Genomic DNA, 113,303 nt, shown 5'->3' on the forward strand with positions numbered 1-113,303 from the left:
ATCCCACGGCTTCGGCCGAGCCACCCCACACCCCCGGATCATCAGTCCCGGAGTGATCCAACCACCTCGAAGATCATTTCGTTAGGAGTTCTAAGGGCTGTCCCGCAAACCCTGGCGGGCGCACGACGACGGCTACGGCACCTCGCTGCGTTGTCGGAACGCCCGAATACGTCCAGCATGAGCACGCCCCTCCGCCTTGCGATGCACCGCATCCGACGCCGCGCGCTGATCCACCAGGGATTACGGGACAGCCCTTAGTTGAAGCCGAAGCCCTGCGGAAGCGGCTCCTGCCGGAACAGCCAGGACGGAACGGCATCGGCCAGGGCCTTGTAGCCGGTCGGGTTCAGGTGCAGATGGTCGCCGTCGTCGTACGCCGGCAGGAGTTGTCGCGGCTGCTGCGGGTCGCGCGCCACGCGATCGAAGTCGATCACGCTGTCGAACCGGCCGCTGGTGCGAATCCACTTGTTGACCGTCTGCCGGGCCTGCTCCCGGTATCCGTCCGGGTCGTCGTACGGCGTGTTGCCGCCGAAGGGCGTCAGCGTCGCCCCGTACACCCGGATACCGTGCGTGTGCGCCCGGACGATGATCTGGTCGTAGGCCGCGATCAGATCGTCCGCCACCTGCTTCTGGGCGGCTTCCGAGGCATCAGCCGTTCCGATGTCGTTGACGCCTTCGAAGACGAGCAGCCACTCGACTCCACTCTGTGACAATACGTCACGGTCCACCCGGGACAGGGCGTTGGGACCCAGGCCGTCGTTCAGCACCCGGTTGCCGCCGGCCGCCTGGTTGAGGATCGCGGTGTCGGCGGTGTCCCGGTGCGACCGCAACCTGTCCTGCAGCTGGTCCGGCCAGCGGTTGTTCATGTTGGTGATGGAGCCCCGGCCGTCGGTCAGCGAGTCGCCCAGCATGACAGCCGCCGCAGTGGTGCTCCTGGACCACACCTCGACGCCGCTCAGGAAGTACCAGTGAGCGGTCGATGCCGCTCCGGCCAGGTCCGCGTCCTCGACATGGTTGCCGGCCTGCATGAATGACGTGGTCCGGGAACCGGGGTGCGAGGTGATGGAGTCGGACGCCTGGCCCTCGGCCAGGTACATGGTCACGGAAAGGTTGGACCCGGGCTCCAGCTTGAAGTCCAGCGGGTCCGAAACGATCTCCGACCCGACCGGAACGACCGCCGACGACCGGCCGTGGAAGGTCACCTTCCGGGAGGTCCCCGACTGGATCGCGCTGTCGCCGGCCCGCCCGCCGGCCGGAAGTGCGACCGAGACCGCGGTGATGGGAAGCGCCGCACCTCCGAACGCGTTGGAGAAGCGCAGTCGCATCTGCCGTCCGCCGACCGCCATGTGGACGGTCTGCCGCAGGGTGCTGTCGGCGAGGGCCAGATTGTCCTGCGTGAACGGCGCAGGCGGCATATTGGAGGGCTCGGTCAACTGCGGCATCGACGTCCAGGTATTCACCCAGTGGTTGTTCAATTGCTGCGATTTTGCGTCAACGGACAGACCCGGTGCCTTGTGGGCGCCCTCCGTGCCCACGGCTCCCACAGCAGAGGCCGTCGCCACCGTGGCCGCGAGAGCCACCGTTACGGTCAGGCCGGCGATCGAAAACTTTCGGGCCATGGACTGCGTCCCCTCCATCACAATGATCCACGCACGCTGTGGCGGTGACGGTAAACGGGCTGATTACTGGGTGTCAAGGAGTCGTGCAGGATCCGACTTGAGTCGGTGAAGTGTCGAAACTTTCGAAGAGTGGGAAAGGGAGTGACGTGCGACAAGGAGCCTGCGTCGCGAACTGACTGCTCATCAAATGACTCTGGCGCATGCGTGTCCGGAGCGCGCAGTGCGCAGAACCGGAATTGTCCGCATGTCGAGCGGCGCGACGGCTTCGCGGATTTCCCACAGGCTGCCCGGGCGTCGCAGGAAATGCCGGCACGCCGAGGAATTGATGCCGTGACGCGTGGCCTGCCCGACTCGTGCCGCTGCCGTCCGACGGTTATGAATTCCGCGGTTTGCGCACCAGAAGGCAGGCTTGTGGAGTGGGCGTGCTTTCCGACTCACGGATCAGCGTGGCGTCCACCACGAGCCCGGCGCGGGTCGCGGACCCGGCAATGCGGTCGGGTGGCAACAGGTGGACGTCGAGGGCCATCGGGTGGCCGCCGTACCCCTTCTCCTTGCGCCTTCGTTCGTCGCCGACGTGGAAGCCGAGCAGCAGGTGGCCACCTGGGGCCAGTACCCGGTGGAACTCCGTGAACACCGTCGGCAGTACTTCCGGTGGCGTGTGGATGATCGAGTACCAGGCGACGATGCCGCCGAGCGCGCCGTCCGCCGAAGCCAGGGCCGTCATCGTCCCGACGTCGAACCGCAGACCCGGGTGGTCCCGGCGGGCCACTTCGATCATCCCCGGCGACAGATCCACACCGAATGCCGCCAGGCCGAGGGAGCGGAGATGCGCTGTCACGTGGCCGGGCCCGCACCCCACGTCGACGACCGGGCCGCCGCCGGCTCCCCGCACGAGCTCGGCGAATGCGTCCAGCATCGAGCGCCCCAGCAGATCGGCCTCGAATGCGGGGGGTACGAGCTCGGCGTAGTCGACGGCAACGGTGTCGTACGACGCCCGGGTTTCGCGAAGGTAGGACGGCTCGGCCACGCCGCAGACCCTAGTACTCCCGTCACCGGAAAGCGCTGGAACCGCTTCGGAGGGAAATGCCGAGCGCCCGCCTTCCCCCCCGGCCGGGGAGTGGAAGGCGGGCGCGCTCGAGTCGAAGTGCTTCCGAGGGTCAGGCCTGCGCGGCGGCGGCCTTGATCGCGGAGATGTCGAAGTTCAGCTTGACCTTGTCGCTGACCATCACGCCGCCGGTCTCCAGCGCCGCGTTCCAGGTCAGGCCCCAGTCGGAGCGGAGGATTTCCGCGCCGCCCTCGAAGCCGACGCGCTCGTTGCCGTAGGGGTCGGTGGCGGAGCCGTTGAACTCCAGGTCGATGGCGAGCGGACGCGTGACGTCCTTGATGGTGAGGTCACCGGTGATGCGGTACCGGTCGCCGCCGAGCTGCTCGGCGTGGGTGGAGCGGAACGTCATGAGCGGGAACTTCTCGGAGTCGAAGAAGTCGCCGCTGACCAGGTGGCCGTCGCGGTCGGCGATGCCGGTGTCGACGCTGGCGATCTTGACGTCGATGGAAGCGGTGGAGTGGTGCGGGTTGTCGCCGTTCAGCGTCAGCGTGCCCTCGTGGTCGCCGAAGGAGCCGCGGACGTTGGTGACCATGGCGTGACGCACGGTGAAGCCGATGCTGCTGTGCGACGGGTCGATCGTGTAGGTGCCGGTCAGCGCGGCCAGGGCCGGGTCCACGGCGGTGGCGGTGGTGGACGGGGCGGCGGTGGACTTGCGGTTGAACAGAGCCATGGCTCCTCCTCGGGGGACGTGATCGAGCGGGGGTCGAGGTCATTGTTTAACCTTCAACGACATCGACTGTAGCCGGACCTTGTTCAAAGTTCAACATCTGGGGTCGACTGATTTCGGTGGTGCGTCCCACAGGGGTGGTGGCGTTCACCGCGCCGACGCCCGATGCCCTCTGGCGGACGCGCGTAGAACTCGGGCACTATCTCCCTGCCCTTGTTGTCATGAGCAGGAGGAGTCCCCCATGGTGTCCCGTATGACACTGCGCCCCGTCCTGACCGCCCTCGCCCTGGTCCTCGGCGCGCTGTTCGCCCCCGGTATCGGCGTTCTCGGCAGTGGCGCCACCGAGGCCCACGCCGTCACGAAGCTCACGCACGCACAGGCCACGTCCCGGTTCAGCTCGTCCGGTATCACCTGGTCGTCCTCCGGCGGCTGCTCGAACCGGAACAACGCCACCTGCACGTCCTTCGAGCAGCTCAACCTCGCAACCGCCCAGGGGGCGCAGACGCTGAAGAGCGCCACCGGCTGCGCGCTGAACATCACCGGCGGCACCGAGACCGGGCACGCCAGCGGTACGTACTCGCACTGGAACGGCTACAAGCTCGACTACGGCAAGTCCACCTGCCTGACCAACTACATCCACAACGCCTTCAGCTACATAGGGCTTCGTGGTGACGGCGCTCCCCAGTACCAGTCCGGCTCCGGCAACATCTACGCGGACGAGGGCAACCACTGGGACGTCCTCTACTACAACTGCGGCGGCTGCTGACCGCATGCGCTCGCACGCGTGCCCCCGTTCCCACCGGAACGGGGGCACGCGCCGTCAGCCGGCCCGGCTGCCCGGACCGCACCGGCTATCGCCGCAGTGCCTCGACGGGCTGGATGCGGCTGGCGCGCCAGGCCGGGTAGAGGCCGGCGGCCAACCCGGTGGCCAGCCCGATGGCAGGGGCCATGAGGACGGTCATGGGGTGGATGACCGGAGTCCATTGACGGGCGACCGCGACACCCACGACGGTCAGCGTCCCGAGGGAGGTGCCGATCAGTCCTCCGAGCGCCCCCAACGCCCCCGATTCCGAAAGGAACTGGACGGTGATGTGCCCTCCCCTCGCACCGAGCGCACGGCGCAGCCCGATCTCGCCCGTGCGCTCCAGAACGGCCACGAGCGTCGTGTTGGCGATGCCGATGGTGCCGATGAACAGGCAGATCGCCGCGAGCAGCAGGAAGAGCTGGTCGAGATCGCCGCTGACGTCGGAGCGCAGAGTCCTCGGGTCGGGGGGCGGGACGGCCTTGAAGTAGTCGGCATGGGCCGGGTCGAGTGCCACGGACGCCTCGGAGGCGACCTGGGAAGCGGCTCCCGCACGGACGGAGATGAGCATCTCGGCGTTGCCCTTGGGGACGCCCCAGACTTCCTGTGCGGTGGACCGGGGTACGACCACCGAGAGCAGGAGGTCCGGTTTGCGCCGGACGTCACCGACGATGCCGATGACGACGAAGGACTCGTCGCCGATGAACACCGCCGGCTGGGTCTCCAGGGTGGTGATGCCCAGCCGGGAGGCCATCGCGGCGCCGATGACGGCCACTTGCTGCTTCGTCCGGTCGTGCCAGCTGTCGAAGACCCTCCCCTCGACGAGGGAGGGTTCCGCGGCTTCGAGGACGCCGGAGGACGCCGCCACGACCTGGATCTGGCTGCGGTCGGCACCGCCGCCGACCGGGGCCGAGCGCACGCTCTGATCCTCGCCGAGATCCACGGGCCAGTACACACCGGCGTGTTCCACGCCATTCAGCCGTTCCACCCGCCGGTCCGCGTCGGCGGGGAAGCCCATCTGTACGAACGGGTTCTGTTCGCGGGAGATGTCCTCAACGGTCACCTCGGTCGCCGAAAGGGCGTTGAAGCGCTCGTCGATCTGTGACGAAGCCGTCGCGGTCAGCCCGAGGATGGCCACGAACGTCCCCACGCCCAGCACGGTGCCGACCGAGGTGAGAGCGGATCGGGCGGGCCGCTGAAGGATTCCGGCCAGGGCCTCCGACAACAGATCGCGCCACGACAGGCGTGACAGCCGGACCACCCGGGGGCGATGCGGCCGAGCCCTGGACAAGCGGAGTCTCATACCCGCACCGACTCACTCATGAGCCCGTCCCTGACGGTCACGGTCCGCTCACCGTGCTCAGCCACCGCGGGGTCGTGTGTGATCACCACGATCGTCATGCCGGTGCGATGCAGTTCGTCGAGGAGGCCGAGGATCGAATCAGCCGTCGATGTGTCCAGGTTCCCCGTGGGCTCGTCGCAGAGCAGGAGTGACGGGCGTCCGACCAGCGCGCGGGCGATCGCCACCCGCTGACGTTCCCCGCCGGAGAGCCTCGTCGGCATCGCCTGCAGACGATGAGCCAGCCCGACCCCGTCCAGCGCCTGGCGGGCGCGCGACATGCGTTCCCGCCGAGGGGTTCCGCGATATGCCAGGGCGAGAGCCACGTTCTCCCAGGCCGAACGGTGAGGCATCAGGTGGAAGGACTGGAAGACGAATCCGATGCGCTGACCGCGCAGCGCCGTACGCTCGGCGTCCCTCAGCCCGCCCACGTCGATGCCGTCCAGCAGATACGCACCCTCTGTGGGCGCGTCCAGCAGCCCCAGCACGTTGAGGAGCGTGGACTTCCCGGCGCCGGACGGTCCGACGACCGTCACGAACTCACCGCGGTGAATGGTCAGATCACAAGGCAGCAGCGCTCGCACAGGGGGCGGCCCCGGATACGTCAGGGCGGCCTGCCTCAGCTCGATCACCGGTGGCTGTGCGTCACGCCCGGTCATGGCCGCTCCTGCGAGAGCGGCGACACACCGGCCCGAACGCCGGTCACGGCACGGTCCCCGGCCGACAGGCGGGCACCTGAGACCGGTCTGACTTCCACGTAGCCGTCGCCCGTCGTACCCGTGGTGACCGGCACGCGATGGCGCGTGCGGTCCTTCTCCAGCACCGTCACGTAGGTCTCGCCGTCCGCACCGGCCGAGACGGCGGAAACGGGAACGACCAGTGCCTTTCCCTTGGTCGATGCCGCACGCACGGTGAGCCGCACGTCCTGGCCCGCCAGCTGCGTCGGCAGGGATTTGCCGGGCTTCACCAGCATCAGGTAGCCGTTGGCCTCCGGCGTCCCGTTGTCGCCGTCCTGCGGGTCACCGTCGGCGGGAGCCTCCTGGGCGACGGTGTCGGAGACGGATGCGACCGTGCCGGTGGCGGTCGTCCCGGTCAGTTCGGAGAGGATCTCGACGTGCTGTCCGGGCCGGACGAGCCCCTTCTCGTGCTGCTGGAGATAGCTGTTCACCACCAGTTCGCCGGCCGAGACCGTCAGCACGGTACCTGTGACCCTGGTGCCCACCCGCGAGGCAACGCTCTCCACCCGCGCCGGGAACCGGTCGACGAAGACGACCTCGGCGGCGGGCAGCATCGGACCCGACTCGGCCTCGGCCTCGGCCAGCCGTTCACGGGCCTTGCGCAGATCCTCCTGAGCGCGCGTCGCTTGCTTGCGAGGGTCTTCCGCCCCCGCCGCCCCGGCCTTGGCCGACGAGGGGTCCGTCTTCCCGCCGTCCGCTTCGGGCGAGCTGCCAGGAGCAGGGGTCGCAGACGCGGACGACGGAGTCTTCAGCGCATCCTGGGCATCTTCGGCAATCCGCTCGGCGGCGGTCACCGCTTCCTCGGCGCTGTTGACAGCCGAGTCGCCGTCCGTCTGGGCGGACAGCGGATCGTAACCAACACTCTCGTAGAAAGCGGACAGCGCGGTTTTGGTACGGGGGCCGAAATAGCCGTTCCCGTCACCGGATGTGCTGTATCCCAAGTCGGCCAGGGACGACTGGAGTTGTGCGACGTCATCGCCCTCGGCACCCGGCTTGAGATCCCGGTAGACCGGAAGCTTCCCCTTGAGCACGAACACCGGGCGACCCGATACCTCCAGCAGCAGCTGACCGGGTCTCAGTTCCTGTCCGGCCTTCACCGGCAGCTTCGTCACCACGGGTGACCCGATGCCCGCACCACCGACCGCCGGGGCCACGTCGACGGACTGCGCGGCCTTCACCGTGCCGCGCACGATCACCGAGTCCCTCAGTGTGCGGTACTCGACCTGGGCGGTCAGCGTGCTCGGGGGCGGGGCCGCCGAGTCGGCGATGGCCTGTGCCGGTGACCTGATCAGCTGACCTGCGGTCACACCGGCTGCCGACAGGACCACAGCTCCTGTCACACCCCAGATGACCCACAGGCGCCTACGCGCGAAGCCGTCGGGCAGCGTGCTTGTCATCCCTCTCGCCCAACAACTCGGTAGGCATTCTTCACCTGCATGGAAATATCGTCCTCGATCTTTTTGAGAGCGAGTTGATTATCTTCCACGAGTCGACGCTGATAAGCCACTTCAACGGTCGACCACACCCCGATCACATTATTCTTGCTTTTGCACTCCACGTCCGCCACGGCGGTGCCGATCTCTTCTTGCGCCGGTTGGGGCGACTGGGCGAAACGGGCATCCCTGAGCACCGCGGTCGGGGAATCGTAGCGATACCCCGATTCCTTCATGCACTCGCTCCAGCGCTTGAAAGCCTTTCTGACCCGGCTGTCCTTCTGTGCCCGCAGGCTCGCCTCGGCAATGAGCCTGTCCGGGAGTTGGGAGTCCGCACTCGTCATGCCGGGGCTGCCGGCGTGGACCTTGCGTACGGCGTCTCCGGCACAACCCCCTTTGGGGACATCAGTGCCCTTGTACGCCTCTACTTCCCCGACCAGCACCGCTTCGGCCGATGCCGTCAGATTCGACTGAGCCTTTGATTGCGCGACCCCGCCCCTCGGGTTGTGATAGCCGTAAAGCCTCGCAGTGCGCTGATCGGCGACCCCGTAGAGCCGTTCGTGGTTGAACTCGACCGGTGCGGCCGGCTCCGCATCGTGGAACTCGAACCCGAACCGTCCCATGCAGTCCGTTCGAAGGATCTTGAGGGCGGAGCCAACAGTTCTCCGGTTCTCGTTATCAGTCAGCAGACGGTACTTGTCCAAGGGGAAAGAAAGCGTCTTCGGGTTCTCGACGCGCGGAAATGATGATATGGCGGGCTCCCGTACGGATTCATTTCCGCTTCTATCGGAACCGGATGAGCATCCGGCGATTGCCAGCACCGGAATCACCATTCCGGCTCCGACGGCTTTCTTCAGTCGATCCACGCGAACCATCCAGTAGTCAGGGGACGGTGGCCGCCCTGGACGCGAGCAGGGCGGCCACCTCAGGTGATTCAGGAGCCGTACGGGAAGAATTCACCCGAACTGAATGCGTTCTTGTACGGATCGAACAGGGTGAACTGGTTGTTCGGGTCTCCGTACGCCAGCACTACGAAGGCCCAGCCCGTCCAGTTGTAGTACTGCCACTGGCGAGAATTGTTCTTGGGGTCCTTGTTCCTGATGCTGGCGCTGTTGTTGTTGACCTGCCCACCGGTGCCGTGGAAGGTGTCGGCACTCGTGTATTCGGCATCCGACCAGTAGGAGTCCCAGACCCCGCCCTGATAGTTGGAGTTGTAGTAGAGGCACACCTCGCCGCTCTCGCAACTGCCGTCATCGCTGGCAGCGCTTGCGGAGCCGACCGCTCCCATGATCGCGAGAGCCGTGATGGCGCCCACGACTCCCATCCTGTGTGCAGACATGAGTTCCCTCTCTGATCTACGGACTGCTGACTGATTACTCATCTCCCCCAGGGCCCGACGGCGTCGGTGCGGTTGCCGGAAGGCCGAGGACGAGAATTCCGAGAGACTCGCCGACCCCCGGGGGCGCCGTCACCGGCAGGGTGGAACCCCGCCGGTGACGGGCGCCTCGGGCGTCAGGCCATTCAGCGGTAGCGGGCGGCCCGGCGGCGCCGAGAGGGCTCCGTCACGTCCGGTACCACCCCGGCACCCGCGCCCGGGGTCTCGTCCCAGGTCCGGAGCTTGGCCGCGACCCGCGCCAGACGTGCGTCGCCCGGACGCACGGTGAGGTAGAACAGGCCCTCGTAGGGGCGGCGGTCCTCGCCACCCCAGCGGACGACGCCTTCGGTGTCGGCAACGATGTCACGGATGATCAACTGCTGCCCCGCGGTGAAACCGCCCCGCATGCCGGGCGGGTAGGAGTCCGGCCGGATCACGACGGCGGTGCCGGACGCCTGGTTCGACTCCGGGAGCCGGCTGTCGCGGACCGCTGACGGTGCCACCCATCCTTCGACCGGGTTCGGTTCACCGTGCAGGCCGAGAGCGTCGACCTCGTAGTGGTAGCGGCGGATCACATGGATCAGGACCGCTTCGGTGTCTCCCATGCGCAGGGAGACCTTCAGGCCGGTGCCCGCCACATGACGGGTCACGATGTCGCCGCCGTCGTCGGCGGCCTTCTGCATCTCCCACCGGTTGGTGGACGGCCGGTCGGTGAGAAGGCGGCGGTTGCGGGCCTGGGCACGGCGGAGCGCCGCCTTCAGTTCGTCGTTGCGCAGGGGCTTCGACGCGGCGACGGCAGGGGTGGCGAGAAGACCGGTGGAGGCGAGGCTCACGGCGGCGGTGACACCGGCGGCGGCGGTCAGGGCGTGTCTGCGGGTGATGTCGGTGGGGATCAACAGGTCAGCCTTTCTTCCGTGTTGTCGTGCGCTGCTTGTGGTGGAGAAGGACGGATACGAGGGCGCAGGCAAGCGCGAGCAGCAGCAGGACGGCGATGGAGGGGTTGATGTAGTCGGGGATGACGACGGAGTAGTCACGGCCGTTCGACGCTTCGCACACGAGCCGCAGCGGAATGAAGTCACCTCTGCGGCCGACCAGGGCCGGTATTCCCTCCGGGCGCTCCCGCTCGCACGCCGCGGCCTGTTCCTGGTCTTCGAGGAAGAGGACGTGGAGACACCCCCAGACATAGAGGGCGAGCGCCACGGCGGCCGTAGCCAGGGACGCGTCCCGCCACGCGGCGCACGGGGTGCGCCGCAGGCGGGCCCGGCGTGTGAACCGTGAGCACAGGTAGACGGCGATGCCCAGCACGGTCGGCACTCCGGCCAGCAGGACGGCGACCAGCACTGCGAAGTTGTGCCCCTGCCAGGGGTTCGATGCCGATATCACGACCGGTCAGGATCCGCGGACGATGCTGTTGTACTTCTCGAAGATCGCGTAGAGCGGCATCCGCAGCTGCGCGTCGGCGACGGCCTGGTCGCCGAAGCCCTGGTAGCGGCGCAGGATCTCGAACGTCTCCGAGTCGGTGTAGTCCAGTGCCGGCCGGCGCTGCGGGGTCTCCTCGTGGTCGCCCTGCTTTCCGTCAGCCGCCCAGATGTGCAGGTGCGGGACCGTGGTCACGTTGAACGTGTTGTCCTGGTTGGACTTCTGCCACATCGTCCATCTGTCGTCGTCGGAGGTCGAGTCGAGGATGTCTCCCTCCAGGAGCCCCGAACGGATCGAGTTGTTCCGCGACAGGATGGCTGTACGCCCCGAGATCTTGGCGATGCCGGTGCTGCTGTCGACCAGCCGGGTGACGCCCGACAGGTCCTTGGCCCAGTCCGGGATGACGCCGGTGTGGTAGAGGACCACACCCGCGTCCTCTGCGTAGTCCTTGATGCTGTAGTGGCAGAACTCCCAGAAGGCGGAGGTCTGGATGAGGGCCTTTCGCATGCGGTACCTGCGGGACGCCGACGTGATGGCCGCGTCGTGATTCATGATCGTTTCGAGGCATTCCTGCCGGGTGTAGAGGTACCCCGTGCCGCCGGGCCTGCCGATCGACTCCATGTAGTCGTCGGCCTCCTGGAGCAGACCGTCCCAGTAGTCCAGGTCGAAGCCGATGTCGAGCTTCTGGGCCGGGGCAGGATAGAAGCTGCCCTGGCCGGTGTCGCGCCCGGAGGCGATGTTGTTGTCGATCTCGATCCGGCCGTCACCGGAGCCGATCACCTTGGTGACGATCTGGTCGAAGGCCCAGTTCTCCGGCATCGCGTAGCCGAGGTTGCCGGAGAAGCCGGACGACATGTCGGACACGAAGCTGGTGCCCGCGTAGCCCTCCGCGGAGATCCGGGCACACGCGTTGCGCGGGCCGTAGACCCCGATCTTGTACGGGCTGCCCAGGTTGTCCATCTCCTCCTTGATGCTCCGGAAGTACGGCAGGATGTACGAGGTGACCTCCTCGTCCACCGCGTCGTAGTCGACCGCGAAGTAGATGCGAGAGCCCGGCTTGAATCCGTGCTCCTCCGCCTTGAACGCGGCGTTCATGCAGTCCGTGACACCCTGCGCGGGGCTGTAGTAGTCGACCGAGCGCGCCCACGTCTGGTAGATCGGGTAGCAGCGCAGCCCGTACTGCTCGATGGTCGCGAGCTCGCCCGGCTGGATCTCCTTCTCCGGCAGGTCGGTGGTGGAGGGGTTGTACAGATAGCGGCCGATGTAGAGGTAACCGGCGTCCTTCAGTGCCTGCGCGCGAGCAGGGGTGATCTTGGTGACGCCGTCACACGCCTCGCCCTGGCGGGTCTGGTCGCCGTAGGACACCAGCAGACAGGACCATGTCCTGAAATCGGCCTGTCCGTTGACGGCGAGCTTCATGAACGCCTGGAACACGCTGACGCTGTCGGCCAGCGAGGAGGTGAACGAGCTGCTGAAGGACACCGGTCGCTTGTTGAGCACCATGCCGGCGGTGAAGAGCTGCACCCACACCCCGGAGTCGCCGGTCGACAGCGTGTGGCTCTTCAGCCCGGACTGCGTTCCGGGGCCGAAGACTCCGTTCGCGGTGCCGTCGGCCATGCCCAGCTCGTACTGGATGGCGAACAGCATCGACTTGGCGACGTCACGGGAGTGATGGCCGTCGCACGGGATGATGTAGAAGTCCTTGCGCAGGACGTACCGGCCGTTCAGCCACTGCTGGATGGAACGGATGGTGTCCGAACCGTTGTTGACGGTGACGTAGGCGTCCATGTTGAACAGGCCCTTGACGACCTTCGGCCACAGGGCGCTGCCCGGATAGGTGCCGTCCACGCCCATGTTCTGGTTCAGCTTCACCACCGCGTCCTTGACGCGGGAGTTGTACGTGCCGTCGATGTCACCGCCGTCATAGCCCTTGCAGTACAGGGCGGACTGGATGATGCGGCAGAAGTTCGCCGACGGGATGGTGGTCTCGTCCAGCTTGCCGTACTTCTCCTGGAGCGCCGACAGGGTGGCCGGACCGAAGCTGTTGGACAGCGCGGTGATGCCCATTTCGTACTGCAGAGCACGGGTGAGGGCGTACATGACGGTCCAGCCGGTCTGGCCGTTCTCGTCCAGCTTGGGTATGCCGAGAGTGGTGCCATTCCCGTACGTGGTGTTGATGAATCTTTGGGCGCGAATCACCATTTCGTCAGCCATCGAGTTCCTTTCACGCGAACACAAGAACGGGACGGGGCACAAGTGCCCGGAAAAACAGGGTGATCTCGGTATCGAGGCATGACCGGGAAATGGCCCGGACATGCGTCGGGCCGGGTGTCCGCCGACCGGTACGGCCTGCCGGGAATCCCGCAGGGTGGTGCCGGGCTGAACGGTGCGGGACGCGAGGAGTGCAGGTCAGAGGCCGCCTGGCCGGCGAGGACCGCGACCGGGACGGCCGTGGTGCCGATCCGGGCGCCGCACGGTCCGGGCGGAACATCCCGGGCAGTGGAATCGGCGCCCCGGGATGTTCCCCGGAGAGGAGTTGAATACGGCGCCGGTTTCAGGGCATCCGCGAGGAGGGTGAGGGACCCTGGGCCGCGCCTGGCACGGCGATGTATGGCACGTGAGTGAATGGCTCGTCACTGATGGCACGCATGAATGAACCCCCCGTTGGATCCCGGCAATTGCCCGCCCTCGCAAGCAGCCAATCCCCGGGCTCCTCGCGACAACCAGAACCTAAATCAGCCGGGGCGGTGGCGAGAAGGCCTTTTCGGCGCGCATTGCCGCACGGGGCAACCGGTGGATGTCACCAAGAGTGACAGGTCACCGGGATGAGTGGCTTATGTACGGGAATTGCGCCTCTCCTGTGCTTCTCGACCGCTTCCCCGTCGCTTCTCCATGGATGTCAGCGACAATACTGGCCTACTCGATCGCATGTTCGATTACTGGTCTGCACCTTCGAGCGGCCGACCCGGCCCCCGCGCCCCAAGGCGTTCGACGCTCTTCGACGATCTCGGCGAGCGGCCGGCCGAGGCGACTTTCGGCCAAACCGCGCAACGGTGGTGTCGCGGAGGTGGTTCGTACACTGGCGAGCACAGAGTGACCAGTGGTGTGCATGTGGCGTTGATCACAGCCCGAGGTGCGGGTGCCTGCTCAGGCCGGGGAAGAAGCCCGGACCGGTCCCTGCGACGTGCTGGAGATCGGCAAGCAGCTGCCGCGGATCCAGTGGGACCGTCAGGGGCGTGAATACTGGGCGCATGTGGAAGTGGTCAGTGACAGCAGTGGCCGTGAACCTGCTGCTGGGGATTCCCGGTGTCGTTCCGGCCTTCCTGCTGTGGTACTTCGCCTCGAACTGGCCCCTCGCGGCCATGGGCTGGACCCAGCGGGATCCGACGGAGAACGACGGCATGCTGCCCTGGGTGGTGCTCGCGACGCCGGTGCTGGCGCTGTTCGCGTTGGTGTGGTGGCTCGCGAACCGCCCCGTGAGGCGCAGGGTCGCACTCGACTCCCTGCTGTACTGGCCCGTGAGCGCGCTGCTGACCCTCGCGCCGTTCACGGTCATGGCCGCTCTGTGAAGGCGACCGCTCCCGGCTCCGCCACCGCGGGCCGGAGGACGTGAAAGTGCGCCCGCCGCGTCGTCGCGGCGGGCGCACTTCTCGTTACCGGTCCGGGTTGCGCCTCAGGCCCCCACGCTCACCGTGAAGCGCCGCGGGTTGCCGTCGTTGGCGGCGCCCGAGACATCCGGCTGGCCGTCGGGGCGTACGTCGTCGTACGGGAAGGCGTAGCCGATCGGGGTGCTCGCGTGCACCACGCGTGACCAGTGGTTGGTCGCCGTGCCCTGGTAGTAGTCGGCCGAAGAGGTGCCGTTCGGCTGGTCGGGGTGGGTGAGCATCAGGGAGCGGTTGAAGCCGGATGCGAGCCGGGCCAGGAGGGCCTTCTTGTCGTCGGAGTCGCCCGGGTTGTTCGTGAACGGCCCGTGGTTGCAGGTGAAGATGTCCTTGGAGACCGGCTTGGTGAAGGTGTGTCCGCCGTCGAAGGTCAGGAGGTCCCCGCTGACCCGGCCGGTGCGTACACCGCGGCCGCCCTGGAGATCGATCCGCAGATCGGTCGAGCGGTACTTCTCCCAGACCTGGTCGATGTAGGACGTGAACACATCGCGCAGCGGCATCTGGTCGGGTCGGTCGAAGAACGGCGCCATCAGATTCTGCGGCGAGATCACCCGCAGTACGTTGCCGTCCCCGCCACGGATCACCAGCTTGTCCCACGGCTGCCCGTCGGCGGCCGCCTGGGCGGTGAGACCGTCGGCGATCCGCTGCACCGCGCCGTCCGGGAGCGGTGCCACGGTGTGCGTGGTGTCGCCCTCCAGGGTCAGGCCGATCGGCAGCGCGGTGACCAGGTCGACGTAGCTGATGTTCGCGTACAGCTGCTGAGGATTGAAGGTGAACTCGCAGAACGACCAGGTGCGCCCGTAGTTGGCGTCCGTGGACGTCGCGAACGCCGGCTCGACCAGGGCGGGGCCGGGGTTGAGATAGAAGGTGAGGGTGTCGTCGCGTACGAAGTAGACACGCGCGCCGTACATCTGAGGAAGCGTCAGCACGATGGGCGCACCGCCTTCCCCGTTCAGCGGAATGGCGCAGTCGACCGGCAGCGGTGTCTGCGGTGCGGCGGGGGAGTCGGGGCGGTAGACGCTGCCGTCGGCCCGCAGCAGTACCCACCGGTCGGTGCCCTGCTCATGGCCGGTGACATAGGCGTTGACGCGTCCGGGCAACGAACGGTTCACCAGGGCGAGTTCACAGGTTGCGGGGGCAGCGGAGGCGCGCGGGCTCAGAGCACTGCCCCAGAGGGGGTAGGTGAGCGCGGTGGCGGAGGCGGCGGCGCCGCCCGTCAGGAACAGTCTGCGCGAAATCACGAGGGGACTCCCGGAGTGTGTGGGGGGCCGCGGACGGGACAACCGTGCGGGAAGGAGGACCGGGGGCGTCCGCGGTGCGCACCACTCTCGTGACGGTCGCGGCGGGCGTCAAGACTTGCGGCTGAGAGCGCTCTCAAGAATGAGAATTCTTCACAACTCATCGCGCGTGAACGGCAATTGACGGACAGTTGCGAAGCTGAACCTGACTGCGCGGTCAGGAAGTGAACACCGCACCCACCTCGGCCCGCGCATCGGCTACTTGGACTTACGCACCGCGGTTGTTGGACTGGCACGCACGTCGGAGTCCCACGTCGTTGACGGTGTCCCGACATGGGGACTACTCAGGGCACATGTCGCGAAGATTCACTTCGGCGGGCGCTGTCGCCGCCGCCTCAGCCGCCGTCCTGGCGCTCGTGGGGACCGCACTCCCCGCCACAGCCGCCGCCCCGCCCCCCGCCGCAGCCGGCACGGCCGTCCCCGCGGACGCCGCCGTCATCGGATCACCGCAGCTCTCGGTGGCTGTCGCCGACGACTTCCCGCGCGTCCTGTCGTACACCGACCGGGCCGGCGGCGGCCAACTGCTCGGCAGTACACAGCCGGTCACCGCCGTCACCCTCAACGGTGCCGCGCACGCGGTGCAGCCGAAGGGTGCGCCCGAGGTCACCGCCACGACCGCGCGCTACACGCTCACCTTCCCGGACCTGCCAGGCGTCGAGATCGACGCCTCGCTCTCGGTAGCCGGACGCACCACCACCTTCAAGGTGACGGCTGTCCGCGACACCGAGACGTTCCGGGTCGGCACCATCGACATCCCCGGCCACGACCTGGTCTCCGTCGGCTCCACGGAGACCGGCGCCGCCACCGCGTTCACCCGTCTCGACCCGGACTCGACGAAGACCGCCGACGTCTTCGCCCGGGTCTCCGCGGACACCGCCGCCGACAAGGCGCCGGTCGGTGCCTCGTACGCGATCGTCAACACCGGCTCGCTCGCCGCGGCCGTCGAGTCCAACTCCTCGTACGACAAGCCGTCCGGAGCCACCGCAGGCGATGACGCCCGGTTCTGGCACCAGGCCCGCAAGGCCGAAGACGGCACCGTCCGGGTCGGCGTCTGGTCCGGGCAGTGGACCTACCGGGGGGACGGCGCACCGAAGCCGGAGAGCGGCGCGAACCTGCCCTGGGCCAAGGTCGTCGTCACCCCCGACGCCAACGGCGACAGGACCGTCGACTGGCAGGACGGCGCCGTCGCGTTCCGCACGATCGGCGTCACCGCGCCCGGCAGCGACGACACCGCGAACCGGGTGATCACCCATATCCCGTTCAACTTCGCCAGCCAGGCCACCCACCCCTTCCTGCGCACCCTCGACGACGTCAAGCGGGTCTCGCTCGCCACCGACGGCCTCGGTCAGCTGGCGCTGCTCAAGGGGTACGCCTCCGAGGGCCATGACTCCGCCCACCCCGACTACGGCGGCGACTACAACAAGCGCGCCGGCGGTCTGAAGGACCTCAACACCCTGCTGAAGGACGGCAAGAAGTGGGGCGCCACCTTCGGCGTCCACGTCAACGCCACCGAGGCGTACCCCGAGGCCCACGCCTTCGACGAGAAGCTCGTCGACAAGACGAAGCCCGGGTGGAACTGGCTCGGCCAGAGCTACTACATCGACCAGCGCAGCGACATCAACAGCGGCGACCTGGCCCGCCGCTTCCAGCAGCTGCGTGACGAGACCGACCCCAACCTCAGCCTGCTCTACATCGACGTCTACTACACGCACGGCTGGATCGCCGACAAGACCCTGCAGTCCGTGCAGAAGCAGGGCTGGAACGTCGCCACCGAGTGGGCCGACAAGTTCGAGCGCGGCTCGCTCTGGTCGCACTGGGCCAATGACCTCGACTACGGCGGCGCCACCAACAAGGGCCTCAACTCGCGGATCATCCGGTTCATCCGCAACAGCGAGAAGGACGTCTGGAACAACGACCCGGTCCTCGGCCAGACCGCCATCGACGAGTTCGAGGGCTGGACCGGCGAGACCGACTGGAACGCCTTCTACGACAACATCTGGCAGCGCAACCTGCCCGCCAAGTACCTCCAGCAGCAGAAGATCACCCGCTGGGACGGCAACGACATCACCTTCACCGGCGGTGTCCGGGGCACGGTCGAGGACGGCAGACGGACCTTCTACGACCACGGCCGCAAGGTGCTCAGCGGCACCGACTACCTGCTGCCGTGGGACGGCGGCAAGAAGCTGTACCACTACAGCAGGTCCGGTGGCACGAGCAGCTGGTCGGTGCCGTCCAAGGGCGCGTACACCGTCTACGAACTCACCGACAACGGCCGGGTCAGGACCGGCACGGTCCGGCCCGTCGACGGGAAGATCACGCTGACGGCCACCGCCGGACAGCCGTACGTCCTCTACCCGGAACACGCACCCGCCGCCGCCGACCCGGAGTGGGGCGAGGGCAGCGCGGTCGACGACCCCGGCTTCAACGACAACGGGCTCGACGACTGGTCGAAGACCGGCACCGTCGCCCGTGACACCGACGGCCAGGGCCGCAACAGCGCGAAGCTCTCCGGCGACGGCACGGCCGCCGTCGCGCAGCGCATCTCCGGCCTGAAGCCCGGCGCTCGTTACACCGCCTCCGCGCTGATCGAGGTCCAGCCCGGAAAGACCCGGCACACGACGCTCTCGGCCGGCGGCAGGTCCGTCGCCGTGGACCGCTCCACGGCCGAGGACTTCGTCGCCGCCTCGGACTGGCACGGCACGTACTTCCAGCGGGCCAAGGTGAACTTCACCGCCCCCGCGGACGGCCGCACCACGCTCCGTATCGAAGCGGCCAAGGGCAGCGCCGCCACGGTGCGGGCGGATGACGTACGGATCGTCTCCAACGCCCCGGCGACCAGGAAGAACACCGTCGTGCACGAGGACTTCGAGGACGTCGACCAGGGCTGGGGCCCCTTCCTCAAGGGCGACGCGGGCGGCTCCACCGACCCGCGGACCGTCATCTCCCAGCTGCACGCCCCGTACACCCAGGCCGGCTGGAACGGGAAGCTCGTCGACGACGTGATCGGCGGAAAGGAATCCCTCAAGGCCCACGAGGAGAACAGCGGACTCGTCTACCGGACCGCGCCCTGGACGGTGCCGATGGCCGACGGCCACCGGTACAAGATCGAGTACGACTACCAGTCCAGCCACGCCGGCGCCTACGAGTGGGTCGACGGCTACGACCGGATCACGGCCGAGGGCAACCCCGACTCGGTCGAGACCTGGACCACCGCGATCGGGCAGCAGCGCACCACCGGGCACTTCGCCGAGACCGTCACAGCGGGCTGCGGCGACACCTGGACCGGGCTCCGCAAGCGCGACGACGCACCCGAGGGCGCCGACTTCGTCCTCGACGGGTTCACCGTGACCGATCTCGGTCAGGCCCCCGCCGGTGAGCTGGCCGCCTGTGGCACGCTCAGCGTCGACCCGGCCGCCGAGACCCTGGAGCCGGGCACGGCCAACGTCGTCGAGGCGAGTTTCACCAACTACGAGGCGACGGCCGCGACCGACGTGTCGGTCGGCCTCACCGTCCCCGACGGCTGGAAGGCGGAGCCTGTGGGCGCCATCACCTTCGACTCCGTGGCGGCGGGCGCCAAGGCCACCGGCAGCTGGCAGGTCACCCCGCCGGTGGACGCCGAGTACCGGACGTACAGCCTGGGCGCCGAGGCGTCGTACACGGTCGGCGGGGCGAGGCGGACCCTCGGTGCGCAGACGTCCGTACGGACCCTGCCGCCGCCGCCCACCACGGACAGCTGGGCCAGCGACCTGGACTGGACGGCGTCGAGCAACGGCTGGGGACCGGTCGAGCGCGATCTCTCCAACGGTGAGACGGGCGCCGGAGACGGCACTCCGCTGACGATCGGCGGCACCGGCTACGCCAAGGGCCTCGGCAGCCACGCCCCGGCGAACATCCGCTACTACCTGGGCGGCAGGTGCACGTCGTTCACCGCCGAGGTGGGCGTGGACGATGTGCAGAAGACCGCGGGAAGTGTGCAGTTCAGCGTCAAGGCAGACGGGACGGAGAAGGTGAAGTCGCCGGTCCTCAAGGCGGCCGACACCGCCTGGTCGCTCACGGCGGACGTCACCGGCGCGAAGTACGTCGAACTGGTCGTCGCGGACGGCGGTGACGGCAACGGCAACGACCACGCGGACTGGGGCGACGCACGGTTCCACTGCGGAAGCTGAACGAGCCGGCAGTGAGTGGTGAACGGTAAGGGGGTGGGGCCTGGTCCCGGCCCCACCCCCTTCCGTCAAGGCCGGGGTATTCTCACCGGGCTCCGCCGTGTCCGCCAGGGCGGTGCGGGGAGTGGCGGATGAGCGGCCGGCTCCGCCTCTGTCGGGTCCCGCTCCCTCCGTACGACCCGGAGGTCGGGCCGGAGCGCAGCCGTGCGTAGCCCCTTCCGCGAGGCCGAGCGGCCGGCCATCACCCACTTGGGCGAACCGGCCGTGGGCCGTCCGGAGGAAATCCGGCAGGCGCAGGAGGCGCGGGCGGCGGATGCCCCGGGACCCACCGGTGTGCACCCCGGGAACTACCGGTATGTGCGGTACGACACAGGTGAGCCTTTGTGGAGCCCGCACAAACGGAGACGGTCGTGGGCTGGTGGTTCGCCTGCATGGCGCAAGGGTTCTGTCCGGCTCCACCAGGAAACGGGTCGGGAGACTGTGCAGAGTCGACGGCACGTTTCTCTTGGTCGGCTTCGTAGGGTCGATACATGACCGTTGTGGACGAAACCCCGGGCGAGCCGACCGACACCCGTGGCCGGGTGGCCGAACTGCTGGCACTGCGTGAGCAGGCACGGCGCGGACCGAGTGACCGGGCGACCGAGGCGCAGCACGCCAAGGGCAAGCTGACGGCCCGTGAGCGCATCGAGCTGCTCCTGGACCCGGATTCGTTCAAGGAGGTCGAGCAGCTGCGCCGGCACCGGGCGACCGGGTTCGGCCTGGAGGAGAAGAAGCCGTACACCGACGGTGTCATCACCGGCTGGGGCACGGTCGAGGGCCGCACGGTCTTCGTCTACGCGCACGACTTCCGGATCTTCGGCGGTGCCCTGGGCGAGGCCCACGCCACGAAGATCCACAAGATCATGGACATGGCGATCTCGGCGGGTGCCCCGCTGGTCTCGCTGAACGACGGCGCAGGGGCCCGGATCCAGGAGGGCGTCAGCGCGCTCGCCGGATACGGCGGCATCTTCCAGCGCAACACCCGGGCCTCCGGTGTCATCCCGCAGATCAGCGTGATGCTCGGCCCGTGCGCGGGCGGCGCGGCCTACAGCCCCGCCCTCACCGACTTCGTGTTCATGGTCCGCGAGACCTCCCAGATGTTCATCACCGGACCGGACGTCGTGAAGGCGGTCACCGGCGAGGAGATCTCGCAGAACGGCCTGGGCGGCGCCGATGTGCACGCCGAGACCTCGGGCGTGGCGCACTTCGCGTACGACGACGAGGAGACCTGCATCGCCGAGGTCCGCTACCTGATCGGGATGCTCCCGTCGAACAACCGGGAGAACCCGCCCACCGTGGCGAGCGACGACCCGGCCGACCGGCGCGGCGACGTCCTGCTCGACCTGGTGCCCGCCGACGGCAACCGCCCGTACGACATGCACAAGGTCATCGAGGAGCTCGTCGACGACGGCGACTACCTCGAGGTCCACGAGCGCTGGGCCCGCAACATCATCTGCGCCCTGGCCCGGCTCGACGGTCAGGTCGTCGGCATCGTCGCCAACCAGCCGCAGTCCCTGGCGGGTGTCCTGGACATCGAGGCGTCCGAGAAGGCGGCCCGCTTCGTCCAGATGTGTGATGCATTCAACATTCCCATCATCACTCTGTTGGACGTACCCGGCTTCCTGCCCGGCGTCGATCAGGAGCACGGTGGAATCATCCGGCACGGGGCGAAGCTGCTCTACGCGTACTGCAACGCCACGGTGCCGAGGATCTCGCTGATCCTGCGCAAGGCGTACGGCGGTGCGTACATCGTGATGGACAGCCAGTCCATCGGTGCCGACCTGACGTACGCCTGGCCCACCAACGAGATCGCCGTCATGGGCGCCGAAGGTGCCGCCAACGTCATCTTCCGTCGGCAGATCGCCGACGCCGAGGACCCGGAGGCCATGCGGATCCGCATGGTCAAGGAGTACAAGGCCGAACTGATGCATCCGTACTACGCCGCGGAGCGCGGACTGGTCGACGACGTCATCGACCCTGCCGAGACGCGCGAGGTGCTGATCGCCTCGCTCGCGATGCTCCGGTCCAAGCATGCCGATCTGCCGTCCCGCAAGCACGGCAACCCCCCGCAGTAGTCGCGGCCGGTGCACCACCCCGCACAGCCCGCCACGTACTGCCCAGAAGACGGAGAGACATCCATGAGCACCACTCCTGCCGAGTCCGTGCTGCGCGTCGAGAAGGGTCTTGCCGACCCCGAGGAGCTGGCCGCGATAACCGCGGTCCTGCTCGCCCGCGCAGCCGCCACCCCCGACGCCGCCCCGGCCCACCGCGGCCGTACCCACGCCGGCTGGCGCCGCCTCGAGCGCACCCCGGGCTTCCGCGCCCCGCACTCCTGGCAGGGCTGACAGCGGCCCGGCAGACGGCCCGCAGCACGCGAGAGGCCCCGCACTCCCTCGGGAGTGCGGGGCCTCTTCGTACGGCTGCGGGAGCCTACCGCAGGCGCGCCATCAGCGCGTGCTCCACGAGCGTGATGAGCGCGCTCTTGGCGTCCGCGCGGTGGCGGGCGTCCGTGGTCAGGATCGGGGTGTCGGGGCCGATCTGCAGGGCCTCGCGCACCTCGTCGGGGGTGTACGGCTGGTGTCCGTCGAAGCCGTTGAGGGCGATGACGAACGGCAGTCCGCTGTTCTCGAAATAGTCGACGGCCGGGAAGCAGTCGGCGAGACGCCGGGTGTCGACGAGGACGACGGCCCCGATCGCGCCGCGGACGAGGTCGTCCCACATGAACCAGAACCGGTCCTGACCGGGCGTACCGAAGAGGTACAGGATCAGGTCCTGGTCCAGGGTGATACGGCCGAAGTCCATGGCCACCGTCGTGGTGGTCTTGTCCCCTGTGTGCGTCAGATCGTCGATGCCCGCGGACGCGGACGTCATCACGGCTTCGGTGCGCAGCGGGTTGATCTCCGAAACGGCACCGACGAACGTGGTCTTACCCACGCCGAAGCCCCCTGCCACCACGATCTTCGCGGAGGTAGTGGAGCGGGCTGCTCCGCCGCTAGAGCTTGCGAAGTCCACTGAGCACCCTTTCGAGCAGTGTCACATCTGGCTGGCCGCCGGCGGACTCGTCGCCGCCGGGCTGATGGATAGCGACGAGTCCGGCCTCGGCCAGGTCGGCTACGAGGATCCGGGCAACGCCGAGGGGGATCGTGAGAAGCGCCGAGATCTCGGCAACCGACTTGATCTCGAAGCACAGCCGGCAGATCCGCTGGTGCTCGGGCAACTGCCCTTGCAGCCGCGACGGATCGGCCGTGGTACTGACCAACGCCTCAATGGCGAGCTGGTATCGCGGTCGGGTCCGGCCGCCGGTCATGGCGTACGGACGGACCAGCGGGTTGTGGGCGGCGGGACCGGCGGGCTCGGCGGGCCGCCGCGGCTGCACCGTCTGAATGCGGGGCTGCTGGGGCGATTCGATCCGATGCGGGCGCTGAGGGCGCTGCGGCGGTTGCGGCGGCTGCTGCTGCCAGCCACCGTCCTGCTGCCACCCGCCGTCCTGCGCCTGCTGCCACCCGCCGTCCTGCGGCTGCCGGGGCGGGTACGGCTGCTGGGGCTCGTAAGGCTGCTGCGAGCCCTGTCTGCGGGGGGTGGAGGGGAAGTTGTAACGGTTGTCCCCGTGCTCGCCCGGTACTTGCTGACCACCGTCGTACTGGTGTCCGCCTGGGGGTGTTGCCACAATTCCTCCTCCGACTGCCGGTCCCGATCCCAGTGGGGCCGCGCCACCGCACCTTATGGTGCGGTGACGCATAACGCACTGTCTGTCTACTAGTTAAGAAGACTTCCCTGCAGTTCGGCACGGAGGTCCGGGGTGAGGACCGTGCCTGCACGATCGACCAGAAGGGCCATTTCGTACCCAACCAGACCGATATCGGCGTCGGGGTGGGCGAGAACAGCCAGCGAAGATCCGTCGGAGATGGACATGATGAAGAGGAATCCGCGCTCCATCTCCACAACTGTCTGATTCACCGCACCGCCCTCGAAGATCCGCGAGGCGCCCGCGGTCAGCGAGGTCAGGCCGGAAGCGACGGCCGCCAGCTGGTCGGCACGGTCCCGCGGGAATCCTTCGGACATGGCCAGCAGGAGTCCGTCGGCGGAGACCACCACCGTGTGCGACACCCCGGGGGTGTTGTCCACGAAGTTGGTGATCAACCAGTTGAGATTCTGCGCCGCCTGGCTCATCGGGCTCACACTAACGCTCCTGGTTGTAGGTATTACTTGTGTCCGAACCAGCGTTGCGACCCCGCTGAATGCCCCGTCGCAGGTTGCTCAACCTGCCCCGGACGTCCTCAGGGGCGCGGGAGACCTGAGGGCCGCCCTGCTGGGTCTGCTCCGCCGTGCCCTCGACCAGATTGGCCTTGGGCACTCGCCGGGGAAGTCCGGACGGGGTGACCCCACCCGCCTTCGGCTCCCGGAGCTTCTCGGCCCGCTCCCAGCGCTCGTCGTTCGTCGAGCGCCAGTCGTCGGAACCGTTCCCGTCCTGCTGCGCGGGCGACGGCCGCTGCGGCAATTCCTGCTGCTGCGGCTGCTGCTGTGCTGCGACGGACTGGTCATTGCCGCGGCCCGTGGGCTGCCAGTGCTGCTGACCGCCCCGGCGCGGCAGACCGGCATCGGTCATCTCGCTGCCGACGTTCGGGGTGGGACCCGAACGGTCGAAGCCTACGCGCTCCTGCGGCTCGGCGGGAGCGCTCGGGACAGATTCCGGTTCGGCCTGCGACATGGGCTCGTACGGACCCTGGTACGCGCCCTGATCAGCCCACTCTCCCTGGTGGGGCTGGGCGGCGAACTGGTCCTCGTAGCCCCGCTGAGCGCTCTCGGAGGCGGCATATGCCGCCTCCGTATAGCCGCCCTGCGACGGGTAGTCGGGCTGCTCGGTGTAGCCGTTGTCGCCGCTGTACGCGTCGTAGGAACCGTCGTACGCGGCCTGCGCGTACTGCTCCTGCTGCGGGTCCTGTGCGTATGCGTTCTCGGCGTAGGAGGCGTCCTGGTACGCACCGCCCTGGAACGCGTCTTCCTGGAACTGCGGGCGTTCGCCGCCCGTCTGGGCCTCCAGTGCGGCCCGGCGCTCCTCACGCATCAGCGAGCGGCCCACCGGGTCGAGCTGCGCGGGGTCGACCGCCGGGTCCTCGTAGCGCGAGTCGTCGAAGCCGAGCTCCGCCGCCGTACGCATCTGGGGCTGCTGCGGAAGCGGTTCGAAGGCCTGCTGCCGCGGGATGATCGAGGAGACCGTGAAGTCGTCCTGGGCGGCGAGCGGTTCGAGCTGGCCGCCGCCGCCGTGCGTGATCGCGTCCGGCAGCATGACCAGGGAGGTGGTTCCGGCCTGCTCGCCCGAGGGGCGCAGCTGGACCCGGATGCCGTGGCGGTCGGCGAGCCGGCCGACCACGAAGAGACCCATCCGCTGGGACACCGCGGCGTCCACCGTCGGCGGGTTGGCCAGCTTGTGGTTGATGTCCGCGAAGTCCTCGGCCGTGAGGCCGATGCCCTTGTCGTGGATCTCGACCATCACACGGCTGTCCGGCAGCCGGGTCGCGGTGACGCGGACCTTGGTCTGCGGCGAGGAGAACGTGGTGGCGTTCTCCAGCAGCTCGGCCAGCAGGTGCACGAGGTCGGTGACGGCCTGGCCGTGGATCTCGGTCTCCGGGACACCGGAGAGCTCGATGCGCTCGTACGACTCCACCTCGGAGGAGGCGGCCCGCAGGACGTCGACCAGCGGAACCGGCTGGTTCCAGCGGCGGCCCGGCTCCTCGCCGGCGAGGACGAGGAGGTTCTCGCCGTTGCGGCGCATACGGGTGGCCAGGTGGTCCAGCCGGAAGAGGCTCTCCAGCTGGTCCGGGTCGGCCTCGTTGTTCTCCAGGTCGGTGATGAGGGTCAGCTGGCCCTCGATCAGCGACTGGTTGCGGCGCGACAGGTTGGTGAAGATCGCGTTGACGTTGCCTCGGAGCATGGCCTGCTCGGCAGCGAGCCGAACCGCCTCGCGGTGCACCTGGTCGAAGGCGCGGGCGACCTCGCCGATCTCGTCCCGGGTGGTGATCGGGATCGGCTGGACGCGGGTGTCGACCCGGCCCGGCTCGGTCCGCGACAGCTGGTCGACGAGCATCGGGAGCCGCTGCTCGGCGATCGAGAAGGCGGCGGTACGCAGCTGGCGCATCGAGCGGCTCATCTGGCGGGCCACGAGACCGGCCAGGATGAAGGCGGCCAGCAGGGCCACGAGCACGATCGCGGCGTTGACGATGGCGTCGGTCTTGGCGCTGGACGAGATGTCCGCCGCCTCGGTCACGGCCTTGTCGACGAGCTCGTCCTCGACCGTGGTGTAGCCGTCGAACTTGGCGGTGGAGGCGGCCATCCAGGTCTCGGGCGTGATGCCCTTCTGGGCCAGCTTGCCGGGCTGCTGGCCCTGACCGATCTGCTGGGCCATCCCGTCGAAGACGGAGCCGTCGATGCTGGGCGGCGCGACGAACGGCACACCCGCCGCGTCCGCCTGTGCCTTTGCGGCCTTCAGCTTCTTGGCACCGTCGGCCGCCTTGGCGGCCATCACCTGCTTCAGCCGGGCGGCATCGGCCTCCGTACCACCGGAGACGAACTCGCCGAGGGCGATCTGCTCCAGGTAGTTGTACGAGCCGAAGGCCTTGACCTGGGCGTTGAACTTGACGCCCTCCTGGCTCGGACGCACCAGCAGGTGCATACCGATGGAGCGCTGAAGCGATTCTGCGGCCTTGGCCAGCTCGATCGCGTAGACCGTACGGCCGTAGCTCGTGATGTTGCCGGTGCCGAGGCCGAGCTCGTTGCAGAACTCCATCAGGGAGTGCTGGACCTTGACGTAGCCCTCTTCCGTCTTCACGGGGTCCATGGCCTCGGCGTAGGCGGCCTTGCGCAGGTCGGGGAGCTTGGGCTCCTCCTGCTTGAAGAGCTGGAGACGACGCTCCAGGCCCTGCTTCTTCGGCATGCCCTGCACGGCCTCGTCGAACTTGGCGGCGGCCGCGTCCGTGGCGGCGTACACCTGGGCGACGACGGCTGCGTCGCGCTTGTTCGACAGCAGGGGCTGGGCGGAGAGGTCACGCTCGTTGAGCAGTGCCTGTCCGTACACCGAGGCCGCGCGCACGATCAGCGCGGTCTTCTCGGCGTCCTGGGCCTCTCTCCAGGTGTCGATCGACCCCTTCACCTGGAAGCCGCCCATGACGAGGCCGACCAGGACAGGGATCAGAAGGATCGCGTTCAGCCGGGTGGGCACCCGCCAGTTGCGCGGGGACAGCCGACTTGTGCTGCCGCCGGCCGGTGCCTCTTCGGACACCTCGGCGGGTGGCGCCGCGGTGCGCGGCGGCGGGGTGAAGTTGCCCCGCTCCTGCTGCGCCGCGGAGCCCTCGTTGCTACGCCTCACTCGACCAACAACCTCTCGGCGTCGGCACCTACGCTGTGCCGTTTTTCGTTCAGGGCCGTACTACTCGGGAGTTTCGTCGAATTGCAGCACGGGGACCGGCCGCGTTCCAAACAGTCGGAATGAGCCATTCCGAGTGGTCCAAGCCTCAGATAAAACGGGCATAAAGAGCGAGCCCCGTCAAAAGGCGGGGCTCATGTGAGCACAGCGACACCAGGCGAATGCATCGGGTGTTGAAGCCGGAGCAATTCTCTGTCGAAACGTTATGAACACGGGGGCGGATCGTGTCGAAGGACACAGTCCACCCCCGTGCGACTACAGCAACTTCCGTATCCCCATACCGACTTGCGGCGAGCGTTCGGCTACTTGAGCCGAGCCATCAGGGCGTGCTCGACGAGCGTGATCAGACCGCTCTTCGCATCGCCGCGGTGGCGGGCGTCCGTCGTGATGATCGGGGTGTCGGGGCCGATCTGCAGGGCCTCGCGCACCTCGTCGGGGGTGTACGGCTGGTGTCCGTCGAAGCCGTTGAGGGCGATGACGAACGGCAGTCCGCTGTTCTCGAAATAGTCGACGGCCGGGAAGCAGTCGGCGAGACGCCGGGTGTCGACGAGGACGACGGCACCGATCGCGCCGCGGACGAGGTCGTCCCACATGAACCAGAACCGGTCCTGACCGGGCGTACCGAAGAGGTACAGGATCAGGTCCTGGTCCAGGGTGATACGGCCGAAGTCCATGGCCACCGTCGTGGTGGTCTTGCCGCCTGTGTGCGTCAGATCGTCGATGCCCGCGGACGCGGACGTCATCACGGCTTCCGTACGCAGCGGGTTGATCTCCGAAACGGCACCGACGAACGTGGTCTTACCCACGCCGAAACCGCCCGCCACCACGATCTTCGCGGAAGTGGTGGCCCGGGCCGCACCGCCGCTAGAGCTTGCGAAGTCCACTGAGCACCCTTTCGAGCAGTGTCACATCCGGCGCGCCGCCGGCCTCTCCGTTGCCCGGCTGGTGGATGGCCACCATGCCGGCTTCCGCCAGATCCGCGACAAGGATCCGGGCCACACCGAGCGGCATCGACAGCAGTGCCGACACCTCGGCCACCGACTTGACCTCACGGCAGAGGTGGCAGATCCGCTGGTGCTCCGGGAGCAGCGTCCCCAGGTGCGCCGGGTCGGCCGTGGTCGACACCAGCGCCTCTATGGCGAGCTGGTAGCGCGGCCGGGTCCGGCCGCCGGTCATGGCATACGGACGGACCAGCGGCTGGTCGCCTTCACCTTCGTACGGCGCGTGGTGCAGTGCGCCGTACGGATCGGGTGAGGCGGGTGGCGGGGTCATGAATCCTCCGGGCGTGACAGCTTGGTGTCGGCTTGCCGTCTGAAGGGGCCGGTGGGGGGCTGAAGCGGCCGGACGGTCGATGGTGGGTGTGCGGTACCTGGGGGGGATCGCGTCGGTCACCGGTTCATGGCCGCCTCAGTGGAGCAGGCTGCCCTGGAGCTCGGCGCGGAGGTCGGGGGTGAGAACTGTCCCCGCGCGGTCGACCAGCAGGGCCATCTCGTACCCGACCAGACCGATGTCGGCGTCCGGGTGGGCGAGCACGGCCAGCGAGGAGCCGTCCGAGACGGACATCAGGAAGAGGAACCCGCGCTCCATCTCCACCACGGTCTGGCTGACGGCGCCGCCCTCGAAGATCCGGGAGGCGCCCGCGGTCAGCGAGGTCAGCCCGGAAGCGACGGCCGCCAGCTGGTCGGCACGGTCCCGCGGGAATCCTTCGGACATGGCCAGCAGGAGTCCGTCGGCGGACACCACCACCGTGTGCGACACCCCGGGGGTGTTGTCCACGAAGTTGGTGATCAACCAGTTCAGATTCTGTGCGGCCTGACTCATCGGGCTCAACTAACGCTCCTGCTGGTGAGTGGGGCCGAGTGGGAAACTGCCGGTCGACGAGCCGTTGTTGGCCTGCCGACCCTGCTGGATACCCCGGCGGAGATTGGTCAGTCGCCCGCGCACGTCATCGGGCGCACGCGAAACCTGAGGACCCGACTGGTGGCTCTGCTGCTGGGCGGTGCCCGGCACCAGATTGGCACGCGGCACCCGGCGAGGCAGACCGGAAGTGGTAATTCCGCCTGCCGCGGGCTTCTTGGCCCGCTCCGCCTGCCGGACGAGTTCGTCGTTCGGCGAGGTACGCCAGGTACTGGTGGTGGCGCCCGTGTCACCCGCACCGCGACGCGGCATCGGGGCAGCGGGACGATCCTGGGGGGCCTGCTGGGGGGCGGACGGTGCCTGCGGCCCGGCGGGCGGCTGCTGACCGCCCTGCTGCGGGCCGTGGAACCAGTTCGTCTCCAGGGTGTCGTACAGCGGCGTACGACCGTCCCCGGGGCCCGCCGGAGGCAGCGCCTCGGGCTGCGGCTGCGGCGGCAGGACCGGACGGTACTGCCCGTCAGCCGCGGGAGCGGCGGCCGGACGAGGAGCACGGAAGTCCTCGTTGTCCCGGCCGCGCGGACGCGGAGCCGGCAGCCCCTGGTCCTGCGAGGGCTGCGGACGGCCGAAGTCCGGACGGGTGAACTGCGCGGTGCCCGCCGGGTCCTGGTGTTGCGGAGCCGGGGCCGAGAAGTCCGGCCGGGCGAACTCGGCGGTGGAGCCGGGGCCCTGACGGTCGTCCAGCGGGGGACGCTGGCCCATGGCCGGGTTCATCGGCCGCTGGAACTGGCCGGTGGACTCGGGCTCCTCGTGACCGCGCGGGGCGTCGAGCGGGTTGCGCCGCGGCACCGACGGACTCTCGGTGCCCCAGCTGGGGGTCTGCGGGCGCTGCGGCTGCGGGTTGCCGCCGGGCAGCTCGGCACGGGGCCCGCCGACGGGCGGCAGCTGACGGCCGGGGACGCCCGGCCCGCCGGACTGCTGGAAGCCGCCCTGGTTGTCGGGGTTGTTGTGCCGGGCCTGCCGCGGCTGGGGCGTCTGCCGTCCGGCCGGACCGTTCTGGTGGCCGGGCTGACCCGGCTGGTCGTACTGCCCCGGCCGGCTCTGGCCGAACAGGTTGGACTGGCCCTGGTCCGTACGGCCGGGATCGCCCTGACCTCCGGGTGCACCGAGCCGGGCGCCGCCGCCGAAGGCGCCGGAGAGCCCGCCGCCCTGACGCGGCGGCTCCTGCCGCGCGAAGTCCTGCGGGCCGGTGCCGGAGAGCCCGGCACTCTGGAACCCGGCGTTCTGCTGACGCTGCTGGTTCGGCTGAGGCTGCTGCCCCTGCTGACCCTGCTGATTCGGCTGGCCCTGCTGGTTCTGCGGCTGACGGGGACCGCCGCCGTCACGCGCCGGCAGTGCGGCCCGCGGACCGGAGCCCGCACCGACCTGTCCGCGCTGCGCACCGGCGGCCGCGCCGAGGCCCGGCCGGTTGCCGCCGCCGGCGACGGCGCCGTTGCCGGCAGCGCGCTGCTGACCCGCGGCCGGCTTCGGCGCCGGCTGCTTGCCGCCGTGCGCGACATCGACAGGGAGCATGACCAGCGCGGTCGTGCCACCGGAGTCGGACGGTCGCAGCTGGATCCGGATGCCGTGACGCAGGGACAGCCGGCCGACCACGAACAGACCCATCCTGCGCGAGACCGAGACGTCCACGGTGGGGGGCGAAGCGAGCCGCTCGTTGATCGCCGCGAGGTCCTCGGGGGAGAGGCCGATACCCGTGTCGTGGATCTCCACGAGCACTCGCCCGTCGGGCAGTGCGTGACCGGTGACCCGGACCTTCGTCTGCGGGGACGAGAACGACGTGGCGTTCTCCAGCAGCTCGGCGAGCAGGTGCACGAGGTCGTTGACCACACGGCCGGCGACCTCGGTGGCGGGCACCGCGGCCAGTTCGATGCGCTCGTACTGCTCCACCTCGGAGGCGGCGGCACGGAGAACGTCGACCAGCGGGACCGGGCGGGTCCACCGGCGGCCCGGCTCCTCGCCCGCGAGGACGAGGAGGTTTTCGCCGTTACGGCGCATACGGGTCGCGAGGTGGTCGAGCTTGAAGAGGGACGACAGCTGGTCCGGGTCGGCCTCTCGGGACTCCAGTTCGGAGATGAGCGAGAGCTGACGCTGGATGAGACCCTGCGAACGCCGCGAGAGGTTGGTGAACATCGCGTTGACGTTGCCTCGCAGCAGCGCCTGCTCGGCGGCGAGGCGGACGGCCTCGCGGTGCACGTCGTCGAAGGCCGCGGCCACCTTGCCGATCTCGTCACGGGAGTGCACACCGACCGACTCGACCGAGGTGTCGACGTCCTGCGGGTCCGCCTCGGAGAGCTGCTTGACGAGCTCCGGCAGACGGTCCTGGGCGACCCGGGTGGCGGTGTCCTGCAGTCGCCGCAGCGAGCGGATCATGGACCGGGCGACGACGAAGGCGCCGACCAGCGAGACACCGAGCACCAGCAGGATGAGCACACCGCTGATGATGGCCTCGCGCTGCGACTGGTCGCGGAGTTCGCGGGCCTTGCCCTCCATGTCGCTGAGGAGAGTCTCCTCGATGGTCTTCATCGCCTGGATCTTGGTGGAGCTCTGGTCGTACCAGTCCAGGTACGAACGCTGCGCCGTGCCCGCCATGCCGGTGGGGCTGTCGAGCACCTTCTGTGCGTAGGTGTCGGCCGCCTTGATCTCCGGGTTGTTGCCGTTCTCCAGTGTCGCCGTCAGTTCCTCGGCGTTCTGTCCCGAGGCCGTGTAGGTCACGTTGAACGACTTCAGCGCCAGCGTCTCCTTGTGGAGGGCGGCGCGGCCGAACTGCCGGTCGTTCTGGTCGAGATGCGATCCGCTTTGGCCACCGCCGCCCGGCAGCGCCGCGGCGATGATCGCCCGCTGGACCGACGCGTACTCCTTGGCGGAGGAGAACGCCGCCAGGGCACGGGTCCGCTTGATCATCTCGGGGTTGCTGGTCGCCTGCGCCATGTCCTGCGAGAGGCTCAGCAGCGAGGTGATCAGCTGGCTGTACGCATCGACGGTCTGGAGACTCGGGCTGCCCTTCGCATACGCGTCCTTGCGTATGTCACGGATCTGTCCGAGCTGGCCGGCGATCTGCGCGACGCTCGAGTGGATGCCCTCAAGAGCCTCGTCGCCGTCGGTGTTGCCGATCTCGGTCGTCGCCGCGAAGAACGCGGCCTTCGCCCGGTCGGTCCTCTTGCGCGGCTCGGCGACCTTGGTGTCGTCGACCTTGACCCCGTTGGCCAGCGGACCGGCCGACCGGTCGCGCTCCTCCTGGAGCGCCTGGGCGAGCGTGGTCGCCTGCTTGGTCATCTGGGTGAGCAGCTGCATATGGTCCAGCTGCTGTATGTCGTTCATGGAGTCGTTGATGCGCAGACCACCCAGGGTGGTCGCGGCGACTACCGGAAGGGCGAGCAGCGAGATCAGACGCGTACTGATGCGCCAGTTCCGAAGAGCTATCCGCGAGCCCGTGTTGACGGCGCCCCGGGGCACGAGCGGGGTGATCGGATCGGCGCTGCTACTCGCCGTGCCGGCCGAGCGCGGGGCGCGCTCGCTGCTGTCGCCGGCCGCGGCCGGTCCGGGGTTCTGGGCGTGCTGGGGCGAGGAACCGCGGTCGGTCCCGCCGTGCGGCTCCTGTTCCGCCGCAGCGCTGCCATCCCTCTTGAAACGTCCCTGCACTAGCGTCGCAACCTCTGGACCAGGCGTCCCCCCGCGTAGACGGGCGGGACGGTGTCGGCGTCGTGGGGCGTTTTCCCGCCCCATGGTGGTCGTGAGTGACCGGCGCTCTTCCCCTTCCCGCCGCCACTCGGCGCTGCGTTGCGCCCCTGCGCGCCGGCCTGAAACCCGCGGCGGTGCGTGGAATTCCAGCACAGTGCCGGATCTCCAACAAGGCCCCCGAGTCACGCCGTGACCGGAGTGACACGTTGTGATGGCTGGGTGACAAGTAGTGGAGAGTGTTTAGGGGCAAAATGGTTCATCGAGGGCACAAGTGGTGGAGGTCGGGGGTGTCCCAGTCGACATGATCAGCAGCGGAATGGTTCATTCAGTGATGCAATGTCCGTTTCTTCGATCAAGGTCGGACGCCCGGAATGAGGTAATTGTCGACTGCTTCGTGAGAAAACTCACATGATGATCGTCGTCTCTTCCGGGGATCCGGAGGGAATTGGATGTTTAGCCTGACGCTTTACAGGGATGGCAAATCCGACAACCCGCGCCCCTCCGGGCGGCGCCTGTACCGACAGGGTCTTGACGGCAGATGAAGACGACGATGATGTTCCGCAACATTGCCAACCCCCGGCGCACCACGCTGGCGCACCTCAAGGACGCCGAAGTGCTGCAGACGCCGGAACAGCAGGAGCACGCCGTCGACCTGCCGACGCAGACGGCCAACCCGCGTCGCACCATCCTGATGGAAGCCCCGGCCATGGCCGCCACCGCCGAGTAATGCGCGCGATTGTCCCCCTCACCCGCGTTAGCCTGGGGCGTCAGTCTTCAGTCAGCCAGCAAGTGAGGGGCGACAGCATCCCGTGCGCATCGCCAGGTTCTCCATCGACGGCAATGTCGCCTTCGGCGCGGTCGAGGGCGACGGCACCGTCGACTCCGGTGACCTCGTCCTCGACATCATCAAGGGCATCCCGTACGCCGACTTCGAGCTCTCCGGCACCAAGGTCCCGCTGAGCAAGGTCCGGCTGCTGCCGCCCGTGCTCCCCAACAAGGTCGTGGCCATCGGCCGCAACTACGCGGAGCACGCCGCAGAACTCGGCAATGAGGTCCCGGAGGTACCGGTCGCCTTCTTCAAGCCCACCACGTCGGTGATCGGCTCCGGGGACGCCATCGAGTACCCCGCCTTCTCCAACGAAGTGCACTACGAGGCCGAGCTGGCCGTGGTCATCGGCCGGTTGTGCCGTGAAGTGCCGCGTGAGCGCGTCAAGGACGTCATCTTCGGCTACACCTGCGCCAACGACGTCACCGCCCGCGATGCCCAGAAGCGCGAGAAGCAGTGGGCCCGGGCCAAGGGATTCGACACGTCCTGTCCGCTCGGCCCCTGGGTGGAGACCGACCTCGACCCCACCGACCTCACCATTCAGGCGACGGTCAACGGCGAGCAACGTCAACTGGGCCGTACGAGCGAAATGATCCGCTCCATCGAGGACCTGGTGGTCCACATCACGGAGGCGATGACGCTGCTCCCGGGCGATGTGATCCTCACCGGCACTCCGGCAGGGGTCGGACCCCTGCATGTCGGCGACGAGGTCGCCGTCTCCATCGAAGGCATCGGCACTCTCACCAACAAGGTGATCAAGCGTGGCTAACACGAACTCCCCCAAGCTCTCGACTTCGCTCGAGCAGGGGGTACCCCCCCGCGTACGTTTCTGTCCCTCCCCGACCGGCAACCCGCACGTGGGCCTGGTCCGCACCGCCCTCTTCAACTGGGCCTTCGCCCGGCACCACGGCGGCACCCTGGTCTTCCGGATCGAGGACACCGACGCGGCCCGCGACTCCGAGGAGTCGTACGACCAGCTGCTCGACTCGATGCGCTGGCTCGGTTTCGACTGGGACGAGGGCCCCGAGGTCGGCGGCCCGCACGCCCCGTACCGGCAGTCGCAGCGCATGGACATCTACAAGGACGTCGCCGAGAAGCTTCTCGCCGGCGGCTATGCGTACCACTGCTACTGCACCACCGAGGAGCTCGACACCCGCCGCGAAGCCGCCCGCGCGGCCGGCAAGCCGTCCGGCTACGACGGCCACTGCCGCGACCTGACAGCCGAGCAGACCGCCGCGTACGAGGCCGAGGGCCGGACGTCCATCGTCCGTTTCCGGATGCCCGACGAGGCGCTCACCTTCACGGACCTGGTCCGCGGCGAGTTGACCTTCCAGCCGGACAACGTGCCGGACTACGGCATCGTCCGGGCCAACGGCGCCCCGCTCTACACGCTGGTCAACCCGGTCGACGACGCGCTGATGGAGATCACCCACGTCCTGCGCGGCGAGGACCTGCTCTCCTCCACCCCGCGTCAGATCGCCCTCTACAAGGCACTCATCGAGCTGGGCATCGCCAAGGCGACCCCTGTCTTCGGGCACCTGCCGTACGTCATGGGCGAGGGCAACAAGAAGCTCTCCAAGCGTGACCCGCAGGCCTCGCTCAACCTCTACCGCGAGCGCGGCTTCCTCCCCCAGGGACTGCTCAACTACCTCTCCCTGCTGGGCTGGTCGATCGCCGAGGACCGCGACATCTTCTCCATCGAGGAGATGGTGGCGGCGTTCGACATCAAGGACGTCAACGCCAACCCGGCGCGCTTCGACCTGAAGAAGTGCGAGCACATCAATGCCGAGCACATCCGCATGCTCGACGTGAAGACCTTCACCGAGTCGTGCGGTCCCTGGCTGAAGGCTCCGTTCGCCCCGTGGGCCCCGGAGGCCTTCGACGCCGCCCGGTTCGAGGCCATCGCCCCCTACGCCCAGACACGTGTCACCGTCCTCTCGGACATCACGGCCAACGTCGACTTCCTCTTCCTCGACGAGCCGGTCGAGGACGAGGCGTCCTGGGCCAAGGCGATGAAGGAGGGTTCCGACGCCCTGCTCGTCACCGCCCGCGCGAAGTTGGCCGACGCCGAGTGGAACGCCGAGGCGCTGAAGAACGCCATCCTCGCCGCCGGTGAGGAGCACGGTCTGAAGCTCGGCAAGGCCCAGGCCCCTGTCCGCGTCGCCGTCACAGGCCGCACGATCGGTCTGCCGCTCTTCGAGTCCCTTGAGATCCTGGGGCGCGAGAAGACGCTCGCCCGGATCGACGCGGCACTGGCCAAACTGGCCGCGTAAGCGCTCCCGTACGCCCGAAGGGGGCGGTCGCCGGTTTCAGCCGGTGGCCGCCCCCTTCCGCGTGGCCCCACCCCGGCTGAGCGGTAGCGTGGCCTCATGCCGATCCGAGCCGTGCTCTGGGACATCGACGACACGATCTTCGACTACACGGGCGCCGACCGTGTCGGCATGCGCAAGCATCTGGCGAGCGAGGGCCTGCCCGCCGGATACGCGTCCGTCGAGCAGGCCCTCACTGCGTGGCGGGCCATCACCGATGTCCAGTGGGAGCGTCTCGCCGCCGGGGAGACCGACTTCCAGGGGCAGCGCCGGGAGCGGGTCCGGGCGTTCCTCGGGCGCTGGCTGACGGACGCGGAGGCCGACGAATGGTTCGGCCGGCACGTCGTCCACTACGAGGCGGCCTGGGCGCTCTTCCCGGACGCGGTGCCCGCTCTGGACCTGCTGGCCGACCGCTACCGGCACGCCGTCCTGTCGAATTCCAGCATCGTCAACCAGGACCGCAAACTGCGCACCCTCGGCGTGCGGGACCGCTTCGAGGTGGTGGTGTGCGCGGTGGAGCTCGGCATCTCCAAGCCCGAGCCCGGAGCGTTCCACGCCGCCTGCGACGCGCTCGGGCTGGCGCCGCAGGACGTCGTGTACGTCGGCGACCACCCGGACATCGACGCCGGTGGGGCCGTGGCGGCCGGGCTGAAGGGGGTCTGGCTGGACAGGGACGGGCGTGGCGGACGGCCCGAGCTGGTCCGGATCACCGGCCTTGATCAGCTACCCGGGCTGTTGGCGGGCAATACCCGTTTTGGAGCGCCGGACACCTTCAGGTAATGTTCTTCCTGCGCCGCCCGAGCGGGCCGAAAGATCCGGTCGGGAGGCGCAAGCCGAACAAAATCCCCTCTGGGGGTTGAGTTTTGGTGGGCTATGGTGTAATTGGCAACACTACGGTTTCTGGTACCGTCATTCTAGGTTCGAGTCCTGGTAGCCCAGCGCAGAGCTTCATCTGTAAAACACGCCCCCGTTGTGTAGCGGCCTAGCACGCTGCCCTCTCACGGCAGTAGCGCCGGTTCGAATCCGGTCGGGGGTACAGATCCTTCCCGCGAGATCATTTGGGTCGCACCCATCGATTTCGATGCAGGATCGCTAGGGCCCCCGTTGTGTAGCGGCCTAGCACGCTGCCCTCTCACGGCAGTAGCGCCGGTTCGAATCCGGTCGGGGGTACTTGTAACACCATGGGCTATGGTGTAATTGGCAACACTACGGTTTCTGGTACCGTCATTCCAGGTTCGAGTCCTGGTAGCCCAGCGCAGTGTCGCGCCCCCGTTGTGTAGCGGCCTAGCACGCTGCCCTCTCACGGCAGTAGCGCCGGTTCGAATCCGGTCGGGGGTACAACAGAGCAGAAGACCAAGGGCCCTTCACTTCGGTGAAGGGCCCTTGGTCGTATGTCCGGGGCCCGTTGCGGGCCGGGGCCCGCCGTGTTCAGAGGCCGTACCGTCGGGCCGACTCCTCCTCCTGGGCCAGCCTGCGCAGCGCCAGCAGCAGCGGCTCGTAGAGCACCGCCGAGGCGACCGCCATCTCCACCTGCTCCGCGCCCGCCGGATAGGACTCCATCATGTCCAGGTCGTGGACGGCCACTTGCTCCATGAGGCGGGCCTGCTCCGCCAAGTACTCGATGTCACAGGGGTAGCCGAGCCGGATGAGGGTGGCCATGGACGCGACCAGTGCGCGGTGCACGGGGTCCAGTGAGCCGAGTTCCTGGACGAACGCCCAGCCGAGCCGGTCGAGAAGCCGGTCGACCTCGTGGCGCGCCACGGCCGTCTCCGGGGCTTCCTCGTCCGGCTCGGGGCCGTGCGGCAGGGACCACAGTGCCGCGCCGAGACGGATCGTCCGGCCGAGGGACTCGTCGTCGACATGTGCCAGTACCTCGCGGGCTGTTGCCACCGGCAGGCTGCCGACCTGGATCAGCGCCCGTACCAGACGGAGCCGGCGCAGATGGCTCTCGTCGTACTCGGCCTGGGTCGCGCTGACGCGTTCACCGGGCGGCAGCAGCCCCTCACGCAGGTAGTACTTGATCGTCGTGGTCGTGACGCCGCTCTGCTTGCTCAGTTCCGACAGTCGCATGTCCGGGCCTTCCCTTGCGCCACCCCTTGGGCAGTGCCACTATCCAATCATTGGATAGTGGCACTCTCCAATAGTCGCCACGAGACAGGGGGCACTGCATGTTCGCGAAGCCGATACCGGGGCGGACGACCGCGGCCGCTGAGGGAGAGGTGGTCGTGCTGCTCATCGGGATGCGCATCAACCACTTCTGGGGCGTGCACCACTGGCTGCCGGTTCTCCTCGCAATGCCGCGCATGCTGCGGGAGTTGAGCCGGGACAGGAGCCGCGGGCTGCTCGGTCACACGCTGCTGACCGGGTCGCCGAGGACGTACTACGTCGTCCAGTACTGGGAGTCGAAGGAGAAGCTGTACGCGTATGCGAGCGCTCCCGACATGTTCCACCGCAAGGCCTGGGCGATGATGAACCGTAAGGAGAAGAAGTCCAGGCAGCACGTGGGGCTGTGGCACGAGACGTACATCGCAGCCGAGGGGTCGTACGAATCGATCTACGCCGACATGCCGCCGTACGGACTGGCTGCGGTGACCGGCGTGCTGCCCGTCGAGGGGCGGGGCCGTCGCGCGGCGGATCGTCTCGCGCATCGCTCGGCCACGGAGCGGAAGGGCTGAGCGGGGCCGCCACGACGCTGGGGCGGCCTTTCGGACCAGAGGGAGAACGAGTACGTCAGCCGTTGCGGCGCAGGGCCTCGCTCAGCCGCGCGGCCGAGTCGATGACCGCCTGTGCGTGCATCCGGCCCGGGTGACGGGTCAGCCGCTCGATCGGTCCGGAGACCGAGACGGCGGCGACCACCCGGTTCGACGGGCCGCGCACCGGCGCCGAGACCGAGGCGACACCCGGTTCCCGCTCGCCGATCGACTGGGCCCAGCCGCGCCGCCGGACACCGGAGAGCGCCGTCGCCGTGAAGCGGGCGCCCTGGAGGCCGCGGTGCAGGCGCTCCGGCTCCTCCCAGGCCATCAGGATCTGGGCCGACGAGCCGGCCTTCATGGTGAGCGTGGAGCCCACCGGCACCGTGTCCCGCAGTCCGGACAGCCGCTCCGCGGCCGCCACGCAGATCCGCATGTCGCCCTGCCTACGGTAGAGCTGCGCGCTCTCGCCGGTGATGTCGCGCAGGTGTGTGAGAACCGGGCCGGCCGTCGCCAGCAGACGGTCCTCGCCGGCCGCGGCCGCGAGCTCCGCCAGCCGTGGGCCGAGGATGAAACGGCCCTGCATGTCCCTCGCCACCATCCGGTGGTGTTCCAGTGCCACGGCCAGTCGATGTGCCGTGGGTCGTGCGAGCCCGGTCGCCGCGACCAGCCCGGCGAGGGTGGCCGGACCGGACTCCAGGGCGCTCAATACCAGAGCTGCCTTGTCGAGAACGCCGACGCCGCTAGAGTTGTCCATACGACGATACTCGCGTCTCACTCTGTGAAACGCAAGTTCAATTTTCGGCAGAAGTTGCGAACCTGTAGGTGCGGCCATACAAGGGCCCGAAGCCACCGCCCCGCACGGGGGTCCGGACGGCGGCGCACCGAATCTCTAGTTGGGCCGGCGAAGACGCCGGCCGGAGGGAAAGCGATGGGTAGGACACTCGCGGAGAAGGTCTGGGACGACCATGTCGTCCGGCGCGCCGAAGGTGAGCCCGACCTCCTCTTCATCGATCTGCACCTGCTGCACGAGGTGACCAGCCCGCAGGCCTTCGACGGCCTCCGTCAGGCCGGACGCCGGGTGCGGCGCCTCGACCTCACCATCGCCACCGAGGATCACAACACCCCGACCCTCGACATCGACAAGCCCATCGCCGACCCGGTCTCCCGCGCCCAGTTGGAGACGCTGCGCAAGAACTGCGCGGAGTTCGGCGTACGGCTGCACCCGCTGGGCGACGTCGAGCAGGGTGTCGTGCACGTGGTCGGCCCGCAGCTGGGCCTGACCCAGCCCGGCACCACGGTCGTCTGCGGCGACTCCCACACCTCCACGCACGGCGCGTTCGGCGCGCTGGCGTTCGGAATCGGCACCAGCCAGGTCGAGCACGTGCTCGCCACCCAGACGCTGCCGCTGGCCCGTCCGAAGACCATGGCGATCACCATCGACGGCGAACTGCCCGACGACGTGACCGCCAAGGACCTGATCCTCGCGATCATCGCCCGGATCGGCACCGGCGGAGGCCAGGGCTACATCCTCGAATACCGCGGCTCCGCCATCGAGAAGCTCTCGATGGAAGCCCGGATGACCATCTGCAACATGTCGATCGAGGCGGGCGCCCGGGCCGGCATGATCGCCCCGGACGAGACCACGTTCGACTACCTGAAGGGCCGCGACCACGCCCCGCAGGGCGAGGACTGGGACGCCGCTGTCGCGTACTGGAGGACGCTGCGCACGGACGAGGACGCGGTCTTCGACGCCGAGGTCGTCATCGACGCCGCGGAACTGGCCCCGTTCGTCACCTGGGGCACCAACCCCGGTCAGGGCGCGCCCCTGTCGGCGAACGTCCCCGACCCCGCTTCGTACGAGGACGTCTCGGAGCGGAACGCCGCCGAAAAGGCCCTGGAATACATGGGGTTGACCGCCGGGCAGCCGCTGCGCGAGATCGGCGTCGACACCGTCTTCGTAGGCTCCTGCACCAACGGCCGCATCGAGGACCTGCGTAACGCGGCCTCGATCCTGGACGGCCGCAAAGTCGCCGACGGCGTACGGATGCTGGTCGTCCCCGGTTCGGTCCGGGTCGCCCTGCAGGCTGTCGAGGAGGGCCTGGACAAGGTCTTCACCGCGGCCGGCGCCGAATGGCGGCACGCGGGTTGCTCGATGTGTCTCGGTATGAACCCCGACCAGCTGGCCCCCGGCGAGCGCTCAGCCTCGACCTCGAACCGTAACTTCGAGGGCCGGCAGGGCAAGGGCGGCCGTACTCACCTGGTCTCCCCGCAGGTCGCCGCCGCCACCGCCGTGCTGGGCCACCTGGCCTCGCCGGCCGACCTGTCCGACGCCCGTACGTCCGCCGGAGTCTGAGAATCATGGAAGCTTTCACCGCACACACCGGCCGGGCCGTCCCGCTGCGCCGCAGCAACGTCGACACCGACCAGATCATCCCCGCGCACTGGCTGAAGAAGGTCACCCGCGACGGCTTCGAGGACGGACTCTTCGAGGCCTGGCGCAAGGACGGGGACTTCGTCCTCAACCGCCCCGAGCGGGACGGCGCCACGGTCCTGGTGGCAGGTCCCGACTTCGGTACCGGCTCGTCCCGCGAACACGCTGTCTGGGCCCTGCAGAACTACGGTTTCAAGGCCGTCATCTCCTCCCGGTTCGCCGACATCTTCCGCGGCAACTCGCTGAAGAACGGCCTGCTGACCGTCGTGCTCGACCAGAAGGTGGTCGACGCGCTCTGGGAGCTGACCGAGGCCGACCCGAAGGCCGAGATCACCGTCGACCTGCAGGAGCGCCAGGTCCGCGCCGAGGGCATCACCGCCGACTTCGAGCTCGACGAGAACGCCCGCTGGCGACTGCTGAACGGGCTGGACGACATCAGCCTCACCCTTCAGAACGAAGCGGACATCGCGACTTATGAGGCGGCAAGGCCGACCTTCAAGCCGCGTACAATTAACGTCTGAGCAGCGCGTTTCCAGTACTGCGCCCTCTGCCTTCTGGTAGAGGGCGCAGTCGCTTGTTGAGACCCCGTCGGGCGACAACTCGCCCCAGATGGCACAATCGGTGCATGGAACGCGACAGCCAACTCAAGCTTTACGGCCAAGTCGCCGACCAATTGAAGGAAGCGCACGCAAGAGTGCGCGCACTGCAAGTCCCGGAGGGCGTAAGGATGGCGCTGTCCCGGAAGCTGTTGGTCGTCACGGCCGCGGCGAAGCACGATCTACCGGATGCGGCAAGGCGTCTGGACCGGTTGATGAAGGACCTCGACGAGGGCCGATTCCCCGAAGGTGACTGACTCTGCGGAACTGCGCAGCGGTCGACTTCGTTGCGGCACTAGGGTGATTAGCCCGTTTCGTGTTTGATTTGCGGTATATATCTGCCTAACGTGCGAAAACGCTTGAACACTTTCGTTCTGGCAATGTCTCCGAAGGGGAAGACGTGAACAAGGCGCAGCTCGTAGAAGCGATTGCCGACAAGGTCGGCGGCCGCCAGCAGGCCGCAGACGCTGTCGACGCGGTACTCGACGCGATCGTCCGTGCCGTTGTCGCCGGGGACCGTGTCTCGGTCACCGGCTTCGGCTCGTTCGAGAAGGTCGACCGCCCGGCTCGCTACGCCCGCAACCCGCAGACGGGTGAGCGCGTACGGGTCAAGAAGACCTCGGTGCCCCGCTTCCGCGCGGGACAGGGCTTCAAGGACCTGGTGAGCGGCTCGAAGAAGCTCCCCAAGCACGATGTGGCCGTGAAGAAGGCGCCCAAGGGCAGCCTCTCGGGCGGTGCTTCCACCCGTACGACCACGAAGGCCGCCGCCAAGAAGGCCACCGCCAAGAAGGCCACGGCGAAGAAGGCCACCGCCAAGAAGGCCGTGACGGCGGCGAAGACCACCGCCGCGAAGAAGACCACGGCGAAGAAGACCACCGCGGCGGCCAAGAAGGCCACGCCGGCGAAGAAGACCACGGCCGCGGCGGCGAAGAAGACCACGGCCGTCAAGAAGACCGTCGCCAGCAAGACCGCGCCCGCCAAGAAGGCCACGGCGAAGAAGGCGCCCGCGAAGAAGACCACGGCGCGCAAGACCACGGCCAAGAAGGCCGTCGCGCGAAAGAAGTGAGACCGAGCAGCGCAGGGCTACTCACACGCGCCGGGCCGGGCTCCCCACGGGGAGCCCGGCCCGCGGGCTGTTCGGCGCCCGGCCCGCTGCCGGGAGAGGGCCCAGGGGCCCTTCAGAACGTCTGCAGTGTCACCAGGGTGATCCGCCGGTCCGCACCCTCGCCCGCGACCTCGATTCGCACCCGCTGCCCGGGGCGCAGCAGCCGCAGGCCGCCCGCGTCGAAGGCCGGGGCGTCGAATTCCACCGGGGTGCCGTCGTCGAGCAGCACACTGCCGGTGCGGGTCTCGGGGTCGTACGTGTACGAGGTCGCCTGCATGAACGGCAGCCTATCGGTCCCGCGCGGGCACGCCCGCGGCCCAGCGGTCCGCCGTGTACGGGCCCACCCCGAGGCGCACGGCCGCCCGCAGATCGTCGCCGGTGTCCACGTCCTGGCGGACCGAATCGATACCGGCCGACGTGATTTCCACCGCGCCGGAGGAAAGGTGCCGGGCCCTGGATCGGCCGCCGAAAGCCGGACGCAATTCCACCCCGGATGAAGCCGAAAGAAATGTCGTGCCGATTCCCGTCGCATCCGTGACAAATGCGCGAGGAAATTCGGCTGCGAAATCGAGGACCCGGGCCAATTCCCCGGGGCGCAGTGCGGGCAGATCCGCGTTCAGCGCCGCGACCGCCGCGGCGGGCCGCCGGCCGCGCACCGCCCGCTCGCCGTGGACGAGTGCGGCGTTGAGCCCGGCGGCCGGTTCGTCGGGCACGGTGCGTGCCCCGAGCGCCGCCAGCGCCGCCGCGGCCACAGGGTCGTCCGTGACGACCACCACATCCCGTACGGCCCGGCACGAGAGCGCGGCAGCCACGGTGTCCTGGGCGAAGGCCAGGGCGAGCCGGGGGCGCAGCAGGACGCCGGCCGCCCGTGTCAGCCTGCTCTTGCCTTGCGCCAGCGGCTTCAACGGGACGACCAGGGACCACAGGCCGGTCGGGTCGGTGTTCGTGGCGATCTCCCCCTCGATGCATATCGCCGCTCATTCTCGCCTGCCGGTGCGACAACCCGGAGGGTCGGTCCCGGAGGCGGGGCGTACCGTGTTCTCGACAGAGCAGGGGCCTGGGGTCACAATTGGCCGCCCACAGTCAGGCAGCACGTCAGGTCCGTAGAGGAAGGTGTCCGAGTGTCCCGCCGCAGAATCGGCTTCTGGTACCGCCTGGCGGCGGTCATCGCAAAACCGCCGCTGGTGGTTCTGTTCAAGCGTGACTGGCGGGGCATGGAACACATCCCGGCCGACGGTGGATTCATCACTGCGGTCAACCACAACTCGTATCTGGACCCGCTTTCCTACGGTCACTTCCAGTACAACACCGGCCGGGTGCCGCGGCTTCTCGCCAAGGCGGGCCTCTTCAAGACCCCCTTTGTCGGAATGATGCTGCGTGGCACCGGACAGATCCCCGTGTACCGCGAGACGACCAATGCGTTGGACGCTTTCCGGGCCGCCGTCGACGCCATCGAGCGCGGCGAGTGCGTCGCCTTCTACCCGGAGGGCACCCTCACCCGCGACCCCGACATGTGGCCGATGGCAGGCAAGACCGGTGCCGCCCGCGTCGCGTTGATGACGAAGGCCCCGGTCATCCCCGTCGCGCAGTGGGGCGCCAACCTCGCGATGCCGCCGTACGCCAAGGAGCAGAAGCTCCGGCTCTTCCCCCGCAAGACACTCCAGGTGCAGGCCGGTCCGCCCGTCGACCTCTCCCGGTTCTACGACAAGGAGCCGACGCCCGAGGTCCTGCGTGAGGCGACCGAGGTCATCATGGCCGCGGTCACCGCCCAGCTCGAAGTCGTACGCGGCGAGAAGGCCCCCGCCGAGCTCTACGACCACCGCAAGGCGCGTGCCGAACAGCGGCGCAAGGCCGAAGGGAAGGGACCCAAGTGACGCACCCCGTAAAAGCAGCCGTCTTCGGAACCGGCTCATGGGGTACGGCCTTCGGCATGGTCCTCGCCGACGCCGGTGGCGAGGTCACTCTCTGGGGACGCCGTGCCGAGGCCGTCGAGGCGATCAACACGACCCGTACCAACCCCGACTATCTGCCGGGAATTGAACTCCCCGAGTCCATCAGGGCCACCACCGACGCCACGGAGGCGCTGCGCGGTGCCGACTTCGCCGTGCTCGCTGTGCCGTCGCAGACGCTGCGCGCCAACCTCGCCGAATGGGCCCCGCACCTCGGACCGGACACCGTCCTCGTCTCGCTGATGAAGGGGGTCGAACTCGGCACCGCCGAGCGGATGAGCGAGGTCATCGAGGACGTCACCAAGGTCGGCGCGGACCGCATCGCCGTCGTCACCGGCCCCAACCTCGCCAAGGAGATCGCCGAACGCCGTCCTGCCGCGGCCGTCGTCGCCTGCCGGGACGAGTCGGTGGCCCGTCGCCTCCAGGCCGCCTGTCACACCCCGTACTTCCGCCCGTACACCATCACCGATGTGGTCGGGGCCGAACTCGGCGGCGCGGTCAAGAACGTCATCGGGCTCGCCGTAGGCATCGCCGACGGGATGGGCCTCGGCGACAACGCCAAGGGCTCGCTCATCACCCGTGGCCTCGCCGAGACCACCCGGCTCGGCCTCGCCATGGGCGCCGACCCGCTGACGTTCTCCGGACTCGCGGGCCTGGGCGACCTGGTGGCGACCTGCTCCTCGCCGCTGTCGCGCAACCACACCTTCGGCACCAACCTCGGCCGCGGCATGACCCTGGAAGAGACCATCGCCGTCACCAAGCAGACCGCCGAGGGCGTCAAGTCCTGTGAATCGGTGCGCGATCTGGCCCGCCGGCACGGGATCGACATGCCCATCACGGAGACGGTCGTCTCCATCGTCCACGAGGGCAAGCCGCCGATGGTCGCTCTGGGCGAGCTGATGTCGCGCAGCGCGAAGGCCGAGCGCCACTGAGTGGCGGCTCCACGCGGGTCGGCCCCGGGGACGCTGACGTGACTCGTACCAGCAGGTACGCTCAACGCGATATGAGCAGCGAGAACCTCCCCCAGAGCCCGGAGCAGCAGCTCCGCAAGCCGCGTGTGGCCGTCGTGTTCGGCGGCCGCAGCTCCGAACACGGCATTTCGGTCGTCACCGCAGGTGCCGTCCTGAACGCCATCGACCGGACGAAGTACGACGTCCTGCCGATCGGCATCACGACGGACGGCCGCTGGGCGCTCACCGCCGACGAGCCCGAGCGGATGGCCATCACCGACCGGAAGATGCCGGACGTGGCACAACTGGCCGAGTCCAGCGAGGGCGGCGTGGTCCTCTCCGTCGACCCCGGCAGCCGCGAGGTGGTCTACAGCGAGCCCGGCTCGGTCCCGAAGGCGCTCGGTGAGGTCGACGTCGTCTTCCCCGTCCTGCACGGCCCGTACGGTGAGGACGGCACCCTCCAGGGGCTCCTGGAGCTGTCCGGGGTGCCGTACGTGGGCGCCGGTGTGCTCGCCTCGGCGGTCGGCCAGGACAAGGAGTACATGAAGCGGGTGTTCACCTCGTTCGGGCTGCCCGTCGGTCCGTACGTCGTGATCCGCCCCCGCGAGTGGGACAACGACCGCTCCGGTGCCCGCAAGCGCATCGTGGACTTCGCCGGTGAGCACGGCTGGCCGCTCTTCATCAAGCCCGCCCGGGCAGGTTCGTCCATCGGCATCACCAAGGTCGACGACCTCTCCGGCCTCGACGAGGCGATCGAGGAAGCCCGCCGCCACGACCCCAAGTTCCTGGTCGAGTCGCTGCTGCGGGGCCGCGAGATCGAGTGCGGGGTGCTGGAGTTCGAGGACGGACCGCGTGCCAGCGTGCCCGCCGAGATCCCGCCGGTCACCGCGCACGACTTCTACGATTTCGAGGCCAAGTACATCGACTCGGCGTCCGGGATCGTGCCCGCCCCGCTGACCGAGGAGCAGACGGCCGAGGTCCAGCGGCTCGCGGTCGAAGCCTTCGAGGCGGCGTCCTGCGAGGGCCTGGTGCGCGCCGACTTCTTCCTCACCGAGGACGGCAGCTTCGTGATCAACGAGATCAATACGCTGCCGGGCTTCACCCCGATCTCCATGTACCCGCGGATGTGGCAGGAGAGCGGCGTGAGCTACCAGGAGCTGGTGGACCGGCTGATCCAGGCGGCGTTGACCCGCCCGACCGGCCTGCGCTGAGAAGCACCGGGCCGGATGTGCGCACAGGCGCCGGGCCGGACTGCGCGGACACTCTCTAGATGCTGCTGGGGACCGTCTTCTTGACGGCTGCGGCGAACGCCGCCAGCGGGCTGATGTCATGGGAGTACGCCGTCGAGAGCGACACCTCGACATACGCCTTGCGATAAGTGGTGGTGAAGCGCGGACCGGCGTCCTCCGGCTGCTCCAGCAGCCAGTTGACGCCGTCCGCCTCGGCCCCCTTCGCCATCGGATCGTCCATCTTTGCGGGCCGCTCGACGCCGCAGCGCAGTACGATCGCCCCGTCCCCCCAGCCGGCGGTCAGTTCCGACTTCGGCCCGGGGTCGTTGCGCTCCTGTCCGGCGACGGACTTCGGCAGCTCCTTGTGCAGTGCACGGCAGTAGGCTGCGGCTTCCGGCGTCGGGGTGGGAACCGTGATCGACGCATGGGTGTCCGTGGTTGAGCAGCCCGCCGCGGCCAGCAGCAGAACGGCAGCGGACGGGCCGAGGAACAAGGGGCGGCGAAGCCGGGGGCGGATGGACGTCACCGGCCCAGCGTATAAGGGGACTACAGATGGACGACCGGGCAGGTCAAGGTTCTCGTGATGCCTTCCACCTGCTGGACCTTGGCGACCACCATGCGTCCGAGTTCATCGACTGTGTCGGCCTGCGCGCGCACAATCACGTCGTAGGGGCCGGTGACGTCCTCTGCCTGGATCACTCCCGGGATTTTCGTGATGGTCTCGGCGACGGTCGACGCCTTGCCCACCTCGGTCTGAATAAGGATGTACGCCTGTACCACGGAACCTCCAGGGCGGCCACGAGGATCATGTGGGGGAAAGAGACGCCACGGTATCGCGTTGCCACGGGCCGCGGGGAGACCCGCGGGCCGGATGACGTCCCACCGCGTGGCGTACGGATGGCAGCGGTTGACGTATCTCTTGACAGTACCGACAGCAGTGACGGCTCGCGACCGCAAGTGCAGCGGTCCGGATGGGGGACAGGCATGCCGGCGACGACCGGAGCAGACTGCATCCGACGGCCGGGCCACGGTCCCGGCCCCCGGCCGCCGATCCAGGCCGGACGCCCGTCCGGCGCGATAGATGAGAGGTGAGACTCGGTGAAGGGAACCGTGGGCGAGTTGGGGGAGTTCGGGCTCATCAGGGAGCTCACTTCCCGCCTCACCACCACCCCGGCGGTGCGGCTCGGACCCGGCGACGACGCCGCGGTCGTGGCCGCTCCCGACCGCAGGGTCGTGGCCAGTACCGACATCCTGTTGGAGGGACGGCACTTCCGCCGCGACTGGTCGACGGCGTACGACGTCGGACGCAAGGCCGCCGCGCAGAATCTCGCCGACATCGCAGCCATGGGCGCCGTGCCCACCGCGCTGCTGCTCGGCCTGGTCGTCCCCGCCGAACTCCCGGTCACCTGGGCGGGCGAGCTGATGGACGGCATCCGTGACGAGTGCCAGGTCGCGGGGGCGGCCGTGGTCGGCGGTGACGTGGTCGGCGGGGAGACCATCACCGTCGCGATCACCGCACTCGGCGATCTGCGCAACCACGAACCGGTCACCCGGGCCGGTGCCCGCCCCGGCGACGTCGTCGCCGTCACCGGCTGGCTCGGCTGGTCCGCCGCCGGGTACGCCGTGCTCTCCCGTGGTTTCCGGTCGCCGCGCGCGTTCGTCGAGGCCCACCGGCGCCCCGAACCGCCGTACCACGCGGGCCCCGCGGCCGCCGGGCTCGGCGCCACCGCCATGACGGACGTCAGCGACGGGCTCGTGGCCGATCTCGGGCACATCGCCGAGGCCAGCAAGGTCCGGATCGATCTGCGCTCCGGTCTCATCGACATCCCCTCGCAGATGTCCGACATCGGCCAGGCGGTCGGTGTCGATCCGCTGCAGTGGGTGCTCACCGGTGGAGAGGACCACGCGATCGTCGCCACGTTCCCGGCGGACGTGAAGCTGCCCGCCCGCTGGAAGGTGATCGGCGAGGTACTCAACCCGTCGGCGCTGCCCCAGGTGACGGTCGACGGGGCGCCCTGGACCAGCAAGGGCGGCTGGGACCACTTCGGTGGCATCGAGGACGCCCCCTAGGAGGCGCCCGGCAGTTCCGGCGCCCGGAGTAGATTTCGGGGTATGCCCATATCCGCATCCCCCGCCGCACCACTCGTACCACCTCGTGTACTCACCGTCGCCGGATCCGATTCCGGCGGCGGTGCGGGCATTCAGGCCGATCTGAAGACGATGCTGGCGCACGGCGTGCACGGCATGAGCGTGATCACCGCGGTGACGGCGCAGAATTCGCTGGGTGTCCAGGGCGCTTGGGAGCTGCCTGTGGAGGCTGTCCGGGCCCAGTACCGCAGCGTCGTCGACGACATCGGGGTCCAGGCGGTGAAGACCGGCATGCTGGCATCGGCCGCACTCGTGGAGACCGTCGCCGCACTTCTCGCGGCGACCGACGCCCCGGTCGTCGTCGACCCGGTCGGGGTCTCCAAACACGGCGATCCGCTGCTGGCCGCCGAGGCCCTCGATTCCGTACGGCAGAAGCTCCTGCCGGTCGCGACGGTGGCGACCCCCAACCTGGACGAGGTGGCACAGCTCACCGGAGTGACCGTCACGGACGAGTCCGGAATGCGGCGGGCCGCCGGGGAGATCCTCGGATACGGACCGCGCTGGGTCGTCATCAAGGGCGGGCATCTGCCCGGCGATCCGGTCGACCTGCTCACGGACGGCACCGAGGAGCACTGGCTGCGTGCCCCCCGGCACGACAACCGGCACACCCATGGCACGGGCTGCACCCTGGCCTCCGCGATCGCCTGCGGGCTGGCCCGGGGGCAGGACGTACCGACGGCGGTACGGGCAGCGAAGGAGTACGTCACCGGGGCGATCGCGGCAGGCTTCCCGCTGGGCGCCGGCATCGGCCCCGTCGACCACGGGTGGCGGCTGTAGGAGCCCAGCGCACAGCAAAAAGCCGGTCCACCGAGGTGGACCGGCTTTTTGGGCAACCGGAAGGCTGCGCTACGACGGGAACGTCAGCGCGCGACCTTGCCGGCCTTGATGCACGAGGTGCAGACGTTGAGCCGCTTCGGCGTCCGACCGACCACGGCACGCACGCGCTGGATGTTGGGATTCCAGCGACGGGACGTACGGCGGTGCGAGTGCGAAATGTTGTTGCCGAAGCCCGGCCCCTTGCCGCAGACGTCGCAGTTGGCAGCCACGGGTCACTCCAAAGACTTCAGATGCACTTACAGTGAATTCCGGCGCGCCGGAATCATTTGACTGAAGTGGCGGTGCCGGAGGAATGGCCCGACTCTCATCGGGCAACCGAAGCAGCATACAACGGCTGCGTCGGTAGAACGAAACTACCATGGGTTTCGCCGCCGTCCGCCCCGCCCCTGGCCCTGCCGGGCCCACCGGGCCGGACTACTCTGCGGTTCAGCCAGCCGCCCACGGCCGCTCTCCAGGAGGAACACCACGTGCCGCAGACCGCCGACGACATGGACGCCGTCGCGGTGCGTACGTGGTGCTCACTCGCCCTGGAGGCACTGGGGCGGGAGCGTGCGGCGATCGACGCGATCAATGTGTATCCCGTCGCGGACGGGGACACCGGGACCAACCTCTACCTGACGGTGGAGTCCGCGGCAGGAGCCGTCGAAGCGGTCTTCGCCGCGCACGAGACCGGCGCGTCCGTGCCCGGCCTCGCCGATGCCGTACGGGCCATGGCGCACGGGGCGCTGATCGGCGCCCGCGGGAACTCGGGCACGATCCTGGCGCAGCTGCTGCGCGGCATGGCGGGGGTGCTGGCCGACGGGCACGACGCGGACCATCTGCGGCTCGCGCTGAACCGGGCCGCGACCGCAGCCAGGCAGGCCGTCGCCCACCCCGTCGAGGGGACCGTGCTGACGGTGGCCACCGCCGCCGCCGAGGCCGCCGGGCGCACGGCGGGCGACCCGAGTGCGCAGGCGGTCGTGCAGGCGGCGTACGAGGGGGCGCGCACGGCGCTGGACGAGACCCCCGGACAGCTGGCCGTCCTCGGTCGGGCGGGTGTCGTGGACGCCGGAGGACGGGGCCTGGTGACCGTCCTCGAGGCGCTCGTCGAAGCGGTCTCCGGGGAGACACCCGAACACGGCGTCTGGGTGGCCCCCGACATCGCCCCCGTGACCACTGCCGCGGCCGAGGACTGCGTGGCGGGCGGAGCGCAGGACGGCCCAGCCTTCGAGGTGATCTATCTGCTGGAGGCCGGGGACGACGCGGTAGACCGGCTGCGGACCCGGCTCGACGGGCTCGGTGACTCGCTCGTGGTGGTCGGCGGGGACGGGCTGTGGAACGTCCACGTCCATGTCGACGACGCGGGTGCGGCGGTGGAGGCCGGGGTCGAGGCCGGCCGGCCGTACCGGATCCGGATCACCCACTTCGGCGCAGACCGGGTCCACCCGCACCACGTGGAACCCGCGCAGCGCGGTGTCGTCGTCGTGGTGCCCGGCCCCGGGCTCTCCGGCCTCTGCTCGGAAGCCGGTGCGACCACCGTGCTCGCCCGGCCCGGGGAGCCGCCGGCCAGCGGCGAACTGGTCGACGCGATCCGCCGCGCGCACGCCCGCGAGGTGGTTCTCCTGCCGAACGACGCCGATCTGCGCCACACGGCGGCGGCCGCCGCCGAGCAGGCCCGTACCGAGGGCATCCGGGTCGCCCTCATCCCGACCCGGGCCGCCGTCCAGGGCATCGCCGCGCTCGCCGTCCACGAACCGGACCGCAGCTTCGACGAGGACGTGGTGGCGATGACCGCGGCGGCCGGTGCCACCCGCTACGGCGAACTGGCCGTCGCCGAACGGCAGTCCTGGACCATGGCGGGCATCTGCCAGGCCGGCGACATCCTGGGCCTGATCGAAGGTGATGTGGCGGTCATCGGCGAGGACGTGCCCGGCACGGCCCGGGCGGTGATCGACCGGATGCTGGCGGCGGGCGGCGAACTCGTCACCCTGGTACTGGGCGAGGACGTACCCGATGCCTTGGCCGACGCCCTGGAGGAGCATGTGCGGGAGGGCTATCTGGCGGTGGACACGGTGGTGTACCGGGGCGGTGGACAGGGAACGCCGCTGCTGGTCGGGGTGGAGTAGGGCGGATAGGGGCGGCGCCGCCCGTGAGGCCTCGTCCCGATCGGTGGCGCCGGTCCGGCGGAGGGTGTCGGCGAGTTCCGCCCACAGCCCGGGCGCCTGATCGAGGGTCCGGGCCGGGCAGACCAGCACACCGCCGGTCCGGCGGACAGTGGGCCGGCCGGCCGGGTGCAGGGCGACGGCGCGGTCCGGGCGATCGCGTGGCGGTGATCGCGGGTGAGGAGCGGGGGACCGGTCCCAGGGGCGCGAAGACGTTTGTGACCAGGCGATTGCGGTGATGCGGGCGACTTCTGTCAGTGGGGTGGTGTGCAATGGATCGCGTGTCTGCGTTCGACGAACCCCTCAAGAAGCTGCTCGGCGGTGCCACCGCGAAGGTGATGGCCGAACACCTCGACCTGCACACGGTCGGTGATCTGCTGCACCACTACCCGCGGCGCTACGAGGAGCGCGGCAAGCTGACCGCGCTGGCCGACCTCCCGCTGGACGAACATGTGACCGTCGTCGCCCAGGTCGCCGACGCCCGGATCATGATGTTCAACAACGGCAGGGGCAAGCGCCTGGAGGTGACCCTCACCGACGGCAGCGGCCGGCTCCAGCTGGTCTTCTTCGGCCACGGCGTGCACAAGCCGCACAAGGAGCTGCTGCCCGGACGCCGGGCGATGTTCGCGGGCAAGGTCTCCGTCTTCAACCGGAAGATGCAGCTCGCCCACCCCACCTACCAGCTGCTCGACGCCACGGACGCCGACGAGGCCACGGAGGCGGTGGACGCCTTCGCCGGGAAGCTGCTGCCCATCTATCCGGCCTGCAAGCAGCTCGACTCCTGGCGGATCGCCAAGGCCGTCGACACCGTGCTGCCCAGCGCCCGGGACGCCGTCGACCCGCTGCCGTCGTCGCTGCGCGAGGGGCGTGGCTTCACCCCGCTGCCCGAGGCGCTGCTGAAGATCCACCGTCCGCAGACCAAGGCGGACATCGCCGACGCCAGGGACCGGCTGAAGTGGGACGAGGCGTTCGTCCTCCAGGTCGCGCTCGCCCGCCGCCGGTACGCCGACACCCAGCTTCCCGCGGTGGCGCGGATCCCTGCCCACGGCGGACTGCTCGACGCCTTCGACGCCAAGCTGCCGTTCACCCTCACCGAGGGCCAGGAGAAGGTCTCCAAAGAGGTCTTCGACGACCTGGCGACCGAGCATCCGATGCACCGGCTGCTGCAGGGCGAGGTCGGTTCCGGGAAGACGCTGGTCGCGCTGCGCGCCATGCTCGCCGTCGTCGACGCCGGTGGACAGGCCGCGATGCTCGCCCCCACCGAGGTGCTGGCCCAGCAGCACCACCGGTCCATCACGGAGATGATGGGCGAGCTGGCCGAAGGAGGGATGCTGGGCGGCTCCGACCTCGGTACGAAGGTGGTACTGCTCACCGGTTCCATGGGCACGGCGGCCCGCCGTCAGGCGCTGCTGGACCTGGTCACCGGCGAAGCCGGGATCGTGATCGGCACACATGCGCTGATCGAGGACAAGGTGCAGTTCCATGACCTGGGACTGGTCGTCGTCGACGAGCAGCACCGCTTCGGTGTCGAGCAGCGCGACGCCCTGCGGTCCAAGGGCAAGCAACCACCGCACCTGCTGGTCATGACCGCCACACCCATTCCCCGTACGGTCGCCATGACCGTCTTCGGTGACCTGGAGACGTCCGTGCTGGACCAGCTGCCGGCCGGCCGCTCGCCGATCGCCAGCCATGTCGTCCCCGCCAAGGACAAGCCGCACTTCCTCACCCGCGCCTGGGAGCGGGTCCGCGAGGAGGTCGAGAACGGCCATCAGGCGTATGTCGTATGCCCCCGGATCGGTGACGACGCCGACGACGAGACCGAGAAGAAGAAGGGCAAGAAGCAGCCGCCCGAGGACGACGGTGACAAGCGCCCGCCGCTCGCCGTGCTGGAGATCGCCGAGCAGCTCACCAAGGGCGCTCTCGCCGGACTGCGCGTCGCGGTACTGCACGGCAGGATGAACCCCGACGACAAGGACGACGTGATGCGCCGCTTCGCCGCGGGCCGGGTCGACGTACTCGTCGCGACGACCGTCATCGAGGTCGGGGTGAACGTTCCCAACGCCACCGCGATGGTGATCATGGACGCCGACCGGTTCGGCGTCTCCCAGCTCCACCAGCTGCGCGGCCGCGTCGGCCGTGGCTCCGCCGCCGGCCTGTGCCTGCTGGTCAGCGAGGCGCACGAGGCGAGCCCCGCCCGGGCCCGTCTGTCCTCCGTCGCCGCCACCCTCGACGGTTTCGAACTGTCCCGGATCGACCTCGAACAGCGCCGTGAGGGCGATGTCCTCGGCCAGGCCCAGTCCGGTGTCCGCTCGTCCCTGCGGATGCTCACCGTCATCGACGACGAGGAGGTCATCGCCGCCGCCCGCGAGGAGGCCGTCGCCGTCGTCGCCGCCGACCCGGAGCTGACGGACCTGCCCGAGCTGCGCACCGCCCTGGACGCGCTGCTCGACAAGGAGCGCGAGGAGTACCTCGACAAGGGCTGAGCACAGGGGCTGAACACAGGGGGAGTCGGCAGCCGGTCACAGGACGCACGACAACGGGTGAGGACACGGGGGAGATCCAGGTGTCTGCAGGGGCCCCCGGGCCCGAACGGGCCCGAAGCCATATCGTGGGACGCACGGCGCCCGCCCCACCCCGGCGGGCCACCCCGACCCGAGGATTCAGACACCCATGACCCGCGTGATCGCCGGCTCGGCCGGCGGACGCCGCCTGGCCGTCCCGCCCGGCACCGGCACCCGCCCCACCTCCGACCGCGCACGCGAGGGCCTCTTCTCCACCTGGGAGGCGCTCCTCGGCACTCTGGAGGGCATCCGTATCGCGGATCTGTACGCGGGATCCGGGGCCGTCGGCCTCGAAGCGCTCTCCCGCGGCGCGGTCCACGCCCTGCTCGTCGAGGCAGACGCCAGGGCCGCCCGCACAGTGCGGGACAACGTCCGGACGCTCGGTCTGCCCGGTGCCGAAGTCCGTACCGGCAAAGCCGAACAGATCGTGACAGGACCGGTGCCCGCGGACCCGTACGACGTGGTCTTCCTGGACCCGCCGTACGTCGTCACCGACGACGATCTTGGCGAGATACTGCTCACACTCCGTGCCCAGGGCTGGCTCACGGACGATGCCCTCGTCACCGTGGAACGGAGCACCAGAGGCGGAGAATTCAACTGGCCCAAGGGATTCGAGCCACTGCGGGCCCGTCGCTACGGCGAGGGAACGCTTTGGTACGGTCGCGCCGCCTCTACGTGCGAAGACGCACGATGACCGCACCGGAGAGCGAGGGACTCAAGTTGCGCCGCGCCGTCTGTCCGGGGTCGTTCGACCCCATCACCAATGGACACCTCGACATCATTGGTCGCGCCTCGAAGCTGTACGACGTCGTACATGTCGCGGTGATGATCAATCAGTCCAAGAAGGGCCTGTTCACGGTCGACGAGCGGATCGAGCTGATCCGTCAGGTCACCGCGGACTTCGGCAACGTCCAGGTCGAGTCCTTCCACGGCCTCCTGGTCGACTTCTGCAAGCAGCGCGACATCCCGGCCATCGTGAAGGGCCTGCGGGCCGTCAGCGACTTCGACTACGAGCTGCAGATGGCCCAGATGAACAACGGCCTCTCCGGCGTCGAAACGCTCTTCGTGCCGACCAACCCGACGTACAGCTTCCTGTCGTCCTCCCTGGTCAAGGAGGTCGCGACCTGGGGCGGCGACGTCTCGCACCTGCTGCCGCCGCTGGTCCACCGGGCCCTCGTGGACCGGCTCGCCCAGGGGTGAACCACTGACAGCCCGTCACCAGGTGTCGGACGGGCGCCGACTGGCCGTACAGTCGTCCCGTCCGTCTCCAATCAGCAGTAGAGAGTGGCGAGCACACGGTGGACGTGCAGAAGAAGCTCGACGAGATCGTCGAAGCGGTCGGGAACGCCCGGTCCATGCCCATGTCGGCGTCGTGCGTGGTCAACCGCGCCGAACTGCTCGCGATGCTCGAAGAGGTACGTGAGGCCCTCCCCGGCTCGCTCGCCCACGCCCAGGAGCTCCTCGGCGGCCGGGAGCAGCTGGTCGAGCAGGCCCGCCAGGAGGCCGAGCGGATCATCGAGTCCGCCCACGCCCAGCGCGGCTCACTGGTCTCCGACACCGAGATCGCCCGGCAGTCCCAGTCCGAGGCGGACCGCATCCTCGACGAGGCCCGCCGGGAGGCCGACGAGGTCCGCGCCGAGGCCGACGAGTACGTCGACAGCAAGCTCGCCAACTTCGAGGTCGTCCTCACCAAGACGATCGGCTCCGTCGACCGTGGCCGGGAGAAGCTCCTCGGCCGCGGTCAGGCCTTCGACGAGCAGGGGTACGAGGACCCGGACTTCGCCGAGGCCCCGGAGCGCAGCACCGACCCGGCGACGCTGCAGCGCCGCGCCGACGAATACGTCGACACCAAGCTCGGCGCCTTCGAGGCCGTGCTGGCCAAGACCCTGGAGGCGGTCGGCCGCGGCCGGCAGAAGCTGCACGGCCGGGTCGCCACCGACGAGCTCGGCGCGCACATGGCAGCCCAGGACGCCGCGGGCAGCCAGGGCCACACCAGCGACGAGGACCACTGGGCCGGTCTCGCCGAGCTCGCCACCCCGGAGCCGCAGCCGGTGCCCCAGCAGGTCCAGCCGCACTTCCCGGCGCAGGCCCAGCCGAGCTACGCGGAGACGTACGCGTACCAGGAGCAGCCCCAGCAGGACATGTACGGCTATCAGCAGCAGCCCGACCCGTACGCCGCCTATCAGCAGCAGGGCTACGACCAGGGGCACGCGCCGCTGCAGGCTCAGGGCTACGACCAGGGCCAGACACAGGGCTACGACCAGGGCCAGACGCAGGGGTACGACAGCTGGCAGCACCAGCCCCTCCCGCAGCAGGGGCTTCACCAGCAGGGCGAGAGCGCCCTCGACGAGACCAGCCTGTTCGACACCAGCATGATCGACCTCGACCAGCTTCGCCGGTACGAGCAGGAGCGCTGACCGATTCCGCCCGGTTCGGGTCCGGAATCGGACCCGATTGGGAGCAGGGTGACGCGTCCAGTATCCTGGTTCTTCGGTCGCGCGTATGACTGCGATCCAGGCTGCCCGCTTCGACTCCGAACCGGTCGGCCCCTCCCACGGTGCGCGATGCGCCATGCATACGATTTCGAAAGCAGGAAAAGCCCTGAACGGCCACCTCGACCACCGAAACCCCCTCGTGTTCGATACGCACGAGCTGGGTCGGCGTCCGGGTGCCCTCCTGCGGCTGACCCGCTCGGTGGACGCCCCCAGGGACCTCGGTATCGACGGGGTCATCGGTGTGCCGGAGGGCGCAACCGTGGAACTGGACCTCCGCCTCGAATCGGTCATGGAAGGGGTGCTTGTCACAGGCACCGCCCGTGCATCGGCCGAGGGGGAGTGCGTAAGGTGTCTGGAGCCGCTGCGCCAAGAGGTTGCGGCGGACTTCCAGGAGATGTTCTCGTACCCTGACGCCGATGACCGGGGCCGCATCAAAGCGGAACCGGCCGACGACGCCGAGGACGACGAGGACAGGCTCTTCATCGAGGACGGTCTGTTCGACCTCGAGCCAGTGCTGCGCGATGCGGTGGTGCTCGCACTGCCGATGCAGCCGGTGTGCCGGGAGTCCTGTGCCGGTCTGTGTTCCGAATGCGGAATCAGGCTGGACGAGAACCCCGGTCACCACCACGATGCCGTCGACATTCGTTGGGCGGCATTGCAAGGACTCGCCGAGACCGTTTCGGACGGCGAGAAGGACAACATGGGCGGCGCCGAAGCGGGCGTCGACGAGAAGCAGGAGAAGTAGCCGTGGCTGTTCCGAAGCGGAAGATGTCGCGCAGCAACACGCGCCACCGCCGGTCGCAGTGGAAGGCTGCGGTCCCCACCCTGGTTTCGTGCGAGCGTTGCCAGGAGCCGAAGCTGCAGCACATCGCGTGCCCGAGCTGCGGCACGTACAACAAGCGCCAGGTCCTCGAGGTCTGAGCGGCTGGTGAGAGGCCCGATGTCTGAGTTGTCCCACGCCAAGAAGCAGGCAGACAACGTCAACACAGCCTCGTCCCACACGCTTCTGGAAGGGCGGCTCGGGTATCACCTCGAGTCCGCCCTTCTGGTGCGTGCGCTGACCCATCGCTCGTACGCATACGAGAACGGCGGTCTGCCCACCAACGAGCGGCTCGAATTCCTCGGGGATTCGGTGCTCGGCCTGGTGGTCACGGACACGCTGTACCGCACCCACCCCGACCTGCCCGAAGGCCAGCTGGCCAAGTTGCGGGCCGCGGTGGTCAACTCGCGTGCACTTGCTGAGGTGGGCCGCGGCCTCGAACTCGGCTCCTTCATCCGGCTCGGCCGGGGCGAAGAGGGCACGGGTGGCAGGGACAAGGCGTCCATCCTCGCCGACACCCTTGAAGCGGTGATCGGCGCGGTCTATCTCGACCAGGGCCTCAGCGCGGCCTCGGAGCTGGTCCACCGGCTCTTCGACCCGCTGATCGACAGGTCCTCCAACCTCGGCGCCGGCCTGGACTGGAAGACCAGTCTCCAGGAACTCACCGCGAGCGAGAGCCTCGGAGTCCCCGAGTACCTCGTCACGGAGACCGGCCCGGATCACGAGAAGACCTTTACTGCTGCTGCTCGCGTCGGTGGTGTCTCGTACGGCACCGGCACCGGCCGTAGCAAGAAGGAAGCGGAGCAGCAGGCGGCCGAGTCCGCCTGGCGCGAGATCAGCGCCGCCGCGGAGGAACGGGAAGCTGCGGCCAAGGCCGCCGCCGCCGACGGAGGGGCCGCCGACACCCCTGCCGACCCGTCGCCGTCCACGGACGTCGCTCCGGCCTGACGCGTCGACCCCTCGGTGCCTTGTGCACCGAGGGGTTTTCCGTGTCCGGAATCAAAGACAGATACGTAACCTTGTTACGAAGGATCTGAAGGAGCTGAACCGTGCCCGAGCTGCCCGAGGTCGAAGTCGTACGGCGCGGTCTCGATCGCTGGATCACCGGCCGCACGGTCACCGACGTCGAGGTCCTGCACCCGCGCGCGGTCCGCCGTCACATCGCGGGCTCCACGGACTTCGCGGCGCGGCTCAGCGGCAGCCGCTTCGGCAGGGCCATGCGCCGCGGCAAGTACCTCTGGGTGCCGCTGGACGAGGTGTCCTCCTCTCTCCTCGGCCACCTCGGCATGAGCGGCCAGCTGCTCGTACAGCCGCAGGACGCCCCCGACGAGAAGCACCTGCGGATCCGGATCCGCTTCGACGACACCCTCGGCACCGAGCTGCGCTTCGTCGATCAGCGGACCTTCGGTGGGCTCTCGCTCCACGAGAACACCCCTGACGGGCTGCCCGACACCATCGCGCACATCGCCCGCGACCCCCTGGACCCGGCGTTCGACGACGCCGCGTTCCACAACGTACTGCGGCTGCGCCGTACGACGGTCAAGCGCGCCCTGCTCGACCAGTCGCTGATCAGCGGCGTCGGCAACATCTACGCGGACGAGGCGCTCTGGCGCACCAAGCTGCACTACGACCGGCCCACCGCGACGCTGACCCGGCCCAGGTCGGCCGAGCTGCTCGGGCATGTCCGCGACGTGATGAACGCGGCGCTCGACCAGGGCGGCACCAGCTTCGACAGCCTCTACGTCAATGTGAACGGCGAGTCGGGCTACTTCGACCGGTCGCTCGACGCCTACGGGCGTGAGGGCGAGCCCTGCCACCGCTGCGGTACGCCGATGCGCCGCCGTCCGTGGATGAACCGCTCCAGCTACTTCTGCCCGCGCTGCCAGCGGTCGCCGCGGCCCTGAGCGGCGTCCGGCCGATCAAGCCGGAGCCGTTAGCTCTCGCGGGCCCTGTCGTAACGGGTGCGGGCGTCCAGCACCTCGGGCATCCGGCCCTCGACGAACTGGATCAGCCCGCGCAGCCGGCCGGCGACCTCGCGTCCCAGCGGGGTCAGCTCGTAGTCGACACGGGGCGGGTTGGTGGGCTGCGCCTCCCGCTGGACGAGCCCGTCCCGCTCCAGAGCGTGAAGCGTCTGGGAGAGCATCTTCTCGCTCACCCCGTCGACCCTGCGCCGCAGCTCGTTGAAGCGGGCACCGGAATCGTGCAGGGCGGTCAGCGTCAGGCTGCCCCAGCGTCCGGTGACATGCTCCAGCGTGCCGCGCGAGGGGCACTGCCGGGAGAACACGTCGAACGGCAGGCTGTCGGCGCGGTCCCGACGCGTGCTCTCGTCCATGAACGCAGCTTACGCCCGCACAGTGCTCACTTCCGGAGTGCGCTGTGCGGGCGTAAGCGGTGAGTCCGAGACGGCTCCGGGGCGGGTGTCCGGCGGATCGGAGGCCGAAGTGGTGAGGGGCCGGTTCCCTCACCTCCGCCCGTGTAATCGATCAACGCTGCGACCTGCGACTCAGCTGTCGGCCACTCGATGCGAACTACGGGCAAGTCGGTCATCGAGGTCTCTCGACCCGGTCACGGAATGGCTCGGGTGCGTCTCGCCTGTCTGCGCGCGCTGCGTGACGATCAATGGTCGACAACGCCGCCCACGGCAAAGAACAGCAAGCCGATGGCCGCCATGAGGACAATCGGTACGACGATGATCAACAGAATCACCGCAAGGGTACGCATAAGGCCTGTAGTGGCCTCATGGAGTGCGTCCTGCACGGGCTCTTGGTCGGTCAATGTCGCCTCTTGTCGGCACTGTACTGCGCGGTGCGTGGAACGACTTTGGCCGGGAGCTGCTCTGGGGCGAGTGTGATCACGGCCCCGTAAGCATCCGGCGCGTCGGGCAGTCTGCCCGTTGAAGCACGGCGTTGGGGCCATGATCTTCGAGGCTCGCCCGGAAGCGGCAGGCTGAAGTCGTGGAGCCGACCGCCCCGGCCACGACGGGCTCTGACCTCATGCCGCCGGCCAGCCCTCTCCAGCGCGGGCGGCTCAGTGAATACCTCGGTCACCATGACCCCGGCTTCCACGCTGCGGACCTGCACGCATCTGATGCCGTCGAGCGAGACCCGTACGTCGGACCGCCGTAGACACAGTTCGGGCCGCCTCGGTTGCCGATAACGGCCCCGAGACGGCCCGAGAATGCCGGCAGGTCACGACCCGCGAAAATCTCAGAAGCCGAAGAAGTGACACGCCGGGTGCCCGACCTGCGCACATGCAATCGATCAACGCTGCGACCCGCGACTTAGCTGTCGGTGGTTGTCAACGTTGGTCGTCATTGGGCACCCCCGCACGGCTCAGGGACGGCCCGGCGCGGATCACTCCGGCCGGTCCCACTCGTCCAGCTTGATCTTCACCTGATGGTTGTGGCCTGCATGGCAGATGACCGTGCCTGCGCTCACTCCCGCAGCAGCAAGCGAGCCCCTGGATGCGAACCGCGTGGCGCATCGGCCCCTGGTCGGCATCCTCTGGGGATGGCACGATGAGCGCCCATGGATGATCAAGGCACTTTTGCCGCCCAGGCTCTTCGGTTGGTCACTACGCGCTTCCCGCACGCTCTGGGTGCCGTGCTAGGAGGCTCGGTTGCCCAGGGGCGCGCTACTTCGAGCAGTGATCTCGACGTGGCGGTCCTTCTGCCGGACTCGGACACTAGCCGCCGTGAGGTGATACGTCATGAGGGCCGTCTGGCCGAGCTGTTCCTGAACACCCTTGCGGACGTGCCGGAATTCTTTGAGTGGGACAGGGCACGCCGCCGAGGCACGGTCCTTTTCATCTATGACCAGGGCCTGCCCCTGTTGGACCTGCACGGTCATCTGTCTCGAACGTGCGAACAGGCCCGCGCGGTGCTCGCGGGCGGTCCTCCTCCCCTCACGCCGGCGGAAAGGGAACGAAGTCGCTACGGCCTTACCTGTTACATGGACGACCTAGTCGACACCCCGCCAGCCAGTCGGTATGAACAGCTTTCCCTCGCCGACTTCACCCTGCGCGAGGCGGCACACCTGCTCACCGCCCACCACGGTGCTTGGACGGGCATTGGCAAGTGGCTGCCCCGCCGACTGCTAGGTGCGGACCCGGTACGTGGCAAGGCTCTGCTGGATGGCCATCAAGCCGTGGCCGATCACGCGAACCCGGCACCGTTGGCCACTGCAGCTGGGCAAGTTCTCGATCTGCTCGGCGGACCGCTGCGCGAAGGATACGCACTGCCCTGGCGCACCTGATCCGCGAGCCACATTTCGCGCTCTGGGGTGGACGTCCCACACTCAACGTCGCCGTCTGGCTGGGCGCTTGTAGAAGGCACCTCGGCGACACCCGCTTTAGGAGCGTGGTGGGGCGAGTTGGGGTCTGACCTGCGGGATGCCGACTTCGGCGTCTGCTGGCTGTGGTCTCCGCCAGCAGCCGCTGTTCCCCGTGAGTCCCCGCCCAATCTGGCGCGGTTGTGGCACGGGGAACTTCTGATCCGTAGCTCAAGCCGGATCGGTCAGCGCCGGCGACCCATCCCGCGGTAGGTCACCCAAAGGCTGACCAGAACAAGCGCCGCTCCGCCGATTGGCCAGCCCACGGACCCTCCGTCGCGGTAGTCCGTGATGCCATCCGCAAGAATGAGGGCGGACAGAGGCAGCCCTGCCCAGTCGAGGGCCCTGTTCAATCTCGCGGGAATCGAAGGCTCATTCACGGCTTGATCTTGACAGGCGCTTGCGTCCTCCACCAGATGCGCGTCCACTTCAGGCGCGGCCCATTGGCGAGGAGCGCAGGACTTGAACGTGTGGCCTCATCTTTGTCAGGTCTGTCGCACACCCCTGCCACGCCAGGGAATACAGCTGGTTCACCGGCCTCGGCGGTCGTGCGTGATCGGCGTTAACCGTCGGTGTGCGCCGCTGTTGCTGTCAGGTGCTGATCTCAGAAATGGGCGCTGTCTTTACAGGGCAGCCTCTGGTCCATTCGAGCTGGATAGAGCCCGTGATCAGTCATCTTCGATGTATTCGGGAGTCGGTGACCACGGTTCGGGCAACTCCTCGCCGGGCTCGCCCGTGACGACGCGAGGGTAGCGGTCATGCCACCACTTGCCGCGCCGATCACTGAGGACAGTCCCGTTTATCCGCATCGGGGCGGTAGCGGCGATGAACCGATCATCCATGCTGTCCAAGAAGGGCTGCCGGAGTGCGCGCACCCGATCAGTCAGGAGAGGCCACGCCTCACATAGCCAGTCCCGACAGGCCAATTCATTGTGGTACTCCCAGACCCATTCGGTGTCGAAGCCCCCCTCGATGTCCTTCACCACGAGTCGCCACCTGGCAAGCGTTTCGTTCAGAGTCCAACCGCTTCGGTACCGGCCCGACAGCGTCTGCATGGCCGCGAGAACAGACGCGTAATCCTCTTCCGTCAGTGAGGTGTCATCCCGATCATCCACGCGGGCACCGTACATCGAGGTCGATGGGGTGAGCGCGGCCCGCGCAGACTTCCCTACCTGCCCGCCCGGGTCCTAGCAGAAGCCGTCCACCCTGGCGCCGGCTGGAGCGAGGTTGGGCCAGGGATGCCCTGCTCTGTCGGAGGCAGCGGACCGTAGGCGGTCAAGAAGAGTGCACCCCGGGTAGCCCCGAAAACTGGCGTAGGTGTCCCGGTAGTAGCAGCTCCAGTAGCTCACGACCCGCCGTTGAGTGCGTGCGAAGAAGGCAGGGTTGTCCACGATGAATTGCCCGTAAGCGAGGTAGCCGCAGGTGCCGGGCGTGGCGAGATCACGGAGCTCATCGCAGATGACGACCAGGATCTCCAAGACGTACTCGCCAACCAGCTGCACGACGAAGGGGACGACCCATGGGTCCGTGGAACCAACGACCTTCTCCAGGTGACGCTGTCTGACCACCCCGTCGCAGTGCCTTGAGTACAAGCAGTGCAGAAGCTGCCGTTGGCGCGACGAAAGCGACGCCACCGCGTCGGTTGGTGGCTCGTCGTTGTAGAGGCGCCCAGGGATCAAGACCTGCTGGCCCTCTACAGCGACCGAGAACGAGGCATGCGGCTGGAGCCGAGAATCAGGCATCACCGCCAGGACTGCCTCGGCATCGCTTGCAAGCTCGGCTGGGAACGCCCTGATCAACGGATTGCTGCTGTCGGAAAGCGGCTGCACGAGCCGAGCATAGGCGGATGCCGCAGCCAGGTAGCTGGCATCAATGGCCCCACACCCGCACAACCCGGCGAAGGTATGCGGTCAGAGCACTAGCCTCGCGTCAGCAGGACGACGGCCGCCCCGATTCCGATTAGACCTGCTACGGCAACCATGGTGGCTATCACTCGCAGGCCGCCAAAGTTCTGCGCGCGGGCCTGCTCCATGGGTCTTCCCTCGAGCCCGGACACGATCACTTTGCGAAACCAACCGGACCCCTTCGTCGAGGCGAATGTCGACCCCATGACCAGCGCGACCACCCCCCAGATCAACAGGAACACTTGACCGCCGTGGGTGGCCTGGGCGCTGAGCTGCATCATGACGCGCATCCTGACGGGTTGCCCTGGATGCGTCAACGATCATCCTCAGCCACCAACCACCCCCAGCTCCCATCCCGTCCGCCTTCGGCCCACACACCGTGGAGCGGGCGTGGTTCAGGGCGTCAAGGTGGAGCGCGCCACTGTACGAACGACCTTGACGCCCTGGGCCGCGACTGCTCGGCTCTGCCTGGGTCGAAGGTGGTCGGGATGGGAGCCCACGACGCTCGCCACCATCCGGCCGGCACTCGCGAACGGCGCCCCGTCCATCCCGGAGTCTGAGCGCCCCCGCCGGAGGCATGTTCTTGACCCGCGGATGAGTTCTCGCTTTGGCCCGCAGCACGTAGCGCGCCGCCTGGCGCGGCCAGCCGGGGCGAAGACAGAGGCAGGCCGCGCCGCTGAGGCGGCGCGCACCCGCGCCGTGCGCGGGCCTTGATGAGGTAGAGAAACCTGTAACAGGCTGAGTGTCGCGTTAGCTGATGGCCATGCGCTCGGCGAGCTCCGCCAACGGCTTGGGGATCCGGTTCCCTGAAAGTTGGACCAGATCATGGACCACCGTACGTGCGGAGTGATGGCTGTGCACCTGCTCGGGTGCCAGCCTCTCGGCTTCCAGGAGTGCGGCTACAGCCTCGCCGACGTGTCGCCGCTGCGCGTGAGCTCGCGCCACATCAAGCAAGAAACGCGACTGTCGCTCCGAGGACAACCCGCTCGCGTCGACCCCTGTTGCAACGTCCAAGGCGAGCCCGGCATCGCCAAAATCCACGGCCGTCGCGACTGCGTGAAGCTCGACGTTCGTCGGCCCGAACTCGGTGTCGAAGTCGTTGCGATCTTCGCCAAGGCGGGCCGCGATCTCCCGGGCCCGGCCGATGTGCTGGTGAGTCTCGGCGCGGCGCCCCTCCCTCGCGTTGATCACGGCGAGCACCAAGTTCATGGCGCCCAGGAGAGACAACTCCTCTGGCGGACAGTTCGGGGACTCGGCGCGCGGGTCCAGAACCGAGACCGCAGATGACGCAGCGTGCTCGGCCTGCTCGGTTCGCTGCTGTCGGATGAAGGCATGAGCCATCCGAAAGAGGCTGGCCACGACTTCCAGCGGTTTGCCCGCTAGCTCGGCAGCCTGAAGGGCACGGTCCGCCGCGATCCATGCGGCATCAGCCTCGTCCTGCCGCACGAAGGCGGCCGCCGCCACCTGGTAGGCACGCGCCCTGAGCTCGTGGAGCTCTAGACGGTCGCTGGCCGGTGCGTGACGAACGGTTGCCTCGATGCTCGGAAGCAGTGAGGACAGTCGCTCGCTGAGAGCCGCGTGTTTGGACGCGTGCGCGAGATCCCAGACCTCTTCAACCTGCACCCGCAGTTCGTGGACGGATGCCGTTGCTCCACCGCTGGGCTCATCGAAAAGGCTGCCGAGAGCGGGGTGTCCTGTCAGTGCGACGCGCAGGGCGTCCAGGTCGTTGCTCACAGGCTGCTGCGCTTGCGGCGCCTCTTCGGCCGGCGTTCCCGCGTCCGGACGTACGTCCCGCACTGACACTCCGAGCGCATCCGCCAGGGTCTGGAGAACGGAGAGCCGCTCGACCGGCTGCACGCCCCGCTCGACCTGGGAGACCCAGCTCTCAGAGCGCTCCATGGCGACAGCCAAGTCACTCTGGGACATGCCTGCGGCGCGGCGAATCTCCTTGATCCGTGCTCCTGTTGCGCGGGGGTCTGACTCAGGCACTGGTGACCTCGGTGGGGTGCTTTCCGGTGTAGGGGGCCATGCGGTCGACCTCGGTCTTCGCGACGTACTTGTCTCGCTCGGAGAGGAAACGACGCGTGTGCTCCTGGCGCTCGTGTTCCTCAAACGCTGCGTGATCCGCGTACAGCTCGTAGAAGGTCCGCTGGTTGGGCTCGCCCTCGACCGTGTGGCAGGCGTAGACGAGCGTGCCGGGCTCCTTGGCCTTGATCTCTGCGGTCGTCTCGCGAACGAGTGCGTCGAACCGCCCGCGAAGCACTCTCCGCCATGCCCGCCCCCGACGACGCGGAGGCGTGGGCATGAAGCGGCCGCTTCCCGAGCGATACCTGACACCAGTCGACCTGGCCGACCTCCTCGGCGTGCCCGTCGAGACGGTCTACCAGTGGCGCCGCAAGGACACCGGGCCCCGTGGTTTCCGCGTCGGCCGACACCTCCGCTTCGACCCCGAGGACGTGCGCGTCTGGGTCGTCTCCCTCATGGATAAGGAAGCTGCCTGATGGCCGGACACATCCAAGACCGCTGGTACAAGATCGAGCTCGGCCGGGACGGCAAGCCCGTCAAGGTGAAGACCGACCGCCACGGCGTCGGCATGCGCTACCGCGCCCGGTACGTCGGCCCCGACGGTACCGAGAAGTCCAAGAGTTTCGCGGACAAGCAGAAGCGCAGGGCTGAGACGTGGTTGGCCAACATCGAGGCCGACATGTCGCGCGGCGATTACATCGCACCCGGGGCAGGCAAGGTCACCTTCGAGCAGTACGCCATCAAGTGGATGACGACGCAGATGACGGACCCTGCCACCCGCGAGTCTGTCGAGATGCGGTTACGCCTGCACGCAATCCCTCACATCGGTAAGCGGTCCATCGGCTCGTTCAACCCGACGCATCTCCGCCTTTGGATGCGGTCCCTTGAGGATGCGGGCCTGTCGGCCGCCTACCGGCGCGGGATCTTCGCGCACGTCTCGACGGTTTTCACGGCCGCGGTGGAAGATCGACTCATCCGTGCCAACCCGTGCAGCGCACGGTCGGTGAAGGCTCCACGGCTCGATCCGCGCAAGGTGAAGCCGTGGACCGCCGATCGGGTCAAGGTTGTGCGGGCGGCTCTGCCGGAGCGGTATCGGGCGCTCGTGGACCCTGCTGCTGGCTGCGGCCTTCGCCAAGGTGAGGTGTTCGGCTTGGCTGTCGAGGATGTCGACTTCCTCGGCGGCCTCGTGCACGTGGTGCGGCAAGTGAAGCTGCTCCGCAACCGCCCCGTGTTCGCTCCGCCCAAGGGCGGCAAGGAGCGGGATGTTCCTCTGCCCGAGTCCATCGCCTTCGCGTTGGCCGGCCACCTGACGCTGTTCCCCGCGGCCGAGGTGACGTTGCCCTGGAAGACAGTGGACGGTCCACCAGTCACGGCGGCGCTCATCTTCCGGAGTCCTGAGGGCCTCTCCCTGAACCGCAACCGATTCAACGATCGCCAGTGGCGTCCTGCTCTACGCGCTGCTGGGGTGGTCACTGGGCGAGATAACGGAATGCACGCGCTGCGGCATTTCTACGCGTCCGTACTCCTGGACGCGGGCGAGAGCATCAAGGCTCTCAGTGAATACCTCGGCCACCATGACCCCGGCTTCACGCTGCGGACCTGCACGCATCTGATGCCGTCGAGCGAGACCCGTACGTCGGACCGCCGTAGACACAGTTCGGGCCGCCTCGGTTGCCGATAACGGCCCCGAGACGGCCCGAGAATGCCGGCAGGTCACGACCCGCGAAAATCTCAGAAGCCGAAGTCCTGCGTCCACCAGGGGCCGCCGGAGCCGTAGTGCACTCCGACGCCGAGTGTCTTGTAGTCGCAGTTGAGAATGTTTGCTCGGTGGCCTTCGCTGTTCATCCAGGAGGTCATCACGGCCTCCGCGTCGGCCTGGCCGCGGGCGATGTTCTCGCCGCCGAGCCCCGTCACGCCGGCCTTGGTGGCACGGTCCCAGGGGGTCTGGCCGTCCGGGTCGGTGTGGCTGAAGAAGCCGCGGGCCGCCATGTCGTCACTGAAGTCCTGAGCCAGCGAGGCGAGCGAGGCGCTGGCCGTCACCGGGCTGCAGCCGACCTTCGCGCGCTCCTCGTTGACCAGAGCGAGCACGGCCGCCTGTGCGGAGGTACCGGCGGCCGGGGGCGAGGTCTGGCGGGTCGGAGCGACGGCCGGCGCCTTCGGCGTCGCCGAGGCCTTGGCCGTGGGGGTCTCGGACGCCGGGGCGGCGCCGGTCCTGTCGGCCGCCGAGGGAGCAGCGCTCTCTTCCGTCCTCTTCGCCTGCTCGGTTTTCTTCGAAGGCGAGGCGGACGGCGTCGCCGAGGGACTGGGGGAGCGCGACCCCTCGGGTCCCTGGGAACGTTCCGTACCGCGGCTGGCCGACGAAATGCCGCGGTCGGCCGGGGCAGTGGTGGAACCGCCCTGCGTCAGCAGGTCCGGGGACCCGTCCGCGCGGACCTGGTCGGCGGCTGTGCCGCCGCTCACGTGGTAGCCGCCGCCGCCCGGCAGCAGTCCGGAGGCCACGGCCACGGCTCCGACGGCCATGGCCGCGGAGACTCCGACCAGTCCGGTACGCAGATGCATGGCGGACCGCTTCCTGCGGCGGGCGCCTCGGTGGCGGCGGGTGTCCGCGGCCTTGTACGAGTCGGCGGCCGGACCTGCTTCGGGACCTGCGGCGGAGCGTCGATGGCGGCCCATCTGCTGTCCCCTTCTGGCGAACTGGACGCCACTCCGGGCGTCAACATGCCTCACCCGATCAGGTGAGGCTATTGCGACCGGACTGTACGCCATGGCCTATGGGGCCGAAGTGTCCGTTGAGCAATTGGCCGGTTAGCGTTCTGGCATGAACGACGATGTGCGACTCACTGCTTGGGTACGCGGCCGAGTACAGCAAGTAGGGTTCCGCTGGTTCACCAGGGCAAATGCTTTGGAGATCGGGGGCCTCACCGGATTCGCCCTCAATCTCGACGACGGCCGGGTGCAGGTCGTCGCCGAAGGGCGACGTGAGAATTGCCACCGTCTGCTGGAGTGGCTGCGGTCCGACGACACACCCGGCCGCGTGGACGGAGTCACTGAGATCTGGGACACCCCGCGCGGTGGTTACGAGGGATTCGCCATCCGCTGATCGTGATCCGAATTCCGACCGAATTCGCGGCCGTGTTCGGACCGTGTTCGAGGGGCGTCGTGGGGTGACGGTGTACGTCAGCGATCCGCGTACACATGAAATGACCTGCGAAAGGACCGAGTGGTTGCCAAGATTCCGTTGGCATGCCAGGCTGCGGCAGTAAGGATGATCTCCACGCCCTTCAGGCCCCGTAGGAGAGTCGCGCCGCATGATCGTCAAGCCGCGCGCCCCAGGGACGCCCGCCTCTACAGGGTGTGATCGTGTTGACCGTCAAACTTTTTGGTGAGACGCTGAAAACCCCGCGCACCTTAGCTGTTTGGCAGAGCTGGTTGGCAGCAGAACCGCAGTGATGAAGAGCGCTGCCGAGCACCGCGGGTGCGATTCCCTCACGACCCACACCGCATCGGTCGGTCACTCAGTGTGGAGGACCATCCATCATGGCAAAGGCGCTTCTCGGTTACGTCGGCGGTTCCGACCCGCGACTCCTCGCCGAGATGCGACGGCTCCAGCAGCGCGTCCAGGATCTTGAATCCGAGCTCGTACGGATTCAGGACGAAAACGATGCGCTCAACGCCGCCGCCCAGCACCAAGAGTCGCTGCTCGACAGCATCGACATCGACGTACCCCAGGCGGAGCCGGCGCTGACCTGACCCAAGGCCCACAGGGGCCGGTCGGGCTGCTTGCGTCAGCCGTCTGAGTTCATCACCGGATCGTCACCGGATCACTGAAGATCATCGCTCTGATCTGTCGCGCCATTGATCCGCCGCGTTCTTGATCCGTCACGCAGTACAGCAGCAAGATTTAAAGGGGCGCCTCGGCGTCCCTTCTTTCTTTGTCTCGCGGACCTGCGCCGGACCGCCCCGGACGTACACCCCTTCCCTTACCGTCTGATGTGCCCTGCACCTTCATCAGCGAAACCGAGAGCGAAAGGTAGAGTCCGGCGGCGTGCATCTCAAGGCCCTGACCCTGCGTGGTTTCAAATCGTTCGCCTCCGCCACGACCCTGCGGTTCGAACCGGGGATCACCTGTGTCGTCGGTCCCAACGGTTCCGGCAAGTCCAATGTGGTGGATGCGCTCTCCTGGGTCATGGGTGAGCAGGGAGCCAAATCCCTGCGCGGCGGCAAGATGGAAGACGTGATCTTCGCCGGCACCACCGGGCGGCCCCCCCTCGGACGCGCCGAAGTGTCACTGACCATCGACAATGCGGACGGCGCACTGCCCATCGAATACGCCGAAGTGACGATCACTCGGATCATGTTCCGGAACGGCGGCAGCGAATACCAGATCAACGGTGACACCTGCCGGCTCCTCGACATCCAGGAACTGCTCTCGGACTCCGGCATCGGCCGGGAGATGCACGTCATCGTCGGACAGGGCCAGCTGGACTCCGTACTCCATGCCGATCCGATGGGGCGGCGCGCGTTCATCGAGGAAGCCGCGGGCGTGCTCAAGCATCGCAAGCGGAAGGAGAAGGCGCTGCGGAAACTGGACGCGATGGGGGCCAACCTGGCCCGCGTCCAGGACCTGACGGACGAACTGCGGCGGCAGCTGAAACCGTTGGGCCGGCAGGCGGCCGTCGCCCGGCGGGCCGCCGTCATCCAGGCCGATCTGCGCGACGCCCGGCTGCGGCTGCTCGCCGACGACCTGGTGCGGTTGCGCAACGCGCTGCGCAGTGAGATCGCCGACGAAGCCGCGCTGAAGCAGCGCCGGGAAGCGGCGGAGGCGGAACTCAAGGCGGCTCTGGCCCGGGAGGCGGAGCTGGAGGACGAGGTACGGCGGCTGGCGCCGCGGCTGCAGCGCGCCCAGCAGACCTGGTACGAGCTCTCGCAGCTGGCCGAACGGGTACGCGGCACGATCTCGCTCGCCGACGCCCGCGTGAAGAGCGCCACCGCCGCACCGGAGGAGGAGCGGCGCGGTCGCGACCCGGAGGACATGGAGCGCGAAGCCGCCCGGATCCGTGAGCAGGAGGCGGAGCTGGAGGCCGCGCTGGAGGCGGCGGAACACGCGCTGGAGGACACCGCCGCCCACCGGGCCGAACTGGAAAGGGAGTTGGTCGCCGAAGAACGCAGGCTCAAGGATGCGGCCCGGGCCATCGCGGATCGGCGCGAAGGTCTGGCGCGGTTGACCGGACAGGTCAACGCGGCCCGGAGCCGGGCCGGTTCGGCGCAGGCGGAGATCGACCGGCTGGCCGCCTCGCGCGACGAGGCGCAGGAGCGGGCGGTCGCAGCGCAGGAGGAGTACGAGCAGCTCAAGGCCGAGGTGGCGGGCCTGGATGCGGGTGACGCGGAGCTGGGCGAGCGCCACGACGACGCCAGACGGGAGCTGGCGGAGACGGATGCGGCCCTCTCGGCCGCCCGGGAGGCCGCCACCGGAGCGGAACGCAAGCGGGCGGCGGTGGCGGCCCGCCACGATGCCCTGGCCCTGGGCCTGCGCCGCAAGGACGGCACGGGGGTGCTGCTCGCCTCGAAGGACACCCTGTCCGGTCTGCTCGGCCCGGCCGCTGAACTCCTGACGGTGGCCCCGGGCCACGAGGTGGCGGTGGCAGCGGCCCTGGGCGCTGCGGCGGACGCGGTGGCCGTGACGGATCCGGCCACGGCAGCGAACGCGATCCGTCTGCTGCGCAAGCAGGACGCGGGGCGGGCGGCGTTGCTGCTGGGGGGTGCTGGGCCCGCGGATGCGGTCGACGCGGGAGGCGTTCCGGGGCAGGGGCCCGGGCCGGGTGCGCCGGTGGACGCGGATGCCCGGCGTCTGCCCGGGCAGGTCGCGGTGCCCGCCGCGCAGGACACGGAGACGAGGGCCGGGTTCGTACCCGGTCCGGGCGGTGAGCAGGGGGCGGTCCCGGCCGACGCCGCCCGGCTGCCCGGGCAGGGCGTAGGCCACGGCCCCGTGGCGGACGCCCCGGCACACCGGATCGCCGGACATCCCCAGGCGTCCGGTCCGCTGCTCCGCGCGGTGGCCCAGGATGCCCCGCCCGCTGTCGCCGATCTTGTCCAGGGGCCGGCCGGCCTGATGGACGCCGTGCGTGGGCTCGTGCGGGGCATGGTGGTCGTCCCCACGCTGGAGGACGCCGAGGATCTTGTTGCCGCGCACCCCGAGCTGACCGCGGTGACCGGCGAAGGAGATGTCCTGGGAGCCCGCTTCGCGCACGGCGGGTCAGCCGGCGCGCCCAGCCTTCTCGAAGTGCAGGCGTCCGTCGACGAGGCCACCGCCGAGCTGGCGGAACTGGCCGTACGGTGCACCGAGTTGGCTGAGGCCCAGCGACTCGCGGGGGAGCGGCGCAGTGCCTGCGCCGAACTGGTGGAGGAGCTGGCGGAGCGGCGCAGGGCCGCCGAACGGGAGAAGTCCGGGGTGGCCCAGCAGCTCGGGCGGCTCGCCGGGCAGGCGCGCGGCGCCGCGGGTGAGGCCGAACGGTCGGCCGCCTCCGCCGCTCGCGCCCAGGAGGCGCTGGAGCGGGCGACCGAGGAGGCCGAGGAGCTGGCCGAGCGGCTGCTCGTGGCCGAGGAGATGCCGGTCGAGGAGGAGCCCGACAACTCCGTGCGTGACCGGCTCGCGGCCGACGGGGCCAACGCCCGCCAGACCGAGATGGAGGCCCGCCTCCAGGTACGTACCCATGAGGAACGTGTCAAGGGGCTCGCCGGACGCGCCGATTCCCTCGACCGCGGCGCCCGTGCCGAACGCGAGGCCCGTGCCCGCGCCGAGCAGCGCCGCAGCCGGTTGCGCCATGAGGCCGCGGTCGCCTCCGCCGTCGCGTCCGGCGCCCGTCAGCTTCTCGCCCATGTCGAGGTGTCCGTCGTACGGGCCGAGGAGGAGCGGGTCGCGGCCGAGGCGGCGAAGGCGGAGCGCGAGCGGGAGCTGACCGCCGAGCGCGGCCACGGCCGTGAACTCAAGGGCGAGCTGGACAAGCTGACCGACTCCGTCCACCGCGGCGAGGTGCTCGGCGCCGAGAAGCGGCTGCGGATAGAGCAGCTGGAGGCGAAGGCCCTCGAGGAGCTGGGTGTGGAGCCGGCCGGGCTGGTCGGCGAGTACGGCCCCGACCAGTTGGTGCCGCCGTCGCCGGCCGCGGAGGGCGAGGAGCTGCCGGAGGATCCGGAGCACCCGCGTAACCAGCCGAAGCCGTTCGTCAGGACCGAGCAGGAGAAGCGGCTGAAGTCCGCCGAACGGGCGTATCAGCAGCTCGGGAAGGTGAATCCGCTTGCCCTGGAGGAGTTCTCGGCGTTGGAGGAGCGGCACAAGTTCCTCTCCGAGCAGCTCGAAGACCTGAAGAAGACCCGGGCCGATCTGATGCAGGTGATCAAGGAGGTCGACGAGCGGGTCGAGCAGGTGTTCACGGAGGCATACCGGGACACGGCCCGGGAGTTCGAGGGCGTCTTCTCACGGCTCTTCCCGGGCGGCGAGGGCCGGCTCGTCCTGACCGATCCGGACAACATGCTGGCGACCGGTGTCGACGTCGAGGCCCGCCCGCCGGGCAAGAAGGTCAAGCGGCTCTCCCTGCTGTCGGGCGGTGAGCGGTCCCTGACGGCTGTCGCGTTGCTGGTCTCGATCTTCAAGGCGAGGCCGAGCCCGTTCTATGTGATGGACGAGGTCGAGGCAGCGCTCGACGACACCAATCTGCAGCGGCTGATCCGGATCATGGAGGAGCTCCAGGAGAGCTCGCAGCTCATCGTCATCACGCATCAGAAGCGGACGATGGAGGTCGCCGACGCGCTGTACGGCGTGTCGATGCAGGGTGACGGGGTCTCCAAGGTCATCAGCCAGCGACTGCGCTGAAAACTTTACTCTTTCTTCAAACCTTAAACGCACCTTTTGAGCAGTCCTGGGTAGAAGCGGACCATGCTCGATTTTTGACTTCGAAACTTGAACACATACTCTCTCAGTCGTCGTTTTTAGCTTCAAGTGGTGGCGGCTGAAGAGTTGTGCGCCACTTGAGAAGAGTTCGCCCCCACGCCTGACGACTCGCCCCCCACGCCTGACGACGCGGCCAGGCACCAGGAGTTCATGTGACCAGCACATCGCAGACACCGGGATCCGGAGCCCGAGCAGCCCATCCGGAACACCTCGGCCATGTCATCTTCATCACGGCAGCCGCTGCGATGGGCGGCTTCCTCTTCGGCTACGACAGTGCCGTGATCAACGGCGCCGTCGAGGCGATCCGGGACCGCTACGACATCGGCTCCGCAACGCTCGCCGAGGTCATCGCCATCGCTCTGATCGGCTGTGCCATCGGCGCCGCCACGGCGGGCCGTATCGCCGACCGGGTCGGCCGTATCAAGTGCATGCGGATCGCCTCGGCGCTGTTCACCATCAGTGCTGTCGGCTCCGCGCTCCCGTTCGCCCTCTGGGATCTTGCCTTCTGGCGGATCATCGGCGGCTTCGCCATCGGTATGGCCTCGGTCATCGGTCCGGCCTACATCGCCGAGGTCTCGCCGGCCGCCTACCGTGGCCGGCTCGGCTCCTTCCAGCAGGCTGCGATCGTCATCGGCATCGCCATCTCGCAGCTGGTGAACTTCGGCATCCTGCAGATGGCCGACGGCAAGCAGCGTGGCACGATCGGCGGCCTGGAAGCGTGGCAGTGGATGCTCGGTGTGATGGTCGTTCCCGCGCTCCTTTACGGGCTGCTGTCGTTCGCGATCCCCGAGTCGCCGCGGTTCCTGATCTCGGTCGGCAAGAAGGAGCGGGCCCGGGAGATCCTCCGTGAGGTCGAGGGCGGGTCCGTCGACCTCGACGCCCGCGTCCTGGAGATCGAGACGGCCATGCACCGCGAGCACAAGTCCACCTTCAAGGACCTGCTCGGCAGCCGCTTCGGCTTCCTGCCGATCGTCTGGGTCGGTATCGGCCTCTCGGTCTTCCAGCAGCTCGTCGGCATCAACGTGGCCTTCTACTACTCGGCGACGCTGTGGCAGTCCGTGGGCATCGACCCGACCGATTCGTTCTTCTGGTCGTTCACCACGTCGATCGTCAACATCATCGGTACGGTGATCGCGATGGTCCTGGTCGACCGCATCGGCCGCAAACCGCTCGCGCTGGCCGGCTCCGCCGGTATGGCGATCGCGCTGGGCTTCGAGGCCTGGGCCTTCTCCGCCGATCTGGTCAACGGCAAGCTCCCGACCGCCCAGGGCGTCGTCGCCCTCGTAGCGGCCCATGTCTTCGTGCTCTTCTTCGCCCTGTCGTGGGGTGTCGTGGTCTGGGTCTTCCTCGGCGAGATGTTCCCGAACAGGATCCGCGCCGCCGCGCTCGGGGTCGCCGCCTCCGCGCAGTGGATCGCCAACTGGGCGATCACCGCGAGCTTCCCGAGCCTGGCCGAGTGGAACCTTTCGGGCACCTACATCATCTACACATGCTTCGCCGTGCTCTCGATCCCCTTCGTGCTCAAGTTCGTGAAGGAGACCAAGGGCAAGGCGTTGGAGGAGATGGGCTAATCCCCGCTGCCCCTCTCCTCGACCACGCGTCCCCGGCCCGCGCCCGCGAGCCGGGGACGCGCGCATTCGTCCACGTCATCGTGCGAGCGCGTCGCAGAAAAACCGCAGGCTGCGCCACCCCTCCTCGACCGGCATCCCACCGCACAGCGGATGCAGCACCAGGCTGTCCGCCTCCAGTGTGGCCAGCTGCTGCGGGGTGACGACCCGGTAGACCCCTTCGTCCCGCAGCTGCGTCACCGTCGTGGCCGTCGAGCGCACGGCCGAGCGGATGCCCTTCGACTGCCAGGAGGCGTACGTCCGTGCCTCGTGCAGGAAGTGCTGACCGTGGTCGGCCCAGGTCCGATCGGGATCCTCCGAGACATGAAGCAACGGCGTCTCGGCCGCCGGCATCATGCAGAACCCCTCCGTGCCGTGGACCGCGCGCTGCTCGTGGTAGTACGCCTCCAGCTCGGGCAGATGGGCGCTCGGGAAGAACGGCAGCCCCAGCCGGGCCGCCCGTCGCGCCGCCGCCCGCGAGCTGCCTCCCACCAGCAGCAGCGGATGCGGCTGGGTGTACGGGCGCGGAGTGACCTGGACCGTACGGCCGTGGTACGGGAACGGTTCGCCGGTCCACGCCTGCAGCAAGGTCTCCAGCAGTTCGTCCTGGAGCCGGCCACGCCTGCCCCACTCGACGCCCGCCTGTTCGTACTCCTCGGGCCGGTATCCGATGCCCGCGACCGTCACCAGCCGGCCCCCGCTCAGCAGATCGAGGACCGCGATGTCCTCCGCAAGCCGCAGCGGGTCGTACAGCGGGCCGATGATCGCCGAGACCGTGACCGCGATCCGGTTCGTGGCGCCGAAGACCGATCCTGCGAAGACGAAGGGGGAGGGCAGCCAGGAGTCGGCGGCTCCGTGGTGCTCCTCGGTCTGCACGGTGTCGACGCCGTGCCGGTCGGCGTACGTGGCCATCTCCAGCGCCGCACGGTAGCGGGCCGAGAGGGACTCGGGGGTGGCGGCGGGATCGACGAGATTGAACCGGACCACTGTGAAGGCCATGACAGGTGTCCCCTTTTCGCCGGGCGGGCTTGGCGCGCCGGGACAGTAGCTGACATAGCGTCAGAAGTGTAGGGGTGTGCCGTCACCGCGTCCCGGCCGGACGCGGAAGCAGGGCGTACAGGGCGCCGGAGACGGCGACGGTGGCCGCCCAGCCCAGGCCGTGACGCCCGATCCAGGTGGTGGCGAGCGGGCCGGTGAACCACTCCACGCCGGTCAGCAGCAGCCCGACCAAAAGCCCCGAACCCCACGCGGCCACGGCGGGCACGGAGAAGCCACCGGTGTACCAGTAGGCACCGGCGGGAGTGGTGTCCAGCAGCGCCGTCGCATCGTAGGTACGCCCTCGCAGCAGATCCACGCCGAAGACGCCGATCCAGGCGGAGAACGTCACCGCGAGCAGCGTCAGAAAGGAGACGAACGTATCGATGAACCTACTCGTCGCCATTATCAGCAAACCGCCGATAAGAAGACTGATGGCCGCATTCACCCCGACCGCCCAGGCGCGCGGGATCATGAATCCCAGCGTCTGCGCGGTGAAACCGGCCGAATACATCGACATCGCATTGATCAACACCATTCCCACCACGGCGATCAGCAGATAAGGCACCGAGATCCAGTCCGGCAGCAGCGTGCCGATGAAGGAGACCGGGTCGCTGCTGGTGGCCAGGCCCGGAGTGGCCACCGCCATCACCGCACCCATCAGCACCAGCGGCAGCGAGACGAGCACCGCACCGCCCACGGTCGCCCCGACCACCGCCCGCCCGGGAGCGGTGCGCGGAAGGTAGCGGGTGAAGTCCGGGCCGGACGGCACCCAACTGATGCCACCGGCCGCCAGGGTGCCGATCCCGGCGATCATCAGCGCCGTCGGTCCGGCCGGTCTGTCCAGGACGGCCCGCCAGTCGGTCCCGACCCCCAGATAAATCAGCACGAGGACGCTGAACCCGCCGAAGAGATACGCCGACCAGGTGGAGCACGCACGCAGTGCGCCCGCCCCGAGACCGGACACCACGAAGCTGCTCGCCACGAAGGCCACCAGCAGCGCCATGACCAACGCCGTGGTGGATCGGACCGAGAACAGCAGATCGAGCACGGCCAGCAGGGCGTAGGCACCGGTGACCGCGTTCACGGTCTCCCAGCCCCAGCGGGCGATCCAGATCAGCGCACCGGGCAGCAGGTTGCCGCGCTGCCCGAAGACGGCCCGGGAGAGCGCCATGCCTGGGGCGCCGCCCCGCTGCCCGGCGACCGAGACCAGGCCGACCAGTCCGTAGCTGACGACGGGCGCGACGGCCGCGACGATCAGCACCTGCCAGAGATTCAGGCCGCTGAAGACGACGAGCCCCGCGCCCACGGTGAGCAGCAGGACGGTCATGTTGGCGGCGGCCCAGGTGGGGAAGAGGGTGCGGACCCGACCGGTGCGCTCGCTGTCGGGGACGGGTTCCAGGCCGCGGGTCTCCACGAACGGGATCGTACCTTTACCGCCAAAAGGTGCATTACGCCCTGTCGGATTCCGGGGTGATCCTCCGGTGCCGCACGCGGGTGCGGCCGTGACTGATACTGGGTGGGTTATGGAATTCGTCATCCTTGCTGTAGTCATCGCCGCCCTGGTCGTGGCCGGCCTGGTCAGCGGGCTCGTGGTCAGCGGCCGCAAGAAGAAGCAGCTGCCCCCGGCACCGTCGAGCACGCCGACCCTCACTCCTCCCGCCGAACCCCATGTCGGCGAGGAAGCCGAGACACCGCGCGAGGAACCGCGCCGCACCATCGAGGAGGCCGGTCCCCCCGACGCCCAGGCTCCCGTCGCGGAAGCCCCGGCAGTCGCCGAGCCGGAGGCACCCGCTGTCCCCGCGCTCGAGATCCCCGAGCCCACCGCAGGCCGTCTCGTACGGCTGCGCGCCCGGCTCGCCCGCTCGCAGAGCACCCTTGGCAAGGGGCTCCTCACGCTCCTGTCCCGCGACAATCTGGACGAGGACACCTGGGAGGAGATCGAGGACACCCTGCTCACCGCCGATGTCGGCGTCGCACCCACCCAGGAGCTGGTGGAGCGGCTGCGCGAGCGCGTCCGCGTCCTCGGCACCCGTACCCCCGAGGGGCTGCGCACGCTGCTGCGCGAGGAGCTCCTCGCCCTGCTCGGCACCGACTTCGACCGTGTGGTCAAGACGGAGAGCGGTGTCGACACCCCCGGCGTCGTGATGGTCGTCGGTGTCAACGGCACCGGCAAGACCACCACCACGGGCAAGCTGGCCCGGGTCCTCGTCGCCGACGGCCGCAGTGTCGTGCTCGGCGCCGCCGACACGTTCCGTGCCGCCGCCGCCGACCAGCTCCAGACCTGGGGCGAGCGCGTCGGTGCCCGCACCGTCCGCGGACCGGAGGGCGGCGACCCGGCGTCGATCGCGTTCGACGCGGTGAAGGAAGGCATTGCCGAGGGCGCCGACGTCGTACTCATCGACACCGCCGGACGGCTGCACACCAAGACCGGGCTCATGGACGAGCTCGGCAAGGTCAAGCGCGTCGTCGAGAAGCACGGCCCGCTCGACGAGATCCTGCTCGTCCTCGACGCCACGACCGGGCAGAACGGCCTGGTTCAGGCTCGGGTGTTCGCCGAGGTCGTCGACATCACCGGCATCGTCCTCACCAAGCTGGACGGCACCGCCAAGGGCGGCATCGTCATCGCCGTCCAGCGGGAGCTGGGTGTGCCGGTGAAGCTGGTGGGCCTGGGTGAGGGGCCGGACGATCTGGCCCCGTTCGAGCCGGAGGCGTTCGTCGACGCGCTGATCGGCGACTGACGCCCCCGGGTCCGCCCGATCGCTGTTTCGTCCTCAATTGCCGGACGGGTTCGCTTTCGAGCCCCTCCGGCAATTGGGTTTCAGGCCCCGGGAGCGATGGCAGATGTACGCCAGCGTGCCCAGCAGCAGCCGCGCCTGCGGCGGCCTGCCCGACGTGTCGAGCACCGGCGGACGCAGCCAGCGGGCCGGGCCGAGACCGCCTTCGTCGGACGGTGGGGCTGTGATGTGGCAGCCGGGGCCCAGCGCCCGCAGATCCAGATCCGCGTCGTCCCAGCCCATCCGGTACAGCAGCTGCGGAAGTTCGGTGGCGGCGCCCGGCGCGACGAAGAACTGGGCCCGCCCGGACGGGGTCACCGCCACCGGGCCGAGCGGCAGACCCATCCGCTCCAGTCGCACCAGCGCCCGGCGCCCGGCCGGTTCGGCGACATCGAGGACGTCGAACGTGCGCCCCACCGGCAGCAGCATCGACGCGCCCGGCACCTCGGCCCACGCGCTCGCCGCCATGGCCAGCGTGGCGCCGGCGGGCACCTCGTCGGCGAAGTCCAGCGGATGCGCGCCCGGGGAGGCGCAGCCGTTGTCGCCGCACGAGCAGCGGCCGGCCGCGGCCCGCGCTCCCGGCGCGACGGCCCAGCCCCACAGCCCTGTGTATTCCGCCACCGCGGTGCACTCGGCCGTACGGCCTCGACGCCGTGCGCCGGATCGCATCTCACGGATGCCGCCGATCGTGAAGCCCATGCCCCCTCCAACGGGTCCGGCTCGCCGGTGGTTACGACGTGGAGTGCGGTCGTTACATTCCGTCGCCCCGTCGATCGAGCAGCGCACGCGTGAACCTCAGGTGGTGCGACGCGGTCCGTGCGCCCCTGTGTGCGTCACTACGTCTGCTACTGATCGCCGTCTGTCAAGTGAATCGCGCCCGACGGTGAACGCGTTCATTCGATGGGGTGGCGAATGGTGGCGTTTCTGTAATCACGCTCGCCGAGCGGGTGATCGTAGGATTACCGTCGGTACACGAACCATGGAAGTATGTGCGCCGATGGGTATGCCGGAGGCAAGTCGATTTCCTGTTCGATGGTGCGCAACCGCCGTACGGACGGCTTGGGCCCACGGCATTCTGATAGTGGTTCGCGCGACACGTATCCAGCGGGATGGGGGCGTTCCAGTGAGTGGCAGCGGCGCAGGCGATTCGAATGCCGGTAAGCGCCCCAACGGGCAATTGGGATCATGGTTCGTGCGCAGCGGCTGGTCCAAGGGCGAGCTGGCACGGCAGGTGAACCGCAGGGCGCGCCAGATGGGCGCCCACCACATCAGCACGGACACCTCCCGGGTCCGGCGCTGGCTCGACGGTGAGCAGCCGCGTGAGCCGATTCCGCGCATCCTCTCCGAGCTCTTCTCGGAGCGCTTCGGCACCGTCGTCGCCGTCGAGGACCTCGGGCTGCGCTCCGCCCATCAGTCACCGTCGGTGGCCGGTGTCGACCTGCCCTGGGCAGGCCCGCAGACCGTCGCGCTCCTCAGCGAGTTCTCCCGCAGCGACCTGATGCTCGCCCGCCGTGGCTTCCTGGGCACCTCGCTCGCCCTTGCCGCGGGCCCGGCCCTCATCGAGCCCATGCAGCGGTGGCTGGTGCCGGTCGCCGCCGCGGCCCCGGCAGATCCGGAGCCGTCCGTGGTGGACCGGCGTCCCTCCCGCCTCTCCAGCCCCGAGCTCGACCTGCTGGAGTCCACCACTGTGATGTTCCGCCAGTGGGACGCCCAGTGCGGCGGCGGCCTGCGACGCAAGGCCGTCGTGGGCCAACTCCACGAGGTCACCGACCTGTTGCAGGAACCGCAGCCCGCGGCCACCGCGAAGCGGCTCTTCCGGTGCGCGGCCGAACTCGCCGAGCTGGCGGGCTGGATGAGCTATGACGTCGGCCTCCAGCCCACCGCCCAGAAGTACTTCGTCCTCGCGCTGCACGCCGCGAAGGAAGCCGGTGACAAACCGTTGGGCAGTTACGTCCTGTCCAGCATGAGCCGCCAGATGATCCATCTGGGACGGCCCGACGACGCCCTCGAACTCATCCATCTCGCCCAGTACGGCAGCCGGGACTGCGCCACCCCGCGCACCCAGGCCATGCTGTATGCGATGGAGGCCCGCGCCTACGCCAACATGGGCCAGCCCAGCAAGTGCAAGCGGGCCGTCCGGATGGCCGAGGACACCTTCCTCGACGCCGGGATCGACGGCGAGCCCGAGCCGGACTGGATCCGCTTCTTCTCCGAGGCCGAACTCAACGGCGAGAATTCCCACTCGTACCGTGACCTGGCCTATGTCGCCGGCCGGAGCCCCACGTACGCCTCGCTCGCCGAGCCGATCATGGAGAAGGCCGTCGAGCTCTTCGGTGAGGACGACGAGCACCAGCGGTCGTACGCACTGAACCTGATCGGTCTCGCCACGGTGCACCTCCTCAAGCGCGAACCCGAACAGTCCACGCTGCTGTCCGAGAAGGCCCTGCGGGTCGCCAAGAAGGTCCGCTCCGAGCGCGTCAACACCCGGCTGCGCAAGACCGTCGACACCGCTGCCAGGGACTTCGGAGACATCCCCGAGGTCGCCAGGCTCACCGATCTGCTCACCGAACAGCTGCCCGAGACCGCTGAAGCGATCTGACCGGGCACCCAGCACTCCGGCCACGACGAGCACCCCGACAGACCGATCTCGGCTCCCCCTTGCCAGGTCAGTGGGTGATCGGCGTGGCCGGTTCGCGTTCCCGTTCCCGTACTCCAGAGTCGTAACCGCACCGTATGCGGCCCCGGCCGCAGGGTAGGCCCGGCCCCGGATACGCCACTCACGATTCATGGGGACGTAACACGACACACCTCTTCGTCACTGCGGCGAAACATCGTGCGGCATCGGCGGAAACCGCGCTGGGCGAACCTCATGGCGCATAACCGGCCCGCACCTTTTCCACAGTGGTCCCGCAAGTGGTCCCGCAGGTTTTGCCCGCACGCGGCCGCACCGACGACGAGGAGACGCCGATGCCCCCAGGCATCACGACGCTTGCCGCAGACGCCCCGACGCTGTCTGCCGCCAACACCGGGTTCATGCTCATCTGCTCGGCCCTGGTGATGATCATGACTCCGGGTCTGGCCTTCTTCTACGGAGGCATGGTCCGCGTCAAGAGCACCCTCAACATGCTGATGATGAGCTTCATCAGTCTCGGGATCGTCACGATCCTGTGGGTGCTGTACGGATTCAGTCTCGCCTTCGGCACCGACATCGGCTCGTTCATCGGCTGGAGCTCGGACTTCGCAGGCCTCAGCGGGATCGGCATCACCCAGCTCTGGGACGGCTACACGATCCCGGTCTATGTCTTCGCCGTCTTCCAGCTGATGTTCGCGATCATCACCCCGGCCCTGATCAGCGGTGCCCTTGCCGACCGCGTCAAGTTCACCTCCTGGGCGCTGTTCGTCACCCTGTGGGTGACCGTCGTCTACTTCCCGGTCGCGCACTGGGTCTGGGGCGCCGGCGGCTGGCTCTTCGAGCTGGGCGTCATCGACTTCGCCGGTGGTACGGCCGTCCACATCAACGCCGGTGCCGCAGCCCTCGGCGTGATCCTCGTCATCGGCAAGCGGGTCGGCTTCAAGAAGGACCCGATGCGGCCGCACAGCCTGCCGCTCGTCATGCTCGGCGCCGGACTCCTGTGGTTCGGGTGGTTCGGCTTCAACGCCGGCTCGTGGCTCGGCAACGACGACGGCGTCGGCGCGGTGATGTTCGTCAACACGCAGGTTGCCACCGCCGCCGCGATGCTCGCGTGGCTCGGATACGAGAAGCTCCGCCACGGCTCCTTCACCACCCTCGGCGCCGCCTCCGGCGCGGTCGCCGGCCTCGTCGCCATCACCCCGTCCGGCGGCGCGATCAGCCCGCTCGGAGCCATCGCCGTCGGAGCCATCGCCGGTGTGCTCTGCGCCATGGCGGTAGGCCTCAAGTACAAGTTCGGCTACGACGACTCCCTGGACGTCGTCGGCGTCCACCTCGTCGGCGGTGTCGTGGGCTCCCTGCTCATCGGCTTCTTCGCCACCGGCGGCGTCCAGTCCGACGCCAAGGGTCTCTTCTACGGTGGCGGTCTCGACCAGCTCGGCAAGCAGGCCGTCGGTGTCTTCGCGGTCCTCGCGTACTCTCTGGTCGTCTCCGCGGTCCTCGCCTTCCTCCTCGACAGGACGATCGGCATGCGGGTCGACGAGGACGACGAGATCTCCGGCATCGACCAGGTCGAACACGCCGAGACCGCGTACGACTTCAGCGGCGCCGGCGGCGGTGCGGCCCCGCGCACCACGGGCTCCGCACCGGTATCGGACTCGACGGCAGCAGCGCAGACCAAGAAGGTGGACGCATGAAGCTCATCACGGCGGTCGTGAAGCCGCACCGGCTCGACGAGATCAAGGAGGCCCTGCAGGCCTTCGGCATCCAGGGCCTCACGGTCACGGAGGCCAGCGGATACGGTCGCCAGCGCGGCCACACCGAGGTCTACCGGGGCGCCGAGTACACCGTCGACCTCGTCCCCAAGATCCGTATCGAGGTACTGGTCGAGGACGAGGACGCCGAACAGCTCGTCGATGTCGTGGTGAAGGCCGCCCGAACCGGCAAGATCGGAGACGGCAAGGTCTGGAGCGTCCCCGTCGAGACAGCCGTACGGGTCCGCACGGGTGAACGCGGCCCGGACGCACTCTGACCGACGGTCTCGCAAACTGAAAGGCAGCTGGGTGACGAGCACCGAAGTGACCACCGATTCCGAGGACTCGGGACCCAGCGGCTACGCGGCGGCCCGACTGCGCCTCCTCCAGGAGAAGGCGCAGTCCGGGCCGCCGCGCCGTGCGGCCCTCGCCTCACTCACCGACGACTGGCTGACCGCCCTGTTCACCGGCGCAGCCGAGGCGACCGGCGTCCGCGGCGCAGCCCTCGTCGCCGTCGGCGGCTACGGCCGCGGCGAACTCTCCCCGCGCAGCGACCTCGACCTCCTGCTGCTCCACGACGGCAATGCCGACGCCGGCGCCATCGCCTCCCTCGCCGACCGCATCTGGTACCCCGTCTGGGACCTCGGCCTCGCGCTCGACCACTCCGTACGCACCCCCGCCGAAGCCAGGAAGACGGCGGAGGAGGACCTCAAGGTGCAGCTCGGACTGCTCGACGCCCGGCCCGTCGCCGGAGACCTCGGCCTGGTCGCCGCGATGCGCACCACGATTCTCGCCGACTGGCGCAACCTCGCCCCCAAACGCCTCCCGGCCCTCGACGAACTCTGCCGCGAACGGGCCGAACGCCAGGGCGAGCTCCAGTTCCTCCTCGAACCCGACCTCAAGGAGGCCCGTGGCGGACTGCGCGACGCCACCGCCCTGCGCGCCGTCGCCGCCTCCTGGGTCGCCGACGCGCCCCGCGAAGGCCTCGCCGAGGCCCGCCGCGTACTCCTCGACGCCCGCGACGCCCTGCACCTGACCACCGGCCGTGCCACCGACCGCCTCGCCCTCCAGGAACAGGACCAGGTCGCCACCGCCCTCGGCCTCCTCGACGCCGACGCACTGCTGCGCCAGGTGTACGAGGCGGCGCGCACCGTCTCGTACGCCACCGATGTCACCTGGCGCGAGGTCAACCGCGTGCTCCGCGCCCGGTCCGTGCGCCCCCGGCTGCGCGCCATGCTGGGGGGTGGCAAGGCGGCCGCCCCGGAGCGCACCCCGCTCGCCGACGGCGTAGTCGAGGCCGACGGCGAGGTCGTCCTCGCCCGCACCGCCCGCCCCGAACGCGACCCGGTCCTCGTGCTGCGGGCGGCCGCCGCGGCCGCCCAGTCCGACCTGCCGATCTCCCGGCATGTCGTACGCCACCTCGCCACAGCCGCGCGCCCGCTGCCCGTGCCCTGGCCCGCCGAGGCCCGTGAGGAACTCGTCACCCTGCTCGGCGCGGGCGAGGCCACCATCCCCGTCTGGGAGGCCCTCGAAGCGGAAGGGCTGATCACCCGGCTGCTGCCCGACTGGGAACGCGTCCACTGCCGGCCCCAGCGCAACCCCGTCCACACCTGGACCGTCGACCGCCACCTCGTCGAGGCGGCCGTACGGGCCTCTTCCCTCACCCGCCGCGTCGGCCGCCCCGACCTCCTCCTCGTCGCCGCCCTGCTGCACGACATCGGCAAGGGCTGGCCCGGCGACCACTCCGTCGCCGGAGAGGTCATCGCCCGCGACCTCGCCGCCCGGATCGGCTTCGACCAGCACGACGTGGGCGTCATCGCCACCCTCGTACGTCACCATCTGCTGCTCGTCGAGACCGCCACCCGCCGCGACCTCGACGACCCGGCGACCGTCCGGTCCGTCGCCACCGCCGTCGGGACCTCGTCCACGCTGGAACTCCTGCACGCCCTCACCGAGGCCGACGCACTGGCCACCGGGCCCGCCGCCTGGTCCACCTGGCGGGCCTCCCTCGTCACCGACCTGGTCAAGCGTGTCGCCGCGGTCCTCGCGGGCGAGACCCCGGACGAACCCGAACCGGCCGAACCCAGCGTCGAGCAGGAACGCCTCGCCATCGAGGCACTGCGCACCGGCGAACCCGTCCTCGCCCTGCACGCCCAACCCGAACCCGCGAACGGGGACGGCGAACCGGAGCCCGTCGGCGTCGAACTCCTCATCGCCGTCCCCGACCGCCCGGGCGTCCTGCCCGCCGCCGCCGGCGTACTCGCTCTGCACCGCCTCACCGTCCGCGCCGCCGACCTGCGGGCCGTCGAGCTCCCCACCGAACTCGGCGAGTGCGTCGACGTCCTGCTGCTCAGCTGGCGGGTGGCGGCCGAATACGGCTCCCTGCCACAGGCCACCCGGCTCCGCGCCGATCTCGTACGCGCCCTGGACGGCTCCCTCGACATCCAGGCCCGCCTCGCCGAACGTGAAGCCGCCTATCCGCGGCGCCGTGGGGTGAAGGCCCCGCCGCCCCGGGTGACGGTCGCACCGGCCGGCTCCCGGCTGGCGACGGTGATCGAGGTGAGGGCCCAGGACGCCCCGGGGCTGCTGCACCGGATCGGCCGGGCGCTGGAGCAGAGCACGGTGCGGGTGCGCAGCGCGCACGTGTCGACGCTGGGGGCGAACGCGGTGGACGCGTTCTATGTCACAGGGGCGGATGGCGAGCCACTGGCCGATGTACGGGCCGCCGAGCTGGCCGGAGAGGTGCAGCAGGCCCTGAGCTGAGCGTCCGCGATCACGTGGAGAGGCCCTCGTCCGTCACGAGTCTGCGGGCGAGGGCTTCGCGTTTCCCGGCGTCCGGATACCCTGGGGGACGACTGACCTGCACCCGACCCCGACCCTGAGGACCGACGAGCGCCGTGTTCGATACTCTCTCCGACCGCCTTGCCGCGACTTTCAAGAACCTCCGGGGCAAGGGCCGCTTGTCCGAGGCGGACATCGACGCCACGGCACGCGAGATCCGTATCGCCCTGCTCGAGGCCGATGTCGCGCTTCCCGTGGTCCGCGCCTTCATCGCCAACGTCAAGGAGCGGGCGCGCGGCGTCGAGGTCTCCCAGGCGCTGAACCCTGCCCAGCAGGTCGTCAAGATTGTCAACGAGGAGCTCGTCGGCATCCTCGGCGGTGAGACCCGGCGGCTGCGGTTCGCCAAGAATCCGCCCACCGTGATCATGCTCGCCGGTCTGCAGGGTGCCGGTAAGACCACGCTTGCCGGAAAGCTCGGTGTCTGGCTCAAGGGCCAGGGCCACTCGCCGCTGCTCGTCGCCTGTGACCTCCAGCGCCCGAACGCCGTCAACCAGCTGAGCGTCGTCGCCGACCGCGCGGGTGTCGCCGTGTACGCCCCGCAGCCGGGCAACGGCGTCGGTGATCCGGTCCAGGTCGCCAAGGACTCCATCGAGCACGCCCGCTCCAAGCAGTTCGACGTGGTGATCGTCGACACCGCGGGCCGCCTCGGTATCGACCAGGAGCTGATGCAGCAGGCCGCGGACATCCGCGACGCCGTCAGCCCCGACGAGATCCTCTTCGTCGTCGACGCGATGATCGGCCAGGACGCGGTCAACACCGCCGAGGCCTTCCGCGACGGTGTCGGCTTCGACGGTGTGGTGCTCTCCAAGCTCGACGGTGACGCCCGCGGTGGTGCCGCCCTGTCGATCGCCCATGTCACGGGCAAGCAGATCATGTTCGCGTCGAACGGTGAGAAGCTCGAGGACTTCGACGCCTTCCACCCCGACCGCATGGCGTCGCGCATCCTCGACATGGGTGACCTGCTCACCCTGATCGAGCAGGCGGAGAAGACCTTCACCCAGGAAGAGGCCGCCAAAATGGCCTCCAAGCTGGCGTCGAGCAAGGGCAAGGACTTCACGCTCGACGACTTCCTGGCGCAGATGGAGCAGGTCAGGAAGATGGGCTCCATCTCCAAGCTGCTCGGGATGCTGCCCGGCATGGGGCAGATCAAGGACCAGATCAACAGCATCGACGAGCGGGACGTGGACCGTACCGCCGCGATCATCAAGTCGATGACGCCGCACGAGCGTCACGAGCCGACGATCATCAACGGCTCGCGCCGGGCCCGTATCGCCAAGGGTTCGGGTGTCGAGGTGTCCGCCGTGAAGAACCTGGTGGAGCGGTTCTTCGAGGCGCGCAAGATGATGTCGAAGATGGCGCAGGGCGGCGGCATGCCGGGCATGCCGGGGATGCCCGGCATGGGTGGCGGTCCCGGTCGCCAGAAGAAGCAGATCAAGCAGGCCAAGGGCAAGCGCAAGAGCGGCAACCCGATGAAGCGCAAGGCCGAGGAGCAGGCTGCGGCGACCCGCCGCGAGCAGGCTGCGGCCCAGGGCGGCGCGTTCGGTCTGCCGGCCCAGGATGACAAGAACTTCGAGCTGCCGGACGAGTTCAAGAAGTTCATGGGCTGACGTTCCACGCTCTCGGCCCATACGCGAAAGGGGCGCCCGCCTTCCCGGCGGGCGCCCCTTTCGCGTGCGCCCCGCGGGCTCAGGCCGCGTGGCGCCCAGGCCGCAGTGCCGTCCCGTTGGCCAGCCCCGCCGGGTCGAGCGCCAGCGATACGGCGGCGGTGGCGCCGACGTCCGCCAGGCTGCCCGCGTCCGGCAGCAGCTCCACCCCGTCCGCACCGGGCCGGTGGATCAGCACAGGGACGTACTCCCTGGTGTGGTAGGCGTGCCCGATCGTCGGGTCGTTGCCGTGGTCGGCGGTGACGATCAGCCGGTCGCCGGGGGCGTCGAGCAGTGCCAGGAGCGCGGCGAGCCCCGCGTCGACCTGTTCCAGCAGACGGCCGTACCGTTCGACGTCCTGCTGGTGTCCCGCCAGGTCGGTCTCCTGGACATTGGCGACGACGAGCGCGTCGCCGGGGGCGCGTACCGCTTCGAGGGTGTGGGCGAGGACGTCCGCGGTCTGCACGGCCGGGTGCCGCTCGGCCGCGTCGCAGGCCAGGATGTCGGCGGCCTTGCCCACCAGGGTGACCGGGATTCCGGCGCGGGCGGCCAGATCGGGCAGCTGGCGGGTGTGGTCGATGCCGGCGCCGAGGTGCTGCACGGCGAGGCCGCCGTTGCGGTAGAAGCCGGTGGCGGGGGTGTCGAGACCCACGGTGCCCGCGTCGCCGGCGCGTACGAACTGCGGCAGCGGGCCGTCCGCGTGACCGCCTACCGCGATGACCCGGGCGACCGGCGCGACCGCGCGTACCGTGCGGGCGATGGCGAGGATCCCGCCCGGACCGTCGAAGGGGAGGTCCTCCAGGCGGCCGGAGGCGTTCCAGTTGATGCCGGGGTCGGCTTCCAGGTTGTCGTGCACGAGCACCGCGTCGTCGACGACGAGAAGCGGTCGGCCGTCCAGCGGTGCGACGCGGTGCCCGGCCGCTTCCAGAGCCGCGGTCACCTCGTCCAGATGGTCTCCGAGCCGGGCCACCGTGACCCGGCTGAAGTCCGCACCCATCATCGTCTGGTGGCCCGCGAACGTGTCGGCGCCGGGGTAGCCCAGGGCGGCCCGGCCCGCGGCGACGGGCAGATGGGTGCGGCGGGCGAGATCCGGATGCGGGTGGACGAGACCGAGCCCCAGCGAGCCGAGCACCGGCAGCCGCAGCGGACGGCCGAAGGCCTCGCGGCAGTGGTCGAGGACATGCCCGCAGGTGTCGGCGGTGAGATCGCCGGGGCGCAGGGTGCCCGCGTCGGGCATGGCGCCGATGCCGAATCCGTCGACGACGACGATGACGGTCTTGGCCATGGGTGTGCTCCTTACAGGGGCCGGCCGTGGGCGTCGTGGAGCCCGCACAGCCGCGGGGTTCCGGACGAGAGTCCGGCGACGACGGCGACGGTCGAGCGGGTGACGAAGATCTGGGTCCGGAAGGCGAGCAGCGCGGTGTCGCCGAGCCGGACGTCCTGGCCCTCGGCGGGGGCGTCGAGCAGCCGGTAGTAGTCGATGTTCTCGGCGGGAGCGCCTTGCACGCCGAGGCGTGCGCCGGTGCGTGGCAGCAGGGCGCTGCGGATATGGGAGCGGGCGTAGAAGCCGCCGCCGTGGAGGGCGGGGCGGCCGTCGTCGAGGGTGTGGGCGATCTCGCTCACGTACACATAGGCGGGCTTCTCGGGCTGGCCCGGGTCCAGTGCGTGCAGCGGGGTCGTGCCGGTGAGGGCGTGGCCGGGCTCGCCGTGGGTGGCGCCGTGGGCGGCGAGCAGCGGCAGCGAGGCCACCGAGGTGGCGCTCGGGGCGCTCAGCTTGAGGTCCTCGTGCCCGCGGGCGGCCAGGAGCTCACGGGCCTTCAGGGCGAGCGTGAAGTTGGGGGTGGCGTACGGGGTTCCGGTCGCCGGGTCGCACAGGACGCACGGGAAGGCGGTGACGCCCGCGATCCGGATGCCGGGCAGCCGCTCGGCGGCCGCGGCGAACGCGTCCAGGCGGGGGAGCGGGACGCCGCCCTCCTGGCCCGGGTAGACGGTGCCCTCGGCGCCTTCGAGCCGTACGAGAATGTCCTGCACCAGGCCCAGCCGCTCGGCGGCCTCGGAGACGGCCCGGGCATTGGCCAGGTCGTAGACGGTGACGGTCTCCGGGCGCCAGGCCAGCATTTCGGGCAGGGCACGGCGGGGGATCTGGACGAGGTGGCCGAGGTTGCCGGCCCGGGCGCCCGTCGCATGCAGGGTGCGGGCCTCGGCCGGGTCGATGGCGGCGTACTTGGGGATGTGCCGGGCGACGGCCTTGATCAGATCGGGGTTGCGGCCGAACTGTTTGACGACGAACCAGAGGGAGAGACCGAGCCGCTGGGCCTCGGCGGCGAGGAGTTCCGCGTTGGCCTCGACGGCGTCGAGGTCGATCACATACGTGTCGGGCGGGATCTCACCGCGCCGGTGGAGGGCCGCCGCAGCATCGACGAGCTCGGGGTTGCGGGTGAGCACGGTGTCGAGAAACACGGTCAGGCGTCCTTCGGGTCGTTCACTTCGGCAGGCCGGTCGCCCAGTGCGGCGAGCGAGCGGCGCAGGATGTCGACGACGAGATCCGCTCCCGCCCGCATGGGGTTGATGCGTACCGTCCAGTCGGCCAGTGCGGGTGCGTCGTCCAGCGCGGAGCTGGACATCCGGTAGAAGAGCGGCGCGATCTCGTAGCGCGAGTTGGAGCCGACGGGGTAGGGCGCGGCCCCGAAGCGTGCGGCGACGGCCGGCAGCTCTTTCGCCACCGGCCGGTCCAGACGGACCAGCAGACAGCGGTCCTGGGCATTGGCGATCCGCACCTCGGCGACGCCGGCCACTTCCCCGGCTGCCAGCCGCTCGGCCACCTCGGCACCGACCCGGGACTGGACGGCCCACATGACCGGTACGTGGGTCAGGGCGCGCAGGGCGTCGAGCGCCTGGTGGCCCTGGACCTGGCCGCCGCCGGAGTAGTTGTCGCGCCGGATGTGCCCGACGAGGTCGCGGGCCCCGACGACGACCCCGACGCCTTCGGGACCGTGCAGCTTGAACAGCGAGAAGCAGGAGGCGTCGGCGCCCAGTTCCACCCCCGCGGCGGGGGTGCGCATCACGGCGTAGTTGTCGTCGACGAGCGTGCGCACGCCGGCGGCCCGGCAGGCGGCCAGGACTTCGGCGGGGTCGTACGAGTCGGCGAGCCGCTGCCGGGTGTGCTGGACGTACGCCCACCGGAACCGGCCGGACGCCAGGGCCTCGCGCAGTGCGGCGCCGTTGTTGAAGTCGACCTCGACGGTGCGTACACCGATGCCGCGCAGGGTGACCGCGGTGGTGCGGTAGACGGGCGCCCGGTGGATGAGCAGCGGATCCCCAGCCCGTACGGCGGCGTTGAGCGCCGCGCGGATCGCGCCGGTGCCCGCGCCCTGCACGAACGCGGCGTCCTCGGCGCCGAAGAAGTCGGCCAGGACCGCTTCGACGCGGGCAGTGGTGCGGGGACGACCGAGACCGGGGACGACGCCGGCGTCCGCTTCGAAGAGCTGGGGGCCCTCGAAGTGGGCGGCGGTCGCCTCCAGCAGCCGGAACTGCCGGGCGATCGCGTCGTCCAGTGCCACGGTCGCGAGGGGGAATGTCTGCGGTAGTGCCGGGTTCATGATCAGATCTCTTCCACGCCGGCGCCGGTGAGAAAGCGCAGCGGATTGCAGCGGGTCATCAGGTCGATCAGGCCGTCGTCGACGCCGGCGGCGCGGGCCTTGGGCAGGAAGCTCCGGAAGAGATGCCCGTACCCCTGGCCGCCCTCCGCGCGCAGGTAGCCGTGGCGCGAGATGTCGCAGCTCAACAGGACCCGGTCGGCGTGCCCGGCCTCCAGCAGGGCGAGCAGCAGCCGCAGCCGGGTGTCGTCGCTCTGGTAGCCGTCCTTGCCGACGGTGTCGAACGCGACGTACGCACCGGTCGCCGCGATCTCCCGGTGCACGGCCGGATCGTCGAGAAGGTCCTGGTGGCCGATGCTGATGCGGTGCGGCTCCACGCCCTCGGCGGTGAGGAGTTCCAGCTGGGCGAGGCCGCCACGGCCGAGCTGCGCATGGGTGGCGACAGACAGCCCGGTGGCGGACGCGGCCCGCGCGGCGGCCCGCAGCACCTTCGTCTCGGCGTCGGTGGGTGTGTCACCGTGGCTGCCGATCTCTCCGAGGACGCCGGGGCGGATCCCGGTGGAGCCGATGCCCGTGTCGATCTCGCGGACGAGGGTGGCGGTGAGCTCGTCGACGTCGGCGGCGGCGATCTCGGGGGTGTGGAACGGCTCGTAGTACCACCCGGTGGCGGCGACGACGGCGACCTGCGCGTCCCGGGCGATCCGGGCCAGGGCGTCGGCGTCCCGGCCCATGCCGCGGCAGGTCAGCTCGACGACGAGGCCGAGCCCGAACTCCTCCCGGAGGGCCGCCAGCTCGGCGGCGACGTCCGCGGCATGCCGGTCCGGGTGGAGGAGGGCCGCGCCGTCGCCCCGGTGGTCGAGGTCGAGGACGAGGTGCTCATGGGCGAGGGCGGGGCCTCGCACCGAGCCGGGGACGAGATCGCCGACGACCGTACGGAGCACGGGCTGCGGGGCGGTGGTGTGCATCGTGGTTCCTTCCTGGCGTACGTGACCCGGCCTCAGCCCTTGAGCGGGGTGAACAGGTCGAGCCAGTACAGGACGTTGAGCAGGATTCCGCCGACGATCACCGCTGCCGGAGCGGCGGCCATCCGCACCACCGGCCGGCCCATGGCGTCGTTCAGCAGGTAGAGCCCGCCGACGACGAGGATTCCGAGTCCGCCGCCCATGGCGTTGGCGGCCATCAGCGAGCCGAAGAGGATCGCGAGCTGCAGCGTGTCACCGATCGCGCTGCGCAGGTGCTCCGAGGAGTCGCGGACACTGGGCAGCTTGCCGAGGACGTTGCCGATGGAGGAGAGGGCCAGCACCTCGACGGCGAACACGGCGGCGCCGACGATCGCAGCGAGGAACGGGTTCGGCATCAGGTAGCCGATCGGATACACCAGCGTGAACCCTGCGATGCCGTACGCGCCCGACGCGAGCGCGGTCGTCGCGATGAGCGGGATGAAGCCGAACACCCGGTAGAAGTCGACCTGGGCGGCTTCCGTGTACTGCCCCTTGGCGATCAGGAAGCTGGTCGCCTCACCGCCGCCGAATATGTGCATCTGCGCCAGCACACAGACTCCGGCACCCAGCACCATGAAGAGCGGCAGATACCGGCGAAGCCGGGCCGCGCTCGCGCTGAACAGGGAGGCCATCGGGTCGTCGTCCAGGACGATCGCGGTGACGCCCGCGGCCTTGTCGGCCTTGCGCTGCTTCATGTCCTTGGCGACGGCCAGGGCGATCAGCATCAGCACGCCGACGGCCATGGCCAGCGCCCCGGCGAACATCTTCGGCCAGAGCTTCATGGTGAGGACGACCAGCGCGAGTTCGAGACCTCCCGCGACGCCACCCCACTTGCGGCCGAACTGCTTGGTGATCGCGAGTACCGGGAACAGCGTGAAGAGGAACAGGATCGGCGTCGACATCTGCTGCATCGCGGTGATGAAGTCGACCGGCAGATCATGTGCCACGTCGTTCGCGCTGTTCAGGCCGAAGACGACGACCGCGCCCCACGCGCCGCCGAGGATCGGCGCGAGCCACTTCTTCGGCGCCAGCATGCCGAGGATGTCGGTCGGCAGGAAGACGAGCCACGGGTTCAGCACACCGGTCGAGAGCGCCATGGGCGCGCCCAGTCCGAAGATGAACCCGGCGGACAGGCCGAAGGAAACTGCCGTCGTGGCGCTGCGCGTGGTGCGCCCCTGGATGAAGTCCAGCAGGAACGGGCGTACGCCGTCGTTGAAGACGGCCAGCGCCATGTGCGAGATGTACGCGGTCAGCGCACAGAGGGCTATCACGGTCAGCTGCTGGGCCAGTGTGAAATCGAGGCCGGCACCGGCGGCGAGTGTGGTGCTCACAGGGTCACTCCTTCGTGCCCGGGGTGTTCAGGAAGAGGTGGCCGGGATCAGCCGCGGGCGGCGATGGCGCGCGCCATGAGGGGGGCGATGGCGTCGATCTGGTCCATCGAGAATCCGAAGGCCTTCTTGCCGTCGGCGAGGAGGGCGGCGACCTCGTCCTCGGTGGGGACGCTGCGCCCGAAGGTGTGGCAGGCGGCCGAGCCCATCAGGCCGACGAGCACGCCGAGGGAGGCGCCGGCGCCGGTGTGGCAGGTGCCGAGGTAGTAGTCGGCCTGTCCGACGCGCAGCTTCATCGCGGCGTCCATGTCGCTGGAGGTGACGATGTCGATGCCGTCGATCGCGAGCTGCTTGATCGTGTCGGTGACCTCGGCCTTGCCGACACCGCCGGTGAGGATCTTCGTCATGGCTGGTCCTTCTCTGTCTGGGGCTGGGCGGGGTGGAGTCAGGAGGCCGGGGCGGCCGGTGAGTGCTGTGCAAGCACGGCGAGGTGCATGCCGAGGAAGTTGATCTCCGAGTCGGGGAGGGCCGCGCCGAGCTGCTGCTCGGCCCGGGCGGAGATGGCGCGGGCACGCGCGACGGCGTGGGGGTGCCCGGCCAGTTCGGCGGCGACCTGGTCATCGGTGAGGAACTGTTCGATCGGCTCGCCGTCGAGGAGCCGGGTGAGGGCCATCATCAGGTGACTGGTCAGCATTCCGGCGCTGGCTTCGGTGACGGTGCGCCCGTCGGCTTCGAGGGCGGCCAGTTCGGCAGCGACGAAGTCGGCCACTTCGGGCTTGACCTGGCCGCTTTCGCGGAAGAGCTGGATCCGCAGTGCGAGCTGGTCGTCCATGATGATCCTCCTATAAAAGACAGAAACCGGGATTTTGTATTTTCAGCTCGTCCGAGGCCGCGGGTGGTTGGGGGCGGCCTCACGGATCCGCCGGATCAGTACGAGGGCACGCGCTCGCCCTTCAGCACCTCGGTCTGCAGCCGGGTCACCAGCGAGAGATCGAGCGACTCCCGGACGGCGGCGAGGGCCTTCGCTCCGCCGGTCCGGCCGATGATCGCCGCGCTGGAGTTGCGCAGCGACAGCTCGCGGGTGACCTCGTCGCCGAGCGGAAGCACGTCGACCCCGAGCCCGATCCGGTCCTGCACCTCGTCCAGGTTCCAGACGGTGGCATCGACCTCGTCACGGGCGAAGAGGTCGGGCAGCTGCATGTACGAGGCCTCGCGCCACTCGATGTCCTCGCGGCCGGCGAAGACCCGCTCGACGAGCATCCGCAGGTCCTCGGAGGCGTGGTCGACCGCCACCCGCAGCCCGGGGGTGTCGGGGTCGGCGCCGTGCCGCAGCAGCATGCCGTGCGCGCCGACATAGGTGGCCGGGCCTAGATCGGCGACCAGCTCCACCGGGTGCTCGGCGATCAGCTGGTCGGCCGCGAAGCGGGAGAGGATGACCAGGTCGACCTTGCCTTCGAGGAGTGCGGCGGTCCGGGCTCCGGCGCCGCGCATGAAGGTGATGGCGAACGGTGCGCCGGCCGCTTCGAAGGCGCCGCGCAGCCCGGTCGCCAGACCCTCGTACCGACGTGAGTACGGCAGGGGCATCGCGGCGAGCAGGGTGCCGAGGCCGGAGAGCCGCCAGAGCACGGAGCGGTCCGAGCGGACGAGGAAGGTGCCGAGATGGCCGCGGGCGGTCGTCTCGATGGCGCCGGATTCCTCCAGCAGCTGCAACGCCGCCTGTACGGTGCCGTTTCCGCAGCCCAGCTCCTCGGCGAAGTCGCGGACCCGGGGCATGCGGGTGTCCGACTCATGGTTGAGGAGCAGGACGGCGAGCTGCCGGGCGGCGAGGCCGTTGCGGGTGAGGAGGCGTTCGTCGGTGACGTTCACAGGTCGAACAGTAAACAGGATTCTGGATATTGACAAGGGTTCACGCGTCCGCGCGCCGATGTCCCCCCATGGGCCCACCGGACGAGCCCCCCGAGGCTCCAGTGCTTAATGTCGCCTCAGGGTCGTCGGCAGAGGAGCGCGCGTGACCAGTCCTGTACCGCCGCGCGATCGGACCGACCAGCCGTGGCGTTCCGAGGGCGCCCCACCGCCACCTCCGCCGCGCAGGAAGATGCCCGGCGGCTGGGGCGGACTGCTGCTGACCGCGCTGGCCGTCTATCTGATCACCAACCTGGTGCTCTCCTTCTTCAACGGGAGGAACGAGCCGACCATCGCCTACACGGAGTTCAGCAAGCAGGTCACGGCGGGCAACGTCTCCAAGATCTACTCCAAGGGCGACGCCATCCAGGGGCAGCTGAGGAAGGAGGCGAAGGTCCCCGGCAGCGACAAGACGTACACCAAGTTCGTCACCCAGCGGCCCGCCTTCGCCGACGACAACCTCTGGGCCGAGCTGATCAAGGACGATGTCACCGTCACCGCGGAACCGGTCGTCCAGCAGCGCAGTTTCCTCGCCAACCTGCTGATCTCCCTCGCCCCGATCCTGCTGCTCGTCCTGCTCTGGGTGTTCATCGCCCGCCGGATGTCGGGAGGCCTCGGCGGCGCCGGCGCACTGGGCCGCAAGGCCCCGCCCAGACCGGTCGAACTGGAGGGCGCCAAGCGCACCACTTTCGAGGACGTGGCCGGGATCGACGAGGTCGAGGGCGAACTCAACGATGTCGTCGACTTCCTGAAGAACCCGCAGGAGTACCGGAAGATGGGTGCCCGGATGCCCGGGGGAGTGCTGCTCGCCGGTCCGCCCGGCACCGGCAAGACGCTGCTCGCGCGGGCCGTCGCGGGCGAGGCCGGGGTGCCGTTCTTCTCCGCCTCCGCCTCCGAGTTCATCGAGATGATCGTCGGCGTCGGCGCGAGCCGGGTACGGGAACTCTTCGCCGAGGCCCGCAAGGTCGCTCCCGCCATCGTCTTCATCGACGAGATCGACACCATCGGCCGGGCCCGCGGCGGCGGCTCCGGCATGGGCGGCCACGACGAGCGCGAACAGACGCTGAACCAGATCCTCACCGAGATGGACGGCTTCTCCGGATCGGAAGGTGTCGTCGTCCTCGCCGCGACCAACCGGGCCGATGTCCTCGACCCGGCGCTCACCAGGCCCGGCCGCTTCGACCGGATCGTCCAGGTGAGTCCACCGGACCGGGGTGGCCGGGAGGCGATCCTGAAGATCCACACCCGGCAGATCCCGCTCTCCGAGGACGTGAGCCTCGGCCAGGTGGCCCGCACGACCCCCGGCATGACCGGTGCGGACCTCGCCAACCTCGCCAACGAGGCCGCCCTGCTCGCCGTCAAGCGCAAGCAGTCCGAGGTCAACCAGGCCGACCTGTCGGACGCCTTGGAGAAGGTCCAGCTCGGAGCCGAACGACCGCTGGTCATGCCGGAGGAGGAGCGCCGCAGGACCGCGTACCACGAGAGCGGCCACGCCCTCCTCGGGATGCTCCAGCCCGGCGCCGACCCGGTCCGCAAGGTCACCATCGTGCCGCGCGGCCGGGCCCTCGGCGTCACCCTCTCGACGCCGGAGGCCGACAAGTACGCGTACACCGAGGACTATCTACGCGGCCGCATCATCGGCGCCCTCGGTGGCATGGCCGCCGAGCACCTGGTTTACGGAGTGGTCACCACAGGCTCGGAGAGCGACCTGGAACAGGTCACCAATCTGGCGCGTGGAATGGTCGGGCGCTGGGGGATGAGCGACAGAGTCGGCAGGCTGACGGCGATCCCGGGCGACGCCCAGCAGGCGTACGGCCTCTCGGCGGCGCCCGCCACGCTGGACGCGGTCGACCACGAGATGCGGCGCATCGTCGACGAGTGCTACATCGAGGCGCAACGGCTGCTGCGTGAGCACCGGGAGAAGCTGGACACGCTCGCGTCCGCGCTGCTGCAGAACGAGACGCTGGACGAGGAGGCGGCCTACCGGGCGGCGGGCGTCGCGCGCCTGGCCAAGCACTGAGAGCCGCCCGGCCGGGCGCGGAACGCCGCTCTGCGGAACAGGGAATGCAGCGCCCTTCTAGGGAGTGGTGCAGACGAGATAGCGGAAGACATTGGGCATCCAGACCGTGCCGTCACGGCGCCGGTGCGGATGCAGTGCCTCCGCGACCTCCTTCTCCACCTGGGACCGGTCCGTCGCCCGCACCGCCGCGTCGAACAGCCGGGTCGACAGCAGCCCGCGCACCGCGCTGTCCATGTCCGCGTACCCGAACGGGCACGCCACCCGACCCGAGCCGTTCGGATTGAGCCCGGCCCGGAACGCGACCTCCTCCAGATCGTCCCGTCGCGCCGGGCGCCAGCCTCCCTCGCGGGGCGCACGTACCGTGTCACCGAGCCGCGTCGCCACCCGTAGCACCGCCGCAGTCGCACACCGCTCGGGCGGACCCCATCCGGTCAGTACCACCGAGCTGCCCCGGGCGACCAGCGGAACAGCGGACTCCAGCTCCGGTTTCAGCCCTTCGGAATCCCCCGCGGAGCAACCGATCGGAGTGAACACGGTGAGCAGGTTGTACGGGGGGCCTTCGGGCCGGGCGGCGACGGACGGATCACCGTCGATGAGCACCGGCAGGCCCTCCCGCGCCCGCTCGGGTCCGGGATCGGGCAGCAGCCGTTCGCGGGCCAGAGCGAGACGTTCGCGATCGGTGTCGACGCCGGTGACGTGCGCCGCACGGGCGGTGGCCATCAGCAGAGCGAGCCCGGAGCCGCAGCCGAGGGAGAGCATCCGCGTACCGGCTCCGATTTCGAGCCGCTCGTACACGGCTTCGTACAGCGGTGCGAGCATGCGCTCCTGGATCTCGGCCCAGTCACGGGCACGGGTTCCGGGGTCCACCGGGGCGGATGTATCCGCCTGCCTGTGGTGCCGGACGAGCGTTGGTGTCATGAAAGCGCCCCAATCCGCCGAGAAGTCGGTCGTACCCGAGTGGACGGCCCCCGTGTGTCTGCGCGCCCGCACTCCCCCGTAAGTCAGAGAACTCCGCATCCGCGGCTTCGTCCAGGGGTCGGAGGGCAATGGTTGCGAGCTACGGTCATGCGCCCCGGGGAACACGTCGTGCGCCCCTGGATACAGGCCACGAAGGCCGGTCCCGTCACTCCGTGCGGAGTGAGATGTCGCCGTACGATGCGCGCCATGGCAAAGGCACCCGTTCTCACACCCCAGGCCGAGGACTTTCCCCGCTGGTACCAGGATCTGATCAACAAGGCCGAACTCGCGGACAACGGTCCGGTGCGCGGCACCATGGTCATCCGACCGTACGGATACGGCCTGTGGGAGCGGATGCAGCAGGAGATGGATGCCCGCATCAAGGATGCGGGCGCCCAGAACGCCTACTTCCCACTCTTCATCCCCCAGTCTTACCTGACACGCGAGGCGGAGCACGTCGAGGGCTTCGCACCCGAACTCGCCATCGTCACCCACGGCGGCGGCAAGGACCTCGAAGAGCCTGTGGTGGTGCGGCCGACGTCCGAAACGATCATCAACGAGTACTTCTCGAAATGGGTCCAGAGCTACCGGGATCTGCCCCTCCTGATCAACCAGTGGGCCAACGTCGTCCGCTGGGAGATGCGCCCGCGGGTCTTTCTCCGTACGACGGAATTCCTCTGGCAGGAGGGCCACACCGCCCACGCCACGTACGAGGACGCCCGGGAGTACGCCGCCCGCATCCACCGGGACGTCTACGCGGACTTCATGACCGAGGTCCTCGGCATCGACGTGGTGCTCGGCCGGAAGACCCCCAGGGAGCGGTTCGCGGGCGCCGTCAACACGCTCACTCTCGAAGCGATGATGGGCGACGGCAAGGCCCTGCAGATGGGTACGAGTCATGAGCTCGGCACCAACTTCGCGAAGGCCTTCCACACCGAGTACCTGTCGAAGGAGGGCAGGCAGGAGCTCGTCTGGCAGACCTCCTGGGGCACCTCGACCCGGATGGTCGGCGGCCTGATCATGTCGCACGGCGACGACCAGGGGCTCCGCGTCCCGCCGCGGCTGGCCTCCGTCCAGGCGGTCGCCCTCGCGATCAAGGGGGACGAGGCGGTACTCACCGCGGTCCGCTCCATCGGCGACCGGCTGGGCGCCGCCGGGATCAGGGTGCACGTCGACGACCGCACGGACACCCCGTTCGGCCGGCGCGCGGTCGACTGGGAGCTGAAGGGCGTACCCGTACGGATCGAAGTCGGCCCGCGCGATCTGGAGAACGGCACGGCGATGCTGGCCCGCCGCATCCCCGGCGGGAAGGAACCGGTCCCGATCGAGGCGCTGGCAGCCCTGCTGCCGGCCGTTCTGGAGGAGGACCAGGCGACCCTGCTGCGGGAGTCCCGGGCCCGCCGCACCTCCCGTACCAGCGAGGCGGCCACCGTCGAGGAGGCCGCAGAAGCAGCGGCCGCGGGCGGCTGGGCCCGCATTCCGTGGGACGTCCTCGGCCCGGCGGGGGAGGCCCGGCTCGCGGAGCAGGGAGCCTCGGTACGGTGTCTGGTGGCCGAGGACGGGTCGGTGCCGCAGTCCGACGACGCCCCGGGTACTGTCGCCGTCGTGGCCCGCGCCTACTGACGCCCGACGTGTTCCCGGAACCGTCCGGACCCGGCGCGCAGACGCTCATTACGCGCCCCGGCGCATGCTCACGGCGTACGCGGCACTACGTACCGGCTTCGTGCGAGCTGCGAGGGTTCTCCGCAGATCAGCGCACCTGCCCTCGTCAGGACGCATGAACGGCAACTGACTGGTACGTGCAAAATATTTGGGATGGCCCGGAATCGGAACACCGGGGCACTCAGGCTCGTTGTCACGACGTGAGCACGACACCACCTGTACTTGCCGCAGAGCTGGCGCAGGCGTGGGCCGACATTCAGCGGTACCACGCCGAGCTGCCCGATCTTGCCGCGCCCGAGTCCCTGATCGGAGAGTCCTCGTCCGCCTGTGGCGCCGAGCTCTCCTTCGAGCGACTGCTGCATGAGGCAGTCCATGGCATCGCCGCCGCCCGAGGTGTCCGTGACACCTCCCGCGCCGGCCGCTACCACAACAGACGATTCCTCGCGATCGCCGAGGAGCTGGGTCTCGACCATACCGAGGAGCCCCACCCCAGCAGTGGCTTCTCACTGGTCACGCTCAACCCCGAGGCCAAGCGCCGGTACCGCCCGACGATCGAGCGACTGCAGCGCGCCCTCAAGGCGCACACGGTCGCCACCGCCGCCGACACCAAACGCTCCTTCCGCGGGCCGGCCGCACGGCACGGCTCCTCCGGAGGTGGCGTGCGCGTCAAGGCCGTCTGCGACTGCGGACGCAACGTCCGGGTCGTACCGTCGGTCCTCGCCCAGGCGCCGATCGTCTGCGGTGGCTGCGGAAAGCCCTTCCGTATCCCGGAAGCGGCGGTCGCGGTGGGGTGACCCGATGTGGTGTGGCACAATGGCTAGCTGTACTCGACAGCCGCATAGGAACCCTCTCGCCTCCGGCTGACGCGTCCATCGGGCACCCGAGTACCGCAACCCCACGTGGCATCTTCGTTGTGCCCAACCACGTCATAGACCAGGAGACACCACTTCCGTGGCAGTCAAGATCAAGCTGAAGCGTCTGGGCAAGATCCGTTCGCCTCACTACCGCATCGTCGTCGCCGACTCCCGTACCCGCCGTGACGGCCGGGCCATCGAGGAGATCGGTCTGTACCACCCGGTGCAGAACCCCTCGCGCATCGAGGTCAACTCGGAGCGTGCGCAGTACTGGCTGTCCGTCGGCGCCCAGCCGACCGAGCCGGTTCTCGCGATCCTGAAGCTCACCGGTGACTGGCAGGCCCACAAGGGCCTCCCCGCCCCCGCGCCGCTGCTGCAGCCGGAGCCCAAGGCCGACAAGCGCGCCCTGTTCGAGGCCCTGGCCAAGGACACCGGCGAGGAGTCCAAGGGCGAGGCCATCACGCAGAAGGCGAAGAAGGCCGACAAGAAGGCGGACGAGGCTGCTGACGCTGCCGCGCCCGCCGAGTCGACCGAGGCCTGAGCATGCTCGAGGAGGCTCTCGAGCACCTCGTGAAGGGCATCGTCGACAACCCCGACGATGTGCAGGTCGCCTCGCGCAACCTGCGCCGTGGTCGTGTGCTCGAGGTCCGGGTCCATCCCGATGACCTCGGCAAGGTGATCGGCCGCAACGGCCGCACCGCACGCGCGCTGCGAACCGTCGTGGGCGCCATCGGCGGCCGTGGCATCCGCGTCGACCTCGTCGATGTGGACCAGGTTCGCTGACAGAGTTGAACACCGGCACGGGCCGGGGAGGGCCATGCGCCCGCCCCGGCCCGTCGTCGTATGACAGGAGAGACACAAGGTGCAGCTGGTAGTTGCGCGGATCGGCCGCGCCCACGGCATCAAGGGTGAGGTCACCGTCGAGGTGCGTACGGACGAGCCGGAGCTCAGGCTCGGCCCCGGGGCCCGCCTGACCACCGACCCGGCAGCGAACGGACCGCTGACGATCGAGACCGGACGGGTGCACAGCGGCAGGCTGCTGCTGCGTTTCGAGGGCGTGCGGGACCGTACGGCGGCCGAGGCCCTCCGGAACACCCTGCTGATTGCCGACGTCGACCCGGCGGAGCTCCCGGAGGACCCCGAGGAGTTCTACGACCACCAGCTCATCGACCTCGATGTGGTCCTCGCCGACGGCACCGAGATCGGCCGGATCACCGAGATCTCGCATCTGCCGTCCCAGGACCTCTTCATCGTGGAGCGCCCGGACGGCAGCGAGGTGATGATCCCGTTCGTCGAGGAGATCGTCACCGAGATCGATCTGGAGGAGCAGCGCGTGGTCATCACCCCGCCGCCCGGCCTGATCGACGAGAGCCAGGCGGTGATCGTCTCCTCGCGCGACGAAGAGGCCTCCGAGCCGGGGAACGACGCCTGATGCGGCTCGACGTCGTCACGATCTTCCCTGAGTACCTGGAACCGCTGAACGTCTCGCTCGTCGGCAAGGCCCGCGCCCGCGGCCGCCTCGACGTACATGTGCACGATCTGCGGGACTGGACGTACGACCGGCACAACACGGTGGACGACACGCCCTACGGCGGCGGTCCCGGCATGGTGATGAAGACCGGCCCGTGGGGTGACGCCCTGGACGAGACCCTGGCGGACGGGTACGAGGCCGGGGCGCACTCCCCGGTGCTCGTGGTACCCACGCCCAGCGGCCGTCCGTTCACCCAGGAGCTCGCCGTGGAGCTCTCCGAGCGGCCGTGGCTGATCTTCACCCCGGCACGCTACGAGGGCATCGACCGCCGGGTGATGGACGAGTACGCGACCCGCATGCCGGTCGTCGAGGTCTCCATCGGGGACTATGTGCTGGCCGGCGGGGAAGCCGCCGTGCTGGTCATCACGGAGGCGGTGGCCCGGCTGCTGCCCGGTGTGCTCGGCAACGCCGAGTCGCACCGCGACGACTCCTTCGCACCCGGCGCCATGGCCGATCTGTTGGAGGGCCCGGTCTTCACCAAGCCCCCCGAGTGGCGTGGCAGAGGCATCCCGGACGTCCTGCTCAGCGGTCACCATGGGAAGATCGCACGCTGGCGGCGGGACGAGGCGTTCCGCCGTACCGCGGTCAACCGGCCCGATCTCATCGAGCGTTGCGAGGCGAGCGCCTTCGACAAGAAGGACCGTGAGATCCTCTCCATCCTCGGCTGGTCGCCGGAGCCCGGCGGCCGATTTTGGCGCAGGCCCGAAGGCATGGAACAATAAGCCGCTGCTGTACGTCCGGTGTGCGCCCCTGCCACAGGGGGAACGACGCCCGCCCGACGCGATCAGCACCCAGATTCCTTACGATCTCCCGTCGATGACCTGTGGCATCGGCGAAGAAAGCAGACAACATGGCTTCCCTGCTCGATGGCGTCAATGCCGCCTCCCTGCGTACGGACGTCCCGGCGTTCCGCCCCGGTGACACCGTCAACGTCCACGTGCGAGTGATCGAGGGCAACCGCTCCCGTATCCAGCAGTTCAAGGGCGTAGTCATCCGCCGCCAGGGCTCCGGCATCAGCGAGACCTTCACGGTCCGCAAGGTCTCCTTCAGCGTCGGCGTCGAGCGCACCTTCCCGGTGCACAGCCCGATCTTCGAGAAGATCGAGCTCGTCACCCGCGGTGACGTCCGCCGCGCGAAGCTGTACTACCTCCGTGAGCTGCGCGGCAAGGCCGCGAAGATCAAGGAGAAGCGCGACAGGTGAGCTAGCTCCCAGGTCCACGGCACGGCCGGATAAGCTCTGGCTGCGATGGACACGGAAGCAAAGCCCACGGAGCGCGACCGCTCCTCCGCACCCGAAGCAGGGACGGAGGAGAGGTCGCGCTCTTCGCGTATCCCGGACCGGCCGTCCACGATGTCGTGGCGGCGGACGGCCGCGCTCGGCGCCGTCTGTGCGGTTTTCCTGCTGCTGTTCAGTACCTACGTGCTGCAGCCCTTCCTGATCCCCAGTGGCTCGATGGAGTCCACGCTGCGGGTGGGGGACCGGGTGCTGGTGAACAAACTGGCGTACCGTTTCGGCTCCGTACCGCAGCGCGGCGACGTGGTGGTCTTCGACGGCACCGGATCCTTCGTGCAGGAGAAGCCCGAGGAGAACCCCGTCACCGCGCTGGCACACGGCGTGGCGGCATCCCTGGGGCTGGCGGAGCCCGCCGAGACCGACTTCGTGAAGCGGGTGGTGGGCGTGGGTGGCGACCGGGTGGTCTGCTGCGACAAGCGGGGCAGGGTCGAGGTGAACGGCCGGCCGGTGGACGAGGAGTACCTGTATCCGGGCGACGCCCCGTCCAGGGCGGCGTTCGAGATTGTCGTCCCTGACGGCACGCTGTGGATGATGGGCGACCACCGCAGCAACTCCCGTGACTCCCGTGACCATCTGGGCGAACCGGGCGGCGGCATGGTGCCTGTCGACCGGGTGATCGGCCGGGTGGACTGGATCGGCTGGCCGCTGGGCCGGCTGGGCCCGCTGCCGGAGACCGGTGCCTTCGACGGCATACGGATACCGGACGGGACCCATGGGTAACCGCGGGCGCGGCAGCCGCGCCTCGGACCCGGGCACTCCGCTGCCGACCGGCAGCAGGCCGACGGCATCGCGGTCGCTGCCCACCCGGGCGGAACGGCGCAAGCTGGCCCGCAAGGTCAAACGGCGGCGGCGCAGGTCGGCCGTGAAGGAGATCCCCCTCCTGATCACCGTGGCGCTGCTCATCGCGCTCGTTCTCAAGACCTTCCTGGTGCAGGCCTTCGTGATCCCGTCCGGATCGATGGAGCAGACCATCCGCATCGGCGACCGGGTACTCGTCGACAAGCTGACGCCGTGGTTCGGCGCAAAGCCCAAGCGCGGCGACGTCGTCGTCTTCAAGGATCCGGGCGGCTGGCTCCGGCAGGAGAACGTCGACAAGAAGGATCCGCCCGTCGTCGTCAAACAGGTGAAGGAAGGACTGACCTTCATCGGGCTGCTGCCGTCCGACGACGAACAGGATCTGATCAAGCGTGTGGTCGCCGTCGGCGGCGACACCGTGAAGTGCTGCGACAAGGACGGCAAGGTCACCGTCAACGGTGTTCCGCTCGATGAGCCCTATCTGCATCCGGGTAATCCGCCCTCCACACTCAAATTCGAGGTAAAGGTTCCGGCCGGCCGAATCTTTGTGATGGGCGACCATCGCTCCAATTCGGCCGATTCACGCTTCCATCTGGACGAGCCCGATCACGGCACGGTCTCGGAGAACGAGGTCGTGGGACGGGCCGTCGTCATCGCCTGGCCCTTCGGCCACTGGCGGAGGCTGGAGGAGCCGCAGACATTTGCCTCGGTGGCGGACGCGCGCGCCGGGACAACGGCTGCGTACGGACTGTCGAATAGTGTGTCCTCCCAGGATCTCAATGGAATGGTCCGGCTCCCGACCCCTGCGGAACTCCCGCTCGTTATGGGAGTGGTGGGCCTGCGCCGAATGGGTCGCGGGCGGTGGCACGGAGTGAGGAGTGGATGTGGGGGATTTGGTGGTCGGCGCACGATCCGGACACGACGAACCCGAGGACCGGGCGGAGCGTCCGGAGAACGGTGAATCCTCCGAGGCGGCGGGCCGGACGGAGAGTGACGGCGACTCCCCGGACAGCGCCGGTGCGGCTCCTGGGAAGCCACGTTCCTTCTGGAAGGAGCTGCCCCTGCTCATCGGCATCGCGCTGATTCTGGCGCTGCTGATCAAGACGTTCCTGGTACAGGCGTTCTCGATTCCCTCGGACTCGATGCAGGACACGCTCCAGCGGGGCGACCGGGTGCTGGTCGACAAGCTGACCCCGTGGTTCGGCTCGGAGCCTCAGCGGGGCGAGGTCGTGGTCTTCCATGACCCGGGCGGCTGGCTGGAGAGCGCGCAGACGCCGACACCGAATGTGGCGCAGAAGTTCCTCAGCTTCATCGGACTCATGCCGTCCGCCGAGGAGAAGGACCTGATCAAGCGGGTCATCGCGGTCGGCGGCGACACGGTGGAGTGCAAGGAGAACGGGCCGGTCACGGTCAATGGCGTGGCGCTGGACGAGACGTCGTTCATCTATCCGGGCAACACCCCCTGCAATGACGAGCCGTTCGGCCCGATCAAGGTGCCCGAGGGCCGCATCTGGGTGATGGGCGACCACCGACAGAACTCCCTCGACTCCCGCTACCACCAGGAGCTGCCCGGTCAGGGCACGGTCTCCACGGACGAGGTCGTCGGCCGGGCCATCGTGGTCGCGTGGCCGATCAACCGCTGGGCGACTCTGCCGATCCCGAGCACGTTCGACCAGCCGGGGATCAATGCGGCGACGGGGCTGGTGCCGGGAGCACTCGGTGTAGCCGGAGCGCTGCCCCTCGTGTTGTGGCGCCGTAAGAGGCTGACCAACGGGCATACCGCCGGGTAGGGTGCCGACTCGGATCAGCGATTGTCGATCTCCGAGGTGGGGGACGCTGGGATGAGTGGAACAGGACGTACGGGTGACGGCCACGGCCGGCTGGGCAGCATGCTGTCGGGGCTGGCCGTGGCCGTCGGCCTTGTGCTCTTCCTCGGCGGGTTCGCCTGGGGCGCGTTGGTGTACAAGCCGTACATCGTGCCGACCGAGTCGATGACGCCGACGGTGAATGCGGGGGACCGGGTCCTCGCGGAGCGCGTGGACGGCAGCGAGGTGCGCCGCGGCGACGTGGTGGTCTTCACGGACCCGGCCTGGGACAACAACATGCCGATGGTCAAGCGGGTCGTCGGGATCGGCGGCGACAAGATCGCCTGCTGCGAGAAGAGCGGCCGGCTGACCGTCAACGGCAAGCCCATCGAGGAACCGTATCTGCAGACAGAGGGCCTCGCCTCGGTGAAGAACTTCACGGCGAACGTGCCCAAGGGACAGCTCTTCCTCCTCGGGGACGAGCGGAGCGGCTCCCTGGACTCCCGGGTCCATCTGGACGACCCGGGACAGGGGTCGGTGCCGCGCAGCGACGTACAGGCCCGGGTGGACGCCATCGCCTGGCCGATGGACGGCATGATCGAGCGACCGCAGGCGTTTGCCGCTCTCCCCGGTGGGGTGTCGGCCCCCGGCCCCCTGAAACTTCAGCTCGGGGCCGTGGTGGCGGGCGTGGTTCTCATCTTCGGAGGCACCGCGTACGGTCCGATCGCCGCGCGGTCCGCACGCAGGAGGAACGGGCAGGACCGAAGGGTGCCTGCCGGTGCCCACTGAGAAGCGGAAGGTGGCCCGGGTGGTCCTGCTCGACCCCGACGACCGCATTCTGCTGGTGCACGGATATGAACCGGAGGACCCCTCGAGCACCTGGTGGTTCACCCCCGGCGGCGGGCTGGAGGGCGACGAGAGCCGGGAGCAGGCGGCCCTGCGCGAGCTGGCCGAGGAGACCGGGATCACCGATGTCGAGCTGGGTCCGGTGCTCTGGCAGCGGATCTGCTCCTTCCCGTTCGACGGGCGGCGCTGGGATCAGGACGAGTGGTACTTCCTGGCACGTACCACGCAGACCACGACGGACCTGAGCGGGCTGACCGGGCTGGAACAGCGCAGTGTCGCGGGTCTGAGGTGGTGGACCTCCGCCGAACTGTCGGTGGCGCGTGAGACGGTGTACCCGACCAGACTCGCCGAGCTGCTGCGCACGCTGCTCGAAGAGGGTCCGCCGCGTAGGCCACTGGTTCTGGCCCCCGAAATCGTCTAAGCGTCCAGGGGTGCCGGAGCCTGGCGCACAATAGGTGGACGCACGGCTGAAGGGGAACATGCCAATGAGCGCCGAGGACCTCGAGAAGTACGAGACCGAGATGGAGCTGAAGCTCTACCGGGAGTACCGCGATGTCGTCGGTCTGTTCAAATATGTGATCGAGACCGAACGGCGTTTCTACCTCACCAACGACTACGAGATGCAGGTGCACTCGGTCCAGGGTGAGGTGTTTTTCGAGGTGTCCATGGCGGATGCCTGGGTCTGGGACATGTACCGGCCCGCCCGGTTCGTCAAGCAGGTACGCGTGCTGACGTTCAAGGACGTCAACATCGAGGAGCTCAACAAGAGCGACCTCGAACTGCCGGGCGGCTGAGCCGCAGAGGGCGCCCCTCCGGTCGGTCCCCCTCACGGGTGGCCGGGTTGTCCACAGTCGCCGAGTTGTCCACCAAGATCCACCGGTCGGGGTCGGACAGGACAGAGTCGGTGCCGGAGGTGGTGCCGATATGAACGCACGGGGGGCACTCGGGCGGTACGGCGAGGATCTGGCGGCGCGGCTGCTGACCGACGCCGGCATGGCCGTACTGGCACGGAACTGGCGCTGTCGCGCCGGTGAGATCGACATCGTCGCCAAGGACGGCGACGCGCTGGTCGTCTGCGAGGTCAAGACCCGCAGGGCGGGGGCGTTCGAGCATCCGATGGCGGCCGTCACCCCGGTCAAGGCGGACCGACTGCGGCGGCTGGCCGAGATCTGGGTCGATCTGAACGGCGGTCCGCCGCCGGGCGGGGTGCGGATCGACCTGGTCGGCGTGGTGGTGCCGAGGCGCGGAGCGCCGGTCGCCGAGCACGCGCGGGGGGTGGCCTGATGGGGTTCGCGCGTGCGTGCTCGGTGGCGCTGGTCGGCGTCGACGGCGTGGTGGTGGAGGTCCAGGCGGACCTGGAGCCCGGGGTGGCGGCTTTCACCCTGGTCGGGCTGCCGGACAAGAGCCTGGTGGAGAGCCGGGACCGGGTCAGGGCCGCGGTGGTCAACTCCGGGGCCGAGTGGCCGCAGAAGAAACTCACGGTCGGGCTCTCCCCGGCCTCCGTGCCCAAGGGCGGCAGCGGATTCGACCTGGCCGTGGCGTGTGCGGTGCTGGGCGCGGCCGAGCGGATCGCCCCTGCGGCCATCGCGGATGTGGTGATGATCGGGGAGCTCGGGCTCGACGGCCGGGTGCGGCCCGTGCGCGGAGTGCTGCCCGCCGTGCTCGCCGCGTCGGAGGCCGGGTACCGCAAGGTCGTCGTGCCCGAACAGACCGCGGGCGAAGCGGCGCTGGTGCCAGGGGTGTCGGTCCTCGGGGTACGGAGCCTGCGGCAGCTGATCGCCGTGCTCAGCGACGAACCGGTGCCCGACGAACCGGAGATCCGCGAGGAAGGGCGCCCCGACACCATGCTCGCGGGGCTGATGGTGCCGGGCGCGGGCATCGGTACCGGACTGGCGATGGGCGCCGCGCAGGGCGACGGACACCGGCCGGACCTGGCGGACGTCGCAGGCCAGGAGACGCCGCGAAAGGCCCTGGAGGTCGCCGCGGCGGGCGGCCACCATCTGCTGCTCTCCGGACCGCCGGGCGCCGGCAAGACCATGCTGGCCGAGCGGCTGTCCGCGATTCTGCCCCCGCTCACCAGGCAGGAATCCCTCGAAGTGACCGCGGTGCACTCGGTGGCGGGAATCCTGCCGCCCGGCGAACCGCTGGTCTCCCGGGCGCCGTACTGCGCGCCGCACCACTCGGCGACCATGCAGTCGCTGGTCGGCGGGGGAAACGGGCTGCCGCGGCCCGGTGCGGTCTCGCTGGCACATCGAGGTGTGCTGTTTCTGGACGAGGCGCCGGAGTTCTCGGTGCGGGCCCTGGACGCGCTGCGCCAGCCGCTGGAGTCGGGGCATGTGGTGGTGGCGCGCAGTGCCGGCGTGGTGCGGCTGCCCGCCCGCTTCCTGATGGTGCTGGCCGCCAACCCGTGTCCGTGCGGACGCCACACCCTCACCGGCGCGGCCTGCGAATGCCCGCCCTCGTCGGTCCGCCGCTATCAGGCGAGACTGTCCGGGCCCCTGCTCGACCGGGTGGATCTGCGTGTGGTCGTCGCTCCGGTCACCCGTGAGGACCTGATGGGGCGGGGCGGCCGTGGCGAGTCGACGGCCGATGTCGCCGCCCGGGTACGGGAGGCCAGATCGCGGGCGGCGGACCGGCTCACGGGCACACCCTGGACCACCAACAGCGAGGTCCCCGGCCATGAGTTGCGGACCAGGCTCCTCGCGGCGCCGGGGGCGCTCATGGAGGCGGAACGGGACATGGAGCGCGGGCTGCTCACCGCGCGGGGACTGGACCGGGTCCTGCGGGTGGCATGGACTCTCGCCGACCTGCGCGGTGCCGATCGCCCGGAGGCGTTCGACATCGCGGTGGCCCTGGAGCTGCGGACGGGGATCTCACGCGGGGCCTCGGTGCTGGACCGGGCTTCATGACGCCGGGCGGCCTCGACGCCGGACCGGGCGTCAGGCCACCGGAGGGCCTTGACGAGGGACCGGGCGTCAGCACACCGGGCGTCCAGGAGTGGATCCGGGAGGCGGGGTGGGCACGACCGGCGGTGGGCGACCGGGAGCGCCTGGCGCGGGCCGCCCTGACCCGTGTCCTCGAGCCCGGCGACGAACGCGGGGGCCGCTGGTTGCGCGAGATCGGCGCCGCCGAACTGATACGGCGGATCACGGCCCGGGACGGGGCCGCGGAACAGCTTCGGGGCATGACGGCGAAGCGGCTGGCCGGCTACCGGTTGCGGGCCGAGGCCGTCGACCCCGAGCGTGACCTGGCCTCGGTCGCCGCCGTGGGCGGCCGCTTCGTCTGCCCCGGCGACCGGGAGTGGCCCGGCCAACTCGACGACCTGGGCGACTCCCGGCCGACCGGCCTCTGGGTTCGGGGGCGGCCCGATCTGCGGCTCTGGGCGCTGCGCTCGGTCGCGGTGGTCGGTGCCCGGGCCTGTACTCCGTACGGGGCACATATGGCGGCGAGCCTGGGAGCGGGGCTGGCGGAGCTGGGCTGGGTGGTGGTGTCGGGCGCCGCGTTCGGGGTGGACGGGGCGGCCCATCGCGGCGCCCTCTCGGCCGGCGGGGCGACCCTGGCGGTCCTGGCGTGCGGGGTGGACGTCGCCTATCCCCGAGGGCATGCCGAATTGATCGGGCGGGTGGCGGAACAGGGGCTGGTCATCGGAGAGCTGCCCCCGGCCGATCATCCGACGCGCACCAGATTCATCCTCCGGAACCGGGTGATTGCCGCGCTGACCCGGGGGACGGTCGTGGTCGAGGCCGAATACCGAAGCGGCTCACTGGTCACCGCACGCAATGCGCAACGGCTGGGCCGGTTCACCATGGGCGTGCCGGGTCCCGCCACGAGTGGTCTGTCGGCCGGGGTCCATGAACTCCTCAGGGGCGAGGGAGTCCTGGTCACCGACGCCGCGGAAGTCGCCGAACTGGTGGGGGAGATCGGCGACCTCGCTCCGGCCCGGCGCGGCCCCGTACTCGCCAGGGACCTGTTGGACGCCGCCTCCGCCCGGGTTCTCGACGCCCTGCCCTCCCACGGCTCCGTCAGTGGGAGGGACATCGCCCGCACCGCTGGAACCAGCGCCGACGAAGCAGTCAGCAGATTGTACGAACTGCACTCACTGGGGTTCGTCGAACGCGCTGGCGAAGAATGGCAGTTGACGCCGCGCCCGACACGCAATGGCGGCTCGCGGCGAGGCGGTCCTTGACCTGGAGCATTCGGGTGAAAAGGTGATGCCGATGACCTCGGCGGATCCTTCGACGACGCCTCCGGGACCGACCCACACGGTGACGGTTCCGGAGCGTAGTCATGTCCATTCGTCCTGAAGTGCCCGGCACCGATCCTCTATCCTTCGCGCACCGCAACACTTCAGTCACGCTACGCTCACAAGGATTCCGGCCCAGACACAAGTCCCCCAGCAGTCCACAGCAGAACGGCTCAAGGCACCACATGCCCCAGCACACCTCCGGGTCTGACCGTGCGCCAGTACCACCGGCTGCGCGTGGCACTGTGCGCCCTCCGGCCCCTTCCTCGCTCGACGAGTTGTGGCGTTCGTACAAGTCCACGGGCGACGAGCGGCTGCGGGAGCAGCTGATCCTGCACTACTCGCCGTTGGTGAAGTACGTCGCGGGCCGGGTGAGCGTGGGACTGCCGTCCAACGTCGAGCAGGCGGACTTCGTCTCCTCGGGAGTCTTCGGACTGATCGACGCGATCGAGAAGTTCGACATCGAACGGGCCATCAAGTTCGAGACGTACGCAATCACCCGCATCCGTGGCGCGATGATCGACGAACTCCGGGCGCTGGACTGGATCCCGCGCTCCGTGCGGCAGAAGGCGCGGGCCGTGGAGCGCGCCTACGCCACGCTGGAGGCGCAGCTGCGGCGTACCCCGTCCGAGCCGGAGGTCGCCGCCGAGATGGGCGTCACGCTGGAAGAACTACATGCGGTTTTCAGCCAGTTGTCGCTCGCGAACGTGGTTGCGCTGGAGGAGCTCCTGCACGTCGGCGGCGAGGGCGGTGACCGGCTGAGCCTGATGGACACGCTGGAGGACACCGCCGCCGACAATCCGGTGGAGGTCGCCGAGGGCCGTGAGCTCAGACGGCTGCTCGCCCGCGCGATCAACACACTCCCGGACCGCGAGAAGACGGTCGTCACCCTCTACTACTACGAGGGCCTCACCCTCGCCGAGATCGGCAACGTGCTCGGGGTCACCGAGAGCCGGGTCAGCCAGATCCACACCAAATCGGTGCTGCAGCTACGCGCGAAACTGGCCGACGCCGGACGCTGAGACCGGTGCTCGGCCGGCGATCGGTGCCGCCCGCCCCCTCTCCCACAGGTGCCGCCGTACAGTGGAGCCGTGCCCAGGATTCGAGCGGCCTCCGTGGCCGAGCACCGGACCATGCAGCGCGGCGCCCTCCTGGACGCCGCCCGATCCCTGTTGTCCGAGGGGGGTACGGATGCGTTGACCTTCCCCGCTCTCGCCGAGCGCA

107 protein-coding genes and 5 tRNA genes (1 of these 112 running past the window's edge) are annotated in these 113,303 nt (G+C 69.2%); 65 read left to right on the forward strand and 47 right to left on the reverse strand.

What is annotated here, in order from left to right; translation table 11 throughout:
• Window positions 1–254 precede the first annotated feature (254 nt).
• The 3 genes from ACFYP5_RS29285 to ACFYP5_RS29295 all read right to left on the reverse strand — a co-directional run bounded on the left by ACFYP5_RS29285 (window position 255) and on the right by ACFYP5_RS29295 (window position 3,391).
• A complete protein-coding gene (locus tag ACFYP5_RS29285; protein ID WP_389041621.1) occupies window positions 255–1,616 on the reverse strand; it encodes an SGNH/GDSL hydrolase family protein in 1,362 nt (453 codons plus the stop codon).
• Between the two features lie 373 nt (window positions 1,617–1,989).
• Entirely contained in the window at window positions 1,990–2,643 is a 654-nt protein-coding gene (locus tag ACFYP5_RS29290; protein ID WP_389041623.1) for a class I SAM-dependent DNA methyltransferase, read from the reverse strand.
• 130 nt (window positions 2,644–2,773) lie between these two features.
• Complete coding sequence (locus ACFYP5_RS29295; RefSeq protein ID WP_389041625.1) at window positions 2,774–3,391, reverse strand: YceI family protein; 618 nt, start codon at window positions 3,389–3,391, stop codon at window positions 2,774–2,776.
• 238 nt (window positions 3,392–3,629) lie between these two features.
• Here ACFYP5_RS29295 and ACFYP5_RS29300 point away from each other — a divergent pair, with 238 nt between their 5' ends.
• On the forward strand, window positions 3,630–4,154 hold the full coding sequence (locus ACFYP5_RS29300; RefSeq protein ID WP_389041626.1) for a hypothetical protein: 525 nt from the start codon (window positions 3,630–3,632) through the stop codon (window positions 4,152–4,154).
• An 85-nt stretch (window positions 4,155–4,239) separates the two neighbouring features.
• On the opposite strand, the gene ACFYP5_RS29305 is transcribed toward ACFYP5_RS29300, so the two are convergent.
• The 8 genes from ACFYP5_RS29305 to ACFYP5_RS29340 form a co-directional block, all read right to left on the reverse strand.
• A complete protein-coding gene (locus ACFYP5_RS29305) occupies window positions 4,240–5,493 on the reverse strand; it encodes an ABC transporter permease (RefSeq protein WP_389041628.1) in 1,254 nt (417 codons plus the stop codon).
• Window positions 5,490–6,188, reverse strand: coding sequence for an ABC transporter ATP-binding protein (locus ACFYP5_RS29310; protein WP_389041630.1), 699 nt, complete (start codon window positions 6,186–6,188; stop codon window positions 5,490–5,492). Before ACFYP5_RS29310 ends, ACFYP5_RS29305 begins: the two co-directional genes overlap by 4 nt.
• A complete protein-coding gene (locus ACFYP5_RS29315; RefSeq protein WP_389041632.1) occupies window positions 6,185–7,663 on the reverse strand; it encodes a peptidoglycan-binding protein in 1,479 nt (492 codons plus the stop codon). The genes ACFYP5_RS29310 and ACFYP5_RS29315 overlap by 4 nt, the downstream gene beginning before the upstream one ends.
• Window positions 7,660–8,565: a hypothetical protein gene (locus tag ACFYP5_RS29320; protein WP_389041634.1), complete on the reverse strand. Its 906-nt coding sequence runs from the start codon at window positions 8,563–8,565 to the stop codon at window positions 7,660–7,662. Before ACFYP5_RS29320 ends, ACFYP5_RS29315 begins: the two co-directional genes overlap by 4 nt.
• 68 nt (window positions 8,566–8,633) lie before the next feature.
• Window positions 8,634–9,038, reverse strand: a complete 405-nt coding sequence (locus ACFYP5_RS29325; RefSeq protein WP_389041636.1) for a peptidase inhibitor family I36 protein — start codon at window positions 9,036–9,038, stop codon at window positions 8,634–8,636.
• A gap of 182 nt (window positions 9,039–9,220) precedes the next feature.
• The gene (locus ACFYP5_RS29330) at window positions 9,221–9,970 is read right to left on the reverse strand and encodes a hypothetical protein (RefSeq protein WP_389041638.1); all 750 of its coding nucleotides are present in this window, start codon (window positions 9,968–9,970) and stop codon (window positions 9,221–9,223) included.
• 4 nt (window positions 9,971–9,974) lie between these two features.
• Window positions 9,975–10,457, reverse strand: a complete 483-nt coding sequence (locus tag ACFYP5_RS29335; RefSeq protein WP_389041640.1) for a hypothetical protein — start codon at window positions 10,455–10,457, stop codon at window positions 9,975–9,977.
• Between the two features lie 6 nt (window positions 10,458–10,463).
• Complete coding sequence (locus ACFYP5_RS29340) at window positions 10,464–12,707, reverse strand: glycoside hydrolase domain-containing protein (RefSeq protein WP_389041642.1); 2,244 nt, start codon at window positions 12,705–12,707, stop codon at window positions 10,464–10,466.
• Window positions 12,708–13,744: 1,037 nt separating this feature from the next.
• On the opposite strand from ACFYP5_RS29340, the gene ACFYP5_RS29345 reads away from it, so the two are divergent.
• Window positions 13,745–14,062: a hypothetical protein gene (locus ACFYP5_RS29345; RefSeq protein WP_389041644.1), complete on the forward strand. Its 318-nt coding sequence runs from the start codon at window positions 13,745–13,747 to the stop codon at window positions 14,060–14,062.
• Window positions 14,063–14,166: 104 nt separating this feature from the next.
• Here ACFYP5_RS29345 and ACFYP5_RS29350 read toward each other — a convergent pair whose 3' ends face one another.
• Window positions 14,167–15,396 (reverse strand): glycoside hydrolase family 64 protein, encoded by a 1,230-nt coding sequence (locus ACFYP5_RS29350; protein ID WP_389041646.1) that lies wholly within the window; start codon window positions 15,394–15,396, stop codon window positions 14,167–14,169.
• Between the two features lie 350 nt (window positions 15,397–15,746).
• On the opposite strand from ACFYP5_RS29350, the gene ACFYP5_RS29355 reads away from it, so the two are divergent.
• From ACFYP5_RS29355 to ACFYP5_RS29365, 3 genes are all read left to right on the forward strand, one after another.
• Window positions 15,747–19,619 (forward strand): endo-alpha-N-acetylgalactosaminidase family protein, encoded by a 3,873-nt coding sequence (locus ACFYP5_RS29355; RefSeq protein WP_389041648.1) that lies wholly within the window; start codon window positions 15,747–15,749, stop codon window positions 19,617–19,619.
• A 527-nt stretch (window positions 19,620–20,146) separates the two neighbouring features.
• On the forward strand, window positions 20,147–21,730 hold the full coding sequence (locus ACFYP5_RS29360; RefSeq protein ID WP_389041650.1) for an acyl-CoA carboxylase subunit beta: 1,584 nt from the start codon (window positions 20,147–20,149) through the stop codon (window positions 21,728–21,730).
• A gap of 63 nt (window positions 21,731–21,793) precedes the next feature.
• On the forward strand, window positions 21,794–22,000 hold the full coding sequence (locus ACFYP5_RS29365; RefSeq protein ID WP_389041652.1) for an acyl-CoA carboxylase subunit epsilon: 207 nt from the start codon (window positions 21,794–21,796) through the stop codon (window positions 21,998–22,000).
• Window positions 22,001–22,085: 85 nt separating this feature from the next.
• Here ACFYP5_RS29365 and ACFYP5_RS29370 read toward each other — a convergent pair whose 3' ends face one another.
• The 8 genes from ACFYP5_RS29370 to ACFYP5_RS29405 form a co-directional block, all read right to left on the reverse strand.
• Window positions 22,086–22,667: an ATP/GTP-binding protein gene (locus ACFYP5_RS29370; RefSeq protein WP_014048542.1), complete on the reverse strand. Its 582-nt coding sequence runs from the start codon at window positions 22,665–22,667 to the stop codon at window positions 22,086–22,088.
• Window positions 22,648–23,322: a DUF742 domain-containing protein gene (locus tag ACFYP5_RS29375; protein ID WP_389041654.1), complete on the reverse strand. Its 675-nt coding sequence runs from the start codon at window positions 23,320–23,322 to the stop codon at window positions 22,648–22,650. The genes ACFYP5_RS29370 and ACFYP5_RS29375 overlap by 20 nt, the downstream gene beginning before the upstream one ends.
• A gap of 89 nt (window positions 23,323–23,411) precedes the next feature.
• Complete coding sequence (locus tag ACFYP5_RS29380; RefSeq protein ID WP_030980891.1) at window positions 23,412–23,825, reverse strand: roadblock/LC7 domain-containing protein; 414 nt, start codon at window positions 23,823–23,825, stop codon at window positions 23,412–23,414.
• Between the two features lie 10 nt (window positions 23,826–23,835).
• Window positions 23,836–27,018: a nitrate- and nitrite sensing domain-containing protein gene (locus ACFYP5_RS29385; protein ID WP_389041655.1), complete on the reverse strand. Its 3,183-nt coding sequence runs from the start codon at window positions 27,016–27,018 to the stop codon at window positions 23,836–23,838.
• Window positions 27,019–27,377: 359 nt separating this feature from the next.
• Window positions 27,378–27,959 (reverse strand): ATP/GTP-binding protein, encoded by a 582-nt coding sequence (locus tag ACFYP5_RS29390; RefSeq protein ID WP_073738725.1) that lies wholly within the window; start codon window positions 27,957–27,959, stop codon window positions 27,378–27,380.
• On the reverse strand, window positions 27,940–28,347 hold the full coding sequence (locus ACFYP5_RS29395) for a DUF742 domain-containing protein (protein WP_389041657.1): 408 nt from the start codon (window positions 28,345–28,347) through the stop codon (window positions 27,940–27,942). The genes ACFYP5_RS29390 and ACFYP5_RS29395 overlap by 20 nt, the downstream gene beginning before the upstream one ends.
• A 135-nt stretch (window positions 28,348–28,482) precedes the next feature.
• A complete protein-coding gene (locus tag ACFYP5_RS29400) occupies window positions 28,483–28,896 on the reverse strand; it encodes a roadblock/LC7 domain-containing protein (RefSeq protein WP_024495006.1) in 414 nt (137 codons plus the stop codon).
• Between the two features lie 9 nt (window positions 28,897–28,905).
• Complete coding sequence (locus tag ACFYP5_RS29405) at window positions 28,906–32,628, reverse strand: nitrate- and nitrite sensing domain-containing protein (RefSeq protein WP_389041659.1); 3,723 nt, start codon at window positions 32,626–32,628, stop codon at window positions 28,906–28,908.
• 577 nt (window positions 32,629–33,205) lie between these two features.
• On the opposite strand from ACFYP5_RS29405, the gene ACFYP5_RS29410 reads away from it, so the two are divergent.
• The 9 genes from ACFYP5_RS29410 to ACFYP5_RS29450 all read left to right on the forward strand — a co-directional run bounded on the left by ACFYP5_RS29410 (window position 33,206) and on the right by ACFYP5_RS29450 (window position 37,140).
• Window positions 33,206–33,394 (forward strand): hypothetical protein, encoded by a 189-nt coding sequence (locus ACFYP5_RS29410; RefSeq protein ID WP_389041661.1) that lies wholly within the window; start codon window positions 33,206–33,208, stop codon window positions 33,392–33,394.
• A gap of 82 nt (window positions 33,395–33,476) precedes the next feature.
• Window positions 33,477–34,262 (forward strand): fumarylacetoacetate hydrolase family protein, encoded by a 786-nt coding sequence (locus tag ACFYP5_RS29415; protein ID WP_389041663.1) that lies wholly within the window; start codon window positions 33,477–33,479, stop codon window positions 34,260–34,262.
• The gene (gene gltX / locus ACFYP5_RS29420; RefSeq protein WP_389041665.1) at window positions 34,255–35,766 is read left to right on the forward strand and encodes a glutamate--tRNA ligase; all 1,512 of its coding nucleotides are present in this window, start codon (window positions 34,255–34,257) and stop codon (window positions 35,764–35,766) included. Before ACFYP5_RS29415 ends, gltX begins: the two co-directional genes overlap by 8 nt.
• A gap of 96 nt (window positions 35,767–35,862) precedes the next feature.
• Entirely contained in the window at window positions 35,863–36,582 is a 720-nt protein-coding gene (locus ACFYP5_RS29425) for an HAD family hydrolase (RefSeq protein WP_389041667.1), read from the forward strand.
• 87 nt (window positions 36,583–36,669) lie between these two features.
• Window positions 36,670–36,741: transfer RNA gene (locus ACFYP5_RS29430), tRNA-Gln, on the forward strand.
• A 24-nt stretch (window positions 36,742–36,765) separates the two neighbouring features.
• Window positions 36,766–36,838, forward strand: a tRNA-Glu gene (locus ACFYP5_RS29435).
• Window positions 36,839–36,899: 61 nt separating this feature from the next.
• Window positions 36,900–36,972: transfer RNA gene (locus tag ACFYP5_RS29440), tRNA-Glu, on the forward strand.
• A gap of 12 nt (window positions 36,973–36,984) precedes the next feature.
• Window positions 36,985–37,056: transfer RNA gene (locus ACFYP5_RS29445), tRNA-Gln, on the forward strand.
• A gap of 11 nt (window positions 37,057–37,067) precedes the next feature.
• Window positions 37,068–37,140, forward strand: a tRNA-Glu gene (locus tag ACFYP5_RS29450).
• A gap of 90 nt (window positions 37,141–37,230) precedes the next feature.
• Here the strand turns inward: ACFYP5_RS29450 and ACFYP5_RS29455 are convergent.
• Window positions 37,231–37,872, reverse strand: coding sequence for a MerR family transcriptional regulator (locus ACFYP5_RS29455; protein WP_389041669.1), 642 nt, complete (start codon window positions 37,870–37,872; stop codon window positions 37,231–37,233).
• A 98-nt stretch (window positions 37,873–37,970) separates the two neighbouring features.
• Here ACFYP5_RS29455 and ACFYP5_RS29460 point away from each other — a divergent pair, with 98 nt between their 5' ends.
• Window positions 37,971–38,477 carry a DUF4188 domain-containing protein gene (locus tag ACFYP5_RS29460; protein ID WP_389041671.1) on the forward strand — a complete coding sequence of 169 codons (507 nt, stop codon included), beginning with the start codon at window positions 37,971–37,973 and terminating at the stop codon, window positions 38,475–38,477.
• 55 nt (window positions 38,478–38,532) lie between these two features.
• On the opposite strand, the gene ndgR is transcribed toward ACFYP5_RS29460, so the two are convergent.
• A complete protein-coding gene (gene ndgR, locus ACFYP5_RS29465) occupies window positions 38,533–39,249 on the reverse strand; it encodes an IclR family transcriptional regulator NdgR (protein ID WP_030928691.1) in 717 nt (238 codons plus the stop codon).
• Window positions 39,250–39,423: 174 nt separating this feature from the next.
• Between ndgR and leuC the strand changes: the two genes are divergently transcribed.
• From leuC to ACFYP5_RS29485, 4 genes are all read left to right on the forward strand, one after another.
• Entirely contained in the window at window positions 39,424–40,848 is a 1,425-nt protein-coding gene (leuC, locus tag ACFYP5_RS29470) for a 3-isopropylmalate dehydratase large subunit (protein WP_389041672.1), read from the forward strand.
• Window positions 40,849–40,853: 5 nt separating this feature from the next.
• Complete coding sequence (leuD, locus tag ACFYP5_RS29475; protein ID WP_389041674.1) at window positions 40,854–41,447, forward strand: 3-isopropylmalate dehydratase small subunit; 594 nt, start codon at window positions 40,854–40,856, stop codon at window positions 41,445–41,447.
• 104 nt (window positions 41,448–41,551) lie between these two features.
• Complete coding sequence (locus ACFYP5_RS29480; RefSeq protein ID WP_030978727.1) at window positions 41,552–41,779, forward strand: hypothetical protein; 228 nt, start codon at window positions 41,552–41,554, stop codon at window positions 41,777–41,779.
• A 143-nt stretch (window positions 41,780–41,922) separates the two neighbouring features.
• Window positions 41,923–42,588 carry an HU family DNA-binding protein gene (locus tag ACFYP5_RS29485; RefSeq protein WP_313939364.1) on the forward strand — a complete coding sequence of 222 codons (666 nt, stop codon included), beginning with the start codon at window positions 41,923–41,925 and terminating at the stop codon, window positions 42,586–42,588.
• A gap of 112 nt (window positions 42,589–42,700) precedes the next feature.
• Here ACFYP5_RS29485 and ACFYP5_RS29490 read toward each other — a convergent pair whose 3' ends face one another.
• A complete protein-coding gene (locus tag ACFYP5_RS29490; protein ID WP_030928676.1) occupies window positions 42,701–42,904 on the reverse strand; it encodes a hypothetical protein in 204 nt (67 codons plus the stop codon).
• A gap of 10 nt (window positions 42,905–42,914) precedes the next feature.
• Window positions 42,915–43,598 (reverse strand): 2-phospho-L-lactate guanylyltransferase, encoded by a 684-nt coding sequence (cofC, locus tag ACFYP5_RS29495; protein WP_389041897.1) that lies wholly within the window; start codon window positions 43,596–43,598, stop codon window positions 42,915–42,917.
• Between the two features lie 150 nt (window positions 43,599–43,748).
• Between cofC and ACFYP5_RS29500 the strand changes: the two genes are divergently transcribed.
• The 3 genes from ACFYP5_RS29500 to ACFYP5_RS29510 all read left to right on the forward strand — a co-directional run bounded on the left by ACFYP5_RS29500 (window position 43,749) and on the right by ACFYP5_RS29510 (window position 46,737).
• A complete protein-coding gene (locus tag ACFYP5_RS29500) occupies window positions 43,749–44,501 on the forward strand; it encodes a lysophospholipid acyltransferase family protein (RefSeq protein ID WP_389041676.1) in 753 nt (250 codons plus the stop codon).
• On the forward strand, window positions 44,498–45,508 hold the full coding sequence (locus ACFYP5_RS29505) for an NAD(P)H-dependent glycerol-3-phosphate dehydrogenase (protein ID WP_389041678.1): 1,011 nt from the start codon (window positions 44,498–44,500) through the stop codon (window positions 45,506–45,508). The genes ACFYP5_RS29500 and ACFYP5_RS29505 overlap by 4 nt, the downstream gene beginning before the upstream one ends.
• Window positions 45,509–45,579: 71 nt before the next feature.
• Window positions 45,580–46,737, forward strand: a complete 1,158-nt coding sequence (locus ACFYP5_RS29510; protein WP_326605950.1) for a D-alanine--D-alanine ligase family protein — start codon at window positions 45,580–45,582, stop codon at window positions 46,735–46,737.
• Window positions 46,738–46,792: 55 nt separating this feature from the next.
• Here ACFYP5_RS29510 and ACFYP5_RS29515 read toward each other — a convergent pair whose 3' ends face one another.
• A complete protein-coding gene (locus tag ACFYP5_RS29515; protein WP_389041681.1) occupies window positions 46,793–47,281 on the reverse strand; it encodes a DUF3515 domain-containing protein in 489 nt (162 codons plus the stop codon).
• Between the two features lie 20 nt (window positions 47,282–47,301).
• Complete coding sequence (locus ACFYP5_RS29520) at window positions 47,302–47,535, reverse strand: Lrp/AsnC family transcriptional regulator (protein WP_030928667.1); 234 nt, start codon at window positions 47,533–47,535, stop codon at window positions 47,302–47,304.
• Between the two features lie 318 nt (window positions 47,536–47,853).
• Between ACFYP5_RS29520 and ACFYP5_RS29525 the strand changes: the two genes are divergently transcribed.
• The gene (locus ACFYP5_RS29525) at window positions 47,854–48,825 is read left to right on the forward strand and encodes a thiamine-phosphate kinase (protein ID WP_389041683.1); all 972 of its coding nucleotides are present in this window, start codon (window positions 47,854–47,856) and stop codon (window positions 48,823–48,825) included.
• Between the two features lie 42 nt (window positions 48,826–48,867).
• Window positions 48,868–49,680 (forward strand): bifunctional hydroxymethylpyrimidine kinase/phosphomethylpyrimidine kinase, encoded by an 813-nt coding sequence (gene thiD, locus ACFYP5_RS29530; protein ID WP_389041685.1) that lies wholly within the window; start codon window positions 48,868–48,870, stop codon window positions 49,678–49,680.
• Between the two features lie 83 nt (window positions 49,681–49,763).
• Here thiD and rpmB read toward each other — a convergent pair whose 3' ends face one another.
• The gene (gene rpmB / locus ACFYP5_RS29535; RefSeq protein WP_030928661.1) at window positions 49,764–49,949 is read right to left on the reverse strand and encodes a 50S ribosomal protein L28; all 186 of its coding nucleotides are present in this window, start codon (window positions 49,947–49,949) and stop codon (window positions 49,764–49,766) included.
• A 258-nt stretch (window positions 49,950–50,207) separates the two neighbouring features.
• Between rpmB and ACFYP5_RS29540 the strand changes: the two genes are divergently transcribed.
• From ACFYP5_RS29540 to mutM, 9 genes are all read left to right on the forward strand, one after another.
• Window positions 50,208–51,845: a DAK2 domain-containing protein gene (locus tag ACFYP5_RS29540; protein ID WP_389041686.1), complete on the forward strand. Its 1,638-nt coding sequence runs from the start codon at window positions 50,208–50,210 to the stop codon at window positions 51,843–51,845.
• A gap of 308 nt (window positions 51,846–52,153) precedes the next feature.
• Window positions 52,154–54,364 carry an ATP-dependent DNA helicase RecG gene (gene recG / locus ACFYP5_RS29545; RefSeq protein WP_389041688.1) on the forward strand — a complete coding sequence of 737 codons (2,211 nt, stop codon included), beginning with the start codon at window positions 52,154–52,156 and terminating at the stop codon, window positions 54,362–54,364.
• A gap of 187 nt (window positions 54,365–54,551) precedes the next feature.
• Window positions 54,552–55,136, forward strand: a complete 585-nt coding sequence (rsmD, locus tag ACFYP5_RS29550) for a 16S rRNA (guanine(966)-N(2))-methyltransferase RsmD (RefSeq protein WP_389041690.1) — start codon at window positions 54,552–54,554, stop codon at window positions 55,134–55,136.
• Window positions 55,137–55,162: 26 nt separating this feature from the next.
• Window positions 55,163–55,642, forward strand: a complete 480-nt coding sequence (gene coaD, locus ACFYP5_RS29555) for a pantetheine-phosphate adenylyltransferase (RefSeq protein WP_389041898.1) — start codon at window positions 55,163–55,165, stop codon at window positions 55,640–55,642.
• Window positions 55,643–55,740: 98 nt separating this feature from the next.
• A complete protein-coding gene (locus tag ACFYP5_RS29560) occupies window positions 55,741–56,859 on the forward strand; it encodes a cell division initiation protein (protein ID WP_389041692.1) in 1,119 nt (372 codons plus the stop codon).
• Window positions 56,860–57,013: 154 nt separating this feature from the next.
• Window positions 57,014–57,682 (forward strand): YceD family protein, encoded by a 669-nt coding sequence (locus ACFYP5_RS29565; protein WP_389041694.1) that lies wholly within the window; start codon window positions 57,014–57,016, stop codon window positions 57,680–57,682.
• A 2-nt stretch (window positions 57,683–57,684) separates the two neighbouring features.
• Window positions 57,685–57,858, forward strand: coding sequence for a 50S ribosomal protein L32 (gene rpmF, locus ACFYP5_RS29570; RefSeq protein WP_003965982.1), 174 nt, complete (start codon window positions 57,685–57,687; stop codon window positions 57,856–57,858).
• Window positions 57,859–57,877: 19 nt separating this feature from the next.
• The gene (rnc, locus tag ACFYP5_RS29575; protein WP_371795230.1) at window positions 57,878–58,705 is read left to right on the forward strand and encodes a ribonuclease III; all 828 of its coding nucleotides are present in this window, start codon (window positions 57,878–57,880) and stop codon (window positions 58,703–58,705) included.
• A 101-nt stretch (window positions 58,706–58,806) separates the two neighbouring features.
• Entirely contained in the window at window positions 58,807–59,661 is an 855-nt protein-coding gene (mutM, locus tag ACFYP5_RS29580; RefSeq protein WP_389041696.1) for a bifunctional DNA-formamidopyrimidine glycosylase/DNA-(apurinic or apyrimidinic site) lyase, read from the forward strand.
• A gap of 29 nt (window positions 59,662–59,690) precedes the next feature.
• Here the strand turns inward: mutM and ACFYP5_RS29585 are convergent, their stop codons facing one another.
• Window positions 59,691–60,089 (reverse strand): winged helix-turn-helix transcriptional regulator, encoded by a 399-nt coding sequence (locus tag ACFYP5_RS29585; protein ID WP_389041698.1) that lies wholly within the window; start codon window positions 60,087–60,089, stop codon window positions 59,691–59,693.
• A 284-nt stretch (window positions 60,090–60,373) separates the two neighbouring features.
• On the reverse strand, window positions 60,374–60,514 hold the full coding sequence (locus ACFYP5_RS29590; protein ID WP_389041700.1) for a hypothetical protein: 141 nt from the start codon (window positions 60,512–60,514) through the stop codon (window positions 60,374–60,376).
• 770 nt (window positions 60,515–61,284) lie between these two features.
• On the opposite strand from ACFYP5_RS29590, the gene ACFYP5_RS29595 reads away from it, so the two are divergent.
• Window positions 61,285–62,010, forward strand: a complete 726-nt coding sequence (locus ACFYP5_RS29595; RefSeq protein WP_389041702.1) for a nucleotidyltransferase domain-containing protein — start codon at window positions 61,285–61,287, stop codon at window positions 62,008–62,010.
• Window positions 62,011–62,753: 743 nt separating this feature from the next.
• On the opposite strand, the gene ACFYP5_RS29600 is transcribed toward ACFYP5_RS29595, so the two are convergent.
• The 5 genes from ACFYP5_RS29600 to ACFYP5_RS29620 form a co-directional block, all read right to left on the reverse strand.
• Window positions 62,754–63,200 (reverse strand): hypothetical protein, encoded by a 447-nt coding sequence (locus ACFYP5_RS29600; RefSeq protein ID WP_389041704.1) that lies wholly within the window; start codon window positions 63,198–63,200, stop codon window positions 62,754–62,756.
• 72 nt (window positions 63,201–63,272) lie between these two features.
• Window positions 63,273–63,914: a hypothetical protein gene (locus tag ACFYP5_RS29605; RefSeq protein WP_389041705.1), complete on the reverse strand. Its 642-nt coding sequence runs from the start codon at window positions 63,912–63,914 to the stop codon at window positions 63,273–63,275.
• Window positions 63,915–64,003: 89 nt separating this feature from the next.
• Window positions 64,004–64,270, reverse strand: a complete 267-nt coding sequence (locus ACFYP5_RS29610; RefSeq protein ID WP_389041707.1) for a hypothetical protein — start codon at window positions 64,268–64,270, stop codon at window positions 64,004–64,006.
• A 469-nt stretch (window positions 64,271–64,739) separates the two neighbouring features.
• Entirely contained in the window at window positions 64,740–65,978 is a 1,239-nt protein-coding gene (locus ACFYP5_RS29615; RefSeq protein WP_389041708.1) for a helix-turn-helix domain-containing protein, read from the reverse strand.
• On the reverse strand, window positions 65,971–66,252 hold the full coding sequence (locus ACFYP5_RS29620; protein WP_389041710.1) for a putative quinol monooxygenase: 282 nt from the start codon (window positions 66,250–66,252) through the stop codon (window positions 65,971–65,973). Before ACFYP5_RS29620 ends, ACFYP5_RS29615 begins: the two co-directional genes overlap by 8 nt.
• A 40-nt stretch (window positions 66,253–66,292) precedes the next feature.
• Between ACFYP5_RS29620 and ACFYP5_RS29625 the strand changes: the two genes are divergently transcribed.
• Window positions 66,293–66,490 (forward strand): helix-turn-helix domain-containing protein, encoded by a 198-nt coding sequence (locus ACFYP5_RS29625; protein ID WP_389041711.1) that lies wholly within the window; start codon window positions 66,293–66,295, stop codon window positions 66,488–66,490.
• A complete protein-coding gene (locus ACFYP5_RS29630; RefSeq protein WP_389041713.1) occupies window positions 66,490–67,695 on the forward strand; it encodes a tyrosine-type recombinase/integrase in 1,206 nt (401 codons plus the stop codon). The genes ACFYP5_RS29625 and ACFYP5_RS29630 overlap by 1 nt, the downstream gene beginning before the upstream one ends.
• Window positions 67,696–67,745: 50 nt before the next feature.
• On the opposite strand, the gene ACFYP5_RS29635 is transcribed toward ACFYP5_RS29630, so the two are convergent.
• Complete coding sequence (locus ACFYP5_RS29635; RefSeq protein ID WP_389041715.1) at window positions 67,746–68,687, reverse strand: CAP domain-containing protein; 942 nt, start codon at window positions 68,685–68,687, stop codon at window positions 67,746–67,748.
• A gap of 145 nt (window positions 68,688–68,832) precedes the next feature.
• On the opposite strand from ACFYP5_RS29635, the gene ACFYP5_RS29640 reads away from it, so the two are divergent.
• The 4 genes from ACFYP5_RS29640 (at window position 68,833) to ACFYP5_RS29655 (ending at window position 75,530) form a co-directional block, all read left to right on the forward strand.
• Window positions 68,833–69,114: an acylphosphatase gene (locus tag ACFYP5_RS29640; RefSeq protein ID WP_389041717.1), complete on the forward strand. Its 282-nt coding sequence runs from the start codon at window positions 68,833–68,835 to the stop codon at window positions 69,112–69,114.
• 437 nt (window positions 69,115–69,551) lie between these two features.
• Entirely contained in the window at window positions 69,552–69,764 is a 213-nt protein-coding gene (locus tag ACFYP5_RS29645) for a hypothetical protein (RefSeq protein ID WP_018551753.1), read from the forward strand.
• Between the two features lie 295 nt (window positions 69,765–70,059).
• A complete protein-coding gene (locus ACFYP5_RS29650) occupies window positions 70,060–73,881 on the forward strand; it encodes an AAA family ATPase (protein ID WP_389041719.1) in 3,822 nt (1,273 codons plus the stop codon).
• 230 nt (window positions 73,882–74,111) lie between these two features.
• Window positions 74,112–75,530, forward strand: a complete 1,419-nt coding sequence (locus tag ACFYP5_RS29655) for a sugar porter family MFS transporter (RefSeq protein WP_389041721.1) — start codon at window positions 74,112–74,114, stop codon at window positions 75,528–75,530.
• A 75-nt stretch (window positions 75,531–75,605) separates the two neighbouring features.
• Here the strand turns inward: ACFYP5_RS29655 and ACFYP5_RS29660 are convergent, their stop codons facing one another.
• Window positions 75,606–76,565 (reverse strand): LLM class flavin-dependent oxidoreductase, encoded by a 960-nt coding sequence (locus ACFYP5_RS29660; RefSeq protein WP_389041723.1) that lies wholly within the window; start codon window positions 76,563–76,565, stop codon window positions 75,606–75,608.
• A gap of 82 nt (window positions 76,566–76,647) precedes the next feature.
• Window positions 76,648–78,018 carry a cytosine permease gene (locus ACFYP5_RS29665; RefSeq protein WP_389041725.1) on the reverse strand — a complete coding sequence of 457 codons (1,371 nt, stop codon included), beginning with the start codon at window positions 78,016–78,018 and terminating at the stop codon, window positions 76,648–76,650.
• A 109-nt stretch (window positions 78,019–78,127) separates the two neighbouring features.
• Here ACFYP5_RS29665 and ftsY point away from each other — a divergent pair, with 109 nt between their 5' ends.
• The gene (gene ftsY, locus ACFYP5_RS29670) at window positions 78,128–79,342 is read left to right on the forward strand and encodes a signal recognition particle-docking protein FtsY (RefSeq protein WP_389041727.1); all 1,215 of its coding nucleotides are present in this window, start codon (window positions 78,128–78,130) and stop codon (window positions 79,340–79,342) included.
• A gap of 33 nt (window positions 79,343–79,375) precedes the next feature.
• Here the strand turns inward: ftsY and ACFYP5_RS29675 are convergent, their stop codons facing one another.
• The gene (locus ACFYP5_RS29675) at window positions 79,376–80,077 is read right to left on the reverse strand and encodes a bifunctional DNA primase/polymerase (RefSeq protein ID WP_389041730.1); all 702 of its coding nucleotides are present in this window, start codon (window positions 80,075–80,077) and stop codon (window positions 79,376–79,378) included.
• Window positions 80,078–80,501: 424 nt separating this feature from the next.
• Between ACFYP5_RS29675 and ACFYP5_RS29680 the strand changes: the two genes are divergently transcribed.
• From ACFYP5_RS29680 to ffh, 5 genes are all read left to right on the forward strand, one after another.
• Window positions 80,502–81,977 carry a hypothetical protein gene (locus ACFYP5_RS29680; protein WP_389041732.1) on the forward strand — a complete coding sequence of 492 codons (1,476 nt, stop codon included), beginning with the start codon at window positions 80,502–80,504 and terminating at the stop codon, window positions 81,975–81,977.
• A gap of 368 nt (window positions 81,978–82,345) precedes the next feature.
• Window positions 82,346–83,704 (forward strand): ammonium transporter, encoded by a 1,359-nt coding sequence (locus tag ACFYP5_RS29685; protein WP_389041734.1) that lies wholly within the window; start codon window positions 82,346–82,348, stop codon window positions 83,702–83,704.
• Window positions 83,701–84,039, forward strand: a complete 339-nt coding sequence (locus ACFYP5_RS29690) for a P-II family nitrogen regulator (RefSeq protein WP_030978780.1) — start codon at window positions 83,701–83,703, stop codon at window positions 84,037–84,039. The genes ACFYP5_RS29685 and ACFYP5_RS29690 overlap by 4 nt, the downstream gene beginning before the upstream one ends.
• A gap of 31 nt (window positions 84,040–84,070) precedes the next feature.
• Window positions 84,071–86,524 carry a [protein-PII] uridylyltransferase gene (locus ACFYP5_RS29695; protein WP_389041736.1) on the forward strand — a complete coding sequence of 818 codons (2,454 nt, stop codon included), beginning with the start codon at window positions 84,071–84,073 and terminating at the stop codon, window positions 86,522–86,524.
• Between the two features lie 134 nt (window positions 86,525–86,658).
• A complete protein-coding gene (ffh, locus tag ACFYP5_RS29700) occupies window positions 86,659–88,209 on the forward strand; it encodes a signal recognition particle protein (protein ID WP_389041738.1) in 1,551 nt (516 codons plus the stop codon).
• A 79-nt stretch (window positions 88,210–88,288) separates the two neighbouring features.
• Here the strand turns inward: ffh and ACFYP5_RS29705 are convergent, their stop codons facing one another.
• The 8 genes from ACFYP5_RS29705 to yhfZ all read right to left on the reverse strand — a co-directional run bounded on the left by ACFYP5_RS29705 (window position 88,289) and on the right by yhfZ (window position 96,036).
• Window positions 88,289–89,530, reverse strand: a complete 1,242-nt coding sequence (locus ACFYP5_RS29705; RefSeq protein ID WP_389041740.1) for a phosphopentomutase — start codon at window positions 89,528–89,530, stop codon at window positions 88,289–88,291.
• Between the two features lie 11 nt (window positions 89,531–89,541).
• The gene (locus tag ACFYP5_RS29710; RefSeq protein ID WP_389041742.1) at window positions 89,542–90,705 is read right to left on the reverse strand and encodes an alanine racemase; all 1,164 of its coding nucleotides are present in this window, start codon (window positions 90,703–90,705) and stop codon (window positions 89,542–89,544) included.
• 2 nt (window positions 90,706–90,707) lie between these two features.
• Window positions 90,708–91,844: an aminotransferase class V-fold PLP-dependent enzyme gene (locus ACFYP5_RS29715; protein WP_389041744.1), complete on the reverse strand. Its 1,137-nt coding sequence runs from the start codon at window positions 91,842–91,844 to the stop codon at window positions 90,708–90,710.
• Between the two features lie 2 nt (window positions 91,845–91,846).
• Complete coding sequence (locus ACFYP5_RS29720; RefSeq protein WP_389041746.1) at window positions 91,847–92,806, reverse strand: phosphotriesterase; 960 nt, start codon at window positions 92,804–92,806, stop codon at window positions 91,847–91,849.
• Between the two features lie 32 nt (window positions 92,807–92,838).
• The gene (locus tag ACFYP5_RS29725; protein ID WP_389041748.1) at window positions 92,839–94,173 is read right to left on the reverse strand and encodes a YhfT family protein; all 1,335 of its coding nucleotides are present in this window, start codon (window positions 94,171–94,173) and stop codon (window positions 92,839–92,841) included.
• A 47-nt stretch (window positions 94,174–94,220) separates the two neighbouring features.
• On the reverse strand, window positions 94,221–94,577 hold the full coding sequence (locus tag ACFYP5_RS29730; protein ID WP_389041750.1) for a DUF2620 domain-containing protein: 357 nt from the start codon (window positions 94,575–94,577) through the stop codon (window positions 94,221–94,223).
• 38 nt (window positions 94,578–94,615) lie between these two features.
• Window positions 94,616–95,002 carry a PRD domain-containing protein gene (locus tag ACFYP5_RS29735; protein WP_389041752.1) on the reverse strand — a complete coding sequence of 129 codons (387 nt, stop codon included), beginning with the start codon at window positions 95,000–95,002 and terminating at the stop codon, window positions 94,616–94,618.
• 95 nt (window positions 95,003–95,097) lie between these two features.
• Window positions 95,098–96,036, reverse strand: a complete 939-nt coding sequence (gene yhfZ, locus ACFYP5_RS29740; protein WP_389041754.1) for a GntR family transcriptional regulator YhfZ — start codon at window positions 96,034–96,036, stop codon at window positions 95,098–95,100.
• A gap of 142 nt (window positions 96,037–96,178) precedes the next feature.
• On the opposite strand from yhfZ, the gene ftsH reads away from it, so the two are divergent.
• Complete coding sequence (gene ftsH / locus ACFYP5_RS29745; RefSeq protein WP_389041756.1) at window positions 96,179–98,092, forward strand: ATP-dependent zinc metalloprotease FtsH; 1,914 nt, start codon at window positions 96,179–96,181, stop codon at window positions 98,090–98,092.
• 57 nt (window positions 98,093–98,149) lie between these two features.
• Here the strand turns inward: ftsH and ACFYP5_RS29750 are convergent, their stop codons facing one another.
• Complete coding sequence (locus ACFYP5_RS29750; RefSeq protein ID WP_389041758.1) at window positions 98,150–99,010, reverse strand: SAM-dependent methyltransferase; 861 nt, start codon at window positions 99,008–99,010, stop codon at window positions 98,150–98,152.
• A 246-nt stretch (window positions 99,011–99,256) separates the two neighbouring features.
• Here ACFYP5_RS29750 and proS point away from each other — a divergent pair, with 246 nt between their 5' ends.
• From proS to ACFYP5_RS29840, 18 genes are all read left to right on the forward strand, one after another.
• Window positions 99,257–100,672, forward strand: coding sequence for a proline--tRNA ligase (proS, locus tag ACFYP5_RS29755; RefSeq protein WP_389041760.1), 1,416 nt, complete (start codon window positions 99,257–99,259; stop codon window positions 100,670–100,672).
• A gap of 239 nt (window positions 100,673–100,911) precedes the next feature.
• The gene (locus ACFYP5_RS29760; protein WP_389041762.1) at window positions 100,912–101,505 is read left to right on the forward strand and encodes a hypothetical protein; all 594 of its coding nucleotides are present in this window, start codon (window positions 100,912–100,914) and stop codon (window positions 101,503–101,505) included.
• 157 nt (window positions 101,506–101,662) lie between these two features.
• Window positions 101,663–102,106 carry a 30S ribosomal protein S16 gene (gene rpsP, locus ACFYP5_RS29765; protein ID WP_030928571.1) on the forward strand — a complete coding sequence of 148 codons (444 nt, stop codon included), beginning with the start codon at window positions 101,663–101,665 and terminating at the stop codon, window positions 102,104–102,106.
• A gap of 2 nt (window positions 102,107–102,108) precedes the next feature.
• Window positions 102,109–102,348, forward strand: coding sequence for an RNA-binding protein (locus ACFYP5_RS29770; RefSeq protein ID WP_005311361.1), 240 nt, complete (start codon window positions 102,109–102,111; stop codon window positions 102,346–102,348).
• 79 nt (window positions 102,349–102,427) lie between these two features.
• On the forward strand, window positions 102,428–102,997 hold the full coding sequence (gene rimM, locus ACFYP5_RS29775; RefSeq protein ID WP_389041764.1) for a ribosome maturation factor RimM: 570 nt from the start codon (window positions 102,428–102,430) through the stop codon (window positions 102,995–102,997).
• Window positions 102,997–103,818: a tRNA (guanosine(37)-N1)-methyltransferase TrmD gene (gene trmD / locus ACFYP5_RS29780; RefSeq protein WP_389041766.1), complete on the forward strand. Its 822-nt coding sequence runs from the start codon at window positions 102,997–102,999 to the stop codon at window positions 103,816–103,818. The genes rimM and trmD overlap by 1 nt, the downstream gene beginning before the upstream one ends.
• 128 nt (window positions 103,819–103,946) lie before the next feature.
• Window positions 103,947–104,297 carry a 50S ribosomal protein L19 gene (gene rplS, locus ACFYP5_RS29785; protein ID WP_389041768.1) on the forward strand — a complete coding sequence of 117 codons (351 nt, stop codon included), beginning with the start codon at window positions 103,947–103,949 and terminating at the stop codon, window positions 104,295–104,297.
• A gap of 45 nt (window positions 104,298–104,342) precedes the next feature.
• A complete protein-coding gene (lepB, locus tag ACFYP5_RS29790; protein WP_389041770.1) occupies window positions 104,343–105,110 on the forward strand; it encodes a signal peptidase I in 768 nt (255 codons plus the stop codon).
• The gene (gene lepB, locus ACFYP5_RS29795) at window positions 105,103–106,146 is read left to right on the forward strand and encodes a signal peptidase I (protein ID WP_389041772.1); all 1,044 of its coding nucleotides are present in this window, start codon (window positions 105,103–105,105) and stop codon (window positions 106,144–106,146) included. Before lepB (ACFYP5_RS29790) ends, lepB (ACFYP5_RS29795) begins: the two co-directional genes overlap by 8 nt.
• Window positions 106,079–106,975: a signal peptidase I gene (gene lepB / locus ACFYP5_RS29800; protein ID WP_389041900.1), complete on the forward strand. Its 897-nt coding sequence runs from the start codon at window positions 106,079–106,081 to the stop codon at window positions 106,973–106,975. Before lepB (ACFYP5_RS29795) ends, lepB (ACFYP5_RS29800) begins: the two co-directional genes overlap by 68 nt.
• Before the next feature lie 51 nt (window positions 106,976–107,026).
• On the forward strand, window positions 107,027–107,779 hold the full coding sequence (gene lepB / locus ACFYP5_RS29805) for a signal peptidase I (protein ID WP_389041774.1): 753 nt from the start codon (window positions 107,027–107,029) through the stop codon (window positions 107,777–107,779).
• Window positions 107,769–108,257 carry an NUDIX hydrolase gene (locus tag ACFYP5_RS29810; RefSeq protein WP_389041776.1) on the forward strand — a complete coding sequence of 163 codons (489 nt, stop codon included), beginning with the start codon at window positions 107,769–107,771 and terminating at the stop codon, window positions 108,255–108,257. Before lepB (ACFYP5_RS29805) ends, ACFYP5_RS29810 begins: the two co-directional genes overlap by 11 nt.
• A gap of 64 nt (window positions 108,258–108,321) precedes the next feature.
• On the forward strand, window positions 108,322–108,630 hold the full coding sequence (locus tag ACFYP5_RS29815) for a DUF2469 domain-containing protein (RefSeq protein WP_003965949.1): 309 nt from the start codon (window positions 108,322–108,324) through the stop codon (window positions 108,628–108,630).
• Between the two features lie 130 nt (window positions 108,631–108,760).
• Window positions 108,761–109,120, forward strand: coding sequence for a YraN family protein (locus ACFYP5_RS29820; protein WP_389041778.1), 360 nt, complete (start codon window positions 108,761–108,763; stop codon window positions 109,118–109,120).
• Window positions 109,120–110,745 (forward strand): YifB family Mg chelatase-like AAA ATPase, encoded by a 1,626-nt coding sequence (locus ACFYP5_RS29825; RefSeq protein WP_389041780.1) that lies wholly within the window; start codon window positions 109,120–109,122, stop codon window positions 110,743–110,745. The genes ACFYP5_RS29820 and ACFYP5_RS29825 overlap by 1 nt, the downstream gene beginning before the upstream one ends.
• Window positions 110,742–112,022, forward strand: a complete 1,281-nt coding sequence (gene dprA / locus ACFYP5_RS29830) for a DNA-processing protein DprA (protein WP_389041782.1) — start codon at window positions 110,742–110,744, stop codon at window positions 112,020–112,022. The genes ACFYP5_RS29825 and dprA overlap by 4 nt, the downstream gene beginning before the upstream one ends.
• A 242-nt stretch (window positions 112,023–112,264) precedes the next feature.
• Window positions 112,265–113,101, forward strand: a complete 837-nt coding sequence (gene whiG / locus ACFYP5_RS29835; protein ID WP_389041784.1) for an RNA polymerase sigma factor WhiG — start codon at window positions 112,265–112,267, stop codon at window positions 113,099–113,101.
• A gap of 93 nt (window positions 113,102–113,194) precedes the next feature.
• Window positions 113,195–113,303 carry the beginning of a TetR/AcrR family transcriptional regulator gene (locus tag ACFYP5_RS29840; RefSeq protein ID WP_389041902.1) on the forward strand. The gene runs 449 nt beyond the window's last position, so 109 of the gene's 558 nt are visible here — the first part of the coding sequence; the start codon lies at window positions 113,195–113,197; its stop codon lies beyond the right edge, outside the window.

It is taken from the genome of Streptomyces sp. NPDC005262, from assembly GCF_042872425.1.
Lineage (GTDB): Bacteria > Actinomycetota > Actinomycetes > Streptomycetales > Streptomycetaceae > Streptomyces.

What these genes read in the sequence shown, in the direction of transcription:
- ACFYP5_RS29285 (WP_389041621.1), bottom strand. Translation starts at nt 1,616, where the DNA reads ATGGCCCGAAAGTTTTCGATCGCCGGCCTGACCGTAACGGTGGCTCTC.
- ACFYP5_RS29295 (WP_389041625.1), bottom strand. Translation starts at nt 3,391, where the DNA reads ATGGCTCTGTTCAACCGCAAGTCCACCGCCGCCCCGTCCACCACCGCC.
- ACFYP5_RS29300 (WP_389041626.1), top strand. Translation starts at nt 3,630, where the DNA reads ATGGTGTCCCGTATGACACTGCGCCCCGTCCTGACCGCCCTCGCCCTG.
- ACFYP5_RS29305 (WP_389041628.1), bottom strand. Translation starts at nt 5,493, where the DNA reads ATGAGACTCCGCTTGTCCAGGGCTCGGCCGCATCGCCCCCGGGTGGTC.
- ACFYP5_RS29310 (WP_389041630.1), bottom strand. Translation starts at nt 6,188, where the DNA reads ATGACCGGGCGTGACGCACAGCCACCGGTGATCGAGCTGAGGCAGGCC.
- ACFYP5_RS29315 (WP_389041632.1), bottom strand. Translation starts at nt 7,663, where the DNA reads ATGACAAGCACGCTGCCCGACGGCTTCGCGCGTAGGCGCCTGTGGGTC.
- ACFYP5_RS29325 (WP_389041636.1), bottom strand. Translation starts at nt 9,038, where the DNA reads ATGTCTGCACACAGGATGGGAGTCGTGGGCGCCATCACGGCTCTCGCG.
- ACFYP5_RS29340 (WP_389041642.1), bottom strand. Translation starts at nt 12,707, where the DNA reads ATGGCTGACGAAATGGTGATTCGCGCCCAAAGATTCATCAACACCACG.
- ACFYP5_RS29345 (WP_389041644.1), top strand. Translation starts at nt 13,745, where the DNA reads ATGTGGAAGTGGTCAGTGACAGCAGTGGCCGTGAACCTGCTGCTGGGG.
- ACFYP5_RS29355 (WP_389041648.1), top strand. Translation starts at nt 15,747, where the DNA reads ATGTCGCGAAGATTCACTTCGGCGGGCGCTGTCGCCGCCGCCTCAGCC.
- ACFYP5_RS29360 (WP_389041650.1), top strand. Translation starts at nt 20,147, where the DNA reads ATGACCGTTGTGGACGAAACCCCGGGCGAGCCGACCGACACCCGTGGC.
- ACFYP5_RS29365 (WP_389041652.1), top strand. Translation starts at nt 21,794, where the DNA reads ATGAGCACCACTCCTGCCGAGTCCGTGCTGCGCGTCGAGAAGGGTCTT.
- ACFYP5_RS29380 (WP_030980891.1), bottom strand. Translation starts at nt 23,825, where the DNA reads ATGAGCCAGGCGGCGCAGAATCTCAACTGGTTGATCACCAACTTCGTG.
- ACFYP5_RS29395 (WP_389041657.1), bottom strand. Translation starts at nt 28,347, where the DNA reads ATGACCCCGCCACCCGCCTCACCCGATCCGTACGGCGCACTGCACCAC.
- ACFYP5_RS29400 (WP_024495006.1), bottom strand. Translation starts at nt 28,896, where the DNA reads ATGAGTCAGGCCGCACAGAATCTGAACTGGTTGATCACCAACTTCGTG.
- ACFYP5_RS29410 (WP_389041661.1), top strand. Translation starts at nt 33,206, where the DNA reads ATGAAGACGACGATGATGTTCCGCAACATTGCCAACCCCCGGCGCACC.
- ACFYP5_RS29425 (WP_389041667.1), top strand. Translation starts at nt 35,863, where the DNA reads ATGCCGATCCGAGCCGTGCTCTGGGACATCGACGACACGATCTTCGAC.
- ACFYP5_RS29455 (WP_389041669.1), bottom strand. Translation starts at nt 37,872, where the DNA reads ATGCGACTGTCGGAACTGAGCAAGCAGAGCGGCGTCACGACCACGACG.
- ACFYP5_RS29460 (WP_389041671.1), top strand. Translation starts at nt 37,971, where the DNA reads ATGTTCGCGAAGCCGATACCGGGGCGGACGACCGCGGCCGCTGAGGGA.
- ndgR (WP_030928691.1), bottom strand. Translation starts at nt 39,249, where the DNA reads ATGGACAACTCTAGCGGCGTCGGCGTTCTCGACAAGGCAGCTCTGGTA.
- leuC (WP_389041672.1), top strand. Translation starts at nt 39,424, where the DNA reads ATGGGTAGGACACTCGCGGAGAAGGTCTGGGACGACCATGTCGTCCGG.
- leuD (WP_389041674.1), top strand. Translation starts at nt 40,854, where the DNA reads ATGGAAGCTTTCACCGCACACACCGGCCGGGCCGTCCCGCTGCGCCGC.
- ACFYP5_RS29480 (WP_030978727.1), top strand. Translation starts at nt 41,552, where the DNA reads ATGGAACGCGACAGCCAACTCAAGCTTTACGGCCAAGTCGCCGACCAA.
- ACFYP5_RS29490 (WP_030928676.1), bottom strand. Translation starts at nt 42,904, where the DNA reads ATGCAGGCGACCTCGTACACGTACGACCCCGAGACCCGCACCGGCAGT.
- ACFYP5_RS29510 (WP_326605950.1), top strand. Translation starts at nt 45,580, where the DNA reads ATGAGCAGCGAGAACCTCCCCCAGAGCCCGGAGCAGCAGCTCCGCAAG.
- thiD (WP_389041685.1), top strand. Translation starts at nt 48,868, where the DNA reads ATGCCCATATCCGCATCCCCCGCCGCACCACTCGTACCACCTCGTGTA.
- recG (WP_389041688.1), top strand. Translation starts at nt 52,154, where the DNA reads ATGGATCGCGTGTCTGCGTTCGACGAACCCCTCAAGAAGCTGCTCGGC.
- rsmD (WP_389041690.1), top strand. Translation starts at nt 54,552, where the DNA reads ATGACCCGCGTGATCGCCGGCTCGGCCGGCGGACGCCGCCTGGCCGTC.
- ACFYP5_RS29565 (WP_389041694.1), top strand. Translation starts at nt 57,014, where the DNA reads ATGCATACGATTTCGAAAGCAGGAAAAGCCCTGAACGGCCACCTCGAC.
- rnc (WP_371795230.1), top strand. Translation starts at nt 57,878, where the DNA reads ATGTCTGAGTTGTCCCACGCCAAGAAGCAGGCAGACAACGTCAACACA.
- ACFYP5_RS29585 (WP_389041698.1), bottom strand. Translation starts at nt 60,089, where the DNA reads ATGGACGAGAGCACGCGTCGGGACCGCGCCGACAGCCTGCCGTTCGAC.
- ACFYP5_RS29595 (WP_389041702.1), top strand. Translation starts at nt 61,285, where the DNA reads ATGGATGATCAAGGCACTTTTGCCGCCCAGGCTCTTCGGTTGGTCACT.
- ACFYP5_RS29610 (WP_389041707.1), bottom strand. Translation starts at nt 64,270, where the DNA reads ATGATGCAGCTCAGCGCCCAGGCCACCCACGGCGGTCAAGTGTTCCTG.
- ACFYP5_RS29625 (WP_389041711.1), top strand. Translation starts at nt 66,293, where the DNA reads ATGAAGCGGCCGCTTCCCGAGCGATACCTGACACCAGTCGACCTGGCC.
- ACFYP5_RS29630 (WP_389041713.1), top strand. Translation starts at nt 66,490, where the DNA reads ATGGCCGGACACATCCAAGACCGCTGGTACAAGATCGAGCTCGGCCGG.
- ACFYP5_RS29635 (WP_389041715.1), bottom strand. Translation starts at nt 68,687, where the DNA reads ATGGGCCGCCATCGACGCTCCGCCGCAGGTCCCGAAGCAGGTCCGGCC.
- ACFYP5_RS29640 (WP_389041717.1), top strand. Translation starts at nt 68,833, where the DNA reads ATGAACGACGATGTGCGACTCACTGCTTGGGTACGCGGCCGAGTACAG.
- ACFYP5_RS29645 (WP_018551753.1), top strand. Translation starts at nt 69,552, where the DNA reads ATGGCAAAGGCGCTTCTCGGTTACGTCGGCGGTTCCGACCCGCGACTC.
- ACFYP5_RS29660 (WP_389041723.1), bottom strand. Translation starts at nt 76,565, where the DNA reads ATGGCCTTCACAGTGGTCCGGTTCAATCTCGTCGATCCCGCCGCCACC.
- ftsY (WP_389041727.1), top strand. Translation starts at nt 78,128, where the DNA reads ATGGAATTCGTCATCCTTGCTGTAGTCATCGCCGCCCTGGTCGTGGCC.
- ACFYP5_RS29675 (WP_389041730.1), bottom strand. Translation starts at nt 80,077, where the DNA reads ATGGGCTTCACGATCGGCGGCATCCGTGAGATGCGATCCGGCGCACGG.
- ACFYP5_RS29685 (WP_389041734.1), top strand. Translation starts at nt 82,346, where the DNA reads ATGCCCCCAGGCATCACGACGCTTGCCGCAGACGCCCCGACGCTGTCT.
- ACFYP5_RS29690 (WP_030978780.1), top strand. Translation starts at nt 83,701, where the DNA reads ATGAAGCTCATCACGGCGGTCGTGAAGCCGCACCGGCTCGACGAGATC.
- ACFYP5_RS29705 (WP_389041740.1), bottom strand. Translation starts at nt 89,530, where the DNA reads ATGGCCAAGACCGTCATCGTCGTCGTCGACGGATTCGGCATCGGCGCC.
- ACFYP5_RS29715 (WP_389041744.1), bottom strand. Translation starts at nt 91,844, where the DNA reads ATGAACCCGGCACTACCGCAGACATTCCCCCTCGCGACCGTGGCACTG.
- ACFYP5_RS29720 (WP_389041746.1), bottom strand. Translation starts at nt 92,806, where the DNA reads ATGCACACCACCGCCCCGCAGCCCGTGCTCCGTACGGTCGTCGGCGAT.
- ACFYP5_RS29730 (WP_389041750.1), bottom strand. Translation starts at nt 94,577, where the DNA reads ATGACGAAGATCCTCACCGGCGGTGTCGGCAAGGCCGAGGTCACCGAC.
- ACFYP5_RS29735 (WP_389041752.1), bottom strand. Translation starts at nt 95,002, where the DNA reads ATGGACGACCAGCTCGCACTGCGGATCCAGCTCTTCCGCGAAAGCGGC.
- ACFYP5_RS29750 (WP_389041758.1), bottom strand. Translation starts at nt 99,010, where the DNA reads ATGACACCAACGCTCGTCCGGCACCACAGGCAGGCGGATACATCCGCC.
- proS (WP_389041760.1), top strand. Translation starts at nt 99,257, where the DNA reads ATGGCAAAGGCACCCGTTCTCACACCCCAGGCCGAGGACTTTCCCCGC.
- ACFYP5_RS29770 (WP_005311361.1), top strand. Translation starts at nt 102,109, where the DNA reads ATGCTCGAGGAGGCTCTCGAGCACCTCGTGAAGGGCATCGTCGACAAC.
- trmD (WP_389041766.1), top strand. Translation starts at nt 102,997, where the DNA reads ATGCGGCTCGACGTCGTCACGATCTTCCCTGAGTACCTGGAACCGCTG.
- rplS (WP_389041768.1), top strand. Translation starts at nt 103,947, where the DNA reads ATGGCTTCCCTGCTCGATGGCGTCAATGCCGCCTCCCTGCGTACGGAC.
- lepB (WP_389041770.1), top strand. Translation starts at nt 104,343, where the DNA reads ATGGACACGGAAGCAAAGCCCACGGAGCGCGACCGCTCCTCCGCACCC.
- lepB (WP_389041772.1), top strand. Translation starts at nt 105,103, where the DNA reads ATGGGTAACCGCGGGCGCGGCAGCCGCGCCTCGGACCCGGGCACTCCG.
- lepB (WP_389041774.1), top strand. Translation starts at nt 107,027, where the DNA reads ATGAGTGGAACAGGACGTACGGGTGACGGCCACGGCCGGCTGGGCAGC.
- ACFYP5_RS29815 (WP_003965949.1), top strand. Translation starts at nt 108,322, where the DNA reads ATGAGCGCCGAGGACCTCGAGAAGTACGAGACCGAGATGGAGCTGAAG.
- ACFYP5_RS29820 (WP_389041778.1), top strand. Translation starts at nt 108,761, where the DNA reads ATGAACGCACGGGGGGCACTCGGGCGGTACGGCGAGGATCTGGCGGCG.
- ACFYP5_RS29825 (WP_389041780.1), top strand. Translation starts at nt 109,120, where the DNA reads ATGGGGTTCGCGCGTGCGTGCTCGGTGGCGCTGGTCGGCGTCGACGGC.
- dprA (WP_389041782.1), top strand. Translation starts at nt 110,742, where the DNA reads ATGACGCCGGGCGGCCTCGACGCCGGACCGGGCGTCAGGCCACCGGAG.
- whiG (WP_389041784.1), top strand. Translation starts at nt 112,265, where the DNA reads ATGCCCCAGCACACCTCCGGGTCTGACCGTGCGCCAGTACCACCGGCT.